The 115,343-nt window shown below is 32.8% G+C and carries 96 protein-coding genes (1 of these 96 running past the window's edge); 53 read left to right on the top strand and 43 right to left on the bottom strand.

The features are described from left to right. The 5 genes from OD803_RS07320 to OD803_RS07300 form a co-directional block, all read right to left on the bottom strand. A protein-coding gene (locus OD803_RS07320; protein WP_262732952.1) for a glycoside hydrolase family 16 protein crosses the window boundary here: on the bottom strand, window positions 1-480 show its 5' end (the start). It extends 1,152 nt beyond the left edge of the window; 480 of the gene's 1,632 nt are visible here — the first part of the coding sequence; its start codon is at window positions 478-480; its stop codon lies beyond the left edge, outside the window. An 11-nt stretch (window positions 481-491) separates the two neighbouring features. Then, window positions 492-2,600 carry a PKD domain-containing protein gene (locus OD803_RS07315; RefSeq protein WP_262732951.1) on the bottom strand — a complete coding sequence of 703 codons (2,109 nt, stop codon included), beginning with the start codon at window positions 2,598-2,600 and terminating at the stop codon, window positions 492-494. A gap of 11 nt (window positions 2,601-2,611) precedes the next feature. Beyond that, window positions 2,612-4,090 (bottom strand): RagB/SusD family nutrient uptake outer membrane protein, encoded by a 1,479-nt coding sequence (locus OD803_RS07310; protein WP_262732950.1) that lies wholly within the window; start codon window positions 4,088-4,090, stop codon window positions 2,612-2,614. Between the two features lie 12 nt (window positions 4,091-4,102). Beyond that, window positions 4,103-7,129: a SusC/RagA family TonB-linked outer membrane protein gene (locus tag OD803_RS07305; protein WP_262732949.1), complete on the bottom strand. Its 3,027-nt coding sequence runs from the start codon at window positions 7,127-7,129 to the stop codon at window positions 4,103-4,105. A gap of 241 nt (window positions 7,130-7,370) precedes the next feature. Continuing rightward, on the bottom strand, window positions 7,371-10,184 hold the full coding sequence (locus tag OD803_RS07300) for a helix-turn-helix and ligand-binding sensor domain-containing protein (RefSeq protein ID WP_262732948.1): 2,814 nt from the start codon (window positions 10,182-10,184) through the stop codon (window positions 7,371-7,373). Window positions 10,185-10,381: 197 nt separating this feature from the next. On the opposite strand from OD803_RS07300, the gene OD803_RS07295 reads away from it, so the two are divergent. From OD803_RS07295 to OD803_RS07275, 5 genes are read left to right on the top strand one after another with little or no spacing between them, the layout of a single operon-like run. Beyond that, window positions 10,382-10,864 (top strand): GbsR/MarR family transcriptional regulator, encoded by a 483-nt coding sequence (locus tag OD803_RS07295; protein ID WP_262732947.1) that lies wholly within the window; start codon window positions 10,382-10,384, stop codon window positions 10,862-10,864. A 19-nt stretch (window positions 10,865-10,883) separates the two neighbouring features. Continuing rightward, on the top strand, window positions 10,884-12,008 hold the full coding sequence (locus tag OD803_RS07290) for an efflux RND transporter periplasmic adaptor subunit (RefSeq protein ID WP_129760672.1): 1,125 nt from the start codon (window positions 10,884-10,886) through the stop codon (window positions 12,006-12,008). Between the two features lie 19 nt (window positions 12,009-12,027). Further along, on the top strand, window positions 12,028-15,162 hold the full coding sequence (locus OD803_RS07285) for an efflux RND transporter permease subunit (RefSeq protein ID WP_262732946.1): 3,135 nt from the start codon (window positions 12,028-12,030) through the stop codon (window positions 15,160-15,162). A 5-nt stretch (window positions 15,163-15,167) separates the two neighbouring features. After that, the gene (locus tag OD803_RS07280; RefSeq protein WP_262732945.1) at window positions 15,168-16,565 is read left to right on the top strand and encodes an efflux transporter outer membrane subunit; all 1,398 of its coding nucleotides are present in this window, start codon (window positions 15,168-15,170) and stop codon (window positions 16,563-16,565) included. Window positions 16,566-16,567: 2 nt separating this feature from the next. Beyond that, entirely contained in the window at window positions 16,568-17,170 is a 603-nt protein-coding gene (locus OD803_RS07275; protein WP_131507451.1) for a TetR/AcrR family transcriptional regulator, read from the top strand. 50 nt (window positions 17,171-17,220) lie between these two features. Here OD803_RS07275 and OD803_RS07270 read toward each other — a convergent pair whose 3' ends face one another. From OD803_RS07270 to OD803_RS07240, 7 genes are all read right to left on the bottom strand, one after another. Then, entirely contained in the window at window positions 17,221-18,654 is a 1,434-nt protein-coding gene (locus tag OD803_RS07270) for a cell wall anchor protein (protein WP_262732944.1), read from the bottom strand. A gap of 2 nt (window positions 18,655-18,656) precedes the next feature. Next, a complete protein-coding gene (locus OD803_RS07265) occupies window positions 18,657-20,621 on the bottom strand; it encodes a T9SS type A sorting domain-containing protein (RefSeq protein ID WP_262732943.1) in 1,965 nt (654 codons plus the stop codon). Between the two features lie 33 nt (window positions 20,622-20,654). Further along, window positions 20,655-21,128 (bottom strand): response regulator, encoded by a 474-nt coding sequence (locus OD803_RS07260; RefSeq protein WP_262732942.1) that lies wholly within the window; start codon window positions 21,126-21,128, stop codon window positions 20,655-20,657. 32 nt (window positions 21,129-21,160) lie between these two features. Then, complete coding sequence (locus tag OD803_RS07255) at window positions 21,161-21,964, bottom strand: PAS domain-containing protein (RefSeq protein ID WP_262732941.1); 804 nt, start codon at window positions 21,962-21,964, stop codon at window positions 21,161-21,163. Continuing rightward, window positions 21,951-22,370 carry a DUF7793 family protein gene (locus tag OD803_RS07250; protein WP_262732940.1) on the bottom strand — a complete coding sequence of 140 codons (420 nt, stop codon included), beginning with the start codon at window positions 22,368-22,370 and terminating at the stop codon, window positions 21,951-21,953. The genes OD803_RS07255 and OD803_RS07250 overlap by 14 nt, the downstream gene beginning before the upstream one ends. Window positions 22,371-22,373: 3 nt before the next feature. After that, window positions 22,374-22,787, bottom strand: coding sequence for a hypothetical protein (locus tag OD803_RS07245; protein ID WP_262732939.1), 414 nt, complete (start codon window positions 22,785-22,787; stop codon window positions 22,374-22,376). A gap of 191 nt (window positions 22,788-22,978) precedes the next feature. After that, entirely contained in the window at window positions 22,979-26,533 is a 3,555-nt protein-coding gene (locus OD803_RS07240) for a PAS domain S-box protein (RefSeq protein ID WP_262732938.1), read from the bottom strand. A gap of 347 nt (window positions 26,534-26,880) precedes the next feature. On the opposite strand from OD803_RS07240, the gene OD803_RS07235 reads away from it, so the two are divergent. The 10 genes from OD803_RS07235 to OD803_RS07190 all read left to right on the top strand — a co-directional run bounded on the left by OD803_RS07235 (window position 26,881) and on the right by OD803_RS07190 (window position 33,636). Beyond that, entirely contained in the window at window positions 26,881-27,426 is a 546-nt protein-coding gene (locus OD803_RS07235; protein ID WP_131507464.1) for a carboxymuconolactone decarboxylase family protein, read from the top strand. A 68-nt stretch (window positions 27,427-27,494) separates the two neighbouring features. Beyond that, entirely contained in the window at window positions 27,495-27,944 is a 450-nt protein-coding gene (locus tag OD803_RS07230) for a hypothetical protein (protein ID WP_187347853.1), read from the top strand. A gap of 87 nt (window positions 27,945-28,031) precedes the next feature. Next, window positions 28,032-28,448 carry a nuclear transport factor 2 family protein gene (locus tag OD803_RS07225; protein WP_262732937.1) on the top strand — a complete coding sequence of 139 codons (417 nt, stop codon included), beginning with the start codon at window positions 28,032-28,034 and terminating at the stop codon, window positions 28,446-28,448. A gap of 21 nt (window positions 28,449-28,469) precedes the next feature. After that, the gene (locus tag OD803_RS07220; protein WP_262732936.1) at window positions 28,470-29,498 is read left to right on the top strand and encodes a DUF2271 domain-containing protein; all 1,029 of its coding nucleotides are present in this window, start codon (window positions 28,470-28,472) and stop codon (window positions 29,496-29,498) included. Window positions 29,499-29,513: 15 nt separating this feature from the next. Beyond that, a complete protein-coding gene (locus OD803_RS07215; RefSeq protein WP_262732935.1) occupies window positions 29,514-30,401 on the top strand; it encodes a helix-turn-helix domain-containing protein in 888 nt (295 codons plus the stop codon). Window positions 30,402-30,481: 80 nt separating this feature from the next. Then, on the top strand, window positions 30,482-31,333 hold the full coding sequence (locus OD803_RS07210) for a helix-turn-helix domain-containing protein (protein WP_262732934.1): 852 nt from the start codon (window positions 30,482-30,484) through the stop codon (window positions 31,331-31,333). Between the two features lie 91 nt (window positions 31,334-31,424). Beyond that, the gene (locus OD803_RS07205; protein WP_262732933.1) at window positions 31,425-31,817 is read left to right on the top strand and encodes a DUF5367 family protein; all 393 of its coding nucleotides are present in this window, start codon (window positions 31,425-31,427) and stop codon (window positions 31,815-31,817) included. Beyond that, window positions 31,814-32,299: an anthrone oxygenase family protein gene (locus OD803_RS07200; RefSeq protein WP_262732932.1), complete on the top strand. Its 486-nt coding sequence runs from the start codon at window positions 31,814-31,816 to the stop codon at window positions 32,297-32,299. The genes OD803_RS07205 and OD803_RS07200 overlap by 4 nt, the downstream gene beginning before the upstream one ends. 12 nt (window positions 32,300-32,311) lie before the next feature. Beyond that, window positions 32,312-33,151: an NmrA family NAD(P)-binding protein gene (locus OD803_RS07195; protein ID WP_262732931.1), complete on the top strand. Its 840-nt coding sequence runs from the start codon at window positions 32,312-32,314 to the stop codon at window positions 33,149-33,151. A gap of 95 nt (window positions 33,152-33,246) precedes the next feature. Continuing rightward, window positions 33,247-33,636: a DUF6122 family protein gene (locus OD803_RS07190; protein WP_129760655.1), complete on the top strand. Its 390-nt coding sequence runs from the start codon at window positions 33,247-33,249 to the stop codon at window positions 33,634-33,636. 20 nt (window positions 33,637-33,656) lie between these two features. Here OD803_RS07190 and OD803_RS07185 read toward each other — a convergent pair whose 3' ends face one another. The 10 genes from OD803_RS07185 to nhaA form a co-directional block, all read right to left on the bottom strand. After that, complete coding sequence (locus OD803_RS07185) at window positions 33,657-34,487, bottom strand: universal stress protein (RefSeq protein ID WP_129760654.1); 831 nt, start codon at window positions 34,485-34,487, stop codon at window positions 33,657-33,659. A gap of 150 nt (window positions 34,488-34,637) precedes the next feature. Next, window positions 34,638-35,024, bottom strand: coding sequence for a hypothetical protein (locus OD803_RS07180; protein WP_129760653.1), 387 nt, complete (start codon window positions 35,022-35,024; stop codon window positions 34,638-34,640). Between the two features lie 16 nt (window positions 35,025-35,040). Then, entirely contained in the window at window positions 35,041-35,460 is a 420-nt protein-coding gene (locus OD803_RS07175; RefSeq protein WP_129760652.1) for a hypothetical protein, read from the bottom strand. 8 nt (window positions 35,461-35,468) lie between these two features. Then, window positions 35,469-35,888 carry a GreA/GreB family elongation factor gene (locus OD803_RS07170; protein ID WP_129760651.1) on the bottom strand — a complete coding sequence of 140 codons (420 nt, stop codon included), beginning with the start codon at window positions 35,886-35,888 and terminating at the stop codon, window positions 35,469-35,471. Between the two features lie 24 nt (window positions 35,889-35,912). After that, window positions 35,913-37,217: a Glu/Leu/Phe/Val family dehydrogenase gene (locus OD803_RS07165; protein ID WP_129760650.1), complete on the bottom strand. Its 1,305-nt coding sequence runs from the start codon at window positions 37,215-37,217 to the stop codon at window positions 35,913-35,915. Window positions 37,218-37,258: 41 nt separating this feature from the next. Beyond that, entirely contained in the window at window positions 37,259-37,390 is a 132-nt protein-coding gene (locus OD803_RS07160) for a hypothetical protein (RefSeq protein WP_262732930.1), read from the bottom strand. A 22-nt stretch (window positions 37,391-37,412) separates the two neighbouring features. After that, complete coding sequence (locus tag OD803_RS07155) at window positions 37,413-37,589, bottom strand: hypothetical protein (RefSeq protein ID WP_161566744.1); 177 nt, start codon at window positions 37,587-37,589, stop codon at window positions 37,413-37,415. A 188-nt stretch (window positions 37,590-37,777) separates the two neighbouring features. Continuing rightward, window positions 37,778-39,103 carry a sigma-54-dependent transcriptional regulator gene (locus OD803_RS07150; RefSeq protein ID WP_262732929.1) on the bottom strand — a complete coding sequence of 442 codons (1,326 nt, stop codon included), beginning with the start codon at window positions 39,101-39,103 and terminating at the stop codon, window positions 37,778-37,780. Between the two features lie 7 nt (window positions 39,104-39,110). Further along, window positions 39,111-40,205 carry a sensor histidine kinase gene (locus OD803_RS07145; protein ID WP_262732928.1) on the bottom strand — a complete coding sequence of 365 codons (1,095 nt, stop codon included), beginning with the start codon at window positions 40,203-40,205 and terminating at the stop codon, window positions 39,111-39,113. Between the two features lie 63 nt (window positions 40,206-40,268). After that, window positions 40,269-41,573 carry a Na+/H+ antiporter NhaA gene (nhaA, locus tag OD803_RS07140; RefSeq protein ID WP_262732927.1) on the bottom strand — a complete coding sequence of 435 codons (1,305 nt, stop codon included), beginning with the start codon at window positions 41,571-41,573 and terminating at the stop codon, window positions 40,269-40,271. Window positions 41,574-41,876: 303 nt separating this feature from the next. Between nhaA and OD803_RS07135 the strand changes: the two genes are divergently transcribed. The 13 genes from OD803_RS07135 (at window position 41,877) to OD803_RS07075 (ending at window position 55,181) form a co-directional block, all read left to right on the top strand. Then, window positions 41,877-42,449 carry a sugar O-acetyltransferase gene (locus OD803_RS07135; protein WP_262732926.1) on the top strand — a complete coding sequence of 191 codons (573 nt, stop codon included), beginning with the start codon at window positions 41,877-41,879 and terminating at the stop codon, window positions 42,447-42,449. An 80-nt stretch (window positions 42,450-42,529) separates the two neighbouring features. Then, a complete protein-coding gene (locus tag OD803_RS07130; RefSeq protein WP_262732925.1) occupies window positions 42,530-43,969 on the top strand; it encodes an SDR family oxidoreductase in 1,440 nt (479 codons plus the stop codon). A gap of 22 nt (window positions 43,970-43,991) precedes the next feature. Next, on the top strand, window positions 43,992-44,588 hold the full coding sequence (locus tag OD803_RS07125; protein WP_131507495.1) for a hypothetical protein: 597 nt from the start codon (window positions 43,992-43,994) through the stop codon (window positions 44,586-44,588). Between the two features lie 21 nt (window positions 44,589-44,609). Continuing rightward, window positions 44,610-45,014 (top strand): hypothetical protein, encoded by a 405-nt coding sequence (locus OD803_RS07120; protein WP_131507497.1) that lies wholly within the window; start codon window positions 44,610-44,612, stop codon window positions 45,012-45,014. Between the two features lie 55 nt (window positions 45,015-45,069). Beyond that, complete coding sequence (locus OD803_RS07115) at window positions 45,070-46,290, top strand: aspartyl protease family protein (protein ID WP_262732924.1); 1,221 nt, start codon at window positions 45,070-45,072, stop codon at window positions 46,288-46,290. Between the two features lie 78 nt (window positions 46,291-46,368). After that, on the top strand, window positions 46,369-48,165 hold the full coding sequence (locus OD803_RS07110) for a helix-turn-helix domain-containing protein (RefSeq protein ID WP_262732923.1): 1,797 nt from the start codon (window positions 46,369-46,371) through the stop codon (window positions 48,163-48,165). 110 nt (window positions 48,166-48,275) lie between these two features. Further along, window positions 48,276-49,355 (top strand): serine hydrolase domain-containing protein, encoded by a 1,080-nt coding sequence (locus OD803_RS07105; RefSeq protein WP_262732922.1) that lies wholly within the window; start codon window positions 48,276-48,278, stop codon window positions 49,353-49,355. Between the two features lie 25 nt (window positions 49,356-49,380). Beyond that, window positions 49,381-50,247, top strand: a complete 867-nt coding sequence (locus OD803_RS07100; RefSeq protein WP_262732921.1) for an SDR family oxidoreductase — start codon at window positions 49,381-49,383, stop codon at window positions 50,245-50,247. Further along, window positions 50,244-50,861: a CatB-related O-acetyltransferase gene (locus tag OD803_RS07095; RefSeq protein ID WP_262732920.1), complete on the top strand. Its 618-nt coding sequence runs from the start codon at window positions 50,244-50,246 to the stop codon at window positions 50,859-50,861. Before OD803_RS07100 ends, OD803_RS07095 begins: the two co-directional genes overlap by 4 nt. A gap of 166 nt (window positions 50,862-51,027) precedes the next feature. After that, entirely contained in the window at window positions 51,028-52,002 is a 975-nt protein-coding gene (locus OD803_RS07090; protein ID WP_262732919.1) for an alpha/beta fold hydrolase, read from the top strand. Window positions 52,003-52,113: 111 nt separating this feature from the next. Next, complete coding sequence (locus OD803_RS07085; RefSeq protein ID WP_262732918.1) at window positions 52,114-52,758, top strand: hypothetical protein; 645 nt, start codon at window positions 52,114-52,116, stop codon at window positions 52,756-52,758. 36 nt (window positions 52,759-52,794) lie between these two features. After that, window positions 52,795-53,919 (top strand): serine hydrolase domain-containing protein, encoded by a 1,125-nt coding sequence (locus OD803_RS07080; protein ID WP_262732917.1) that lies wholly within the window; start codon window positions 52,795-52,797, stop codon window positions 53,917-53,919. A 5-nt stretch (window positions 53,920-53,924) separates the two neighbouring features. Then, window positions 53,925-55,181, top strand: coding sequence for a S41 family peptidase (locus tag OD803_RS07075; protein WP_262732916.1), 1,257 nt, complete (start codon window positions 53,925-53,927; stop codon window positions 55,179-55,181). On the opposite strand, the gene OD803_RS07070 is transcribed toward OD803_RS07075, so the two are convergent. Beyond that, a complete protein-coding gene (locus OD803_RS07070) occupies window positions 55,182-55,538 on the bottom strand; it encodes a DUF983 domain-containing protein (protein WP_129760646.1) in 357 nt (118 codons plus the stop codon). A gap of 92 nt (window positions 55,539-55,630) precedes the next feature. Here OD803_RS07070 and OD803_RS07065 point away from each other — a divergent pair, with 92 nt between their 5' ends. Continuing rightward, window positions 55,631-56,527, top strand: a complete 897-nt coding sequence (locus OD803_RS07065; RefSeq protein ID WP_262732915.1) for a helix-turn-helix domain-containing protein — start codon at window positions 55,631-55,633, stop codon at window positions 56,525-56,527. Between the two features lie 54 nt (window positions 56,528-56,581). Here OD803_RS07065 and OD803_RS07060 read toward each other — a convergent pair whose 3' ends face one another. The 9 genes from OD803_RS07060 to OD803_RS07020 form a co-directional block, all read right to left on the bottom strand. Next, window positions 56,582-59,761: a M1 family aminopeptidase gene (locus OD803_RS07060; protein WP_262732914.1), complete on the bottom strand. Its 3,180-nt coding sequence runs from the start codon at window positions 59,759-59,761 to the stop codon at window positions 56,582-56,584. Continuing rightward, complete coding sequence (locus OD803_RS07055; RefSeq protein WP_262732913.1) at window positions 59,758-60,636, bottom strand: ABC transporter ATP-binding protein; 879 nt, start codon at window positions 60,634-60,636, stop codon at window positions 59,758-59,760. The genes OD803_RS07060 and OD803_RS07055 overlap by 4 nt, the downstream gene beginning before the upstream one ends. 32 nt (window positions 60,637-60,668) lie before the next feature. Continuing rightward, window positions 60,669-61,895, bottom strand: coding sequence for an alpha/beta hydrolase-fold protein (locus tag OD803_RS07050; RefSeq protein WP_262732912.1), 1,227 nt, complete (start codon window positions 61,893-61,895; stop codon window positions 60,669-60,671). Then, a complete protein-coding gene (locus tag OD803_RS07045; protein WP_262732911.1) occupies window positions 61,892-62,617 on the bottom strand; it encodes a DUF4386 domain-containing protein in 726 nt (241 codons plus the stop codon). Before OD803_RS07045 ends, OD803_RS07050 begins: the two co-directional genes overlap by 4 nt. A gap of 122 nt (window positions 62,618-62,739) precedes the next feature. Next, window positions 62,740-63,858, bottom strand: coding sequence for a type 1 glutamine amidotransferase domain-containing protein (locus OD803_RS07040; RefSeq protein ID WP_262732910.1), 1,119 nt, complete (start codon window positions 63,856-63,858; stop codon window positions 62,740-62,742). 161 nt (window positions 63,859-64,019) lie between these two features. Continuing rightward, window positions 64,020-64,997, bottom strand: coding sequence for an AraC family transcriptional regulator (locus tag OD803_RS07035; RefSeq protein WP_262732909.1), 978 nt, complete (start codon window positions 64,995-64,997; stop codon window positions 64,020-64,022). 336 nt (window positions 64,998-65,333) lie between these two features. After that, on the bottom strand, window positions 65,334-66,629 hold the full coding sequence (locus OD803_RS07030) for a DUF885 domain-containing protein (protein ID WP_262732908.1): 1,296 nt from the start codon (window positions 66,627-66,629) through the stop codon (window positions 65,334-65,336). Window positions 66,630-66,803: 174 nt separating this feature from the next. Continuing rightward, window positions 66,804-68,171, bottom strand: a complete 1,368-nt coding sequence (locus OD803_RS07025) for a serine aminopeptidase domain-containing protein (protein ID WP_262732907.1) — start codon at window positions 68,169-68,171, stop codon at window positions 66,804-66,806. 120 nt (window positions 68,172-68,291) lie between these two features. After that, window positions 68,292-69,395, bottom strand: a complete 1,104-nt coding sequence (locus tag OD803_RS07020; protein ID WP_262732906.1) for a DUF2911 domain-containing protein — start codon at window positions 69,393-69,395, stop codon at window positions 68,292-68,294. A gap of 142 nt (window positions 69,396-69,537) precedes the next feature. Between OD803_RS07020 and OD803_RS07015 the strand changes: the two genes are divergently transcribed. Further along, window positions 69,538-70,527, top strand: a complete 990-nt coding sequence (locus tag OD803_RS07015; protein ID WP_262732905.1) for a helix-turn-helix domain-containing protein — start codon at window positions 69,538-69,540, stop codon at window positions 70,525-70,527. Between the two features lie 45 nt (window positions 70,528-70,572). On the opposite strand, the gene mnmE is transcribed toward OD803_RS07015, so the two are convergent. Continuing rightward, window positions 70,573-71,964, bottom strand: a complete 1,392-nt coding sequence (gene mnmE, locus OD803_RS07010; protein WP_262732904.1) for a tRNA uridine-5-carboxymethylaminomethyl(34) synthesis GTPase MnmE — start codon at window positions 71,962-71,964, stop codon at window positions 70,573-70,575. A 146-nt stretch (window positions 71,965-72,110) separates the two neighbouring features. Between mnmE and OD803_RS07005 the strand changes: the two genes are divergently transcribed. Beyond that, window positions 72,111-73,250, top strand: coding sequence for a TlpA disulfide reductase family protein (locus OD803_RS07005; RefSeq protein ID WP_262732903.1), 1,140 nt, complete (start codon window positions 72,111-72,113; stop codon window positions 73,248-73,250). 54 nt (window positions 73,251-73,304) lie between these two features. Here OD803_RS07005 and OD803_RS07000 read toward each other — a convergent pair whose 3' ends face one another. After that, the gene (locus tag OD803_RS07000; protein WP_129760598.1) at window positions 73,305-73,955 is read right to left on the bottom strand and encodes a rhomboid family intramembrane serine protease; all 651 of its coding nucleotides are present in this window, start codon (window positions 73,953-73,955) and stop codon (window positions 73,305-73,307) included. Window positions 73,956-74,017: 62 nt separating this feature from the next. Here OD803_RS07000 and OD803_RS06995 point away from each other — a divergent pair, with 62 nt between their 5' ends. After that, the gene (locus OD803_RS06995) at window positions 74,018-74,908 is read left to right on the top strand and encodes a lysophospholipid acyltransferase family protein (RefSeq protein WP_262732902.1); all 891 of its coding nucleotides are present in this window, start codon (window positions 74,018-74,020) and stop codon (window positions 74,906-74,908) included. Here the strand turns inward: OD803_RS06995 and OD803_RS06990 are convergent, their stop codons facing one another. Beyond that, window positions 74,909-76,405 carry an aminotransferase class V-fold PLP-dependent enzyme gene (locus OD803_RS06990; RefSeq protein WP_262732901.1) on the bottom strand — a complete coding sequence of 499 codons (1,497 nt, stop codon included), beginning with the start codon at window positions 76,403-76,405 and terminating at the stop codon, window positions 74,909-74,911. It abuts the gene before it with no gap. Between the two features lie 54 nt (window positions 76,406-76,459). Then, window positions 76,460-77,848 (bottom strand): phosphoglucosamine mutase, encoded by a 1,389-nt coding sequence (gene glmM, locus OD803_RS06985; protein ID WP_262732900.1) that lies wholly within the window; start codon window positions 77,846-77,848, stop codon window positions 76,460-76,462. Window positions 77,849-77,923: 75 nt separating this feature from the next. Here glmM and OD803_RS06980 point away from each other — a divergent pair, with 75 nt between their 5' ends. The 4 genes from OD803_RS06980 (at window position 77,924) to OD803_RS06965 (ending at window position 81,382) form a co-directional block, all read left to right on the top strand. Then, on the top strand, window positions 77,924-78,529 hold the full coding sequence (locus OD803_RS06980; protein ID WP_262732899.1) for an acyl carrier protein phosphodiesterase: 606 nt from the start codon (window positions 77,924-77,926) through the stop codon (window positions 78,527-78,529). Beyond that, complete coding sequence (gene ggt / locus OD803_RS06975) at window positions 78,526-80,229, top strand: gamma-glutamyltransferase (RefSeq protein ID WP_262732898.1); 1,704 nt, start codon at window positions 78,526-78,528, stop codon at window positions 80,227-80,229. The genes OD803_RS06980 and ggt overlap by 4 nt, the downstream gene beginning before the upstream one ends. Window positions 80,230-80,308: 79 nt before the next feature. Then, window positions 80,309-81,007, top strand: a complete 699-nt coding sequence (locus OD803_RS06970; RefSeq protein WP_262732897.1) for a hypothetical protein — start codon at window positions 80,309-80,311, stop codon at window positions 81,005-81,007. Next, window positions 81,008-81,382, top strand: a complete 375-nt coding sequence (locus OD803_RS06965; RefSeq protein WP_262732896.1) for a hypothetical protein — start codon at window positions 81,008-81,010, stop codon at window positions 81,380-81,382. Window positions 81,383-81,389: 7 nt separating this feature from the next. On the opposite strand, the gene OD803_RS06960 is transcribed toward OD803_RS06965, so the two are convergent. The 3 genes from OD803_RS06960 to OD803_RS06950 all read right to left on the bottom strand — a co-directional run bounded on the left by OD803_RS06960 (window position 81,390) and on the right by OD803_RS06950 (window position 84,416). Continuing rightward, complete coding sequence (locus OD803_RS06960; protein ID WP_262732895.1) at window positions 81,390-81,917, bottom strand: hypothetical protein; 528 nt, start codon at window positions 81,915-81,917, stop codon at window positions 81,390-81,392. A 187-nt stretch (window positions 81,918-82,104) separates the two neighbouring features. After that, the gene (locus tag OD803_RS06955) at window positions 82,105-83,565 is read right to left on the bottom strand and encodes a potassium/proton antiporter (RefSeq protein ID WP_262732894.1); all 1,461 of its coding nucleotides are present in this window, start codon (window positions 83,563-83,565) and stop codon (window positions 82,105-82,107) included. A gap of 17 nt (window positions 83,566-83,582) precedes the next feature. Then, window positions 83,583-84,416 carry a peptidylprolyl isomerase gene (locus tag OD803_RS06950; RefSeq protein WP_262732893.1) on the bottom strand — a complete coding sequence of 278 codons (834 nt, stop codon included), beginning with the start codon at window positions 84,414-84,416 and terminating at the stop codon, window positions 83,583-83,585. Window positions 84,417-84,628: 212 nt separating this feature from the next. Between OD803_RS06950 and uvrA the strand changes: the two genes are divergently transcribed. The 8 genes from uvrA to OD803_RS06910 all read left to right on the top strand — a co-directional run bounded on the left by uvrA (window position 84,629) and on the right by OD803_RS06910 (window position 99,828). After that, window positions 84,629-87,460, top strand: coding sequence for an excinuclease ABC subunit UvrA (gene uvrA / locus OD803_RS06945; RefSeq protein ID WP_262732892.1), 2,832 nt, complete (start codon window positions 84,629-84,631; stop codon window positions 87,458-87,460). Window positions 87,461-87,486: 26 nt separating this feature from the next. Next, window positions 87,487-88,176, top strand: coding sequence for a TIGR00730 family Rossman fold protein (locus tag OD803_RS06940; protein ID WP_129760586.1), 690 nt, complete (start codon window positions 87,487-87,489; stop codon window positions 88,174-88,176). Between the two features lie 27 nt (window positions 88,177-88,203). After that, window positions 88,204-89,475 (top strand): hypothetical protein, encoded by a 1,272-nt coding sequence (locus tag OD803_RS06935; protein ID WP_262732891.1) that lies wholly within the window; start codon window positions 88,204-88,206, stop codon window positions 89,473-89,475. Next, window positions 89,472-92,303, top strand: coding sequence for a metalloprotease (locus tag OD803_RS06930; RefSeq protein ID WP_262732890.1), 2,832 nt, complete (start codon window positions 89,472-89,474; stop codon window positions 92,301-92,303). The genes OD803_RS06935 and OD803_RS06930 overlap by 4 nt, the downstream gene beginning before the upstream one ends. 155 nt (window positions 92,304-92,458) lie before the next feature. Next, the gene (locus tag OD803_RS06925) at window positions 92,459-94,870 is read left to right on the top strand and encodes an alpha-ketoacid dehydrogenase subunit alpha/beta (protein ID WP_262732889.1); all 2,412 of its coding nucleotides are present in this window, start codon (window positions 92,459-92,461) and stop codon (window positions 94,868-94,870) included. Between the two features lie 101 nt (window positions 94,871-94,971). Continuing rightward, window positions 94,972-97,716: a T9SS type B sorting domain-containing protein gene (locus tag OD803_RS06920; protein WP_262732888.1), complete on the top strand. Its 2,745-nt coding sequence runs from the start codon at window positions 94,972-94,974 to the stop codon at window positions 97,714-97,716. A gap of 31 nt (window positions 97,717-97,747) precedes the next feature. Beyond that, window positions 97,748-99,355 carry a class I SAM-dependent methyltransferase gene (locus OD803_RS06915; protein ID WP_262732887.1) on the top strand — a complete coding sequence of 536 codons (1,608 nt, stop codon included), beginning with the start codon at window positions 97,748-97,750 and terminating at the stop codon, window positions 99,353-99,355. After that, entirely contained in the window at window positions 99,352-99,828 is a 477-nt protein-coding gene (locus OD803_RS06910; protein WP_262732886.1) for a hypothetical protein, read from the top strand. Before OD803_RS06915 ends, OD803_RS06910 begins: the two co-directional genes overlap by 4 nt. Here the strand turns inward: OD803_RS06910 and holA are convergent. Further along, entirely contained in the window at window positions 99,825-100,829 is a 1,005-nt protein-coding gene (holA, locus tag OD803_RS06905) for a DNA polymerase III subunit delta (protein ID WP_262732885.1), read from the bottom strand. The two genes, OD803_RS06910 and holA, sit on opposite strands and share 4 nt — an antisense overlap. A 26-nt stretch (window positions 100,830-100,855) precedes the next feature. Here holA and OD803_RS06900 point away from each other — a divergent pair, with 26 nt between their 5' ends. The 3 genes from OD803_RS06900 (at window position 100,856) to OD803_RS06890 (ending at window position 103,245) form a co-directional block, all read left to right on the top strand. After that, window positions 100,856-101,302, top strand: a complete 447-nt coding sequence (locus OD803_RS06900) for a type I restriction enzyme HsdR N-terminal domain-containing protein (RefSeq protein WP_134200283.1) — start codon at window positions 100,856-100,858, stop codon at window positions 101,300-101,302. Next, entirely contained in the window at window positions 101,299-102,279 is a 981-nt protein-coding gene (locus OD803_RS06895) for a glycosyltransferase family 2 protein (RefSeq protein WP_262732884.1), read from the top strand. The genes OD803_RS06900 and OD803_RS06895 overlap by 4 nt, the downstream gene beginning before the upstream one ends. Window positions 102,280-102,384: 105 nt before the next feature. After that, window positions 102,385-103,245: an OmpA family protein gene (locus tag OD803_RS06890; protein WP_131507574.1), complete on the top strand. Its 861-nt coding sequence runs from the start codon at window positions 102,385-102,387 to the stop codon at window positions 103,243-103,245. Window positions 103,246-103,296: 51 nt separating this feature from the next. On the opposite strand, the gene OD803_RS06885 is transcribed toward OD803_RS06890, so the two are convergent. Continuing rightward, window positions 103,297-103,917, bottom strand: coding sequence for an L-threonylcarbamoyladenylate synthase (locus OD803_RS06885; protein ID WP_129760575.1), 621 nt, complete (start codon window positions 103,915-103,917; stop codon window positions 103,297-103,299). 148 nt (window positions 103,918-104,065) lie between these two features. Here OD803_RS06885 and OD803_RS06880 point away from each other — a divergent pair, with 148 nt between their 5' ends. Together OD803_RS06880 and OD803_RS06875 are read left to right on the top strand one after the other, a co-directional pair. Then, window positions 104,066-105,025, top strand: coding sequence for a hypothetical protein (locus tag OD803_RS06880; protein ID WP_262732883.1), 960 nt, complete (start codon window positions 104,066-104,068; stop codon window positions 105,023-105,025). Then, window positions 105,022-105,981: a hypothetical protein gene (locus tag OD803_RS06875; protein ID WP_262732882.1), complete on the top strand. Its 960-nt coding sequence runs from the start codon at window positions 105,022-105,024 to the stop codon at window positions 105,979-105,981. Before OD803_RS06880 ends, OD803_RS06875 begins: the two co-directional genes overlap by 4 nt. On the opposite strand, the gene OD803_RS06870 is transcribed toward OD803_RS06875, so the two are convergent. Continuing rightward, window positions 105,982-108,294, bottom strand: coding sequence for an ATP-dependent helicase (locus OD803_RS06870; protein WP_262732881.1), 2,313 nt, complete (start codon window positions 108,292-108,294; stop codon window positions 105,982-105,984). A 147-nt stretch (window positions 108,295-108,441) separates the two neighbouring features. Here OD803_RS06870 and OD803_RS06865 point away from each other — a divergent pair, with 147 nt between their 5' ends. The 3 genes from OD803_RS06865 to OD803_RS06855 are packed head-to-tail and all read left to right on the top strand — an operon-like array spanning window position 108,442 to window position 111,821. Then, window positions 108,442-109,710 (top strand): amidohydrolase, encoded by a 1,269-nt coding sequence (locus OD803_RS06865; RefSeq protein ID WP_262732880.1) that lies wholly within the window; start codon window positions 108,442-108,444, stop codon window positions 109,708-109,710. A gap of 2 nt (window positions 109,711-109,712) precedes the next feature. Then, complete coding sequence (locus OD803_RS06860; protein WP_262732879.1) at window positions 109,713-111,284, top strand: FMN-binding glutamate synthase family protein; 1,572 nt, start codon at window positions 109,713-109,715, stop codon at window positions 111,282-111,284. Window positions 111,285-111,299: 15 nt separating this feature from the next. Continuing rightward, the gene (locus tag OD803_RS06855) at window positions 111,300-111,821 is read left to right on the top strand and encodes a DUF7935 family protein (protein WP_129760571.1); all 522 of its coding nucleotides are present in this window, start codon (window positions 111,300-111,302) and stop codon (window positions 111,819-111,821) included. 7 nt (window positions 111,822-111,828) lie between these two features. On the opposite strand, the gene OD803_RS06850 is transcribed toward OD803_RS06855, so the two are convergent. Continuing rightward, window positions 111,829-112,713, bottom strand: coding sequence for a patatin-like phospholipase family protein (locus tag OD803_RS06850; RefSeq protein WP_129760569.1), 885 nt, complete (start codon window positions 112,711-112,713; stop codon window positions 111,829-111,831). Window positions 112,714-112,798: 85 nt separating this feature from the next. Between OD803_RS06850 and recG the strand changes: the two genes are divergently transcribed. Next, on the top strand, window positions 112,799-114,931 hold the full coding sequence (recG, locus tag OD803_RS06845; protein ID WP_262732878.1) for an ATP-dependent DNA helicase RecG: 2,133 nt from the start codon (window positions 112,799-112,801) through the stop codon (window positions 114,929-114,931). The last annotated feature ends 412 nt before the right edge of the window (window positions 114,932-115,343 follow it).

Below are 115,343 nucleotides of genomic sequence, written 5' to 3'. Positions count from 1 at the left end.
TCCTCCTACTGGACCCAAGCCAAAATGTCCTGGTTGTTCAGATTTCATTCTCCAAGTTTTAGAGCCATCACCTACTAGCAGTTCTAATAAATCTTCAGGTGGCGCATAAGTTGCTAAAACTTCTACAGTAACTAATGTAGAACTTGATGTTCCGCCAGCACCATAAGCTATAACAACAATGTCATAGGTATTAATGCCTAAGTTAGAAAAATTCATTGCTACCTCTCCAATTGGTGAGTTTGCAGCAACCGAACCGTAAACAAACTTAAAGTTAATGGCATTATCTGCTGTAGCTTTAAAATTAACTACACCACTACCATCACCATAAGGATTATCGGCATCTTGTCCTACAATTTCGGTAGTTACAACAATATTTGATGGAGCTACTATATCTCCAAAACTTGCATCATCATCTTGACAGGAAGTAGCTACAAAAGCTATTGCCAAAAGTGCTGCGAAAATATATTTTAATTTCTTCATAGTCTTATTTTTTAAATTTTTACAAGCTTATACTGCCAGAAAACCCCAGCTCCAGCTTCAATAGACACATTAATTGTATTACTGTCAATAAACGTTACACTATATGTAATTGATGATGGTGCATCAGCTGGATTGCTTAATTCACCTGAATTATTTGCTTTAGGCACTCCTATAAAAGCACCTACACCATTTAGTGTTACTGTTCCTGCTCCTTCATCATACGTATAAGTTGCTGGATTAGATCCATCATGAGGTGCTACTGGAGCTCCACAAGCATCTCCTCCACCTTGCCAACCTTCAACCCAAGTATCTGCTCCAAGAATATTACTGAACGACCCATCAGTTCCAAAAACATATTGGTCGTCATAGTAACAAGCTCTATCTGCTACACAAGCTGCATCACAGTTCCACCAGCTAGTATCACCAGGTCCTGGACCAACTCCCAAAGCTCCTGCTTCCTGAGCAACTTGCCATGTTCCTGCTAATGGAGACACAGGTTCCGATTCTTTTACTAAATGAAATTGCCAGAATACTCCTGCTCCAGCTTCAATAGACACTGTCATTTCTGTATCGAAATTAGATAGCACTACATTATAAGTAATAGATGCAGGTGCATCTGCTGGATTACTCAATTCACCTGAGTTGTTGGCTTTAGGCACTCCAATATAAGCTCCTACTCCATTTAATGTTATTGTTCCATCTATATCATTGTAAACAAAAGTTGCAGGATTAGATCCATCATGAGGTGCTACTGGAGCTCCACATGCATCTCCTCCACCTTGCCAACCTTCAACCCAAGTATCAGCACCAAGAACATTACTAAAAGTTCCATCAGCATTAAAAATATATTCATCATCATAGTAACAAGCTCTATCAGTTACGCAAGCTGCATCACAGTTCCACCAGCTAGTATCTCCAGGTGCTGGACCAACTCCTAATGATCCTGGAGCAGTAGATAACTTCCAAGTTCCTAAAACACCTGTTGGTGTTGCTGATGGTGTTTTCCAGAAATAAATATTATCAATAAACACTGTTCCAGCAGCCCATGGTTCGCCTACAAACTTTAGTTGAAAAATTTCAGTTACTGTTAATCCTTGATCAATATAATCTGAAATAGGAATTTCAATACTTGTCCAGCTATTAGCATTTAATGCTACTGTTACTGGAGCTTCAGTAACTGTACCTGATGCGTTATTAATTAGTGATACTTCAATATCAGTCACTGCATCAGCAGTCCAAACATCTAAATGAAGAGATTCCATATTAGAAACGTCTACCGAAGTTCCATCAGCTAGGGCAATACCTTGATAGCTTAAATTTACATATTGCAACATTTGGTCTCCTCCTAAATCAAACATAGCCCAACCACTACCTTGACCTGCTTGTCCCCAATCTGGGAAATAGTTTGTATCAGGAACGTCATTATAAACACTACTAAATATTGATATTACATCTTCTTCAGCTCTTGAAGGTGGTGTTGGTGCCGATGCTAATGGTTGTAAAATAGCAGTGACTTCAAAGTCTTCTGAATATGTAGTTGTTTCAATAGCTGCTCCCATTGCTTCAATAGTAATGGTGTAAATACCAGCTTCTTGGTAAGTGTAAGAAATAGTTTCACCTATATTAGCTGAAGATGGCTCAGTTGAATCATCTTCTCCAAAATCAACTTCATAAAACATTGCATAATCTGCAGTAACAGTTACGTTAACTGTTTTTGATAATGCTGGATCGTTTTCTATAATAACTTCTAAAATCTCTGGAGCTTGAAATGACACTACAATTTGTTGTGTGATAGTAGTTGATAAGCCATTAAGTCCGTTAGCAGTTATTGTTGCTTCGTAAGTTCCTTCTTCGTAAACATGGTCTACACTTCCTCCTGGTAGGATAACTCCTGAAGGTTCTGAATTATCACCAAAACCAATATTAAAGGTTGTTACTCCATCTGCCAAAGGTGTTATGGTAACTAAGCCTGTGTTGTCTTGTGTTACTCTTACAGATGCCGAAACATTTGTTGGTGCTTCAATTTGATTGACAAAATCTGTGTTATCATCATCACTAGTACATCCAAATAATGTAAGGACAATGAGCGATAAGCCAAGTGTGTACTTTAAAATTTTCATAGTCTTATATTTTAGTATCCTGGGTTTTGTTCCCAATTTCCGTTTGAGAATTGAATCTCTTGTAATGGAATAGGAAATAATTCGTTCTTATTAGCTGTAAATCCTGGTATTTCAGTACCTCTTCCTGTTCTTACCAAATCAAAGAAGTGATGACCTTCACCTATTAACTCTACGCGTCTTTCATGATAAATAGCTTGTGTTAAAGCGTCTCCTGTTGCTGTAACATTATGCTCTGTATCACCAAAGGCTCTTTGTCTTACTCTATTAAGGAAATTTTGAGCTTTAGTATCATTGATATTTCCTCTGTTAAAAGCTTCTGCAGCCATTAATAACACATCAGCAAAACGAATTGCTCTGTAATTATTAGGGTTTGTTAGGTTTAAATCTCCTGCTGCTTCTGTACTTCTAGTTCTAGGTAAATACTTTCTGTTGAAATAGCCTGTATGCTCATAACCTGTACCATAAGTAGCTCCTGTTTCATCTGCCCATGCTTGGATATCTAAAATTGCAACGTCTTTTCTTAAGTCACCATCTTCAAACTCGTCAACAGCTTCTTGAACAGGAACATTAAAGCTAAATCCAGGTGTAAACAGTGGGCCACTATAGTTTCTTACTCCGCTAAAACCAACTGCTACATTACCTTCGCTACACTGTAAACAATCGAATCCTGCTCCTTCAACATCAGTATATTGAACTTCAAACACTGACTCAATTCCGTTTTCGCCTTCCATCTCAAAAATGGTATCATAGTCGGTAACCAAATCATACGGTCCATCCATAATTAAAAGGTCTAATACATTTGCTGCTTCTGGAAACTTATCTTGATATAAATACACTTTTCCTAATAATGCTTGTGCTGAACCTTTAGTTGCTCTTCCTGTTTGTGGTGCAGTGTAAGTAAGATTATTTACTGCGTAGATTAAATCGGTTTCAATAAGTGCATAGACATCTTCAACTGGTGACCTTGGTATTGTAGTTTCATCACCTAATTGAAATCTTGATTCCTTAATTGGAATTGGACCAAACCATTTTACTAATTCAAAATTGAAATAAGCTCTTAAAAATCTTGCTTCAGCAATTATTGTTTCTCTACCTTCAAAATCGGTTTTATCTTGAAATTCTAGAATATAATTTGCACGATTAACACCTGCATACATCCAGTTCCATATATCTCTTAGGTTACTGTTTACTGGTGTATGAATCATATCGTCAATTTGTTGCCACCCAACAACGTCAGTAGCACTCTCTCCTCCACATAAAGTATTATTAGAAGCTATTTCTCCTAAAATAACATTAGCATAGGTAGATTGAAGTATATCGTAAACTGCAATTAAGGCATTGTAATAATCATCTTCTGAATTGAAATAGTTTTCAGAATCTATGTTATATGTCGATACATCTTCTAAATAGTCGTCACTACAAGCATTAATGGCTAAACCCATAACGATTAAAAGTGACAGTTTTTTAATTTTTCTTAAGTATGTTTTCATTTTAATCATTTTTTATAGTGAAAGATTTAACCCTAATAAATACTGTCTTGATATTGGATAAAACCCATAGTCGATTCCTCCTCCAATTGCATCTCCAGAAGTAGCTGCAGGATCATACCCTGAGTATTCAGTAAATGTAAATGCATTGTTTACCGCTGCATAAATTCTGAATTTACTCATTCCTATTTTTTCTAAAACATTATCAGGTAATGAGTATCCTAATTGGATGTTTTGAATTCTCAAGAATGATGCATCTTCCACATAAAAATCAGAGAATAATCTGTTAGTTGTTGAGGCAGTTGTAACTCTAGGTACTGTATTACTAGTACCTTCACCTCTCCATCTATTAAGGTATAAATTAGAACGGTTTACATTAGGTTGAGATCTCTCATAGTTTCTAACCATTTCTTTTCCAACTTCAGCATACATATAGGTTGCAAGATCAAAATTCTTGAAGTTTACACTTAAATTCAATCCCATATAATAGTCTGCTTGTGGTTTTCCTAAATAGGTTCTATCATCAAAATCGATAACTCCATCACCATTAACATCAGCATAACGAATATCTCCTGGAGCAGCTTCGGCTCCTAATGCCAATTGTGAAGGATGTGCTTCAACTTCAGCTTGGTTTTGGAAAATTCCATCTGTTTTTAATCCGTAAAAATATCCTATTGGCTGTCCTACTTCCATTCTTGATGGTGCTAATTGGCCCACACCAAAAGCGCCTCCTTCAGGAATAACATCCCCATTGATTGAAATTACTTCTCCTTTTACATTAGTAAAGTTGAAATTAGCAGCAAAACTTAAGTTATCAGAAAAGTCATCTTTATAACCAATACTAAATTCAAACCCCTTACTACGAGTTGTTCCTGCATTAACCGTTGGGTTCCCTCCTCCTGGAGCAGCAGTTCCTAAAATACCTGAAACTGGTAAACCTCCTATAAGCAGATCTTCTCTGTCTTCAACAAAATAATCTGCTGTAATGTCTACTTTGTTGTTAAGTAATGTAATATCAAAACCTACATCTAGCTTTTCTGCTGTTTCCCATTGTGCATTAGGATTTGGTAATCTACCATTTGCAACTCCTGTTACTAAAGCTCCATCCATTACATAAGTAGCTTCTCCATTTAATAAAGCTCGATATAAATCGGCTCCAACGTTGTTACCAAGTGTACCATAACTAGCTCTTAACTTTAAGAAGTCAATTACTTCAGAATCTTCCATAAATGGTTCATCAGAAATTTTCCAACCAGCAGTTACAGACTTAAAGTAGTCTACTCTATTTTCTGGAGAAAAATCTGAAGCAGCATCTCTACGAACCATTGCAGATAATAAATATTTACCCATATAATCGTATTGCAGTCTTCCAAAGTAAGATGTTAGCCTGTTATCGTAAACATAAGAAGCATTTGATTTTGCATCACTTAATCCTGGTGTTAAACTTATATCTGCAAATTCCCAAGAGTTGTTTGGTACATCAAATCCGCTTGCGCTTAAACCATCTCCCCAATTTCTTTGAGCACTTGTACCCAATGTTACTGTTGCGTGGTGCTTATCGGCAAATGTTTTATCGTAATTAATGAATGTTTCCCAAGTATAAGAGTTGTAGTGGTTTCTCGATTGGTCAACTCTACTTCTAGGATTGTTAAATACTTTTCCTGTTCCATACTCAACAATTGGAGCAAACGATTTTCCTTTATCAGAATATACTTTGTATCCAATTCTTGAGGTTACGGTCAATTCTTTTAAAGGTTTATATTCTAACTGAAAATTACCTTCAATATTAGTTCCGTTGTAACTGTTATAAGTATTTCTTATTTGTGACAGTGGATTAATAACTTCGTTTCCTAAAGTACCATTCCAATCTTCTTCATCTACATTAAAAGTTGGCGCATAGTTTAAAGCATTAAATAATACCGAACCTAAAGCGTTCTCTGAAAACCCTCTACTTGATGCTGTAAAATAATTGGCATTAGTTGTAAACTTGAATTTTTTAGAAATATCTATTCCTAAGTTAATCTTGATGTTGTTTCTAACAAAATCAGATTTATCTCTAGCTACTATACCATCTTGCTCCAAACGCGAAGCTCCAACATAGTAAGTAATTTTTTCACCACCACCAGACAAACTAACATTATGGTTAGTAATAGGTGCATTACTAAATACTTCGTCTTGCCAATCAGTTCCGGCTCCTAATCCTGAAACATTAGGGTAAGGTAACGCTTGCCCATTAGCAGCATAACTTTCATTAAGTAATAAAGCATATTCTGTAGCATTTAAATAAGGAAGTGTACGTGTTGTCTCTTGAGTTCCTGTATATGCATTATATGAAAACTTTGGTGCTGAATTTTTCTTACCTGACTTTGTAGTAATTAAAACGACACCATTTGCTCCTTTAATACCATAAATAGCTGCTTGAGCATCTTTTAACACTGTTATCGATTCAATATCATTTGGACTTATAGTGTTAAAGGATGACACCTCATAACCATCAACAATGTAAAGTGGTTTGTTACTACCATTAGAGCTAATACCTCTAATTATAATATTAAACTCAGCTCCTGGAGAACCCGAAGGCGAGTTAACAGTAACACCTGAAGATGTACCTTGAAGTGCTATTGCTGCATCTACAGGTTTTAAATCTTCTAAAGTTTCAGATGATACTACAGATACAGCTCCTGTTACATCTTTTCTCTTTTGTGTTCCATAACCAATAACCACTACCTCGTCTAAAGATTCGGCATCTTCAACCAAAAGAATTGAGATTTCTTGACTACTCGTTACGGTTACTTCTTGAGTTTGATACCCTAAATAAGTAACTACTAAAATTGAATTAATTGGCACATCGTTAATTGAGAAATTTCCATCAAAATCAGTCGAAGCACCTTTTGCAGTGTTTTTAACAACAATATTTACACCAGGAAGTGGTGCATTTGTTGCTACATCTTTTACATTACCTTTTACATTAATTGTTTGCGCATAAGAGAATGCGGAAAACATAAATAAGGCAATAAAAGCAATGAAGTATGTTTTTTTCATATAGATTGAATATTAGTTGTATGGTAAAATTATCACATTACACTAATAAATTATCAAAAACGCACGCTACAAAAAACATACAAATCAAAAAAAATCACATTTTTTTACGAATTTGACAAAAAACCCTTACTGTTGTTAGGTTTTAGAAGCATTACAAAACACCAAACTACATCGTTGTAGATTAGCTATTTGCATAAAATGTTGTGGTAATGTATAGGTATTTTAACTATTTGTTTGGGTGTTATAAATCCAAGATATAATTTGTTAAGCTCACATCATGCTCTAATTCCATTTTTTTGCGAAGCCTGTATCGTTTTACTTCTACACTTCTAGGAGAAATATTTAGTAAAGGTGCTATTTCTTTTGAACTTAAATTTAGTCGCAAATAAGCACATAATCGTAAATCGTTTGGAGTAAGTGATGGGTGTTTAGCTTTAATCTTCTTAAGAAAATCTTTATCAGCGTTATTAAAAGCTTCTTGAAAAAGTTTCCAATCATCAGTATTATTAAGGTTTTTATCAATGATTTTAATAACAGGTTTTAAACCCTTTCCTTCTTGGGCAGCTTTAAGTTCATCTTTAATGCTATTTAAAAACTCATTTTTCTTTATCAAACTCATTGTAGAAATAGCCAACTCTCGGTTTTTGTTGTCAATGTCTTGTTGTAGCTTTTCGTTTTCAAAAGCCATAAGCTGTTGTTCATTTTCTAATTTCTTAAGATCTAATTCGCGTTGAGTTCTTTCTAATAGTTTTTCACGTTGCTTTTTGTAATAGTTTTTATATACATTATGCATAAAGAATGAAAAAAGCGCAACACTCAACACATATAAAACGATCATTGTATTGGTTATATACCAAGGCTTTGCAATTGTAAAATTATAAGACGCTACATTAGTTGTAATAGTATTACCTACTCTTCCTCTTACATTAAAAGTATAGTTTCCGTAGGGTAAGTTTTTGAAAGACTCTTCAGAATGGTTACTCCACGAACTCCAATTATCGTAAATTCCCTTAAGCTGATATTGATACTCTGCCTCAGAATAGCGATTAAATTCAGAGATACTATACGAGAATGTTAAGTTGTTTTCTTTATTTTCAAAATTTCCTGACACAGATTTATCTATAGCACTTTGGTTTCCATCAAGAGCACTCATTTTTATTGTGTTGATGTCTATTTTAAACTTTCGCTCTTTAAGCTTTTCTAAATCAACTACAATATATCCTGATGAAGACCCTAAAAGGTATTTTTGACCATACAAGTAAGATATATTCTCATAGCCTGTCATTTCATTTCTTAAAGAACTTGGTAAAGCAATTGAATGTATTTCTGGGATACGACTTAATTTTCCAGGTGTAAGATAGTTAAGTTCCTTATCAGAAAAACTCCAAAGCCTATTCGAGTTTTGATGCGCAATCAACTTACCTGAGGTGTAGCTTTGCTCATTAAATAACTTACTGTATATAGAATCTCTTTGAAATGTACTGTTTTCAGAATCATATTTAAAAACTCCTTTTTTGTATGCGTAAAAAATAGAATTGTTAAATTTTACTAGACTAGAATTATAGCCTTTATCTACAGTACTATCTTTTGTGAGTTTAATAACTTTGGTTAAGGCATCGTCAACTTTTATTTTAAAAACTCCTTTGTACTCATGACTTACTAGAATCTCATTATTTTGTGATTGCTCAAAATACTTAGATGAATTATTAAATCCTTCTATTTTATTTCTGAAAGTCCAACCAGATGAGGTTTTCTCTAAAATGTTCAACCCATTATAATTTCCTTGTAACAGTAGGTTTTCAGCATCTTTAATAGGTTGAATATCCCAAGTACCTTGCACATTGGAAACTAATTGTGCTGAATTATTTTCTACTACATAAGTTCCCATATTATGACCACAAAATAATTGGTCATTTACAACTCTCAAACACCAAACCTGTCCTTTAGTACCTTTAATAAATTTAAACGCTTCGCTGCTATTTTCTTTTTTGTAGAAAAGCCCTTGATTAGTTCCTAAATAAAGGTTTCCGTTGTAAACTGCTGAACAATACACAGTTCCTAAATCGCCTTTTATATCATTGTAAATTCTAAACGGAGAAGTAATATTAACACAGTTAACACCATTATCTAGACCAAGCCATATATTGTTATCCACATCTTCCATTAAAGATAATACAGTATTATTGCCCAAACCATCTTCGTGACTTATGGAATAATTAATTATACCATCTTCGGTTAAATGCAATAAACCGTTTGATATTGTTCCTAAAGCAAAACTGTTATCCTTAAGCTGAATGCTACTGTAAATCGTGAAATTTGATAATTGAACGTTAGCAGGAATATTCCATTTTCTCAATTCATCATTATTGTAAACAAATAATCCTTCAGATTGAGTGTGTATCAACAATGATTGCCCTTGTTGAAATACATTTACTATCCTACTACTCTTCAACACTTCATGGTTACTTACTAATTTAGGTAAGCCGTTTTCTAACTTGAATAAACCTTTGCCATACTTCTGAAAGTAAATACTATTACCTACCTTGTACATTTTAACAATTTCAGTTTCACATTCAATAACCTTTATCATTTGGTTTGAAATATTATAAATATAAATTCTATTTAAAGACTGAAACAATACCCAATCATCAACTCCTATGATGTTCCAAAACTGTTCGTCTTCAATAAGAGGTTGCTGTAAAGTTTTAGATATTGAGGTATAATCTAAAGTTCCAAATTGGTTGTGCGACCAATAACCAAACTCCATATAGCAACCTGTATAAATACGTTCATTAATCGCTGTTACCGAACGTATAACAGTTTCGTTAGGCGAATTATAAAGTGTCCATACCGCACCATTAAATTCTAGCAAGCCTTTATTGTTTGCTACATATACATACCTATTTTCTGCTTGGGTGATTGACCAGTTTTGATTTCCTGCATTGTAATCTTTAGTAGTATAAACTTCAATTGGAGGCAACTCGTCTTGAGAAAAGCAAACACTAAACTGTATCGCTATAAAAAGAAAAGAAAGTATATAAGTTTTAATTTTCACTCAATGTTAAATTATTAGTTACACAAGTATACAAATAAATAAAAAAACACAACTCTCAAATTATACAATCATTGGTCAGTACTATACTTATCAATTTATTTTAACAACCCAAAAACTTATTTAACAATTGTTTAACTTCGTTTAGTTCGGTTTGTTTCGAACTAATTAATATTTTTGCATTGTAAAATTTAAATAAGATGAAAACAATGGATGGAAAAAAGTGTGAGTTAGTAGAAAAACTAGGGATTCATTTTGAAAGAAAAAAGCAGATGGCACCTATGGCAGCCAGAATCTTTTCTTATGTGATTTTAACAGGAAAACAAGGAACTACGTTTGAAGATTTAGTGTCGAACCTTTGTGCTAGCAAGAGTACAATTTCAACACATCTTAATCATTTACAAGATTTAAAAAAAATAACCTACTTCACCAAAACAGGTGACAGAAAAAAATACTTCATCATGGATCATGACACTATGATTCGTGATATAGGAAATCTAGTTGAAGAGTGGAAATCTGAACAACAACTTCACCTAGAGATTATGGATTTTAAAAGAGATGCCAACAAAAACTTGAGCGATGAAAACAAATTTGACCTACAATTTCATGAAAGCTTTGTAGAATTTCATGATGAAGCCATAAAATCAATAAATAAATTAAAAGAAACAATTGTAAATAATTAATACTAATCAAAATCAAAAAATGAAACAATTTCGAATATATAGTACAATAGTTTTGGGAGTTGCCACATTAGTGTTTACAGGATGTAAACAAGAACAACAACAAACACAACAGCAAGCTCAGGCTTTACCATTTACAGTAACTGAAGTTCCTCAAAAAAGCGCTACTGCCTATACAACCTACCCGACAACAATTGAAGGAACCATAAACAGTGAAGTACGTGCAAAGGTATCTGGTTACATTCAAAAAGTTTTGGTAGACGAAGGCCAACAAGTTAAAAAGGGACAAGCTCTTTTTAAATTGGAAACTCAATCTTTAAGTCAAGATGCTGAAGCTGCTAAAGCTAGTGTTAATGTAGCTCAGGTAGAAGTTGACAAACTAAAGCCTTTGGTAGAAAAAAATATAATAAGCTCAGTACAATTAGAAACTGCTAAAGCTAATTTAGCACAAGCCAAAAGCGCTTATAATAGTATTGTTGCAAATATTGGTTATGCAACAGTAGTAAGCCCTGTAGATGGTTATGTTGGAGCTATTCCTTACAGAGAAGGGTCTTTAGTAAGTGCTACAAGTGCTAAACCATTAACTACTGTTGCAAGTATAGAAAAAGTATATGCCTATTTTTCTATGAATGAAACTGAATATTTAAACTTCTTACAACAAACAGAAGGTAAAACACTTCAGGACAAAATAAACAACTTCCCAAAGGTTGAATTGCTGTTAGCTAATGGTCAAACCTACAACCAACAAGGGATTATCCAAACAGTAACAGGACAAATAGATGCTAATACAGGAACGGTAAGTTTTAGGGCTATTTTTGAAAACCCTAACCTTTTATTAACCAATGGTAACAGCGGTACCATTGAAATTCCTAAGCATTATGAAAATGTTGCTGTAGTACCTCAAACTGCTACTTTTGAGCAACAAGGACAAACATTTGTTTATAAAGTTGAAAATAACACTACAGTTTCAACTCCTATTTCAATTCAAGATAAAACCAATGAGCTTTACATTGTAAACTCAGGCGTACAAAAAGGAGATGTAATAGTGGTTAAAGGTATTGGTAAACTTAGAAACCGAACACCTATTCAACCACAAAAAGTTGCTTTTGATAGCATCGTAAAACCAATAAAAACTTTGTTTCAATAATATTTAGAAGACAAAAATCATGTTAAAAACCTTTATAGAAAGACCGGTTTTATCGACCGTTATTTCCATCATTATAGTTATTCTGGGTATTTTAGGGTATTCAACGCTACCTGTAGAACAATATCCAGACATTGCACCTCCAACTATTCAAGTAAATGCAACTTACCCTGGAGCAAGTGCCGAAACAATCTTGGAGAGTGTTATCATTCCTATTGAAGAACAAATAAATGGAGTTGAAGGAATGACTTATATGACTTCCTCTGCTGACAATAATGGTACAGCAAACATTACTGTTTATTTCGATCAGGAAATGGATCCAGACATAGCAGCTGTAAACGTTCAAAACCGTGTAGCACGTGCAAATCCATTATTACCTAGTGAAGTAATTCAAACAGGTGTAACTACTCAAAAACAGCAGACATCTGCTTTGATGTTCTTGTCCGTATTTTCAAAAAATGAAGATTACAATGCTACTTTTGTTCAGAATTATTTAAAAATCAACGTTATTCCTGCATTACAAAGGGTTAATGGTGTTGGTAATGTACAAGTATTCTCCAACCAAGATTATGCTATGCGAGTATGGTTAAAACCAGAAAAACTAGCAGCTTACAATCTTGTCCCTAGTGATGTTACAGCAGCTTTACAAGAACAAAGTTTAGAAGCATCTGCTGGTTCTTTAGGGCAAAACGATGGACAAGCATTTTCATACAATATTAAGTATAGTGGTCGTTTTAAAACTGAAAAACAATATGAAGACATTATCATAAAAGCTTTAGATAATGGTGAATATTTACATTTAAAAGATGTAGCAAAAATTGAGTTAGACGCTCAGGGTTATGATGGTTACGGATTTACCGAAGGTTACCCAAGTGTGAATATGGGTATTTATCAAACAGCTGGTTCTAACGCTCAGGAAATTATTGAAACCATTAAAACAGAATTAGATCGTTTATCTCTAGATTTTCCAGATGGTATCGAGTATGTGATTAATTACGATACTAATAACTTCTTAACTGCTTCCATGAACAAGGTGCGTAATACTTTGGTTGAAGCCTTCTTATTGGTGTTCTTGGTAGTGTTTATATTCCTTCAAGATTTTCGTTCTACGTTAATTCCTGCCATTGCTGTTCCAGTAGCTATTATTGGTACGTTCTTCTTTTTGAACTTATTTGGTTACTCCATTAACCTATTAACCTTATTTGCATTGGTACTTGCCATAGGTATTGTGGTTGATGATGCCATTGTGGTTGTTGAAGCAGTGCACGCCAAAATTGATGAAGGCGCAACAGATGCCAAAGCAGCTACGCTAGATGCAATGCATGAAATATCAGGAGCAATTATATCGATCACTTTGGTTATGGCTGCAGTATTTATTCCTGTAACCTTTATTCAAGGTCCAACAGGTGTATTCTATGAGCAGTTTGGTGTTACGTTAATTGTAGCTATTTTAATTTCAGCAGTTAATGCATTAACATTAAGTCCTGCACTTTGTGCTTTGTTTTTAAAAGGTCATGATGAGGAAGAACACAAGAATAAAAGTTTCTTACAGAAATTCTACGATAAATTTAATGCTGGATTTAATGCCACAACCCAACGTTATGGAAAATCATTGGCATTCCTATACAAAAACAAATGGATTACAGCTTTTGTATTGATTCTCTCTGGAGTTGGAATTTGGTGGGCTGCAAATACGACACCTACTGGATTTGTTCCTAATGAAGATAGAGGAATCATATTCATGAATATTGAGTTACCTGCTGGTGCTTCAATGGACAGAACAAATATGGTGACCGAAGAATTATATGAAAAAGCCAGTGCGCTTGAAGGTGTTAAAGGTGTAACGGTTATTAACGGTAGAAGTTTGATTAGTGGAGCTGGAACAAACTACGGATTAGGTTTTGTAAAATTGGATGATTGGGAAGAAAGAGAAACAGATGATTTATCATCAAACGCAATTGTTGGGAAACTTTTTGGTATTGCAGCAACTATTCCAGATGCTAACATTATTTTCTTTGCGCCTCCGAGTATTCCAGGGTTTGGACTCTCTGGTGGATTTGAAGTGAACTTACTTGATAAATCTGGTGGTAGTTTTGAAGATTTAGATGCTACAACCCAAGAATTCATTGGTAACTTAATGAAGCATCCTGAAATTCAGTATGGACAATCTTCATTCAACACAAAATATCCACAGTACGAATTGGATATCAATGTACCATTAGCCAAGCGTTATGGCGTTACAATTAGCAGTATATTCTCAACTTTACAAGGTTATATAGGTGGTGTGTATGCTGCAGATTTTGCGAGATTTGGAAAGCAATATAGAGTGTATGTTCAAGCCTCTCCTGAAGACAGAAGCGATGCCAATTCCCTAAACGAATTGTATATCAAAACAGGAAGTGGTGATATGGCTCCAATTACACAGTTTGTGAGTTTAAAACGTGTGTATGGTCCACAATCGGTAACACGATTCAACTTATATAACTCTTCAAAAATCAGTGGTGCTTCAAACCCTGGGTTTAGTACAGGTGATGCCATTGCCATTGTAAATGAAGAAATCAAAAATCTGCCTAGCAACTATGAAGTTGCCTACTCAGGTTTATCTCGTGAAGAAGTTAGTGCAGGAAACCAAACAGTTGTTATTTTCTTATTAGTAATAGTGTTTGTGTATTTCTTATTAGCAGCTCAGTACGAAAGTTATTTATTACCATTATCGGTAATTTTTTCACTGCCTTTAGGTGTATTTGGAGCATTCTTTTCTACTAAAATGATGGGATTAGAAAACAACATCTACTTCCAGATTGCCTTAATTATGTTAGTTGGTCTTTTGGCTAAAAACGCGATTCTTATCGTGGAGTTCGCTGTACAACGTCGACGACATGGTGAAAGTTTGGTAGATGCAGCTATAAATGGAGCCAAAGCACGTTTACGTCCTATTTTAATGACATCTTTTGCCTTTATTTTAGGATTAATGCCATTAGTATTGGCTAAAGGTGTAGGTGCCGAAGGAAACAACTCCATTGGTACAGGAGCAGCTGGTGGAATGTTTATTGGAACAATTTTAGGTGTTTTCATTATTCCTATCCTGTTTATACTATTCCAATGGCTACAAGAAAAAATATCACGTAAACCTGTTATTGAAACTAAAGAAGCTTAATTAATATGAATTCTATTATAAATAAAACCTTAGTTGTGGTCGTTATGGCCACAACTTTACAAAGTTGTTTTGTTGCAAAGGACTATACACGTCCTGAATTAGATGAAACAGAACATTTGTACAGAACTGATAACTTACCACAAGATAGTTTGTCTATGGCAGATGTATCATGGAAAGATATGTTCTCTGACACTTACTTAAAACAATATATTGAAGAAGGTCTTCAAAACAACTTGGACATTCGTGTGGCTATTCAACAAATAGCTGCTGCTGAAGCTTACATGAAACAAGGTAAAGCTGGTTATTTTCCAACATTAAACGCAAATGCACAGGTAACCCATCAAGAGTTATCTGAAAACAGTCAGTTTGGTGGTTTGTTTTCTTCTTTAGACCAATATGAACTTTCAGCAAACTTATCTTGGGAAGCTGACATTTGGGGAAAAATAAGAAGTAATAAACGTGCTGGCGAAGCTAGCTATTTACAAACAGTTGCAGCTCATCAAGCTGTTAAAACACAATTAGTTTCAGCTATTGCTTCAACCTACTACCAATTGTTAGCTTTAGATGCTCAATTGGAAATTACAAATCAAACTATTGCAACAAGAGATAGTAGTGTGTATACCATTAAAGCACTTAAAGATGCAGGACAAGTAACTCAAGTTGCAGTGGACCAAAATATAGCACAATACAATAATGCAAAAGCACTAAAAGTAGATTTGGAAGCTGCTATTTTTAAAACTGAAAATGCTTTTAATTTATTATTAGGAAGACCAGCAGAAACTGTTAACCGAAGTGCATTAACTCAACAGCAGTTAAATGCTGATATTAAATTAGGTGTTCCTGCTACTCTACTTAGCAACAGACCTGATGTTATTGCTGCCGAATATAGTTTAATTAATGCCTTTGAATTAACCAATGTTGCTAGAAGTAATTTTTACCCATCGCTAACCTTAACAGCAAGTGGCGGATTTCAAAGTTTAGAATTAGATGAATTATTTAATGCCAATTCATTGTTCGCTACTCTTGTTGGAGGATTAACACAGCCAATATTTAACAAGAGACAAATTAAAACTCAGCATGAAGTAGCTGTAGCTCAACAAGAACAAGCCTTATTAAACTTTAAAAAGACTTTATTAACAGCTGGTAACGAAGTATCAAATGCATTATACGATTATGATGCTGAAACTGAAAAATTTGAATACAGACAAAATGAAGTTGAAGCGCTACGACAAGCTGAAGCTAATTCTGAGGAATTACTTAAAAATGGTTATGCTAATTACTTAGACCTATTAACTGCAAGAGAAAGCGCTTTAAATGCTGAATTGAATGTTATTGATAATAAACTACAGCAGTTATTAAGTGTTGTTAATTTGTATGAAGCACTTGGTGGTGGCTGGAAATAATAATGATAAGTAAAGAAGAACTTTTGGAATGTTCGGTGGCTAATTTTACCACCTTTGGAAGCAAGCGTTTTACTATGGACGAGTTGGCGCACTGTTTGGGTATTTCAAAAAAAACTATTTACAAATATTACAGTAGTAAAGAGGAGCTTGTTATAGCTAGTGTTACGTGTTTGATAGACTCTTTTAATGAAAATATAAAGGAAATAATAGCTAAAGAACAAGACCCTCTTTCTTGTATTATACTATTGTACAAACGAGGGTTTGAGTATTTAAAACACTTTAAACCTTCGTTTATTTTTGGCTTAAAAAAATACTACCCAGAAGCCAATAAAGTCTTTGATGATTTTAGGGATGAGTTTGTAAACGAAATTGTTTATGGGCTACTACAAAAAGCTCAAGTATTTAAGTTTATTAGTAGTGATGTGAATATAAAATTGTTTTGCGAGTTGTATTTTAAGAGGTTTGAAGAAATTGCTTTTAAAGACAATACGCTTTTTGACACTTACAGTAATGATGAGCTTTTAAATCATTTTGTAATTTTTAGTTTAAAAGGAATCATTAATTCTAATTACGAAAATCCTCATTTTAAAAAAGCCTCCTTTTAATACAAAAAGGAGACTTCTCTACTAATCAATTCAAAAAAACACTTACTTTATTATTGAGCTATTAGGTTTAAAGAAACCACAAGCAAACTTCCTCCTCCAGAGAATTTTTCGGCCCAAACCTCTATGTAATCGCCTTGAGACAATTCAACTGAACCCACAACAGACACAGCTCCTACATCATTATTTGCTCCAATTTCTCTATAAACTTTGGTATCTTCTAAAACACTTCCATTTTTTGCTATATAGAAGATATAAATTGAGTTATTGTTATCACCTTGAAAAGAAATACTAGATGATATGTGAAAGTTTCTAGTCTTAACACCATCATAAACAATTCTATTATCAACAGGAGCACTAAATCTAAATAAGTTATTAGATGTTGAGGTTCCTACAAGCTTTGTCTCAACTCCTGATCCTATTGATCCAAAATCTGTTTCAAAGCCACTACCAATTGGTGCATCTAGGTGTATATCTCCACTTGCTACATTATCAGTTTCTAATTGAATTCCTGGACAATCCACATCCCAAGCTGTAGTGAAGTTATAACCAGGATATGTTCCTACTGTATATGGGTTTACTCTTGTTCCTGCACCTGTAAAACTTATTTCAGAAAGCGAAGCAGAAATATTAATTGTAGGGTTTGCACTTAAATCAATTCCTGTTTCTCCTGAATCAGCTACAACTCTTCCATTAGCCAATTGCAAATTATCAAATGTCCCTGAAAGAGTTAAAAAAGTACCTGAATTAGTATCAGTCCAAAACACTTTATCCATATACAAAGACGTGATATTTGAAGCATCAATACCATCACTAGAGTTAATGAGCTGAAACACCTCAAAATATACTATACCTAAGTTACTTAATGTTCCTATTGAAGATGCTCCATTAATAATTACACTATATCCAACAACACTTTCTACTCCAGACCCTGTGATATCAAAAACTTGTTGTCCATTACCACTAATCACAACATCTTTAATACGTCCACCTTTACTACCACTAAACAAAGCTGAACCTGTATTATTTACAAGAATATCTTCTCCTGTGTCATGTCCTTCAATATATGCTCCATTTAAATCTATTGGGTTATCTATTAGTATTGTTCCGTTGATTTCATATAAGTAATTTTCGTTTAAAACATATTTTCCACCTGATAATTCATCAGATAAATCAGCAACACTTTTAACCAACTTATAATTAGTTCTAGTTTCTGCTCCCTCTAATGGCAACCAACTTCCTCCATTATAAAAATAAAACACATTTTCATCGGTATCGAATACCAAAAGCCCTTCAGCTGGACTAGAAATTGCAGTTCTTTGAGTAGTGGTCATTCGTGGAGTTAACATTCCTTTTTCCGTAGAGCTTATATCTAACATTGAAGAAGGATCTGGATTGGTTGTTCCAATTCCAACTTGAGAAAAACCGTTGTAATTAAAACCTATGCATAAGGTTATAATAGAGATTATAAATTTTATTTTTTTCATAACTAGTAGTTTAAGATTTTTTGGGTGTGTTTGCTATTAATTGTTTCTATCTGTACAATATAAACTCCATCACTTTCACTAAATGGAATTGATATGTTTGTTTTATTATTAAGGTTCTTATTTAAGGCTAATATTTCTTGACCTAATACATTAAATACTTTTATAGATTTAAGCTCTACTCTATTTGCATTGCTTATAATTATATGCTCATTACCATCATAATAAATTTTGACATTTTCAATATCGTTGTCATTGTTAGATAAAGTTGCTTGCGGCATAAATACTATTGAAAATCTATCTAAATATTCGCCTATTGGTAAATTAACACTGTAGCTAGACTCGGTTAAATTATGAGTAGTGTTTAATACATTATCTTTTAAATAAACATTATCAGAAAAGTTTTCAAGAGCATCAATCATGATATTATGTGTTCCATTTTCAGAAATTAAAATACCTATAGGGAACTCTAACGTATTTTGATAATCATCTAAACCTTGAATTGCATATTTTTTAGTTAAGTCGTTATCAATAATAAAAAACATATCATCTTCTCTATGTCTATTTAGCAGTGCATCATAACCCAAGTTATAGTTTATATCAGCTGGTGAGTTTGGTAAAAAACCAAGTAATAATTGCCTGTGAAATCCTTCTGGATCTTCGTAACCTAGTCTAATGTATTGTTTAACTGATTCTTGTTGGTTACTATCTGTTGTACTATAAAAAATAGACTCTTCAACTACTTCAGACTTAAATGCTCTTTGAGAGTTATTAAACACAATAGAACCTGTACCATAAGCTTCAACAAAAAAGCCCTGACCAACTGGCACATATTGTTTTGGAGGTGTAACACTACCTGAGCTACCTAGTCCACTTATTAAAGGTGATGCTATTGAAGGAGGTGTACCTCCTGTTAAATTTCTTATTGCATAACCTCCTAAATAATCGGTTAAAGCATGAGAAGTTGATCCTCCATCAACCCAAAAGTAAAGCGCATCTAGAAGTAAAATATTATCATTAATAAACTTTTCAGAATCTAGTGCAGAAGGATACGGATTCCCTAACAATGATTGCTCTCCTGAGTTTATTGCAAACGAATAATCTCCATTATTTGGCGCTCCATAATACACATAATTCTGTTCTGACAATAGAGTGTTTGTCCCTTTCATGGTATAACCTTGTCCAGGGTTTAAAGTGCTGTTTTCATCTAAACTTACCCAATCAGAATATGCTCCTGTACCTTGCATGTACTGATACAACCAATAGGTATTAATGGTCAAAGGTGTAATTACATTATCAGATCCGTCAACTACTGATGGCAAACCATTGTATGGCGAACCAGAATTAAATGAAGCTTGTTGTGGATTAAATGAATTAATACTAGAATCTGTACCATCAAACTTTCCGCCTAATAGTGAAAATGTACCACCATTATTAACTGGAGACGACCAATAGTTAAACTTATAGGCTGATGAGTATCCTTGTTGGTCAATTAACAACTTTCCTGATGTAATTGTATTAGCATCAACACCAGAGTGCGTTTGGATTAGTTGCGCTTCTCCAACAAGTCTAATATCTCCACTTGTAAAATTTACAGCATTTTCTACATTTAAAGCAAATCCATCGTTTACTGAAAGTCCTTTAGTGTTAGTTGCTGTTACATCAACTTCTAGATTATAAAAGTTAATTTCATTAGATAATCCTGAAATACTTAACAAAGGATTACTCGCACTTTTAAAATAAGTAGTTCCTGAAGTGGAGGTTGTAGTTCCGTTGTTTACAAAGTTGTTGTTTAGGTATAAATTACCATCGTTGTTATGAGTTCCTGTTGTTTTATTAGTGTATTCATTTTCAAAATAAACATCAGTTGATGCTGAGATTTCAAATACTCCTTCATTTGAGATTTGCGAGTACCCAAATGAAAAGCAAAAAAGAGCAAGAAAACATATTTTAGTGTAGTTTTTCTTCATAAAAAAAGGCTATAGTTAATAAAGTAGATTGGGTTAAGGTGTAATTCTTAAAGCATCAGAGTTATAATTTTCTTTGTGATATTTGCAGTTACTTGAATAGGTTTCAATTTTTGAAAACACCTTATATAAATGATCTTTTCTTAAAGGCTTGTAGATTAAATCTTCACAGAGTAATTCGTTTTTTGCCTTTATAACATCTTTTAGGTTAGTTGTAGCTGAAAGCATATAAATTTTTATCTCTTTCCTTTTAGGCTTCTTTAGTTTTTTAAATTCTTCTAAAAATTGAAAACCATCCATAAAAGGCATACTAATGTCTAGTAAAATAATATCTGGTAAGGAAAGCGTTGGGTAAACAGTTTTACCGTCTAGAATTTGCAAAAACTTAAGCGCAGAATTTGCGTTAACAAAGGTTCGTACATTGCAATCTGGCACAACCTTTTCAATTGTTTTTTGACTAACAAATAAATCAATTTTATTATCGTCAATTAACATAATGTTCAACTTCATAAGTAGGGAGTTTTAAAGTTAGTTATTTAGGGTTATTGAGTTGAGTACTCTTTTGGGGTTTGTAAAGTACTTGCTCTTAATTCTTCTATTTCATTTATAATATTTTTTTTAAGGTTTTGTTTTATAATTAAAGTTGCCGAAACTACAATTCCTAGTTCATTAAAATTTGGGGAAACTAGTGTAGAATAGTTTATTTTTTTTCCATTTGCATCAAGGTCATAACTTTCAAATTCACTTAAAGTCTTGTTAATGAATACGTAATCAATATTTCTCTTAAAAACTTCAAAAAAATCAATGTTAATATAGTCATAAATATAGGTGCCAATCAAGTCTTTGATGCTTTTATTGTAACATTTTTTACTAACATTTAATATTTTTCCATGCTTGGTAATTGTAAAAACATAAACAGGCATATTGTTAAAAAGTGTTTTGCTTTTTATGTTTTCTTCTTTTAAGTTTTTATTGTCTAATTTATATTGGGTAACGTCATTATATACTGCTAAATACCTTGTATGTTTTTCTTTTTTAGTTTTAAATGGAATTATCGTTGCATCTAACCAAATTTCTTTACCATTAGATAAGGTTTCGCTTAGAGTACCTTTCCATGTTTTTCCCATTTTTAAAGTTCGCCATAACCCTTTATACAAAGGATCTGAATGCAAATGAGACTTAAAAAGTGTATGCGATTCTCCTACTACTTTATCACTATCATACTCTAGTGTTTTACAAAAAACATTATTAGCATACTCTACTCTTCCTAAGTCGTCTGTTATGGTAACCATAGAGTTAGACTCTAATTGAGATAATATTATATTTTTAAGCTTATTCTCTCCCATAAAAGTCATTTTTAGTTTCTGTACAATATTGTTTTGCTAATCTAATGTCACCGAAAATGCCATGAGGTGTAGTAGAATCGTATATTCTTTTGTAAGAAGCAATTAAAAGTTTTGCTCCAATAGAATTAAGAATAAAAGCTTCAGAAATTCTTAAACTTTTTAAAATTGGGGAATTAGCCATTAAATTTCCTGCTTCAGGTGTAAAGGCTCCTTTAACACCTCTTATATCTACAACAAAAGGCATTGGATTACCCTGACACATTTTTTCAATTGCTTTTATATATTCTTCTACTTTATTCAAATCTAATTTGCTGTAATTATTAGTGCTTAAAAATTGACAAAAAAGTATACCATCTTCAATCCAAAATTTAGTATTACCTACTTTCACAACTTTATGATTATCCATACTTTAACTTAATCCGTTGAAAATAATATTGTTTTTATCGCAATGCCTTATTGCCATCCTTAACGTCTTAAATACTCTATCTGGAATTATAGGGTTATACATAAAACTGTAAACAGTTAACACTCCTTTTAAAAGATAACTATCAACTAAAAATGTCTTAGAAAGCACTAAAGAATTAAGTATTGAGTTATTCACTAAAAACTTAAATATCTTAATAGCTTTAAAAAACCCTACATTTTCAATATTTATGATAATAGGCATATATTTCCCTCCTGATAATGAAGCTATTACTTTAGAGAAGATTTTTTCAAAAGCAGCTTCCGTTTGGTTAGAGTCATAACTATTACTTACCTCACAATAAATAATATTGTCTTCAACCTTAAATCTAAAATCATCTATTCGTATTTCACTCGTCATTATCCTGAATTTGAATCATTTAAGACAATACCAATGCCAAAAAATGACCTCAGGAAGAAAAACAAATACAATTTGTTGATTTTCAAATACTTAAAAATATTGAACTTTTTTCAATGAAATTAAAACGTGTCGGAATACCGTGTTTTTTTTATAAGAAGAAAAGACACTCACGGAATACCGTGAGTATTACATTAAGGTTTTTGTATTCCTAATTTGGTCATTTTATCGCGTAAGGTACTAGGTTTTAGTCCCAATACATCTGAAGCGCTTTTTGGACCACTAATTTTCCAGTTACAACTTTCTAACACTTCAAGTATGTGAGCTTTTAATACAGAGTTTAAAGATAAGTCCTTACTATTGATACGTTGTTTTGATTTTTGCGTTGAAGTTTCAAAACCTGGTATCATTAAAGTTTCTGTGCTTGTTAGTATTACAGCTCTTTCTATTAAGTTTTCTAGCTCTCTAATATTCCCAGGCCAATTATAAGTCTTCATTTGAGCCATAGCTTCATCAGAAATGTACTTTATTTGCTTTTCATAAGCTTTATTGAATTTATCTACAAAATGCTCTACCAATAAAGGAATATCGTCTTTACGATCTCTCAATGGCGGAATACTAATAGGGAACACGTTAAGCCTAAAATACAAGTCTTCCCTAAATTGTTTTTTCTCAATTTCTTCTTTAAGGTTTCTGTTTGTAGCTGCAATAACTCTAACATCTAGCTTTTTTAAGCCAACTCCTCCTACTACCTCAATTTCGCCTTCTTGTAAGAATCTTAAAATTTTAGGTTGCATATCTATGGGAAGTTCTCCTATTTCATCTAAAAAAAGCGTTCCACCATCAGCAAGTTCAAATTTTCCTACTTTATCACTAAATGCTCCTGTAAACGACCCTTTTTTATGTCCAAACAACTCGCTCTCAATCAACTCCCTTGGTATTGCTGAACAGTTTACTTTTATTAACGGTTTATTATTTCGGTTACTTGTATTGTGAATTGCTCTCGCTAATAGCTCTTTACCTGTACCAGATTCTCCTAACAATAATACAGTAGCATTTGTAGGAGCAACACGCTCTACTTCTGTCAACACATTACTAAACTCAACACTACCATATACCATTTCTTCATAATTGAAGACAAGGTCTAACTCATTTCTTAAATAAACGTTCTCTTGTTCTAACTGCTTTTTTAATTCATTCAACTCTTTATTAGCCTCTAAAAGCTGAGTATTTGTTTTCGCTATTGTTTCTTCGGCTATTTTACGTTCATAACTCTCTACCATTAAGGACACCACATTAGCTATAGAACTTGCAAACTCTTGCTCTTCAATAGTCCAATCTCTAGTCTCCTCTCCAACATGCTCAAAACAAATTATACCATAATACCCAGTTGTGCTGTTTATAAACACATCCATTAACGATTTAATTTTATTAGGTTTAAGGTAGTTTTCTGAAAACTGCTTGGTGATGTTATCATTTTGGGCATCAACCACTAAAATAGATTTATTGCTTTCTAAAGCCTTAAAATAGTTTGGGTTGTCCTCATAATTTATGGTGAAGTTTTTTTCATAAGAGTTTGATTTTAATTCATATAATTGCTCACAATGTATCGCATTATTATTATCATTAAAACTCCAAACACTTACACGACAAACATTTAATGTTTCGGCAGATAGTTTAGTAATTGTCTTTAATGAAGATTTAAAATCGTGTCCTACAAGTTCAGCTAATTTTAAAATTACATCTTTTTTTTGTGAAGACTGTATTGCACGTTCTTCTAATATTTTTTTAGCTTTTTCTTCCTCTGAAATATCTTTCATTGTTCCAAATAAAGCTGTAATTTCTCCAGTTTCGTTTTTAATAACTCCTGTTAAAAATGATGCTAAAAACTGCTCCCCATTTTTTCTTATAATTTCATATTGAAGTGATGGAGACTTTCCTGCTTCTATTCTTTTTTTATCAACAAGAATTTTATTGTAATCCTCTTTTTTAGTAAATGAGTAAGGTGATTGCATTCCAACCAATTCTTCTTTGGAGTATCCTAAAATTTTACAAGTTGAGTCGTTAACCATTATAACTTCCCCTTCAAGATTAGTTATAATTAAACCTTCTTGCATAGACATAACAAGGTTACTAGTAAACTCTTTGGCTGCTCTTAAATCGAGTTCTGCTTTTTTTCGTTCAGTAGTATCTATTATTGTTCCAAAATAAGATTTTATAGTTCCATCAGAGTCTTCAATACTAGAAACCATTACATCAACATTAAAACGGGTTCCGTCTTTACGCATGTATATAGTTTCAAAATTATTTAGTTCTTCTCCTCTTTCTATTTGTTCGTGACGAAGGTTGGACTCATCTTCAATTTCTGGTGGCGAAAAAGGATATGGACATTGCTGACCAATCAACTCTTCTTCAGTAAAACCAGACATCTTACAAAACGAAGGATTTACTTTGGTTATTTCGGTTTCCATATTGAACACAATTAACCCTTCGTTCATTGATTCTATTAAAGATTCTGAATAGTCTCTAGCTTCTTTTATTTCTAATTCAGCCTTTTTTTGTTTGGTAACATCTCTAATAATTCCAACAAGAAACTTATTACCTTCTTCATCTAAAAAGCGAGTTTTTTTAGTCGATAAATATTGTGTTTCTCCTCCTCTTAATGTTAAGGTTTCTTCATTGACGTTCTCTTCTCCTGTTTTTAAAACATGTCTATCTATTTTTAATGCTAATTCGGCCTCTTCAGGCTCAACATCTTCTACAAGTGTTTTACCTATAATATACTCTCTTGGAGAGTTGAACATTTCACAAAATGCATCGTTAGCTAAAATAACTTTACTATGCTCATCCTTAACAAAAACAGGATCTCCTATTTTATTAATAATGTTGTTTAAGTATTTTTCACTTTTAGCTATTAAACGTTCTGCAATTTTTTGTGGTGTTATGTCAATAAAATATAAGGTCAATCCATTAGCATGAGGATACACCTTATTGGCAAACCATTTATTTAAAGGCTCGTAATAATCCTCAAAATATTGGGTTTCTTTTGTCTCAATAGCTTTGTAAAATGCGTTGTAAGTTGGCAAACCTACTGCTTCAGGAAACTCAGTCCATACATGTTTACCTAATAAATCTTCAGGTAATCTTCCTAAAATCTCACCAGCTCTATTATTAATATAGGTATAACAAAGGTTAGTGTCAAAAGAAACCAAACCATCAGAAATATTATTTAATGTGTTTTCGAGTTGTGAGGAAATGTTTCTCTCAATCAGTAAATTAAGATATCTTTTTCTATAATTTAAAACCGAAAAAATGTCTTTATTAGATAGCTCGAGTGACTCTATTTCATAATCATGATCAGAAATTGATTGAAAATATTTAAGATAAGCTATTACTTTAGACTTAGTATTTTTTATGGCAGCCAAAAAAACTAAAACAGGAAATTCTTCTCCTTTTTTATGCTTATAAACAGCTTCAAATTCACGCTTTAAATGATTCTCTTGAAAATCTTTAAACCTCTGGTTAAACTCATTAATATATTTTTTTGGCCAAAACGGAAATGGAGTTTTAATATTTAGTAACTCGTTTTTATTAAATCCTGTTATACTACAAGCCGCAGCATTGACCATTAAAACTTCACCTTGGGTGTCAGTAATTAAAAGTCCATCCTGTAAGGATTCAATAAAATTTTCAGAAAACCCATAGGAATTCTGTAGCTCTAGAAGTAATTTTTTCTTTGTGTTGCTCATAAAAACATATTTAATCCCTCTAATGCGCTTTGTTGAATTAACACCTGAAAAAATACTGCTTACTATATAAGAAAGTATTTAAGAAATTAAAGTACTTCTTTTATCATAAAAAAACTAATTTAATCGATAAAAGGACAAAAGAAATATTTATAGGTCTTTTTTAATCCACTCAACAGTAAGTTAGCAATTTAAAAAAAACGTAAAGAACTGTTAATCAAAACACAACAGTTAAAATTATCTTAAAAGAAAATTATCCATTCATAGGCGAAAATTGTCCATTTTAACACATTGTTTTCTTCTTCAAATTTGCAGTGTCAATAATGACAAACAATTTAAAATATAAAAAAATGGAAAATTTAACTGCAACGGAATTTAAAGTTCCTACACGAGAAGAAGTATCTCAAAACAATCAAGAAATTTTTGACAATTTAAACAAAGCTCTAGGCTTTGTTCCAAATCTTTATGCTACAATAGCATATTCTGATAATGGTTTGAAACGTTTTTTAGACTACCAAAACGCTAAAACCTCTTTAAACAACAAAGAAAAAGAAGCTGTAAACCTTATTGTAAGTCAGGTAAACGAATGTGTGTATTGCCAAAGTGCACATTTAGTACTTGGTAAAATGAACGGATTTAGCGACGAGCAATTACTAGATATTAGAAAAGGAACAAGTGATAATGCTAAACTAAACGCTTTAGTAAAATTAGCAGCTGATATCACTGAAAACAGAGGAAAAGCTAGTAATGAAAATGTTGCTGATTTCTTTGCTCAAGGTTATACCAAAGAAAACCTTGTAGATGTTATTCTTCAAGTAAGTGACAAAACAGCAATGAACTATTTACACAATCTAACTAAAGTGCCAGTAGACTTTCCTATTGCTGAAAGTATTTAAAACATTCTAAAAAAACAGAGTCTTTTCTTGTTGAAGAGGCTCTTTATAACTCATTAAAACAAAACACAATGAAAACACATAGTATTAATTGGCGAAATGCCATTTTAGCAGGTATCACAGGGACTTTAGCTTTTGATTTGATAGGTCTTTTATTCACAGGAACATGGTGGGATATTGCAGGAATAATAGGAGAAAAAACAGGACTAGGTTTAGCGTATGGTGTATTTGGTCATTACTCAAACGGTATATTATTAGCTGTTTTATACGCTGGAATAGCACCATCATTAATTGGTCCTAATTGGCTAAGAGCTCAAATTTTTGTAATTGCAGAAACCATAGCACTTGTTTGGTTTTTTATGTTTCCTCTTTTAGGTGCTGGCGTTGCTGGTTTAGAAGCTGGAGCAATGCTACCAATACTTTCAATGGTAAGGCACTTAGCATATGGTGTTCCTTTATGGTTCTTTATTCATAAATTTCAACAACAAGAACTAAGTAGTAAAGCCACAATAAAAGCCTAATGATAATTAATCCAATACACAAACAACCTTTTTCATTCTAAAATCAAAATGAGGAAGGTTGTTAACACAACCAAAAACACATTAAAAATGAATACAGAAATAAAACAACCAATTCCTCCATTTAATGAAGAAACGGCAAGATTAAAAGTACAAATGGCTGAAGATGCTTGGAACTCTAAAGATCCAGTAAAAGTATCTAAAACATATACAATAGATTCTGAATGGAGAAATAGAACTCAGTTTATTAACGGAAGAACTGAAATTATTGCATTTTTAACCAAAAAATGGAATAACGAAAGACACTACAAACTAAAAAAAGAGCTTTGGGGATTTAAAAACAATAGAATGGCTGTGAGGTTTGAGTATGAATTTCAAGATAATAACGACCAATGGTATAGAGCCTACGGAAATGAGCTTTGGGAATTTGATGAAAATGGGCTTATGCAAAAGCGTTACGCAAGCATAAATGATTTAAAAATTAAAGAAAGCGACAGACGATTATAAAACCTAACAATCAACAACACAATGAATAGAAGGCTTTTAGGAAATGTATTAATTGTTATACTCCTTGTTTTATTAGGTTCAGGTATAGCTATGTACATCATACCATTTAGCAAAGGTCTTGCTTCTTTGCATACAGTTTTTGGTTTCTTGTTTGTATTAACTATGGTATTCCATATAATCAATAACAAAAAACCACTCTTTAACTACATCACGGGAAATAGAAAACCACGTTTTCAAAAACTTCAAGCGCCATTTATTTTTAGCATTATTGTAGCTCTAGCTTTTGGTCTATATTTTAATATACCTTTATTAAATGGCGTTTATAATTTTGGTAATCAGTTAAGAAATAAAAAACTAGGGAAAGTTGAAACACCTTTTGAGTATGAAGTCATAGAACTCTCTAATGCTAATGGTCATCATAATTTTGAAATAGAATTAAAAAAAGGCAATGCTTTTCAATATCCTTTGTTCGCTATATGGTTAGAGGATAGTCTTGGTAATTATATAGAAACGCTTTATATTTCTAGAGTAATAGCATCAAGTACATTTGATTATGGTAAAAACGTTGACGGTAAATGGCAATCTGCAGTAAAAAGACGTCCTGAAGCTTTACCATATTGGTCTCATAAAAGAGGTATAAAAGCATCAGATGGTTTATATGTGCCGCTTAATAACGCTACAGATATTGATGCTGTTTCGGGTGCAACACCTACAGGGAATTTTATTATTAAATCTAAAAGTGATTTGAACGATTTAAAACACTATAAAGTAATGCTAGAAGTAAATCAATCTTACGATTGGAATAACTATTACACCAAAGATAAATTTCCTGATGATGACATATATTCTGGTTCTGGTCAAGTTGGTCAACCATCATTAATTTATGCTACAGAGGTATCATCTCTCAACATTAAAGACAATACGTATAAAATAATGCAACTTATAGGTCATGGACATCATTCAGGAAAAAATGGCAACCTTTACAAGGATCTTTCGCACATTAGCACAGCAAAACAAATTATAGATAGAGTAATTCTAAAAGTACACTAACAAGCAATAATGATTATGGAACAAAGAGATAGCTTTACGCTCACAAACCCACAAACAGGTAATTTAGCATTCAAACTATGTTATTTTGAACGTAACAATCCTTTTGACCATATAGACAAACACAACTATTACTCCCTTATTTGGATACAACAAGGTAACGGAATTATAAAAGCCGATTTTAACACTTATAATTTTACGCCAAATACGTTATTGTCGTTTTCACCTCATCAACCTTTTTTACTTGAAGCTGAAAGTCCTTTGAGTGGTTTAGTCATAAATTTTCATCCAGATTTTTTCTGTATTCATAAACACCATAAAGAAGTAGCTTGTCATGGTGTATTATTTAATAATATTTACAATCCTCCTTTTGTAGATGTAGATGCTAAAGCCCAAGCCAATTTTAATATGGTAGTAGAACAAATTAAAACTGAGATGCAAAATCCTGCTCTAGCACAATATGAATTATTGGTTTCTTACTTAAAGATTTTTTTAATTACTGCATCAAGGTTAAAAACCGAGCAACAGTCTGAAATACAAAAAGAACGTAGTGATACAGAAGAACCATTTATACTTCAAAATTTAAAAAACTACATTGAAACACATTATAAAACCAAGCACTCTGCTAGTGAATATGCTGATATGCTTGCAATAACACCCAAAGCTCTTACCAAGTTAACCAAAGCCCACTTTAACAAAACACTAACCGATTTAATTTCTGAACGTATAATTATAGAAGCCAAACGAGAACTCTATTTAACTAACAAAACTGTAAAAGAAATAGCTTTTGAATTAGGTTATAATGATGAATATTACTTTAGTAGATTTTTTAAGAAAAATGCCGAAGTATCTCCTCAATTGTATAGAGACACTGTAGGATTTGATAGAATATCAGCCTTACAATAATATAACTCAAAAATAGTATCTTTATTCATTCAAACTATTTCAATTACTACTATTGGTGTTTGGGCAACCTTGAAAAGTTAATGAATCGTGAAATAATAGACATAAACGACTGCACAATTTTATTAGAAGAAGCCTCAACTAATACTACTTTAGTTGATTCCTGCTTTTTTGACGAACCAGTAATAGCTATAGCTTTTTATGGTGCTGGCGATGTTGGTTTAAACGTAAAATACAACGAAAAAACTAAAACATTTCATCATACAAAAGGTATGGTGCTTTCGTTTTATGCTGATGAAAAAGTAGAATTTGAGCACCTAGTTTCATCACAAAAGCCATTACAATGCTTGGTGATAGCAACGAGTTTAAGAAATTTAGATAAGCTACCTAATGGTGAAGGTCAATTTCTAGAACAATTTTTACACCAACTAGTACATCCAAAAGATCATTATGTTGAAGGTCCTGTTTTTAAAATGAGCCCTGAAATGTTTCTATTAGTTGAACAGTTCTTTAGCAACACTTATGAAGGAGGCATTAAAATGATGTTTTACAAAAGCCATATGACGGCTTTACTTTCACATTACTTCGGACAATTAGCAAGTCAACAATCAACAAAAATAAATGTTGAACAACTTGAAAAAATTAATCTTGCGCAAGAACTCCTATTATCTGATTTAGAAAACCCACCTTCACTTACCGAACTTGCTCATAAAATAGGCACCAACACTAACACTCTAAAAAAAGAATTTAAAGCCCAATTTGGTGTTTCTGTTTTTAAGTACTTACAAAATGAGCGTTTAAATAAGGCACACAATCTCATAAAAAAAGAGCGCACAACCATCCAAGAAGCTGCTTGGGCTGTAGGTTATGACAGCCTAGGCTCATTCTCAAATGCTTTTGAAAAAAAATTTGGCTACAGACCTAGCCAAGTCTAAAATGCTTTTCGAATAAATCTTAATGCTTTTTAAATAAGTAGCTGATTTACAATAGCTATAGATTTGTATCATAATTAAAAAACCAAAAATTATGATTTGCAATCGGTTACTTAGTATTATATGCGCCATTATAGTATGGGTTTTGGGTGTTAGCTTTTATTTGACATCGTTTTACATCAACATCTTAGAAAACCCTGAGCGACAAGCCAATATTATATTAGCATTGTCAATTGTACCAAGTGCTTGTCTTGGAACCTATTTGTTTTACAAAAAAGGACAAATGAAGCCTTCAACATTAGCTCTAATATTTGTATTTACTGCTGTTTTACTTGACGCTTTAATTACTGTTCCAGTTTTTATAATTCCTGAAGATGGTAGTTATTCTAGCTTTTTCTCAAACCCTGTATTTTATGCCATTGTAGTTGAACTTTACTTTATAGTATTCTATTTCGGAAGTCATTTAACTAAAAACAAAACATCATGAAAACTTCAGTATTTTTTATCACAGTTTTACTAAATGCACTTTCTGTTGGATTCTTCTTTACTTGGTCAGTTTCGGTGATTTTAGGAACAAAAAAAATTGGTGACCTCACTTATCTAGAAACCATGCAAAGCATTAATAAAGAAATTCTTAATCCTGTATTTTTTATCGTTTTTTTCGGGAGCTTAATCACTCTAATTTTAAATGCAGCTCTACAAAACAATAATAAACTAATGTTTTGGCTCTTATTAACTTCTGCAATTATATATCTCATAGGCACTTTTGGTGTTACTGCCTTTGGAAATGTGCCCTTAAACAATGAATTAGATGCATTAGACATCAAAGCATTAAATATAAACGAATTAAAAAACTTCAGAGACTATTACGAAAGTAACTGGAACCAATATCATAACATAAGAACCCTATCAAATATGATTTCATTTATTCTTTTACTTATTTCAATTTTTATTCAAAAACTATTTTAAATCAATCAAATTATGAACAGTAACATTTTAATTATCGGAGGAACAGGAAAAACTGGTCGTCGAGTAGTAGAGCAATTACAAAAGAAAGGTATACAACCTAGAATTGGATCAAGACAAGCAACACCAAGCTTTGATTGGGACGATAAAAACACTTGGATTGAATCCTTAAAAGGCATTGAAAAAATGTACATCACCTATTACCCTGATTTAGCAGTACCAGGAGCTAAAGAAGCAATAGAAAGTTTAACTTATTTAGCTAAAGAACTTGGTGTAAAAAAAATTGTTTTGCTTTCAGGAAAAGGCGAAGTTGAAGCTGAAGCTTGCGAAACCATTGTAAAGAATTCTGGTGTAGATTATACCATTGTAAGAGCATCTTGGTTTAACCAAAATTGGAGCGAAAGCTTCTTTTTAGACCCAATACTTTCAGGAGAAGTGGCTCTACCAATGTCTAATGTTTTAATTCCGTTTGTAGATGCTAACGATATTGCTGAAGTAGCAGCAACAGTGCTATTAGATAATGATTACAATGGAAAAACAATTGAAGTAACAGGTCCTGAACTAATTACTTTTAAAGACATTATTCACACAATCTCTACAGTTACAAATAGAAATTTAACCTTTCATGAGATAACTTTAGAACAGTATATTGAAGGCATGAGGCAAATGCAGTTACCTGAAGATGTAATTTGGCTAATTGAGTATTTATTTAGTAATGTACTTACTAATCCAAATAATCAAAAAATTAGCAATGATATAGAACAAGTATTAGGTAGAAAGGCTAGAACATTTTTGGAATACGCTAGAGAAACTGCCGAAACCGAAATTTGGAATACTGCTGAAATTATCAAATAATTTTTTTCAAAAAAAGGTATACTCTTTATTACACTATCTTTGCTTTTTCAACGCTCACTAAAAGTTAAAACGCTTTAATGAGCTAGCGCAAAAATATGCAACACTTTACACATTACTTTTTACACTTAGTGTTTCCGTTTTTAATAGCCTTTATATTCTTTAGGAAAAACTGGAAAAGAGTATACTTTATTTTATTAGCGACAATGCTTATTGATTTAGATCATCTTTTTGCAAACCCAATATTTCAACGCAATAGATGTAGTATTAATTTTCATCCACTACACACCTACTATGCTGCTATTGGTTACTTTGTATTGCTGTTTCTTAAAAAACCACTAAATATTATAGGCATTGGTTTACTGCTGCATTTATTAACTGACTTGATTGATTGTGTCTTTACTTATAGTAGCTGCAAATCTTGTTTAAATAACGCTCCTGCTATTAAACTTATTGAAGGTATATCTAAAATAATTGGATTAAACTGAAAAACAAGATTGTTATAAAATTACTGATGCAATGTTAATACAGTGTTTGTATTTAACTGTTTTAGTTTTAAAATAACATCAGACTTAAAAAGACCTATTTTTCTAAAAAAGTTTGGTTTTTTATCTACAACACACATTATTTCATTGCGATGAGATTGTGCATAAGCCTTTAGCTGATTATTAGTTTTAGCATATTTTAAATCAACATGTGCATTTTGAAACTTACTTAAATACAGCATAAAGGCTTCTAAATTATCCTTGATTTGCTCTGAAAGTTTATGTTCTTCTTCTAAAACTAGTATTCCTATTTCAACTTCTAAACCTCCAAGGCTTTTTCTAAATTGATCAAGTTGCTCATTGTTTAGTTTTTGCTTAAAATTTGAAGCTATGGTTAAACTTAAGCGTTTGCCTAACTTAACATTTGAAGGAATTATTAAAATTGGACAGTCTCTAACACTGTTTAAAATTTCATCATTAGTTTTTTCTACTTTTTTATTTCCTCCACTGGTTAATAAAACTAAGTCAACACCCAAATGAGCTTGATGTTTTTTTACAGCATTAACTAAACTAGAACATTCAGTTATTGCGTGAAAATTATGAGACTCTACTTTACTTAAAGAAATACAACGTTCTATTAGTTTGCCTAATTTACTCTCAGACTCTTGCTTAGGTTTTTCATACCACTCTTCATCGGCATGCAGCAATTCTAAAGCATCTAATCCATTAACACTAAATGAGTAGGCATGTAAAAAATAAAATTCACATACTTCGTGCTTAAAGAGTTTTAAAATAGCGTCAATAGCTTTTTCATTTGCAGTCGAAAAATCAGTTGGGATTAAAATTTTTTTCATCTTTTCTTCAGTTTTAAATATTACTCTTTATACTTAGGCTAACCGCAAAGTCAATCTCTTTGCGGTTATAAAAACAAAACTAACAACACTATAACTTACTATTAACTAATGAATGATGTTAAAACCGCCTAAGTATTTTTCTTTTTTAACTTACCTTCTCTTATAGGTTATCAATGTTTTATAAATAGCTGTTTTCAACTCATTGTAATCTTTTATCAATTGTTGATATTGCTGTCTTTTATTTTCATGCTGTTTTGCTCTAACTTCATCATAAGGCACTTTACCATATTCAAACTCGGTTTTTAACGATTGCTCATATTTACACAAAGCAGCAACCATTAAAACATTTTTTCGCCTTATAGACTTTACATGATTTACAACAGCTAAGCTTTTTATTAATTGAGTACCTATAGTATTTAAGTAGGTTAAGTCTTCATTGTTATTTTCTAAAACTTCAAGCCACTGCTCTATTTCTTTAATATCCTTTTTTATACAAAGCCTTCTATAGGCATCTATTATTGTTTGTTGAAATTGCATTAAACAAACGGAGGAATTAAGTCATTTTTAAAAGCGCAAACTTGCCTTTCACTTTTTTAAAAAAATCATCTTTTAAACGTCTATATTTATCTAAATGATAGAGGTAACTTCTTCGGTAACTTTCGTGTTCTGTTATATATACCATATCACATTGTGTGTCTTCACACTCAACAATATGACTTCGTGATACAGAGTATTTCACTAAAGCATTTAGAAGTGTATCGTTTTCTTTTTGTTTTTTCTTAAAATGTGCTAAAACGTTTATATTATTTATTTTATCATCCATATTGTGTGTACAAATAGACACCAGATTAGCTAGCTCTTTTTTTATGTATTCTAGATGAGCTATCCAATTATCTAACTCTACACTATTGATTTTGTGTGTTAAATCAACATCAGTATCATGATTATAAATTTCGTTTTCTACTTTTTTCATAGTTTACCTTAAATTACTGTACCTACGTCACTAAGTGTCTCTTCTTGTTCAACTTTTACAATCTTAACTTCTTGCTTACCATTTGGAAAATCCCATAGAACTGTATCACCTTCAGAGTAACCAAATAGCGCTGAACCCAATGGTGTTAAAACAGAAATTTTATTGCTCTTAAAGTCTTTTTCTATTGGAGTAACTACTTGTATTGTTCTTTGTATGTCATTACTAAAAGCTACAGTAACCATACTGTTAAACCTTACTATATCTGTAGGCATTAATTCGTGATCAACAATATGAGCAGTCTTTAACTCTTCAGAAAAACTCATTAAGCACTTCTGTGTTTCGTGATCTTCAGCATATCCTGATATGTTGAGTATGCGTTTTAAATACACATACTCTTTTTTTTCTAGTATTAGACTTCCATATTTCATCTTCTTTTCTATTTAAAAAATTAATTAAGGGAAAATACCTCTTTGAACATAAGCTCTTTCTATACGTTGAATAGCAATACAGTAAGCAGCTGTACGCATATCAATACCTTCTTGTCTTGAATAGTCATACACCTTATCAAAAGACTCTTTAAGCTTTTTATCAAGTTTTGCCATAACCTCATTAAGTTGCCACAATTCTCCGTTTCGGTTTTGCAACCATTCAAAATAGCTTCCTACTACTCCACCTGAATTACATAAAATATCAGGTATTATAGTTATACCTCTTTTTAAAAGAATTTTCTCTCCTTCAACATTAGTTGGTCCATTAGCTCCTTCAGCAATTAACTGTGCTTTAATTTTTGAAGCATTGTCTTTGGTAATTTGATTGCCTAATGCAGCAGGAATACAGATGTCACAATCAAGTCCAAAAAACTTATCGTTATCTACAGGTTGAGCTTGAGGAAAATTAACGATACTTCCTTCGTTAATTTGACTATAGTTATACAAGTCTTCAACCTTTATTCCTTTTGGATTTTGTATACTTCCGTTTGCATCTTGTACTGCTACTAATTTTGCACCATCTTGCTCTAAAAAGTAAGCTGCCCAATAACCAACATTGCCAAAGCCTTGTACAATAAATTTTTTATCGGTTAATATTTGAGCATTCTTTTCGGCCCAAAACTTTATGGAAAGGTAAACTCCATAACCAGTTGCTCTGTCGCGTCCTTCTAAGCCACCACTACCTGCTGGTTTTCCTGTTACTACATGCTGGTTTGCCGAACGTTGCGCTGGCGGACGCGTACTCATGTACGTGTCAGCCATCCACGCCATTGTTTGACTATTAGTATTTACATCTGGAGCTGGAATATCGTGTTCTGGACCAATATTATCTGCTAGCGCATAAGTAAAACGTCTTGTAATACGCTCTAGTTCTGATTGAGAATATTTTGAAGGGTCTAATTTAATACCTCCTTTTCCTCCTCCATAAGGCAATCCTGCCAAAGAGGTTTTCCAAGTCATCCACATTGCTAATGCTCTAGCTGCATCAATATCAACTGTTGGATGATAACGAAGTCCGCCTTTATATGGACCTAAAGCATTATTGTGTTGCACACGGTAACCTGTAAAAACCTCAACATCACCATTATCCATCTTTACAGGGAAATTCACAATAATTTCGTTATTGGTAATGCTTAATATTTTTTTGATATTAGGATGTAGTTTTATTTGGTTTGCAGCACTTTCAAACTGCTCCATAACATTATCCATCATACCTCTTACAGGCACTTTCTTTTCTTCTTTTTTTATTTCTTTTGTTAATGTTGTCATTCTTTTTGCTACTTCTTTTATTGAATTTATTTTTTTAATTGTTATTTAAAATATCTGTTGCTTATGCTTCTTTCGTGATATTTCTCGTTTAAATACTTGTTAATTCTAGAGGCTTTTTTACTGCTTATTGCTTGCTTTGGAATAACAGCTGCTATTAATGTATTTAAGTTCATCTTCTCTTTCTTTTTAAAAAAATTAAACTAATTCTGTTTCGAGTTTTGCTGTCTTATTTAAAACTTCGTTCTCTGGTAAATGGTTTTCTTCAAAACCTTTTTCATCATACTCACTACAAGACCATACCTTATCCTTTTGAGTTGTTAAAACACAACTAGACATGTGTAAACAACTTGGACAAATATTAATGTGATTCATATAAAAAATGATTTAGTATTTATTATGTACCACTATAGGCAATGCATGTGCCAAACGAATTACACAGGCATATAAAAAAACCTCAAAACCCTTTATTTACAAGGTGTTTTGAGGTTTTAAAAATTGCTTTTCACTTTTTTACACTGGTACTTATTTCCCCTAATGTGTAAAAACGTATCAGCTAAATTTTAATCCATAAGTTTTTGTCGGATAGTTTTTCTATCTATTTGAAGAATCTCTGCTGCTTTAGTTTTATTGTTTCCTGTAGCTCTTAGCACTTTTTCTATGTATTTTTTCTCCATAACACGAAGTGGTACAAGCTCATCAGTTGGTGTGTCAATTGTATATTTTAACCGCTCAGGAATATGTTCAACATCAATTATTTTGTCACTCATAATTACTGCTCGTTGAACAATGTTTTCTAACTCTCTAATATTTCCTGGCCAATCGTATCGTTTTAGTATTTGTAGTGCTTCTGGAGTTATTTTTAAAAACCGATCTTTATATTCAATACCATACTTTAAAAGAAACTTATCTACCAATAAACCAATGTCATCTTTACGGTTTCTTAGAGGAGGAATACTTATTTCTACTACTGATAATCGATAAAACAAATCTTCTCTAAAGGTTTGATTTTTTATCATACTCAACAAATCATTATTTGTAGCAGCTATAATACGCACATCTATTTTTTCGGCTTTGGTTGTTCCTACTTTAATTACTTCTTTTTCTTGAAGTACGCGTAGTAATCTAGACTGAACTGCCAATGAAGCGTTACCTATTTCATCTAAAAAAATTGTACCTCCATGTGCTGCTTGAAAAAACCCGTCTTTGTTAGTTTCTGCTCCAGTAAACGCACCTTTTACATAACCAAATAACTCAGCTTCCAAAAGATTTTCAGGAATAGCACCACAGTTTACTGCTACAAAAGGTGCTCTTGAGAATTTCCCTTGATAGTGAATAGCTCTTGCGACAAGCTCTTTACCTGTTCCACTTTCACCTTGTATATAGATTGTTGCTTTATTGTTTTTTACACGATCAATAATTTCAAAAACAGTTTTTATGCTTTCAGAATTTCCTATAATATCTCCATAAGCCTTTTGCTCTGTAGTGATTGTGTTTTTTTCGTCTGCAGTGGTTTCAGAAGTTCCAATCGCTTTTTGTAAAGCTTCTTTTAATTCTTCTTTTGTAAATGGTTTAGTAAGATAATCTACAACACCAGATTTTATAGCTTGCAACGACCCTTGTACCGAAGGATAACCTGTTATTACCAATGCTGGCATTTTAGGATAATGCTCTGAAGCAAACTTAATAAGCTCAAAACCATCAACCTCTGGCATTTTTAAATCTGTAATTAATAAATGTATATGTGTATCTCTCAAAATCATTACAGCTTCTTTTACAGACACAGCCTTAAAGACATGATAATTCCAAGATTGTAAATGTCGTTGTAATAATTCTAAAATATGAATATCATCATCAACTATAAGTATATTTTCCTTTCTTAATTTCATAATACTACTACTTATTTATAGGCAATTTTATAATGAATAATGCACCTTTATCTGGATTGTTTTTAGCTACTATAGAACCTTTATGAGACGCAACAATACCATGCACAACACTTAGCCCTAAACCTGTTCCTTCTCCATGAGGTTTGGTCGTAAAAAAAGGCTGAAAGACTCTATCTAAATCGGTTTTTTTAAACCCGATACCTTGGTCAGAAATTTTTAAAACTATATCGCTTTTTGTACTGTAAGCTTCTATCGTTATCATGCTATTTTTTGGTGAAAAATAAATAGCATTAATTAATAAGTTGAAAAGGATTTGAGTCATTTGAATTTGGTCTGCACGCAAAAACAATTCGTCTTCAAAAATTTTCAATTCATAATTAACTTGTTCTTTTTTAAAAGTTGCATCTAAAAGTTTAATGGCATTATGAATACTTGGAATTAAATCTATCAGTTTCATTTCCTGAGGCATTTCGCATGCAAAAAACATTAGCTTTTTAACTACTTCTCTCGAAAAAATAGCATTTTGAATTATTTTATCTAAGTCGGAAACCGCTTTTTTATTAGACTTTAAATCTTCTCTAAGTAACTCACCAAATCCTAGAATGTTAGCTAAAGGTGTATTGAGTTCATGTGATATTCCTGCGGTTATTTTTCCTAAAATATTTAAACGGTCAGCATGCTCCATTTGGCGCTTTAATGAAATCTCGTTTTTTTGAATTTCTATACGCTCCAAAAGGCTTCCTACTTTTAAAGCCACACTGTCTAATAGTTGTTTTTCTTCTCTTAAAAAATTAATGTGCTGTGCTTTAGACTTCTCTAAATAAACCTCTAGCTTCCCTCTTTCAGTATTAAAAATATTGATAGTTGAGCTTATCTTTAAATCTTTATCAAGAAAATCATTTGTTGCGATTTTTATAGACTCGCAATCAATTAAAACATTAGTTTTTTTAGGGTATTGAAACGCTTTTTTTAAACTAAACGCTATGGCTTTTAAGGTGTCTTCAACCAATTCATAATCAGAATTTGCTATAATTGAAGACACCTCATATAGGCAAGTTAATTCTTTTATTCGCTCTTTTAAGGCTGATTCTGTTTCATTCATCGTATACTACTTCTATTTTTATATCCTTCTAAATTCAACCTCTTATTACACAAACAAATTTACTCAATTTGACGATTTAATTGTTCGTTTTCTTAAAATAAGATATCCTAAAACAGCTGAAATTAAAGAACCTATAAGAATGCCAATTTTAGCAGACGAAATAAATTCTGGTGTTGAAGCAAATGCTAAACTAGCAATAAAAATAGCCATAGTAAACCCTATTCCTGCTATAAAAGACACACCAAAAATATGTCTTGTAGTGATATCATTTGGAATTTGTATTAAGTTAAGTTTTTGAGCTAAAAACACAACAAGCGGAATTCCAAAACCTTTACCAAGTACCAAACACAATACAATATTTACAATTAAAGGAACATCAAGCTCGACTGAACTATTTATAACCACACCAGCATTAGCAAGTGCAAATAGCGGAATGATAAAATACGCTACCCAACCATGAAGATTATGTTCTAAATGCTGTAATGGAGACTGAAATTTGCTCGACCAATCTTCTAAATCATCCATGTGTTCAATTTGTTCTTTTGATAAAATAGGTTTTTGTAAAACACTAGCTGATTTTATGTCATTGAAAATAGTTTCCAACTGAGTTAAAAACGTTGATGTATCAATCTTTTGTCTTATAGGAATTGAAAATGCTAATAAAATACCTGCTACTGTAGGATGCACTCCCGATTTTAAAAACAATAACCATATAATAACACCTGTAAAAAAGGTTACAAACCTAGAGTAAAACCCTCTAAAAGACAGTATGTATAAAAAACCAAGTAAGGCTAACCCTATTAACAATAACACAGTATTAATAGTACCACTGTAGAAAATGGCAATTACCAAAACAGCTTCAATATCGTCAACAATAGCAAATGCTATTAAAAACACTTTTAAACTTAAAGGAACTCGTTTACCTAAAGCATTTAATACTGCTAAAGAAAATGCAATATCAGTAGCCATAGGTATTCCCCAACCTGAAAATGTTTCAGGATTATTGTTAAGCAGCACAAATAACGCTACTGGTATTATTGCACCTCCTAAAGCTCCAAATAAAGGAAAAGCTAGCTTTTTAAATGAGTTTAGCTCGCCTATTAATACTTCTCGTTTTATTTCTAACCCAATAAGGAAAAAGAATATTGCCATTAACCCATCATTAATCCAAAGTAACAATGGTTTTTTAAGCTCAAAATTTTCAGAAGCAATTCCAATTTTATACTCCCAAATTGACTTATACAAATCACCATAACCCGAATTGGCCCAAACCAAAGCGATTACAGTCGTTAATAACAATAAAATACCACTCAATCCTTCAATTTTTATGAATTTTTGAAATGGTGAAAGAAATACTCTTTTAAGCATAGGCAATTATATTTATAAACGATTAAATTTTGACTCTCTTTTTATCACAGATAATATACCAAATTCGTTTTAAAAACTGAACGCTTATCGTCAAATACTTTATATTTAAGTGGTTCTTTACAAAAACTTTTTAGCTCAACTAAATCGCACTGGGTAAATTTTACCCACTAGAGTAAATTTCACTCAGTAGAACCTTAAAATTTGTTGACTATAATTATCCTCACAGCTCTTTAAGTAAAATGCCAAAAGCTGTATCTTTATTCCATAATTTTTTAGAAATCATAAAAAAACACCAATAAACTCGTGACTGAAAAAGAAAAAATGCTGAATGGAGATTTTTACAACTCTAGAGATCCTGAATTAATAGAAATGTATCACAATGCCCGAAAATTATTAAAAGCATACAATAATCTAGACTCTAAATTACTTGATGAACGCAATACTATTTTAGACACGCTTTTTGAGTTTAAAGGTGCAAACGTTTGGATTGAAACTCCTTTTTTTTGTGATTATGGTGCTAATATTTCAATAGGAAAAAACACATTTGTAAACACCAACTGTATGTTTTTAGATAACAACAAAATTTCTATTGGTAAAAACGGTTTGATTGCACCTTATGTTCAAATATACACAGCTACACACCCTTTAAAAGCTTCTGATCGTATAATTGAAACTGAAGATAATTCTCGTTACCTTACCTCTACTAAACCTGTAACCATTGGAGACAATGTATGGATTGGTGGAAACTCAGTAATTTTTCCTGGAGTAACCATAAGCAATAATGTAACCATTGGAGCTGGCAGTGTTGTTACTAAAGATATTTCTGATAACGTATTAGCTTTTGGAAACCCTTGTAAAGTTGTTAAGCAACTATAGCAGTTACATACAATCTGTAATAAAATTAATTACCAATCAGATTTATTATCTTTAATACCGCAACTAATTTGCTGTGATTAATGAATAAAGTATTATTAACTGGAGCTACAGGATATATTGGAAAACGGTTATTACCTATTCTAATAGAAAAAGGATGCTTTGTTGTATGTTGTGTTAGAGACAAAAATAAATTTCATATTGAAGATTCTATTAAAGACAGCATTGAAGTAATTGAATTAGACCTCACTAAAAAAGACACCTTTAACAATATTCCTAAAGATATTGATGCTGCTTACTACTTAGTGCATTCAATGTCAACTTCAGATGATTATTTTGAATTAGAAAAGCAGTCAGCCATAAATTTTAGAGAAGCCATAAATACTACAAGTGCAAAACAAGTAATTTATTTAAGTGGTATAGTAAACTCAAACTCTCTATCTAAACATTTACAATCTAGAAAAAACGTTGAAATTGAACTCAGCAAAGGCAATTATGCACAAACTACTGTACGTGCAGGAATAATTATTGGGTCTGGTAGCGCTTCTTTTGAAATTATTAGAGATTTGGTAGAAAAACTACCAATAATGGTTACACCCAAATGGCTAAAAACCAGATGTCAACCAATAGGAATTTCAGATGTTATTAAAATTTTAACTGGTGTTTTAGGGCATAACCAAACCTATAACAAAAGCTTTGATATTGCAGGTAACGAAATACTTACTTACAAAGAAATGTTATTAGGCTTTGCTAAAGTGCGTGGTTTAAAAAGAATGATTTGGACAGTGCCAGTAATGACACCTAAGCTATCTTCATACTGGTTGTATTTTATCACCTCTACATCTTACAAACTTGCTGTTTCATTAGTTGACAGTATGAAGGTTGAAGTTATTGCTAAAGATGACAGTATCATAAAATTGCTCAACATTATACCTCTTAGTTATGAAGAGGCTATCAAAAAAGCATTTAGTAAAATAGAGCAAAATGAAGTGGTTTCTAGCTGGAAAGATTCCACAGTAAGCGGAAGAATAAATTACAGAATATCTGACTATATAAAAGTTCCTCAATTTGGATGCTTTATTGATACTCGAAAAAGACCAGTTGAAAATCAAGAAAAATGCCTTGAAAAAATATGGAAAATAGGTGGGAAAACAGGATGGTATTATGGCAATTGGTTATGGAAACTTAGAGGTTTTTTTGACAAACTATTTGGAGGTGTTGGTTTAAGAAGAGGACGCACAAATATTTACGACATAAACTCTGGTGATACTTTAGATTTTTGGAGAGTACTTTATGCTGATAAAACTGAAAAACGTCTTTTATTATTTGCTGAAATGAAATTACCAGGTGAAGCTTGGTTAGAATTTAAAATACAAAACAACACACTTATTCAAACTGCTACATTTCGCCCAAAAGGCTTATTAGGTCGACTCTATTGGTACTTAGTATTACCGTTTCACGGATTCATTTTTAAAGGCTTAATAACCGAGTTAACTAAAAATGATGCAGCAAAAAACAATTAATTATTTAATTATCTAAAACCAAATGGATTTAAACAGCATAAAAGAAAATTATAAAAATTATGATAATTGGGAAATCGAAAAAATAGCTTCAAAAGAAGCTAGCGCTCTAAAGCCTGAAGTGATTGAAATCCTAAAATCCGAAATAACAAAAAGAAATTTAAACCTAAATTTAATTGATAGTATCGATTCTCAAAGACGAGAATTATCTGAATCTGAATTTATTGAATACTATACTATTTTAAGAAACCTTCCTTGTCCGAATTGTAAATCTAGAACACAAAAAATTAACGCTACTTTTATTGGACAAGTTGTTAGTATTTTAATTATTACAAACTATGAAAAATCTTTAAAAGTTTCTTGCTCCAATTGTCTTGATGAAATGCACAATAAAGCAAATACAAAATCTGCACTTTTGGGTTGGTGGGGAATTCCTTGGGGACCAATTCACACAATAAGGTCTTTTATATTTAACTCAAAAATGAAAAAAAATAATCGAACTGAAAAACCAAATGAAATTTTGACAAGTTTTATAATTAATAATATTGGAATACTAGAAAAAGCTAAAACTCAACCTGAAAAATTGACTGAATTTATTAATCAAGTAAATAATGAGATTTAAGATTTTTCAAACATTATAAACATGCCTAGAGAATTTGACTCATTTATTATAGTCCCTGAATTTGCTGAAAAACCTATTATGCATTACGATGACTATATTGGTAAAAAAACAGAAGATTATCCTGAAATGGCTTTGTTGCAATTTAAAAGTATCATCGCTTCATTTATTCATGATGCCACTGAAAAAGAGGAAAAAACAATTACTTTTTTTGAAACACCAAACACTAACATAAAAGCTCATTTTCAGAAAAAATTAAAAACCATAGACAAAACACTAAAAATAAATACTAACATTTTTTTAGACACTATTAGTATTCTACCTGAAGAAAACAACAACTATCATTTAGCAAAACTTACATTTATAGCAAACAACAAAAAAATATGTATGTATTCGTATGGTCCTGAGGTTATCAAAATTGAGAACTAACAATTACAAATACACTATCTTTAATCCTCCAACAAGAGAACACCAATAAATATCTATGAAACAAAATATTTTAATGCTCTTCGTATTAGTAGTTTTAGTAAGCTGTAGCTCGTTAAAAAAAATACAACTAATGAAATCTGGCGAAGTTAGTAATAGTAACTTTATGGAACGCATCAGTTTTGACTATGGCGCTAAACTTCCTATTGTAGAAGCCACTATAAATGGGCATAAAGGTAGATTTCTTTTTGATACAGGAGCACCAAATGTGCTATCAAAAGAGTTTTCCCAAAAACTTAATTTAAAAAAATTAGCCTATGGTAGTGTTGGCGATTCTGGAGGGAATGTTTTAAACAATCAAGCTTTTATACAAATTGAAACTATTACTTTAGGTAAGGTTACTTTTAAAAACACAGGAGCAATTATTCAAGACTTAGGAACATCACAGGCTATGAAATGCTTAAATATTGATGGAATTATTGGTGCTAATTTAATGCGAAATGCCTTTTGGAGAATTGATTACCAAAACAAAAAAATTGAAATCACTGACGATTTAAATCGTTTTGAACTAACAAACGAATATTCAATAATTAATTTTAAGACCAAAACTCAAGGCACACCTTTAATAGATTTAGATATAGATGGTATAAAAGTCAAAAACTTAACATTTGATACAGGATCAAATGGTCAAATGTCAATACCCACAAGTGCTTTACAAGCGCTACAAAAAACTAAAACTGTGAGTTCAACGTATTCAATAGGCTCAACAACTTATGGTGTTGGCGGAAAAGCTAAAAATGACACTCTCTTTTATGGTGTTATAGATACAATTAAAATTGGAAATTTAAATCTTGAGAAGAAAATTATAAAATTTAGCACTCATAGCGATAATATTGGAAATAAGTACTTTGAGAATTATAATGTAGTTTTAGATTGGAAAAATGAAAAAATTTACATGAAAGAATTACAAAATTACCAACACGACTCCTTAATCGATTTTGGCTTTGGTATTGATTGGCAAGACGATGGTATATACATTGGCTCTATTTACACAAACTCTGATGCTACAAATAATTTACAAATAGGCGATAAAATACTAAAAATCAATAATCAAGAATTTACAAACTTAAGTAACAACACCATTTGCACCACTTTTAAAAACAATGATTGGGATTACGAAAAACAAGACAGTATTATAATAACTGTAATGCGAAATGACAAAACCCATGAGTTTAAACTTAATAAGAAACAACTATTACCAGTTGCCATAAGTGATTAAAATATTAACATATTTTTCCTCTGATTATATCAAATTATTTATTTTCGAAGTGTAAAACATTTAATTACACCATTATAGTTGAAAGCATCTTCTAAATCTATTGCTGTTCTGCCATTTGTCAATATGAGTAACGATATTGATAATGAATATTTTAGTGATGGTATAACTGAAGAAATCATTAATGCTTTATCTAATATTAAAGCACTAAAAGTGATTGCGCGAACATCTTCTTTTGCCTTTAAAGGAAAACAAGTTGATGTTAGAGAAGTTGGAAAAGAACTCAATGTTTCAACCATCTTAGAAGGCAGTGTTAGAAAAGCGAATAATAGAGTACGTATTTCAGCTCAATTGATTGACACATCAGATGGTGCGCATTATTGGTCTAAAAATTTTGATCGCGAACTTGATGATATCTTCAAGTTGCAAGATGAAATTAGTCTTTTAATTGCCGATAAAATAAGAGAAAACTTTGGGCATTTCAATGTTGACGATTCTCTGGTAACACATCATAATATTTCTACAGAATCATATCACAATTATTTAAGGGCTAAAAAACTTATCTCTCGCTTTAATAAGGTCGATGTGTTTAAAGGAATTTCGATTTTAAAAGAAATTATAGAACAGCATCCTACTTTCGCATTAGCACATGTTAATATCCATTACGCATACAATATACTTGCTGCTGGCGGATTAATGCCTGTAAAAGAAGCTTTTGAAATTGGCGGGAATTATCTTGAAACAGCACATAACCTAAAAGTAGATTTACCTGAAGTACATCATTCATTAGGTTGGGACGCCCTTAATAAAAAATGGGATTTTAAAGCGGCTGCTTGCCATCTTAAAAAAGCCTTAGAATTAAAACCTGGTTATTCCGATGCACATCAAAAGCTTTTTATAACCTTAATTTTAGAAGGAAATCTAGAAGAAGCAAACACACATATAAATACTGCATACACACTAGATCCGCTTAACGATTTAAACAACTATTTTATGGGCTATAATGCCTATATCAATAAAGATGAAAACGCTGTAAAAAGGCATTTTAAAAGGTGTTTTGAAATCAACAACAAATTCATTGTTGGTTATGGCATTTATGCATTGGCCTTAGCGTATCACAAACAACCAGAACACATTATTGAAGTTGCACAGAGTATTCCAGAAATGGAAGGCTCTAAAATGGAGCAATTAATAATGACATCTTTAGCGCATGCAGTAATGCAAGACAAAGCAAAAGTTGAGTCTAACATAAGTAAACTAAAGCCTTTACTAAATTCTGATAGTCGTGAGCGAGTACGCTTTTTCTTGATTTATATTTACACGCTTTTGAAGCAACATAACAAGGCTTTAGATTTAATTGATGAAGGCATTTTGCACAAAGAACCTTTAATGACTTTGGTTAAAGTTGATCCCTTATTAGAGCCTTTGCGTAATCTTGAGCGTTTCAAAAATCAACTTGAAATTATTTTCGCTTTGTCTAACGAAAGTAAACCACAAACAGAAACCACTGAAAAACAACTACTTTCTAAAGACCAAATAGCACACTGTAAAACCGCTATTTTGGACCTAATGAAAAACGAAGAGTGTTTTCTGGACACCACATTGTCTTTACGAACATTAGCTGATAAAATCGATATTCATCCAAATCATTTATCATGGTTGCTTAATGCGAGTTTCAAGAAAAACTTCAACGATTTTATCAATACTTATCGTTTAGAATATTTTAAATCCATTGCACTAAAACCTGAGTTTAAACACATAACTATCCTAGGTTTAGCTTACGATAGTGGCTTTAATTCTAAAAGCGTTTTTAATACTTTTTTCAAAAAAACTGAAGGCATTACACCTAGTAAATGGGTGCAACAGCATTCTCAATAAACCGCTTCTTTTTATAAATTCAGAACGTTCTAAATTATAATTTAGCACGACGCATAACTGTTTATACTTCAATTTTGCAGTATCAAATAATCAATTAAAAACGAACAGTTATGACAACTTTACACAAACTTTTAATGGCATTTATAATTGCAATTTTAATGCTTTTCACATCATGTTCAACCGATGATGACAACAACACAGCTTCCATTAATTACACAACTGCTGAAAATTTATTAACCAACATTAACTTTCAAGGGTATGCCATTATCACAAAAAATGGAAACGATTTGGTACGACAAGGTTTTGGCTTAGCCAATGAAAACACAGCACTTCCTCAAGATTACGAAATAGCATATCGTATTGGTTCGGTATCCAAAACATTAACTGCAGCAGCAATTATTCAGTTAAAACGCGATGGTTATATTTCAAATTATAATCAAACTTTGGATGAATTTGATCCTGAATTTCCAAACGGAAATCAAATTAGTATTGCACAACTGTTATCGCATCAATCAGGTATTCCAGACTATCAATTTGTGGTTGAAGACGCTACAGAACAAGGCTACTTTTTTGATAAAGAAGACATCTATGAAGTTATTATGGAACTAGTTACAGAAAACGGACTCAACTTTACACCTGGTGCCGGAAAACAATACAGTAATTCCAACTACCTCATTGCGGCGTTGTTGGTTGAAGAACTTACTAATATGGCTTATCACGAGTACATTCAGCAGAATATTTTTAATCCTTTGCAAATGACAAACACGTACAGAGGCACAGACAACATTAATCCAAACACACATGCAGAAGGCTACAACAATGGTAGTGCCAACAGTGTTTACCCTATGAATTTAGCGTTTGGCGCAGGCGATTTTAGTAGCACTCCAAAAGATATGGAAACGTGGACAAATGCAGTAAAAACGAATTGGTTTTCAGCTGAAGAAAAAGAAGACATATTTGCGCAAAATGTACCAAGCGGCTATGTAGATTTTGGTTTAGGTTGGTTTACCACACAAGAAGGCAACACCACACTTTACTGGCATGGTGGCGATATAGACGGTTATTGGAGCATGATTGGTTTTTTGCCAGAATACAACGCTACTATTATATTATTAAGCAATCAACAAGACGATTCTGGTGAACAACGCAATACCATAATTCAGCAACTGTTAACTAATGAATTTAATTAAGGTTCAATCTTAAACATCACACAAAATGCAACATACCAACATACTATTAGCAGGTGCTACAGGCTATTTAGGCAAGCATTTATTAAGGGTTTTAATAGAAAAACAAAACCAGGTGGTTGCTATTGTCCGTAAGCCAAATCAGATAGATAATCCTAATGAAAATTTTATGGAAATTAAGCAGGCTGAAGTCACCAAACCAGAAACCTTAAGAGACATATGTAAAGGTATAGACACGGTCATTTCAACCATTGGTATTACGAGACAAAAAGATGGTTTAACCTATATGAATGTCGATTATCAAGCGAATATGAATCTACTTGCTGAAGCTAAAAAGTCTGGTGTAAGCCACTTTGTTTATGTGTCTGCTATTAATGGCGATAAACATAGACATTTAAAAATTTTTGAAGCCAAAGAGAAGTTTGTTGATGCTTTAAAGGCTTCAGGATTAAATTATACCATTGTTAGACCTAATGGTTTTTTCTCTGATATGAAAGACTTTCTGCAAATGGCAAAATCTGGTCGTGTGTATTTATTTGGATCAGGCAATCAAAGATTCAACCCAATTCATGGTGAAGATTTAGCAAAAGCTATTGTCGATAACTTAGAGGATTACAATAACGAATTAACCGTTGGAGGTCCTGATATATTAAGCTTAAATGATATTAGTAAACTCGCTCTGACTTCATTAAACAAGCCCATAAAAATAACGCATTTACCAGATACCTTAAGACGATTCACTATTTGGACTTTAAGAACTTTTACCAGCGTAAAAACCTATGGTCCTATTGAATTTTTCTTAACCTTAATGGCTGAGGATAATATTGCACCAACTTATGGAGATTATCATTTAAAAGACTATTTTAGAGAAGAAGCTAATACACTAGAGATATGAACATTCCAGATCCAAATACCGTTTTCCCATTGGCCAATTACGATAAGCTTTGTTTTTTAAAAAACTACATTAACAATCCTAACATTGAGGTTGGTGATTACACCTATTACGACGATTTTGAGGCTGTTTCAAATTTTGAAAAAAATGTAAAATACCATTTTGATTTTATAGGTGATAAACTCATCATTGGTAAGTTTTGCATGATTGCTTCTGACGCTACCTTTATTATGAATGGTGGCAACCATTTAACTGAAGCCACATCAGCCTATCCATTTGCCATTTTTGGTGGTGCGTGGCAACATGCTATGGATGGTAAAAGCTATCCAACCAAAGGTGATACCGTTATTGGTAATGATGTGTGGATTGGTCACGATGCTACCATTATGCCTGGTGTAACCATTGGTGATGGCGCTATTATAGCCACAAAAGCAGTGGTTGCAAAAAACGTAGAACCCTATACTATTGTTGGTGGAAATCCTGCAAAACCTATTAAAAAGCGGTTTTCTGAAGATACCATTTCAAAACTATTAGAACTTAAATGGTGGGATTGGGATATCGAGAAAATCACTCAACATGTAGATAAACTTTCATCTCATCCTGAAACATTGTTATAAAATATTACCCTAAGAACGAATAAGAGGTTTAGCACTAATTGTGTTAAGCCTTTTTTTGTTTATAAAAACTTGATGGATAGACTAAATAGGTACTGAATTATAATCTAAAACGAAAAAAAATACTTTTCAAAGCACCTTTGTATCAATAAACTAAAAACAATTAAAAATGAATTTTAAAACAAATATCTTAATAATTATAAGTGTGTTTATATATAAAATGAATGCACAAAATATACAAAACGTTCATCAAAAAATAGACACATCCTACTTTGTAAAGATTGGAGATATAGACCAATACATTAGTCTTAAAGGGATTAAGAACAAACCAATAGTATTGTATTTACATGGTGGTCCTGGTGCAGCGTCATCTGCTCATAGTGAAAAAATAACAGCATCATTAGAACAAGATTTTTTAGTGATTCATTGGGATCAAAGAGGCGCAGGCAAAACCTTAAAACAAAATAATATAAAACAAAGACCAACATTAGCATTAATGCAATCAGATGCTGAAGAGTTACTTAATTATATTTTAAATACGTTTCATCGTCAACAAATTATTTTAGTGGCAAATTCTTGGGGTACTTCATTAGCTTTTCATTTATCAGAAACACATCCTGACAAAATTTCAACATTGGTTGCCATAAGCCCGATTGTAAATCTTTTGTCAAGTCAAAAAAGTCTGAATAAGATGCTTATTAGACATTTTAGGAAATCTAAAAACCAAAAAGCAGTTACGCAACTAAAAACTATTAATATACCTTATCATAATGCAAAAGATATGGCCATTCAGTTCAAATGGCTCTCTGAATACCAAGGCGAGTCAATTAATGATACTCTCTACAGCCAATATTTACAGTTTTTCGAGCAATGGTACACCAAATGGAGTTTATTATACAGCCAACTTTATAAGATAAACAAACTAAAAAACAAACCTTTAATACAAGGTAGAACGATTATTTTCTATGGAGATAAAGACTATACTGCTTACTATAAGTTAACCAAAAAGTTCTTTAAGGGTATAAAATCTAAAGAAAAGGAAATTTATAGGTTTAAAGATGTAGGTCATCAAATACCGATGGAAGCATCCAAGAGTATGCAAGAGCTACTTCTTAAAGTTCTACTTAAAGGAAACTATAACTAAATATTTAAAAGGTTTCAAATCATAATTCAGGACGATTGACATTCACTTCTGTCTCATCTTTGTCACATCAAATGATCAATCAAAAAACGAACAATTTAAACATCAATCACAATGAAAAAATTCTTAATTATCTGCCTTTCACTTTTTACTTTTCATGGTTTTGCACAACAGATTTCAGAGTCATCAAACCAAAGTGACAATGAATTAAAATACAGAGTGAGCTTTCCTGCTATTATCTTATCTAATATTGGTGACGGAGGCAAAAGAACCAACACGCAACACATTGAATTACATGTAAAACGTGAGCTTGACGCCAAAAACATCGTTGGTGTTAAATTTGCCACATGGAGATTATTTCAACCTATGGGCATACAATGGTGGGATGGACTTACAGATAAAATAGATTCTGAAACCGAATTTTATCCTGGTTATTTACGTGAAACAGGTGTTGGTATATCTTATCAGCGCATGCTTTGGAAAGGACTATTTGCTTCGGTTGAAGTTTTACCGTTGTATAAAACCTATTTAGATCTTGATGACAAGAAAATAGCCAACGGATTTAAACTTTACAATTCGTATCATATTGGTTATCATTTTGCTTTTGGTAAAAAGAAACAGTTTTTTATAGAACCACAATTTCATTGTAATGTTTGGCATTTTGACACCAATACGCCAGATTCATTTAAGCAACTCGACAACAAATGGGATTCTTATTTCCTATTTGAGCCTAATCTTTATATTGGTATAAAATTTTAACCTATAAGACCATCTTAAAATTCTAAAACTAACATTATGAAACATCTATTTCTAAGTTTAATATTTTTAGTTGGATTATCAGCTATTGCTCAGCAAACAAAAGAAACAACAATTAAACAACGTTTTGAAACTGAATTAGAAAAAGAGAATATAAAAAGTGGAATACTACACGTGTATTCTGAATCTCGTGGCATTAACATTCAGATTGCGGAAAATAAAGAAGATTCTATTTCAATAGATCATCCATTTTACACAGCTAGTATTACAAAACTATTTACCGCAACAGCTATTGGTATTTTAAAGGATCAGAATAAATTAAATTTTGAAGATAAAATTGCTCAATATTTACCAGATTCACTGGTGAATAACCTTCATGTATTGGATGGTAAAAACTATTCAAAAGAGTTAACCATTGCACATTTATTGCAACACACCTCTGGCTTACCTGATTATTTCACAGACGAAACTAAAGACGGAAGTCCAAATATCATTAATCAACTATTAATGAATCCTAATAAATTGTGGTCTGCAGAAGAACTGATTCAGTTTTCAAAAGACAAGATGACACCACATTTTGTTCCCGGGACAGACTATCATTATACAGACACAGAGTATGTGCTTTTAGCGTTGATTATTGAAAATGTGAGTGGTTTATCTTTAGATAAGTTCTTTAAGCACCATATTTTTCAACCTTTAAACATGCATAGTTCTTATGTCAACTTAAAATCGTCTTCTATAGAAAACAAACTTCCTGTTGTTAAGTTTTATGCTAGTCAATATGAATTATCGTCTCTTAAAAGTCTGAGTGCCGATTGGGGCGGAGGCGGTTTAGTATCAACCACTCACGATTTAATTGCATTTTTTAAAGCCTTTAATACCTATAAAATTGTAAAGAAAGACACACGTTTAGCCATGCAAAATTGGATAAAAGAAACAAGAGGAATGGAATACGGTTTTGGGATAAGACAAGTTTCTGTTGGTGAATTAACTAATACAGAAAGCGACTTACAACTCATTGGACATTCAGGATCTACAGCGTCGTTTTTATGGTACTGCCCACAATTAGATACATATATTTCGGGTACTTTTAATCAATTAGAAGTTTCTAAAAATGCTTTACTTTTGGTTATTGATTTACTAAAAGCAGTAAAAAGAAAATAAGTTTCATGAATACATTTCAAAAAAAAACAACCTGTCTTTTAATTCTTTTTGTCTCGATGTTAAGTACAATGTTAGCTCAAACACCAAACAAAATAGATTGGAAAGAAGACTTACAAATTTACAAAGCATCTTTAGAAGACAAACATATAGACCTTTACCATTCTGTAACTGAAGAAAAATTTAATGCAGAATGGAGTAAAATTTATGACAGCATTGGTTTATTAAACGATTTTGAAATTACCTTAAAATTAATGCAATTAACAAGGCTTATAAATGATGGGCATACAGCTGTATCACTTCGTAATTATGATATCCACGACTATCCCTTAAAAATAAAACATATAGAAAATCGATGGCGCGTTGTAAAAATTAATAATACTAACAAAAACCTATTAAAATCTACACTTGTAGCTATTGATGGTGTTCCAATAGACGAGGTTATGTCTAAGATTTCAAAAGTTGCTCAATTTGTTGAAAACGAACATTCATTATTAGTTAGAACTGGAAACTATGCAACCATAAGCGAATTGTTATATGCTCTTGGTATTACAAAAAAATCAAACTCAGCAACATTTACTTTTCAAGACATAAACCATCAAAGTATAGATATAAGACTTGACGCTTTAAATCAAACAACTTCAAACTCTGATTCTTTTCAAGAACTTGTTATTGGCATTCCTGAAATCATTAAGCCTGAAAACCTCTCTTTTGAGTATTTATGGTATGCTCCTATTCAAAACACAAATGCGGTTTATATCCGATTTGATAGTTATCCTTCTTTTGAAAAAATGCAACGTTTTAGCGAAGAACTGTTAGGCTTTATTTCTAAAAATAAAATTGAAAAAATTGTAATTGACATGCGCAATAATGGTGGTGGCGATTTGTATGTTGGCATAGCACTAGCTTATGCTCTAAATTTGTCTGATACTGTAGATTGGAAACAAGGCGTTTATGTTATGACTGACGCTGTAACATTTTCAGCAGGAACTAGTAATTCTGCTCTTTTTAAACAGTTACTAAATGCAAAAATAATTGGACAACCAACAGGTTCCAACCCAACTGGTTATCAAGACATGGATCAGTTTGAATTACCAAACTCTAAACTTGTTATTACGTATTCTAAACGAAGATTCAATTTATCAGAAACGGTAACCCTAGGTATTTATCCTGATGTAATATTAAATTACAATTGGAAAGACTATCAAAATGGTTTAGACACTATGCTGCTATGGGTTATAAAAGACATTAAAAAGAAGGAATAGTTATACCTTATCCTTATAAAATATATAAATCCAAATAGACCTCGACAATTTAAAGTTAATTGTTCCTAATAAAACAGCTATTGTAGCAATAATAGCAAAAACTCGTAAAGGTGATAAATCAATAAAATACCAAAATACCACAAGACTCGCAATCATTTGCGCTACGGCAAGTCCGTAACTCACAAACATAGCTCCAAAAAAGAAACCAGTTTCGCGCTCAAACTTATAGTTACAAACAGGGCACTTATCATTCATTTTAGGAATATTCAACAATAAGAGATTACCTCTATTATTAAAAATTTTACCGTTTTTACATTTAGGACATTTACAAGTCAACGCAGCAATAACATTACGCATAAGCAACTATTTTATTAGCAACAAAAATAAAACCTCTAATCCTTTTTACATATATAGAATTTGCACTATTATTTGTACTTTTAGGACATATTATGCAACTTCCTGTTTTAAATATTAGTCAGTTTAAAGAATCAGCACCTCTTAATGAAGTGTATATCAATTCATTTTCAAAACATATACAGCGTAATAAAGATTTAATAAATAAACCACACAGTCATAATTTCTATCTGTGTGTACTATTTACCAAAGGCACAGGCATCCATGAAATAGATTTTGATTCTTATACGATTAATCCAGGTAGAGTGTTTTTCTTAAAACCAGGACAAACTCATTTTTGGAAGTTTAAGACACAACCCGAAGGGTATATCTTTTTTCATTCGCAAGAATTTTATGATCTAAAGTTTTTAAATCATACCCTACATTCATTTCCGTTTTATTATTCCTATCAAAATCCTCCTGTAGTAGATTTAACAAGCCAACAGCTCTCATTACTACAACTTAAGTTTAAAGAGGCTTACACCGAATATATGCAACCTAACCTTTTAAGAGAATTAAAAATAGCAAACTTGTTTAGTGACATTTATATTGAACTTACTAGAGCATATACCACTAATATTAATTTAGAAATGCTTAAAACATCTCAGTATTCGCAAATATTAGAGAAGCTAGAGCATTTAATAAACAACCATTTCCTTAAAGAAAAACTACCAAAGTTTTATGCACAAGAACTTAATATAACTACCAAGCATCTTAATAGAGTGGTTCAAAAAACCATTAACAAAACTACAAGTCAGCTTATCTCAGAGCGAATTATCCTAGAAGCCAAACGATTAATTGTGCATTCTCATGATAACTTAGCTACAATTGCTTATCAGCTCGAGTTTTCAGACTACGCCTATTTTTCAAAAGTATTTAAATCCAAAACCGGACTAACTCCTTTAGAGTTTAGAAAAACGTATAGAGTAAATTGCAATCAAATATTTACTTAAATAACAATTCTTAAAAAGATGCTTCTATAGCTTTTATTTTTTGATTTCCAGCCATTATTCTTTATTAACATCCATAAACAATTGATCAACTTTAGACCTCAACGCATCATTTGGTAGCACTTTGTAAAATTCCTCAAGTAAGTCTAAAGACGTTGGTTTTTTTGGATACTTGTTATTAGCCAAAAAGCTTCTTAGCGCTTGATTGACTTTGTCTTCACCAATTAATTCAGATAATTCTACCATTGCAATAGCACCTTTTGAGTAAGCTATATGTGTAGCTCCATAAGGGACTTTGTATAAAGGCGGATTTCCATAAAGTCCTTTTTCGTTATCATAAATTTGTTGATGAATTTGAACACGTTCCATCATACGCTCTTTCCCATACAGTTTTTTGTAAATCATCATTTCGGTATACATAGCTAAAGACTCTGTAAGCATAGACGCTCCTTCCCTTATATCTGGGTTTATTTGGCTATTTCCCCACCATATATGAGCCAATTCATGACCTGCCAGTTCATTGATAACATCTTTACTTGGATCACTATCTATATTAGCATGAAAAATCATATTTTCGGTCATAAAAATGGTGGCTGGATAAGCTGTAGCAGCGAACCCGCTCGTAAAAGAAGACACCTCAACAAAACTTATGTTTTCAAATGGGTAAACATTAAAATTATCGATACAATAATCTAAACTTAAAACCGCATTTTTCAGTAGTCGGTCTACATTTTCAAAATGCATGTCATGATAAAGGACTTCTATTTCTATATTACGATGCTTAATAGATTGCTTTTGGTACATAGCAGATGCTACTGCGAATCGAAATGGAATACCATGTGCTTTGTATTGTGTATATGACCTATCGTTTTCAGTCCAAGTTTTAACTACATCACCAATTCCCATAGGCGTTTGATTGTTTTCTGTGGACACCACCAGATCTAAATTGATAAAGTCATTTTTAAAAACTTCTGGTGCTTCAAGTGCCTTTAAAGGTGTTGGATTACCAAGTTCGTAGGCTTCTCGTTTTTGCTCATCCTCTACCTCTTTATCTGATTGGTATCCCAACGAAGGATAATAATTACTAATACGCATAAACGAACCATTATTCACGATAGCATTAAACGATTGATGTCCATTGACAGCATACCATTTGTATGATAAATTAAATTCTAGAATCGCTGTGACATTTGGCAATAAAGGTTTATTAAGCTTGATTTCTGACACATGCTTATCAATTGAAATCTCTTCATTCTGTATTTGAAGTTTTGCGTCCTCTAATTTTAAATCAGCATGAAAATTAAATAGAATCTTATGTATCGGTTCATCTGACAGATTTTGAAGTCTATACTTGCCTTGAATCTCATAAGCATTTTCGGAAGGATGCAAATCTATTTTTGTGTCTACATCTGTAATTGTAGGTTGAGATTTGTTGTGATAATGACGGTAATTCTTTTCATAATTAACAGCTTCAACAAGTTGAGCATCTTCGTTTTTTGGTGCATAACCATTCATAAAATTGAAACCTGTAAAAACACTCAATCCAAAGAAAACAATGACAATAAAAGATTTGATTTTAGACCATTGTTTTGATTTCAAATACGAATTAAAAACCCATAATAATCCTAAAAGACAAATTCCAAAAAGCAATCTAATTGAAAAGGCTGACAGGTAAGCACCATAACCATTTAGGTCACTAAATACACCTTTGAATCCTGAAAACACATGTAATAATGGATAGAGCAACAACATCTTTATTAATGGTGTTGTAAACACTACAACCGCTAAGATTGAAACACCTAAGGCTACATATTTGCTATTGATGATACTATTGATGAGAAGTAGCAATGTACCAAAAAGGAAAAGCGGAATAGTATTGAATATTATAACTCCAAAATAAGCCAACCAATCAATTTGTGAATATCCATAACCTATTTGAAACACTAATGCTAGTGCTATAAGTAGCGTTGTTAAGAATACTAACAATACAGCCAGTGACATTAAGTGGCCTTTCAGTTTTGCTTTTGAAAAAAATGCACTGTCTTCAATTAAGTAAAAATTGGCAGAACTACTTCTCCAATACATATCATTAATGAAATACACTAGAATGAATCCTCCTAACAAATGAAAACTTTGAGAAATAGAAGTCGCCAAAAGTCCAGAACTGGCATAATAATCTGGTAAACGTATGCCTTTATCGATATCTGAATACATTTCCATGCCAACGAAAAATACCAATAGCATAGAAACGGCAACTATAGTTACGCTTTTAAAAAGGTAAATCAAATCAACTTTTGCAAAGGAAATGATTGCGTTTAATTCTGACTTAAAACCAAAATCAAGAGCAGGTATTTTGACTTTTGTTAATTTGACTATTGCTGCTTTAGTGTTACGCTGTTTACGCTTCAATTCCTTTTTACTTGTCGCTTTATTGAATACATAAAAGCGACAAGAAATCACCAAAAACAACATTGACAATACCACATAAACGATACGATTGATAGCCAAAAAGCCTTTTAGTGGCACGATGAACTGATTCTTTTCAGAAACACTTAAGTCTCTAGCTTCAAAGAAATAGGCAGATGTTCCAAAAGGATCTAACAATGAAGAAAGCTGTTGTACTTCAATAGATTGCGGAATGCTTCCTGCCATAAATGGTGAATTGGAAAACACCAATAACACCATATAAAGTACATACAGAAGTAATCCTCCAATGACCACTAACAACTTCTTACGTGTTGTGTAGGCAATCATGAATAAGACACTACAGATGAAAAAACAGTTTAAAACTCCGAAAATTAAAAAGGGATAGAGATACGACCAAAAACTAAACCCTAACTGCATTTCGCTTCCTGTTCTTATGTTTTGACCAATAACGAAACCAATAATTAAGATTGAAAAACTTAAGAAAGTTTTTATCGTAAATCCTGAAAACTTTCCTATTAAATAGGTTTTAAGGGAAACAGGATATGAGAATAATATGATATCAAATTTTGTATCCCATTCCTTAAACAGAATCTCTAAGGCAAATAAAATAGCCAAAAATATCATGGACAGACTCAACAAAGCCATCATAAACCCAATGGTGTATGGTGAATTAAGATAAATGCCTTCACCAGCAGTTAGATTAAATTTATAACCACAAAACCATCCTATAACCAGTAATATGACACTTGTTAAGCCTAAGACATAACGATTACCACTATGCTTTAATTGAAATTGAAGTATAGCATTCATAAGTCACTGTTTTGAGAAAGCACATTAAAGTAAACGTGCTCTAGAATTGGATCAACTGCTGAAAATCCTTCAGGCTGTGAAGGTGAAACTACTGTAATTTGAAGTTGACGTTCTATTAGTTGTTGACTGATAACATTGAGGCTTGATTGGTACATTTCCAACTCATCATTAGCAATACTTTTTGACCAGATTTTACCTTCTAGTTCTTTGATTAATTCTTTGGGCTTTCCTGTTTTAAGAATTTGACCTCTATTCATTACGGTCATTTCAGAACACAAGTTTTTCACGTCTTCAACCAAATGAGTAGATAAAATCACGACAACCTCACTACTAATGTCACTTAAAAGCGTATTGAAACGATTCCGTTCTTCTGGATCCAATCCTGCTGTTGGTTCGTCTACAATGATGATTTTTGGGTCACCAAGTAAAGCTTGCGCAACACCAAAGCGCTGTTTCATACCACCGGAAAACGTGTGCACTTCTTTATCTCTAAAGTTCCAAAGGTTCACTTTTTCTAACAAATATTGAATCTGTTTTTGACGTTCAGATTTGTTATTAATCCCTTTTAAAATGGCTATATGATTTAATAAATCATAAGCATTTACTTTGGGATAAACTCCAAAATCCTGTGGTAAGAAGCCTAGATTTTTTTTGATATAATCTGCATCTTCTACAACATCAATATCATTAAAAGCAATTGAACCTGAAGTTGGTTTTTGTAAGCCTACGATTGTTTTCATTAAAGAAGATTTTCCTGCTCCATTGGGACCTAACAAACCAAACATCCCATTCTTTATTTCTAGGGAAATTCCGTTAATGGCATTGTAGCCATTTTTATAAGTTAGATTTAGGTTGTCGATTTTTAATGTATTCATAATGTTCGTTTTTTGATTGATTATTAATTGGTCTAGCCTTGGGTTTTACGCAATTTATCTATTTCCTTTTGTAAATCTTCTTCTTGTCCTTGTTTGTATTTTTTTGACACCTCAATACCTAAAAAATACGTTTCTATAGCTTTTTCCTTTTGATTGGTCTTCTCATATAATTTAGCCAATTGCGTCAATAATCCAATGTACATTGGATAGGCTTCTGAGGCTTTTTTTAGTACAGTTATAGCTTCTAAGTCATTCTCTTTATTGACCAAAACCGAAACAAGATTAAAATAATCTTCAGCAGGTCGTCTTGCCATATTGCCATACTTGGTTTTCAATTGCTCTTCAGCATCTAAAAAGCTATTATCACTAAAATTACTGATTAACTCATCGCTTAGTTTTAAATCAGAAAACAAAAACTTTAAACCATTGTAGTTCAATAGCAATCTAGATGCCATATGACCTTCATCTCCAACCTCTTCATGAAGCCATCTAACGTTTTTTGATTGGTGTTGTTTTACAACATCAACATACCTAATCAACTCCTGTTGCATTCCCCAACCGTCTCCGCCACCAATTCCGAAGTAGACTGTTTTGTTTAGTATCCTATTGGATTTAAAGAAGGTTTTTGCCTTTTCGGTCATTTCTTCTTTATTCCACCACAGTGCTGGTGCTTGAATAATAAACGCATCAAAAAGTTCTGGGTTTTCCATGAGTGTGTATACACTGAACAAACCTCCCAATGAATGCCCTTCCAGAATACGATAAGGGTGTGTTCTATAATTGTCATCTACAAAAGGAATCAACTCTTCACTTAAAAACTCAAGAAATTTTGGTGCACCTCCACTCTGCGGTATTCCTGAATTTCCAGTGCTTCCTTGTAAATCCTCTCCAGCTTTTGAAGGAGTAAAATCTCTATTTCTGTCTAAACTTTCTATACCAACCACAATTATAGGTGGAATTAATCCCGACTCGGTTAATAGCTCAACAGTTCCAACGATATGTTTTATGTTTTGCAAACCATCTAAGACATATAGTACTGGATATTTTGCTTGGTTATCATTATAGCCTAGAGGTAAAGAAATAATTACAGGGCGTTCTTCCTTTAAAATATCAGACTGAATTTTGTGTTGAGTTCCTAAACCCAACAATTGATAATCTTCAGTCATTTCTATTTTATTAGCTAACTGTGCGTTTGATTGATGACAAGACAAAACCACAATGGTAATAAGTATAATCTGCTTAATTAATTTAGCTTTCATAATGGTAATTCTTTTAAATTCTTATAGGACTTTGTTGTTCCCTTTGTAATCATATAAAGTGTTAATCCTACCTCACCAAGAGCAGCGGCAACTCCTACTATTAATGCTGTATAACCTTCATAACCTGGAACATTAAAATTTCCAAAAGTTTCAATAAGATAACCAGCTGCAGCACCTAACAACAAACCGCCAAATAGTTTTGGAAACACATTGGATTTGTATATAAGCATAGCCAGTAACAAGCAATGAATACCAAAAAATCCACCAGCAATTAAATATCCATAATGATGCGCTTCCATCAATAGACTGCTCATTTCCTGAGCTTGTGCTTCACTAAATGCGCTTGACATTCCGCTTGTTCCAAGCACCTTCAAAGCCATGTAGTGATACAATAAATTTAAACTCCCTATCGCTGGATGTGCGATAAGTCTAAAGGCCGAAGACACCATGGCTAAAGTTTTATTGAAAGGTTTAAAAATCTGATACAAGAATACCGAAATGAAAACATCTAAAAGGAATGCTATTAAATCTGTTGTTAAACCTAATTGAAACAAACTTTTATTTTGAAGTATATTATTTGCGGTTTGTACAGCATTACCTGGCACAATAAGAGTTCCTCTAACATACCCTTGACTAAAACCAGCACAAATTATAACCAACAAGTAAAGTAATCCTGTGAGTCTAATCTGTTTTATACTCGCTAACGCTTTTACACTTTTCATGATTTCGACGTTTTGATTTATAAGCAAAATTCAGAAATAGGCACTTGTTTTTATTGACTGTTAGTGCCAAAGATTTGATAATTCGGGACAACGCACTTGTATACGTTTATGTTACGTTGTAATTAGTTCAACTCTTTCAATAATTTCTCTGATTCTTCTTTCATCAAATCTTTAGAAATCAAATCGTTTGCAATGCGTCTTGCTTTATCTTTCTCGCCTAACGACACATAGGTTTTGGCTAATAAATACTGTAGATTTTCATTAAAGAAGTGAGGTGAAGTCAACTCTACTAATGCAATACCTTTCCTCAATTCCTCATTATTTTCAGTCGATGCTAAAATCTTGTAATAACCATACGCAGCTACCAAAGGTAAATCGTAATTAGCATTGTTCTTAGCTAGTTCTTCTTCAGCCCAAGCTATAGTTTTGGTGTTATCCAACAAATCCTGAATTAAATAAGCACTTCTTTCGTCATTATAAAGCTCCCTTTTTACAGGCGTAAGCCCTAAAGATTCTACAACGGCTTCTGCTGATTTTGTTGTTGAAAAAGGATTTTGACCTGTTACAAATTTTCCTGAAACAACAACTTTTGAAAGCATAAAATCGGTTTGTTTAAAAATAGCTCCTCTTGATTCTAATTTGGTTTCTAAACTAAATGGAAACTCCTTTACCCATTTTTTTCCAAAAAGTTCTTCTTCTACGTTACAAAAACTAGTTAATTCCACACCGTTAATAATATAATCTTTATCATCAACCACATTTACAAAAGCTGCTGGACCGTGACACACAGATGAAATAACAGTATGTTCTCTTTTGTATAAATTCAATATAATTTCCTGAAGAGAAGGATCGAAAGGCAAATCAAACATAGCACCTTTACCTCCAACAATATAAATAGCATCGTAGTCATCGGCATTTATGTTTGTCGTAGCTATGGTGTTGTCTAATAAGCTTAAAGCCTGTTTGTCTTCCAATAGAGTTTTGTTGTATAACTTTTCACTATTATACTTATCTGGCTCTGCTTTGCCGCCTTTTGGACTAGCAACATCAATAGATAAATTATTGTTTTTAAAAATTAAATACGCTTGAGAGAATTCATCAAACTCATAACCTGGTCTTACAGATCCCATATCTTTTCCGTAACTGCTTACCACCATCAAAACCTTTTTCTTGGTATTTTTTGTTTGAGAAAGTAGGATGATTGGTAAAAAAAGGACGATACATAAAATAGTTTTTTTCATTTTTTGATTGTTTTGATTGTTTTGATTGAATAAAGAACACGAATGAAAAACTTATTTGTTACTTCAAACGTTTTTTGTTCAATGACAAATGTCAATTAATCGATGTTTTATGTATTGACTTTTTAAGCCAAAAAATTGATTATTGAGGACAGTATAACTGGCTACAGGTTTTTGCGATATTCATTAGGCGCTTGACCTGTCCACCTTTTAAACGCTCTATTAAAAGCGCTTTGTTCAGAAAAGCCTGTTAAGAAGGCAATTTCACCAACCGATTGCGATGAATTGGAAAGTAATTGAGTAGCGGTTTCGTGTTGATTTTTTTGAATAAGCTCTCTAAAAGACAAATTTCTATCTGCCAATCTTCGCTTTAAGGTTCTTGCACTCATGCCCAAATAGTCACCAACCTGTGAAATGCTTGGTATACCACTTGCCATAGATTCTTTTAGTAGTTTATTGATTTCAGAAGTGAGCACATCTTCTTGTTCGCTTAATTTTGATTTTTCCTGCTCCATACGTTCCAGCAGAAATTGATGAATAAATTTATCGGCTTTTATTGTAGAGATCTCTAACACTTTAGAATTAAAAACCAAAGTATTTTCAGTTGCATTAAAATTCACAGGGCAGTCAAAATATTCAGAAAAATAATCACTATCAGAAAATGAGTGTTTAAAATTCACCTCAATAGGCTTAATGTTTTTGCCTGTTACTTCATTTAAAATTCCAACCAGCATCACAAAAGAGGCTTCATTGGCTGTTTTTATACCAGTTCTATAAACCTCTCTGTTTAAAACAAGTTTAGTTTTACCTTCACTTGCGTCCAACTCAATACTGCCGTCATCAGTAACTAGAACCATATAACGCTTTACATTGTTTAACACATCGATAGCTTTTAAACATGTTTTCCAAGATAAGCCTAACGTTCCATAATCTGTAGTATCTAGTTGCTTGCCTTGTCGTAATCCAAAACCTGCTTGTAGCTTATCTGCTGCCAACTCATACACTTCTAGCAACAGTTCCATTGGCACACGCTTATTCTCTACTTTATAATCTATGTAGTAGTTAAGATGCTCTTTAGTTAAACCTTCGGATAAGGCAAGTTGAATAGCTTTGTTATATATTGTTGAAAAAACAACTGCCATAAAAGACACTAGGTTTTTAATGACTTTAAACTACTTTATTTAAGGACATTGACAGTCCTTTATGAGTGTCTAAATATCAAAAATTGAAACCAAAAAGATAAACAATTTTTATTATCGCTAATTCTTTTAATGGATATTTTGGTTGAATTTCTTTTTAAGTGAGTTGTTTCCCGACACACAAAGTAACGCTACCTGTATTGATTTTTACAGTTAATGCACGATAAAAATTTAGTGCAACTGATAATAAGTAAGTTTAAAATTGAATAAAGAACAATAGATGATAGTACTTATCTAACCAGAGTTTAGCCTTCACCTGTAACTACAAGTATTTTAAAATCAATCACTTTTTAGGTTAAACTCTAAAAGCGAAATAGGTATGTCTCCATACATCAATAAGTCATTATGAAATTTTATATATTCAAAATCTTCTTTCCTTTTTGCTTCATTCAAAAATTTAAGAAATACATCTGAACCATACTTATAGGTAATAACTTGGGCTGGCCAACGTTTCATACGAGCTATTTCTCGCCAGCCAATAGCATCTTGATCTACGATATGCGCTTTCCAAAAGGAAATTGCCTTTTCGTCTGACCAGCCATAATAATTTATACCCACATCTAAAACAACTCTAACAGAGCGTATTAAATCCCATTCCCATTTACCGAATTCATCATATATGGTTTTATAAACACCTAACTCTTTACCAAAATGTTCCACATAAGCACCCCAACCTTCTACAAAGCCAGAGTACCAAAACAATTGCTGTATATCTGTACGTTTTATAATAGCATTAACCATGATTTGATAATGATGCCCTGGAATGCCTTCATGAATATAAATCCAATCTAACTGACGCTTATTAAAAGGCTCATTAAAATAATTAAAATAGAATGTACTATTGTTATAATATGCTGGAACTTGTGAAAGAGACTCATTAGTACCTTGAGTTATATTTACATCAGGTATACCATCAATATATGGGAAAAAATTTGTTGCTTTTTTGGCAACTTCTCTTTTGGTGTTCTCAAATGCTTGCTGAATATCCTCAACATTATGCAAAAAAAATGAAGCATGGTTTAAATACTCTTGAAAGACTTTTTCTGAAAATCCTGACCTAACTTGCAAGTCTTTCATATTGGACTTAACTTTTTCAATCTCATCTAATCCAAATTGAAACATTTCGTCTGGTGTTACAGTTATATCAACCCATTTCTTCAATAAATAAGCATACCAATTTTTTCCATTCTTAATAGTGTAAATACTCTTTTTATCATCCAACTGAATTGCATCATCCCATTGTTTTTCCAAAGAGATACGTTCTAAATTCAATGCAACTTCGTAATTCATAAGGTGATAATCTAATTGCTGATATTCATTTAAGTTTTTAACATCGACATTGGTTAACTGCTTTGCAACTGTTTTAAAAAAAACCTCCTGCTGAATTATATTTTCAATTGGTTTAATAGATTTTAAATTTTGTACATAATTGGCTTGATGATAAGGTATTTGTAATGCGATATAATTCTTTACAAAATCTTTGCGAACAGCTTCAAAGTTTTTATTCTGAGAACATAATAATTGTGAAACCAATAAAAGAATCATTACACTATGTAATTTACTATACGTCTTCATCTCAATCTTCTGTATTAAATTGAACTATAATTGCTAATGCTATTAAAAGCTGGAGTACTCTTCTCTCTTAATGATACAAACTTTACCTCATTAGATGAATTAGCAACCTATGTGAGTTTAATGAGCTTACCATTATCAAACCATATAAAACAATTAGCATCTTTCTTTCCGTTACTATTTAACTTTTGCTTTCATCCATTTTATACTCTCTTTTCCTAACGCGACACTGTAATTGTCACGTGCATGTGTCATGTAAGTACCATTTCCTAAAGTTTCGGCGTTATGTTGCATTGAGTCAAAATTCACAAAACCATGGTCAGCTTTCTTAACTACAATAAATTCTCCTTTACCTCCATTTTTATTAACTATATCAGCTATTTTTTCTGCACTTTTTTGACTGATTGCTTGAATATCAAACTCTCCGTACATTGCCAAAACATTGGTCTTTACTTTTGTCCAGGCTTCAGGAATATTTACATCTGCTAAATTTTGCCAAAAGTCGAAATGCCGTCCTATGTATTGGTTTTGTCTAAAATTGACTTCATTATCTCTAAAAAAATTGGCATAAGCTTCGTTCTCAAGAATTTCTGAACCTGAAAGTTTATTAATTAAAAAGTCTTCATTAAACTTTAAATTAATCTTATTATCTTCTTTAATTTGAGAATCGGAAACACCAAAATGCTTTGGTTGTATGGTATATAAATCTACCATATAATCGTACCAATTCTGAGCTATGCTTCCGTAGGTTAAAATGCCACGAGGTGATTTCATATCGTTTAAAAGTGGAGCAATAACACCTCCCATTGAGTGTCCAAACATAAAGATGTTATCAGTATCTATTGTTTCTTGTTTCAACAAGTCTTTATAACCTTCTTTAAATGCAGTAAGCTCTTCATCAAAACTTATTTGCACACAATGCTTACTGCTCTTACTATCTCCTACGCCTGGTTTTTCAACCCTATAAACTGCAAAACCAGCATTAACCCAATCAGACATTAACTTTTTTGCCGGATTATCATCGGTAGTTGTTTCAACAGTTTCGCAGGTATAACCTTGTAAAAAATACACAACAGGAGCCTTAATTTTATGTTTAGGTGTTACCAGAATACTTCTTAGCACATTACCTTCATAAACCACTTCACCATAGGTAACATCTCCATTTTCAAAAGTTTCTATAGGTCTACCCAATAAAGCAGTGGATTTAATTTTCTTTGAATTGCCTGAATAAAACTCAGCTTCAATGTGATCACCTTCATACATCTCACCAGTAATTGCCAAAACATCTTGAATTGTTCTAACAGATGACCCATTCAATTTTGTAAGTACATCATCTTGCTTTACTCCTAAATTTGCGAATGTTGAGTTTGGCATAACAGCAGTAATATGCACTCCTGTTTTAACCTTAAAATTGTGCTGCATTGCAATACTGTCGGTTAATGTTTGCATCATGATACCTAACATACCTTTGCGTTTTAATGTTTGAGATTGCAATGTTGTTGAAGCAACTAATACAATGAGAATATATAAGTATTTAATTTTCATATTTAAACTTGTTGTTATATTGATTATCATATTAAAATGAGAGAGATTTATCTTGATGAGAAGCAACCATCAAACTTCCTTTAATTTTACAAACTCTTCCCATTTCATTCAAAGATTTCTTCAGTTTCTTGGTAATTTGTAAGTGTTATTTTCAATTTCGACAATAATTTCCTTTAATCGTGATTGAAATTGTTCTGGTGTTGTCTTTAGTGCTTTTTTGACATCTTTTAATGCCGCTTTCTTATTGTTCAAGAAATATTGACTAAGCCCTCTATTTAACTCTAAAAACCACGTATCAGGATTTGATTTAAGTGAAATATTACAATACTCTAATGCATCCTGATAAAAACCATTTTGAAGCAAGAATCTGCTAAAACCATTAGCCTCATAAACTGTAGCATTCAATTTCATTGCTTCTGCTATAGTCGTTTTGGCTTCTTCAGTTTTGTTCAACTTTGTTAACAATCTGATCTTTGTTGAGATATTTGTTAAATTCTTATCTGCTGCAAAACCTCCATAACCTCCATCTATTGATCGATTCACCCACTGCAGTGCTTCTTCTAAATTAGTGTTATGTTCTAAACACCATGATGCGGCATCATTCCATGACTGCCAATGATACGTATTAATACCTCGTAATTCACTTCTAAAACTTTCCACAACAGTTGTATTTAAATCAACTTCTACAGTAAATGGAATTCGTTTTTCTCCCCATTCTAATCCGATAACCAATGTGTTTTCAGTTCGATTTAAAAACTCGTAGTCAAGTTGTTCTGACTTCGGACAAGATTCCGATGGTACAGAAACCCGAAGGCTAACATCATTTTCTACATCTAAATAATAACTTCCCCATTGGTCATAATTGTGTGCGAATAATAAATCATATGTGTCACCTTTAGGTATAATATGGAATCCATATTTTCCAGATTTTAATAATTTACCTTCAATTTTCACATCTGTACTAAATTCAATAACAGTTGCCATATTAGCTCCTGCTCTCCATGGAATAGGATTACCTTGCTGTGGAATGATACCTGAGTTGTTCCAAACATCCCTACCTTTTAATGCTGGACTGCTATAATCTATTGTGATTTTTGTGACTCCGAGCATTTGGCTCTCTTGAATCTTAGGACTGGTTTGAGGTATACTTAAAGTGTGAAATTGCGCATATAGACTTATGGTGCACAACAATGCAATAGCTGAAAATACAAACGATTTATTCATTTTTAGTTTTTTTAAAATTTTAAGCTAAACTATGCTGATAAAGGTTGTTTAATCTCCTAATTCGTGAAATGTGGAGATATTTTTATGAGGATTTTAACAGAATCATTTGAAATTGAATAAATATATTTGTAAAAAAGGTAGGATGGACACATCAATAGCATTAATCGTTTTTTCAAGTATTGCAGTTACCTCTAGTGTCCTTTTGGCTAGTTATTTTTTGTTTATTAGGAAAGAATCCAAACTACAAGATTTGACTTTAGGACTGTTGTTCATAGCTATTGCGCTAAGAATTTTAAAGTCTATTTTTTATTATGTCTTACCAGAAATTTCACCTATTGGAACTGCTTTAGGCTTTTTAGGGTTTGCTCTTATTGGACCTTTGGCTTTTACTTATCTTTCGCTTAATAAAAACAATCATAAAACCTTAAAACCAATTCTATTATTACATGTTTTATTCCCAGTGGTTGGTTTTGTTATTATACTCATCAATAGCAATTTTGCATATGATATGTATTTATTAGCAAACGTTAGTTTTGTTACCTATCTGGTAATATCTGCTATTACATTCATTTCAAAACCAAAAGAAAATAATTTAACCCAATGGCATAAAGCTTTATTTTATGGTTTAGTAGCTTTATCTGTAGTATTGATTTATCAGCTTTTAGGAGAAACAATTTCAGCATATGCAACAGGTATTGCCCTTTCTTCAATAGTTATTTACTTTTTATTTTTCTATGCATTACAATCGCCTTCAGTTGTAAAAAAATCAAGTTCTAAAGTTATACCAGAAAAAATGATAAGAAAAATTACAAAGGCAATGGAAGACGACAAGATTTATTATCAACCTGGTATCACATTAGCACAATTTGCTGAAGCGATTGACGCTCCTAATTACTTAGTTTCTAGAGCTACAAAAAAAATATACAACAAAAGTTTCCCTGAAGTCATCAATAGTTTTAGAATTAAAGCTGTAAGAGATAAACTATCACAACCTGAATTCATGAACGAAAAAATTGAGGATCTCGCTTACGATGTTGGATTTAATACCTCTTCTGCTTTTTACAATGCCTTTAAAAAAGAAGTAGCTATGACACCTAGAGAATATCAAACCTCAATTATGACTAAGAATTAGAGCTAATAAAGTACTTTCAGGACTTTATAAATGTTGACAACACTATTACTTCCCGATACAGAAATTAGCAAAAATATTACCCAGCAAGTCATCATTAGTAATCTCACCTGTAATCTCACCAAAGTGGTAAAGCGTTTGTCGTATATCAATAGCCAATAAATCTCCTGAAAGCCCAGAGTCTAGTCCATACTTCACTTTCTGAACCTCTTCAAAAGCCTTTAAAAGAGCATCATAATGACGAGTGTTAGTTACAATAGTTTCATTATTACGTAAAGCACCTGTATTAATTAAATTCAATAACGAATCGGTTAATTGCTTTACACCAAAACCTGTTTTTGCTGAGAGTAACTGCACGTCTTCAATCTGTTGCTGTAATGTGGCAAGTTGGCTATCATCAAGTAAATCTATCTTGTTGGCAATAATAAGCAAAGGCTTTTGAGGGTACTTATTTTTTATTTTTTCAAGTTCTATTTGTATCGATTTTAAGTCGGCAATCCCTTTTGTACTGTCAAAGAGGTAGATTGTGACTTGAGATTGTTCAATCTTTTCAAAAGTCTTTTTAATTCCAATACTTTCAACAACATCTTCTGTTTCTCTTATACCTGCAGTATCTATAAAGCGAAACCCAATACCTCCTATAGACAATTCATCTTCAATTGTGTCTCTGGTAGTACCTGCAATATCACTCACAATAGCACGTTCTTCGTTCAATAGCGCATTCAATAAAGTAGATTTTCCAACGTTTGGTTCACCCACAATGGCTACAGGTATTCCGTTTTTAATCACATTACCCACAGCAAAAGAGTCTATCAAACGTTTTAATACAAATACAATACGGTCAACTAAACTTTTAAACTGTGTACGATCTGCAAACTCAACATCTTCTTCAGCAAAATCAAGCTCTAACTCAATTAAAGATGCAAAATTTAAAAGCTCTTCTCTCAATTTTGCAATCTCACTCGAAAAACCGCCTCGCATTTGTTGCATAGCAATTTGATGAGACGCTTCGTTATCACTAGCTATTAGGTCTGCAACAGCTTCAGCTTGACTCAAATCAAGTTTTCCATTTAAAAAGGCACGTAGCGTAAACTCACCTGCATTAGCCATTCGACAGCCTTTTCTAAGAAATAATTGAATAATCTCCTGTTGTATATAGGCTGAACCATGACAAGACACTTCAACCACGTCTTCTCCTGTGTAAGAGTTTGGATTTTTAAATACCGAAACTAATACTTCATCATACACTCGTTTATCCTCTACAATATGTCCTAAATGTATGGTATGTGTCGCTTGGTCTTTAAGTGACTTATTGTCTTTTACTGATTGAAAACAACTATCTGCTATTGCTATAGCGTCCTTTCCAGAAAGTCGTATAATAGCTATTGCACCACTCCCTGATGGTGTTGCCAAAGCTACAATAGTATCTTGATGAAACATCTTTGATATAATTTTTAACAAAAGTATTGTAAAATTACTAGTACTCACTAATTGAACCTAGTTTCTTTAGGATTTTATTAAGAAAAAACCATTGACATTCTCCTATATTCATTAGTATATTTGTGCAACTTTAAAAAGAATATAAAATGAAAAAAATACTTGGTTTTCTATTAGTAAGCTTATTACTAACTGCTTGTGAAACTACCGAAAAGCCTGATGGATATGTAGTAAACGGAACTGCCAAAGGGGTTTTAAATGGTATTAGAGTGTACTTAAAATCTAGAGATGACAAAGGAAAAGAAATGTTTAGGGACACAGCTATAATTGTAGATGAGAAATTTAAGTTTGAAGGCAAAATTGAAAACCCTCAAATGTGGTTCTTACAAGTAAATAGTGTTCCTGGAAGCAAACCTTTTATGATTGAAAATGGAGTTATAAACATACAGGTTGAAAAGGACAGTATGCATACTACTAAAGTATCAGGAACAAAGTCTAATAAAGCCTTTGAAGAATATAATCTTAAAGTAAAAGAGCTTTCTCAAAAACGCAGAACCTTAAGCATGAATCATAGACAAGCTGAAAGAGGTACAGATTCTGCAAAAACTAAACTAATCAAAGAAGATTTAGACAAGCTCACTAACGAAATGATGAGCTATCCTTTTGAGTTCATAAACAAAAACAATGACAACTTCTTCTCTTTAGTATTGATTGAATCGTTATTAGGAGGTAACAATACCGATTTAGACAAACTCAGCAATGCATTTAACAATCTTGAAAGTGACATTAAACAATCAATCTACGGAATGAGAGTTAACACTAGAATAATAACCAAAAAACAAGAAAAAGAACGTTTAGCAAACCTTGAAATAGGAAAAGCTGCTCCTGAGTTTTCAGCACCAGACCCAGATGGAAAAATGCTTGCCTTAAAAGATATGAAAGGAAAAGTAACTATTATCGACTTTTGGGCTTCATGGTGTGGACCTTGCAGAAGAGAAAACCCTAACGTGGTAAAAGTCTACGAAAAATACCACGACAAAGGTCTTGAAATTATTGGTGTGTCTTTAGATAAGCAAGGTCAAAAAGACAGATGGTTAAGTGCTATTGAAAAAGACAAATTAACTTGGCATCATGTATCTAACCTAGCTTATTTTAACGATCCTGTAGCTAAACAATATGCGATTAATTCTATTCCTGCAACTTACATTTTAGATGAAGAAGGAACAATTATAGCAAAAAACCTCAGAGGTCCAGCTTTAGAAAATAAAATTGCTGAATTATTAGATTAACTACACACAAGCACTAAAACAAAAAAGCCTTTAATCATGAAGGCTTTTTTGTTTTTATAACTTTCCTGTTTTATGCATCACAAATAAAATAAGTATTGGCACAGCTAATAAACCTACAAATAATAAATTGGTTTCAAACAACCAAGGTGCTAGCATTAGAGTTACAATATAGCCTCCTACTGCTCCACCAAAATGCGCATCGTGTCCAATATTTCCTATTCTGTTTTTCATTCCGTATATAGAATATAAAAGATACCCAATCCCAAAAATATATCCAGGTATTGGTATAGGAACAAAAAACATATAAAGTCCCATATTAGGCTCCAATAATATTGCAGAATATAACACACCAGTAACAGCTCCACTTGCTCCTACCGCACTGTAATAATATTCATCTTTATGAAAATATAAAGAGAGTAAGCTCCCTAAAATTAAACTGGCAATATATACTATAATAAAGTTTAAACTGCCTAAATAAGCAATAACAACATCGGCAAAAAAGTATAGGGTAAACATATTAAAAAACAAGTGCATTGTATCTACATGTAAAAACCCAGAACTAAACATGCGTATTTGCTCTCCTCGTTTTATACTTCCTACATTAAATTTATAGCGCTCAAAAAAGCCATAATCATTAAGTCCTTTAAAAGAAATAATAACATTGGCAGCAATAATAACAATTGTAACTAAACTTAAATTACCCATAAACTGTAAACGTTTAAATAGAATATAACATATATTTGCTGATGCAAATCTAATACTAAAAAATGCAATTTCTAGTTTACATTCTGGTTTATCCCTTTTTATGGCTTATTTCTATTTTACCATTCAGACTACTGTATGCATTTTCTGATTTTGTATATCTTTTTGTCTTTCGCATTTTTGGTTACCGAAAAAAGACTGTAAAAGAAAATCTTCGATTAGTATTTCCTGATAAATCAAAAGAAGAAATTAATAGAATCACGAAAGTTTTTTACCACCACTTATGCGACATGATTGTGGAATCTATTAAGTCCATGACCATATCTGAAGCTGAAATGAAAAAACGTTTCACCTTTACTAATATTGATGTTATAAAAGCTATTGAAGAACAAAATAAAAGTATCATTTTAATGTGTGCACATTATGGGAGTTGGGAGTGGATATTTATTCTTCAAACTTATGTGAAATATAGAGGAAATGCTGTCTACAAGAGATTAGCTAATAAATATTTTGACCGATTAGTAAAACGTATTCGTGCCAAATACAACAGCTACCTTATCACTACAAAAGAGACTGTACCAACGCTTATTGACTTAAAACGAAAAGGGATTTTAACAATAAACGGATTTGTATCAGACCAATCACCTAAGCCTAGTAAAGCATTTCACTGGAATGAATTTATGGGCTTAAAAGTACCTGTATATACTGGAGCTGAAATGCTGGCCAAAAAACTAGATATGGCTGTAGTATTTTTTAAAGTGAAAAAGCTAAAACGTGGATATTATGAAACCACTTTTGAAACTATTACACTAAATCCAAAAGAATACGAAAACTACGAAATCACTGATATCTTTTTAAAGCTGGTAGAGCAACAAATCTATGAAGCTCCTGAGTATTATCTATGGACTCACAAACGTTGGAAACATAGAGACAAAGTGCCTGAAAAGTTTTTATAATTACAACTTAAACCAATCGTCAATTGGTGTATTATTTGAGTTTGTCGCGTTCTTATGAATAAACTCATTGGTCATCTTATTGTAGTTGTAATCTTCTGCCCAAACCTTATGGTTTGCTACCAATGCTTTTAAGCTTTCGCAAACATAATTTACTTCTTCAGTTGTTGTTGTTGGGTGAATAGAAAGTCGTATCCAACCTGGTTTTCGCGTTAGCTCACCCAATGAAATTTCTTGAGTTAACTCGTGAGAAGTATCATAATCTACATGCAACAAATAATGTCCATAAGTTCCTGCACAACTGCAGCCTCCACGTGTTTGAATTCCAAAACGATCATTAAGTAGTTTTACGCCTAAATTATAGTGTAAATCATCAATATAAAACGAAAATACGCCTAGTCTTTCTTCATGTTGACCTGCTAAAATATTTAAGTGTTCAACATTGCCCAATTCATTAAAAAGCGTAGTCAATAGCTCATGCTCTCGCTTTAGCATATTGCCAACTCCCATTTGCTCCTTCAATTTAATCGCTAAAGCAGTTTTAATAGTTTGAAGGAAACCTGGTGTTCCACCATCTTCTCTATCTTCAATATTATCAAAATACTTATGTTCTCCCCAAGGATTAGTCCAACTTACAGTACCTCCTCCTGGACAATCAGGAATCATATTTTTATACAATTTCTTATTGAAAATCAACACACCTGAAGTTCCTGGTCCACCCAAAAACTTATGAGGTGAAAAGAAAATAGCATCTAAGGCTTTTGCTTCGTCTTTAGGATGCATATCAATATCTACATAAGGTGCTGAACAAGCAAAATCTACAAAACAAACGCCTCCATGTTGATGCATTAATTTTGCAATATCGTGATATGGTGTTTCAATTCCTGTAACATTAGAACCTCCAACTACCGAAGCTATTTTTAAGGTTCTGTCTTTGTATTGATGTAGTAATTTTTCAAGATTTTCTAAACTGAATAATCCTTCTTCTCCTGGTGGAATTACCTCAACCTTTGCGATGGTCTCTAACCATGATGTTTGATTAGAATGATGTTCCATATGCGTAATAAAAACCACTGGTTTCATTTCGTCAGGAACAGTAGTGTAACTCTTAAGGTTTTCAGGCACTTTCAAACCTAAAATACGTTGAAACTTATTTACAGCATCTGTCATTCCACTACCACATACAATCAACACATCATCTTCATTGGTATTAACATGTTGCTTTATAATTTGACGTGCTTTATGATACGCTTTAGTCATTGCTGTACCTGACACAGTGGTTTCAGTATGTGTATTGGCTACAAAAGGTCCAAAATCATTGGCTATTTTGTTTTCAATAGGTCTGTACAAACGTCCGGAAGCAGTCCAGTCGGTATATATGATTTTTTGAGTTCCAAAAGGTGATTGAAACTCTTGGTCAATTCCTATAATATGCTGTCTGAATTGTTGAAAATACTGTTCTAATTCAGTGGTGTTATGAGTCATTTCAGTCGTCAGCATAAGTCTGTGATTTAAAAGATAAAGTTACTAATTTTTCTACGGAAGTTTTTTTTACTAATTACTAATAGCTTTAATTTCTGAAATGATTTTATCTGCTAAAGTATCAGCTTCTTCTTGAGAAGGCGCTTCAGTGTAAATTCTTATAATAGGCTCAGTATTACTCTTTCTTAAATGCACCCAACTATTACTGAAATCAATTTTTACACCATCAATAGTGGTAAGTTTTTCATGGCTATACTTAGCTTCCATTTGCTTTAAAATACCATCAACATCCAACTCTGGAGTTAATTCTATTTTCTTTTTGCTCATATAATACAAAGGATAAGTTGCCTTTAACTCACTTACTCGCATCTTTTTCTTTTGTGCCAACAAGCTTAAAAACAACGCAATCCCAACTAAAGCATCACGACCATAATGTAATTCAGGATAAATGATTCCTCCATTACCTTCTCCACCTATAATGGCATTATTTTTTTTCATAAGCTCCACAACATTCACCTCTCCTACTGCACTAGCTTCATAAGTTCCTCCATGCTTTTCAGTAATGTCACGCAATGCTCTTGTAGAACTCATATTGCTCACAGTATTTCCCGGAGTTTTGCTCAACACATAATCTGCACAAGCTACAAGGGTGTATTCTTCTCCAAACATGTCGCCATTTTCATCCATAAAGGCTAAACGGTCAACATCAGGATCTACCACTATTCCTAAATCTGCACGTTCTTTTACAACAGCTTCTGATAAGTCGGTTAAATGTTCCTTTAAAGGTTCTGGATTATGCGGAAACTGTCCGTTAGGTTCGCAATATAGTTTTACAGTATGCACTCCCAATCGGTCTAACAATAACGGAATTGCAATACCTCCTGTAGAATTCACACCATCAACTACCACTTTAAAATTAGCCGATTCTATGGCTTTTTTATCTACCAAAGGTAAATTCAAAACCTCATCAATGTGCATATCAATATACGCTTGGTTTTTTGTGATTTTTCCTAAACTATCAACATCAGAAAAAGTCATGCTATCATTTTCAGCAATTTCTAAAATCTTAGCACCTTCAGCACCATTCAAAAATTCACCCTTAGCATTCAACAACTTTAAGGCATTCCATTGTTTTGGATTATGACTTGCGGTTAAAATAATTCCACCATCAGCATGCTCCATAGGTACAGCAACCTCAACCGTTGGTGTTGTGGACAAACCTAAATCTATAACATGAATTCCTAAACCTACCAAAGTGTTCATTACTAAGTTCTGTATCATTTCACCAGAAATTCTAGCATCTCTACCAACTACTACTCTGTAATTTTCTTTTTGGCGTTGTTGTTTTAACCACGTACCATAAGCCGAAGCAAATTTTACAGCGTCAATAGGTGTTAAGTTTTCACCAACTTGTCCGCCAATTGTACCTCGTATTCCTGAAATAGATTTTATAAGTGTCATGAATTTATTCTTATTTTTAGCAAATATACCATTTCAAAACCGTAAACCTAAAATCGTAATTCGTAAATTCGACCTATGAATTTTCTAGCTCATATATACCTTTCTGGAGACAACGAATTTGTAACTATTGGTAATTTTATTGCTGATGGCATTAGAGGAAAATCGTATAAAAAATTCCCAATTGATGTTCAAATAGGCATTCTACTGCATCGCGAAATTGACACATATACTGACGCACATCCTATTGTAAGACAGAGCACAAAACGCTTGCATAAAAACTACAGTCATTACAGTGGTGTAATAGTTGATATTTTGTACGATCATTTTTTGGCAAAAAACTGGAAAGACTATTCCAATGTTCCTTTAGAAGTTTATGTTGAACAGTTTTATGATTCTTTAGAAGCTAATTTTGAAATGCTTCCCAATCGCACACAGCGAATGTTACCGCATATGATAGCTGACAACTGGTTGTTGAGTTATGCTAAAATTGAAGGTATTCAACGCGTTTTGGATGGTATGAACCGTCGTACTAAAAACGTTTCTGGCATGAACACTGCTACTAACGAACTTAAGCAATACTACACTGAGTTTGAAAGTGAATTCACTTCTTTTTTTGAAGAATTAAGAGCCTTTACCAAACAAAAACGAATAGACATAACAAAAACATTTCAGCATAAATGAAAAAACTCATTCTGTTCTCACTCTTCTGTATCACTTTAATTTCTTGTAACGAAAACTCTAAGAAACAAACCCAACCCAAAACGCAAAGAGGCTTAATCACTTCAAAAACTATGGTAGTTTCGGCAAGAGCTGAAGCTTCAAAAATAGGAACAGATATTTTAAAAAAAGGTGGTAATGCATTTGATGCTATGATGGCTACTGAAATGGCTTTGGCTGTAACTTACCCTTATGCAGGCAACCTTGGTGGTGGCGGATTTATGGTTTACAGACTCAACGATGGCACTTTTGGCGCTTTGGATTATAGAGAAAAAGCACCTTTAGCAGCAACAAAAAACATGTATCTTGATGAAGAAGGTTATGTTATAAAAGACAAAAGTACAGTTGGTGCTGTTGCTGTTGGAGTTCCTGGTACTATAGCAGGCATTTTTACGGCTCATGAAAAATTTGGCTCTTTACCTGTTGCTGAAATCCTTCAACCTGTAATTGACTTAGCAAATAATGGTTTTGTCATTACTGAAAAACAGCAACAACGCTTTACAGAATATGACAGTATTTTTAAAGCTGTTAATGAAAAAGAAATACTGTTTTCAAAACACACTAAAGCTAACGACTCCATTAAAAACCTTAAACTTGCTGAAACCTTAAAACGTATAGCTAGCAAAGGAAAAGATGAGTTTTATAAAGGTGAAACAGCGCAACACTTGGTTGATTTTTTAAATCAAAAAGGTGGGATTATAACACTTGAAGATTTAGAGCTCTATGAAGCTAAATGGCGAGATCCAATTGCTTTTAACTACAAAGACATTAAAGTAGTTTCTATGTCTCCTCCTTCAAGTGGTGGTATTTGTCTAGCGCAAATTATGAAAATGATTGAGCCTTTCGACATTCAACAGCATGGACATAATTCGTTAAAAGCTATTAAAGTAATTGTTGAAGCAGAACGTCGTGCTTATGCTGACCGTAGTTTTTATTTAGGCGATCCTGATTTTGTAGATATTCCAACCAATCATTTGTTGAGTGATATATACTTACAGGAGCGCATGAGTGATTTTTCTTTTAAGAATCCTACCATTTCCGATTCTCTATCTTACGGAATAATTCCAGGTTATGAAAGCGACCAAACCACGCACTATTCTATTGTAGATCAATTTGGGAATGCCGTATCTGTTACAACAACACTCAATGGTGCTTATGGTTCAAAACTGTATGTTGATGAACTAGGCTTTTTTCTTAATAACGAAATGGACGACTTTAGCAGCAAACCAGGAGTTCCTAATGTGTATGGCCTCATTGGTGCTGAAGCCAATAGTATTGCACCACAAAAACGCATGTTAAGCGCTATGACACCTACAATTGTTGAAAAAGAAGGCGAATTACACATGGTACTTGGAACTCCAGGAGGATCAACCATTATTACATCAGTATTGCAAACTATATTAAATGTTGAGGAATTTGGTATGACAATGCAACAAGCTGTAGATGCTCCTCGTTTTCACCATCAATGGTTACCTGATGAAATTAGAATGGAAGTTAACCGTTTTCCTGATGAACTTAAACAACAACTTCAAAAAAACGGTTATCCTATCAATGAAGAAGCACCTCCTATTACCGCAAGAGTAGATGCTATTTTAGTATTAGATGATGGCACCTTAGAAGCTGGTGCTGATCATCGAGGAGATGATACTGCTGATGGCTTTTAATCGAAATAATTTAATAGTCAACGTACAATTGAATAGCAATTAAAAAAATCGCTTAAATTAACCTTTCAAAAATTAATATATGTCATCTAAAAAGATATTAAAAATAGTTGCTGGAGTAATCATTTTTATTACTCTACCTAGCCTTTTGCTTTTTGGATATCTGCATTTTAAATATGATGAAGACCTTCCTGTTGGTACACAAAATGAGCAAGCTGACGCTTTAGCAAAAAAAATGCTAACTGCTCTTGATTATGAAGCTTATAAAAACACGAAGTATATTGAATGGACCTATAAAAAACGTAGGCATTACAAATGGAAAAAGAGCGAACATTCTTGTACTGTTTATTGGGAAGAATACAAAGTTGATTTAAAACTTAATGAGCTAAACAGCAGTAAAGCTTACGTTCATAATTTTAAAGTTGAAGGCGAACAAGCTAAAAACTTGATTGCTGAAGCCCATACATATTTTAGTGAAGACTCATTTTGGTTGGTTGCACCATACAGAGTCTTTGATGAAGGTGTTACGCGTAGTGTAGTTAATGTAAACGGAAAACAAGAATTACTTGTAAATTATCAACCTGATGATACTTATTTATGGCAATTAGATGCAAACGGAATGCCTACCAGTTTTAAGATGTGGAATGATAAACTCCCTTTTGATGGTGTAGAACTCTCTTGGAAAGACTGGACAACTACCGAAAGTGGTGCAAAGCTACCAACCTTTCACAAGTTTATGTTTTTTGGGATGGAACTTCAAGATGTTAAAGGCACTAAGTAAATGCTAAAGAAAATATTCAATCTGGTTTATGATGTTCTTATTTTTATCTCAAACCTCACAGGATTTAGCTACAAAGAGGTAAACATTATTATTTGGTATATTATTATTCCTTTGTTTTGGTGCATACTTATTGATAAGATTATAAAACGTCATTACTTAAAAATTGCATTTACACTCATTGTAGTAATTACACTATTAAGCGTTAAAAGTTTTTCAGAATTTTCAAATCAGTTGTTTGATGCATCTGCAGACTTTTTAAGAAGTTTTAATGCAGTAGGAAGCAATTACACTACTTCCTCTATAGTTATATGCATTGTTATACCGATTGCTATTAGTATTTACCTTATCAAAAAAGCATTCAAAAAAAAATCTTAGTAATTAATTAACCTCCTTTTTGACCAACAAACTGTTGTGATTTTAATTTAAAAAGCACATTAAAGGTTGTTAAACTACCGTAACTCCTGGTGATGTATTGTTGTAAGTCTATTTTTTCTTGCTCATCAAGATTTTTACTGGAGTTAATTTTTTGTTCCATAACACGCAATCTATCACGCACCATTGTTATCTTATGAAAAAAAGTATCTATTGGTAACTCTTTTCCTTGTAAACTTGTATCTCCAGGTTCCATAACAAGTTTACCGCCTTTCCATTTATCAGCAATTGGCACTACTTCACTTACATCACTCCAACGTTTTAAAATTTGTACCAAGCTACTTTCAACTTCAGAAAAACTAATAGTATCAACATCGTCTTCACAAAGTTCTATAACTTCAAAATCGCTATCGATATCAATAGTTTCTAATCCGTTTTCAATAAAAGTTACCCAATAGTGTTTTGATGTAACATTAGTCACTACACCTTTTCCGTACTCGTTGTGGTTTATTCTAGAACCTATTCCTAGTAATTGCATAAATTATAAGTTTTATGTTTAAGTAAAATGCTTGTTATTTAAAATTAAAATTTTTGGATGTATTAAGACAAACTAAAATACATTCGCAGAGTTAAAAGTAGTTATTTTTTATACGAATCCTGAAAACTTACTCATCAATTTATCATACAAAACACTGTTTCATAATTGACATTGCTATTGCAAAAAACTATCCGCTAATACAGCTATTCACTTCTATAAAATCATCTTGAGTATCTGCAATCACCATTAACACATCATTTCCTAACAATTCCGTGGAACCTCCAGGTCTAATATATTCTTTACCTCTTTTTATCATTACTATAAATGCCGATTTAGGAAACTTAACATCAACTATTCGTTTATTAGCTGCATAAGAATGAGGTGAAATCACAAACTCTTGAAAGGACGATTTAGGCAAATCTAGTATAAGCCTATCGACCTCAGTTATTTTTTTAGTTTCTTCCGGTAAAGCCACTTTTAACCAATTAGCAAATACTGAAAGTGTTGTACCTTGTATTAAAACCGATGTTACCGAAATAAAAAACACAATACTAAACATCATGTTTGCCTTATCAATTCCTGCTAGCAAAGGATATGTAGCAAATACAATAGGTACAGCTCCTCGCAATCCAACCCAAGAGATGTAAGCACGCCTTCTTAGTTTCATTTTAAAAAACATCAAACTAATAAAAACACCTATAGGTCTAGCAACAACAATAAGAAACAAAGAAATAAGTAGTCCGATACCTATATAAGGAACAATTTGAGAAGGAAATACTAATAAGCCTAAGGTAAGGAATAAAACAATTTGCATTAACCAAGCCAACCCATCAAACATCTTTAAAATTGTAGATTTATGAATTAAGTCTTGATTTCCTAAGTAAACAGCACAAATGTAAATAGCAAGAAAGCCATTACCTCCTATAAAATCGGTTGCTGAAAATGTAATAAACATTAGTGCTATTGCTAAAACTGGGTACAACCCTTCAAAGCCTAGTTTAATGGTATTTATCGTAAACTTACTCAATTTACCAAATCCAAAACCTGCTATACAGCCTATAACCATTTGTTGTAAAAATAAAGGGATGATTGACCACGCACTTTGATCTTGATTTACTACCAACGTTAAAAATGCAATAGTTAACACATAAGCCATTGGGTCGTTACTTCCGCTTTCAAGCTCTAGTGTAGGACGAAGATTAGTGCGTAACGAAAGATTTTTAGAACGTAAAATTGAAAATACAGCAGCAGCATCAGTTGACGACACAATAGAACCTAACAATAAACTTTCATAAATCGTAAAATCGGTAACCATCCAAACAAAAACACCTAGCGAAGTAGCTGTAAGCAATACTCCTAAAGTAGACAACATTAAACCTTCTCTTAATACTGGTTTAACCGATTTCCAACTGGTATCGAGACCACCTGAAAACAAAATAAAATTAAGTGACACAATACCTATAAACTGCGCTAGCTTTGGGTCGTCAAAATAAATCCCCACAATACCATCAGAACCTGCTAACATCCCAATCACTAAGAAAAGTAGTAATGTTGGCACTCCAAATTTATAGGAAGTTTTACCCACAACAATACTCACAAAAAGCAATAACGAACCTATTAAAAGTATATTTTCAATTGTTATATCCATAAAGTTGTATCAGTCTATCAGTTTTTTAGTTCCGCACTTAGAATTATTACATTTTCCAAAGGTCTGTCATTTTCATCGGTTGGCAAATTTACAATTGAATCTACTACATTCATTCCTTCAATTACTTCACCAAAAACAGTATAATTTTGATCTAAATGCGGAATACCTCCTATAGATTTATAGACTGCTCTATGTGCTTCAGGAATAGTGTAGGTTTCAAAATCAGTATAAGCTTCAGCTAATTGTTGTATACTATCATTAAGCTTAGTTGCGAGCTGCTCATCATTACCTTCACTTGCTATCTTTAATGCTTCAAACAAAGGTTTATGCTCTTTACTTTTAATTACATGAAAACGCGCAGTCATAGTGTTAATGCGTTGTTGAGCAACATCCAGCAAGCTATCGTTATACACTTTACCATCAACTATAAAAAATTGCATAGCGCTTGATGCTCTTGTTAAATTTTCTTCTCTTGCAGTAGCCAAGGCACCTCTTTTATGAAATAAATTTGGTCTAAATTCAGCTGGTACAGTATAATCTAAATCACCTTCACCTAAAAACTTTCCTATTGGTGCATTTTTACTATCAGGATCTCCTCCTTGTATGACAAAGTCTTTAATGACACGATGAAACAACAAGCTGTCATAAGCATGCTCATTTATCAGTTTTATAAAATTATCTCTGTGCTTAGGAGTGTCATTAAAAAGCTCTAAGGTTATTTCGCCATAATTAGTTGTTAATACTACTATTGTATTACTAGTATCTTCTATTTTCTTTTTTTCTGGTTTTGAATTGCATCCTAAACACATAAGAATGCTTAACAGAACAAATACTAAGTTTTTATTTTTCATTTTCACAAATCAAAATTTACACTCACTAATATACACTTTTATGCCTTTTAGCATCATAACATTGTACTTTTTTCCACATTACTTTATGACAACCTATATTTTAAAATTCAGCAAAAACTAATACGCTCAGTAATATCTTTTTAACAAAACTCTAAAACAGCTTCACTTCGTTTTGTATTACTAAATCTGTACCTTTGCAACTTTGCAATTCTATGAGTCAATTTGAAGAACATATAGAGGTTCAAGGCGCAAGAGTCCATAACCTCAAAAACATAGACGTTACAATACCTCGCGAAAAGCTTGTGGTTATCACAGGTCTTTCAGGTAGTGGTAAGTCCTCTTTAGCATTCGATACTATTTATGCCGAAGGACAGCGTCGTTATATCGAAACCTTTTCGGCTTATGCGCGTCAGTTTTTAGGTGGATTGGAGCGTCCTGATGTCGATAAAATTGATGGACTATCTCCTGTAATTGCTATAGAACAAAAAACAACTAGTAAGTCGCCTCGTTCTACAGTAGGTACTATTACAGAAATATATGATTTCCTCAGACTTCTTTTTGCTCGTGCAAGTGATGCCTATAGTTACAACACTGGCGAAAAAATGGTGAGCTACAACGATGAGCAAATTAAAGCACTTATTGTAGAGTCTTTTAATGGCAAACGTATAAATATTCTTGCGCCTGTTATTAGATCTCGTAAAGGTCACTATCGCGAACTCTTTGAGCAAATTGCAAAACAAGGTTTTGTAAAAGTGCGTACTGATGGCGAAATAAAAGACCTTGTGAAAGGCATGAAGTTAGACCGTTACAAAACGCATGATATAGAAATTGTAATTGACCGACTTAAAATTGATAATTCTGCCGATAACGATAAGCGCTTAACAGAAACCATAAATACAGCCATGTATCATGGAGACGATGTGCTTATGGTGTTAGACCAAGACACTAACGAGGTACGTTATTTTAGTAGAAACCTAATGTGTCCTTCTTCTGGTATTTCTTATCCAAACCCAGAACCAAACAACTTTTCGTTCAATTCACCTAAAGGTGCTTGTCCAAAGTGTAATGGTATTGGTAGACTTTATCAAATCAACGAACGTAAAATTATACCAGACGACAACTTATCTATAAAAGCTGGAGCACTTGCACCTCATGGTCCACAAAAGAACTCATGGATTTTTAAACAGTTAGAAACCATTGCGCATCGCTATGGCTTTAGTTTATCCGATCCTTACAAAAGTATTCCTGAAGACGCTAAACAAATGATTCTCTATGGTGGAAATGAAAAATTTTCGGTAGAAAGTAAAACACTTGGTGTTACCAGAGATTATAAAATCGAGTTTGAAGGTGTTGCTAATTTTATTGAAAGCCAATACAACAATGCTGAGTCAACATCTTTAAAACGTTGGGCAAAAGACTACATGGATAAAGTAAAATGTAGCGAATGTGAAGGCTCTAGACTTAGAAAAGAATCTTTATACTTTAAAGTTAATGGTCTTAATATTTCTGAATTAGCAAACAAAGACATTGTTGATTTGGTAGATTGGTTTAATGAATTGCCAAAACATCTATCAGAAAAACAGTTTAAAATTTCTGAAGAAATACTAAAAGAAATTTCAACACGATTACAGTTTTTGTTAGATGTAGGACTTGATTACTTATCGCTTAACCGAAGCTCAAAATCGCTTTCTGGTGGAGAAGCACAACGTATTAGGCTTGCCACCCAAATTGGCTCGCAACTGGTTGGTGTACTTTATATTTTAGACGAACCTAGTATAGGCTTGCATCAACGCGACAACGAAAAACTTATCAACTCGTTAGTATCGCTGAGAGATATTGGCAACTCGGTAATTGTTGTTGAACATGACAAAGACATGATTGAACGTGCCGATTATGTTATTGATATTGGACCAAAAGCAGGAAAATATGGTGGCGAAATTATAAGTATTGGCACACCTGATGAACTAAAAACACATCATACACTAACTGCCGATTATCTTAATGGTAGTAAAGCAATTGAAGTACCAAAAGAACGTCGTGAAGGCAATGGAAAATTTATTGAGCTAAAAGGTTGTACTGGTAACAACTTAAAAAATGTTTCAGTGACTATTCCGTTAGGAAAAATGATTGGAGTTACTGGTGTTTCAGGAAGTGGAAAATCAACACTTATCAATGAAACCTTATATCCAATAATGAATGCACACTACTTTAATGGCGTAAAAAAACCAATGCCTTACAAGAGTATTAAAGGTTTGGAGCATATTGATAAAGTTATAGACATTAACCAATCACCTATTGGTAGAACACCTCGTAGTAATCCTGCAACTTACACTGGTACATTTAGCGAAATACGAAGCCTTTTTGCTAAAATACCTGAAGCTATGATTAGAGGTTACAAACCTGGTCGTTTTAGCTTTAACGTAAAAGGAGGTCGTTGCGAAACTTGTCAAGGTGGTGGTTTACGTGTTATTGAAATGAATTTCCTTCCAGACGTTTATGTAGAGTGCGAAACCTGTCAAGGCAAACGCTTTAATCGTGAAACCCTCGAAATTAGATATAAAGGTAAAAGCATTAGCGATGTACTCAACATGACTATTAGCGAAGCTGTAGACTTTTTTGAGCACATTCCTAAAATCCATAAAAAACTAAAAACCATAAAAGACGTTGGCTTAGGCTACATTACACTGGGTCAACAAAGTACAACGCTTTCAGGTGGTGAAGCACAACGTATTAAACTAGCTACTGAACTTAGCAAGCGAGATACAGGAAACACCTTTTACATTCTTGACGAACCTACAACAGGCTTACATTTTGAAGACATTCGTGTACTTATGCAAGTGCTTAACAAATTAGCCAACAAGGGGAATACTGTACTTATCATTGAGCACAATATGGATGTTATTAAAATGATGGATCACATTATTGATGTAGGTTACGAAGGCGGAAAAGGTGGCGGACAAATTGTTGCTGAAGGCACTCCAGAAGAAATAATAAAACACAAAAAAAGTTACACTGCGCAATTCCTTAAAAAAGAACTAAATTAGCATGTTACAAAAATAAGATTTACACTATGAGAAACGAACAACATCACAAAAGATGGAATGAAATAAAAACAAACGACTCTTGGGCAATTTTTAAAATCATGGGAGAGTTTGTTAATGGTTATGAAAAATTAAGCAGAATTGGACCTTGTGTTTCAATTTTTGGTTCTGCAAGAACAAAACCAGACCACAAATACTACAAACTAGCTGAAGAAGTAGCTAGCAAAATTGTAGACCATGGTTATGGTGTAATTACTGGTGGTGGACCTGGTATTATGGAAGCTGGTAACAAAGGAGCTCACATTGCTGGAGGAACATCGGTAGGACTTAACATTGAGTTGCCTTTTGAACAACATGACAACCCTTATATTGATTCTGACAAGAGTTTAGATTTTGACTATTTCTTTGTAAGAAAAGTAATGTTTGTAAAATACTCTCAAGGTTTTGTTGTAATGCCTGGTGGTTTCGGAACTTTAGACGAGTTGTTTGAAGCGATTACCTTAATTCAAACCAATAAAATTGAAAAATTCCCTATTATACTTGTAGGAACAGAGTTTTGGAGCGGATTGATGGATTGGGTTAAAGCAACACTTTTAGAAACTCACAATAACATTAGCCCTAAAGACTTAGATTTAATTCATTTGGTGGATACTGCTGATGAAGTTTTAGAAATTCTTGATGCATTCTACAAAGAATTCAACTTGAGTCCTAACTTCTAAGAGAAAATTGCTTTCCAAAATATAGTTATGAAAAAGAAGAACATAGCATTGCTTGTGCTAGCTGGTATGCTTAATATTTATGGTCTCTTCTCGCAAGAGACCTTCAATGTTATGTTCTATAATCTTTTAAACTATCCTCTAGAGAACAATGTAGAAAATAGGTTGCAATACCTTAACACCATTGTTTATGATTACCGACCAGACTTATTCATGGTTTGTGAACTCAACAATGAAAATGGAGCTAATGACATATTAGCTATGATGCAAAGCATAAATCCTAATTATAATAGAGCTGCTTTTGTTCTTAATAATTCTGATGATAATCTTGGTAATCAAAATGACCTGCAAAACCTTATCTATTTTGACACTTCAAAATTTATTTTAGAAAGTCAGAATGAAGTAATTACTATTTATAGGGATTTTAATCATTACAGATTAAAGCTAAACACTGTAAATCAAAGCACAAACCCAGTTTACATTGATGTTATTGTTTGTCATTTAAAAGCTTCTAGCGGAACAGACAATCAAGCATTACGACTTCAAATGGTTCAAGATTTAACAGATTACTTGGCCACTTTTCCTGTAAACAGCAACGTTATTTTGGGAGGCGACTTAAATGTTTACACCCATTCTGAACCTGCTTTTCAAGAGCTAATTGACACTTCAAACAACATTACATTTGTTGATCCTGCTAATAGAATTGGAAGTTGGCACAACAATAGTAGCTACGTTGACGTTTTTACTCAATCAACCAGAACGCAAACTGGTTTAGGAGGAACTACAGGTGGTTTTGACGACAGATTTGATTTTATTTTAGCTTCAGAAAACATGCTTACCAATACTGATATTTTTTATGTAAACGATTCTTATAAAGTATTTGGTAATAACGCCAACACCTCTTGTCATAATCAAGAAATAAATTCAACCAATTGCTCAGGAACCGATTTTGATTTTAATATTAGAAATGCTCTGTACTATTTTAGCGATCACTTACCAGTGACTTTACAATTACAAACTACTGAGACTCTAAACACCTACACTCCTGAGTTAAAACAACCAATACGCTTTGTTGGTTCAAATATTTTGAATACTTCTTTTTTAGAATTAGAAATACATTCTGAAGCACTTTTTAACACGACTATAACTATTTATAATGGTATTGGTCAATTGGTAAAAACCATTCCTTTAAAAAATTCGATATATATTAGGGAAGACATTTCAAATCTATCAAATGGTTTATACTATATTACCTTGTCCCAATTTAACAGTAACCATTTAAAGTTTGTGGTAACGAATTGAAATCAGCAATAACTATATATCTACTTTTATTAGTAAACCTATGTACATGGGCTCAAAATAAAATTGAGTTAAATGCAAAGTTTGATATTCCTAATAAAACCCTGCATATAAAGCAATATATCTCCTATCAAAACACCTCAAAAGACACTTTAAAGACCATATATTTAAACGATTGGAACAACGCCTACTCCGTTAAAACTAGTCCGTTAGCAAAACGTTTTACTGAAGAATTTAACAACAAATTCCATTTTGCTAAAAGTGATGAAAGAGGCTACACAAATATTACATCGGTTAAAGAAAATGAAGGTGACGATTTAGAGTTTACTCGTTTAAAAAACCATCCTGATGTTATTGAAATCACGCTTAACAACGCTATTTCTCCAGGAGAATCGTACAATATTCTTTTAAATTACAACTTAGTTGTTCCTAATGATACATTTACCAGTTATGGAATAACCGAAACCAAAGATTTCAATTTAAAGTATTGGTATGTAACACCTGCTATTTATGATGGTGAATGGCATTACTACAGCAATAAAAATCTTGACGATTTATACCTACCTAAAACCGACTTAACGTTTGAAATTGAGCACCCAAGAAACTATGCACTCATGACAGAGTTAAACACGCTTGCGCTTAACCAAACTGATAGTACATTAATTACTATTATAAATGGAAAAGATCGTATTAATTCGTTTTTATCTCTAGCTCGATTTCCTAATTTTAAATATGTGAAAACCGATAATGTAACTGTTATTACTAATTTAAAAGAAGAAAACTTAGAAGCACATGAAAGAGCTATTATAACTGATAAAGTACTCAGTTTTATTGATGACAACTTAGGAAAGTATCCACATGAAAGAATGTTGTTAACCGAAATTGAGTATAAAAAAGACCCATTGTATGGCCTTAACCAGTTACCAAGTTTTATTAGGCCTTTTCCTGATAATTTTCAATACGAACTGAAGCTTTTAAGAACAGCTCTCAACAAATATCTTGAAAATACATTATTGATAAATCCTCGTAAAGACTATTGGCTAAAAGATAGTTTTCAAGTTTATTTTCTAATGAAATATATTGAAGAACATTATCCAGACATGAAGCTTCTAGGAACATTAGCTGATGTTTGGGGAGTAAGATCTTTTCATGCTGCCGATTTAAAATTCAACGACCAATACCTGTTGTTTTTTATGCAAATGGCTCGTACTAATAGAGATCAACCTTTGGCAATGTCTAAAGATTCTTTATTAAAGTTCAATGCTAATATTGCAAGTAAGTATAAAGCAGGTTTGGGTTTAAAATACTTAGACGACTTTATTAATGGAAATGTACTTGAGCAGACTATCGTTCAATTTTTAAAAGAAACTAGGCTACAACCAACTTCTTCTAAAGCATTTGAAACACTTTTAAAACAAAACACCTCAAAAGATATCGATTGGTTTTTTGATGATTATCTAACAACAAGAAAAAAGATTGATTTTAAAATTAAAAATGTTTCAAAAACCGAAGATTCAATAACATTTACTATAAAAAACAAGCGTAAAAATGCAATGCCTGTGTCGTTATTTACTTTAAATAACGATTCAATACTTTCTAAAACTTGGATAGAAAATGTTAATGGAAGTAAAACGTTAACTATACCAAGAAATGACGCTAATAAATTGGTTTTAAATTACGATAATGCAATACCAGAAATAAACCTAAGAGATAACCAAAAATCCTTAAAAGGGTTTTTCTTCAACAATAAACCATTTCAATTTCGATTATTTAAGGATATTGAAGATCCTCATTACAACCAAGTATTTTTAATGCCAATTGTAGAGTATAAAAATATTTACGATGGTTTAAATTTAGGAGCAAAAATCTATAATAAAACATTGTTGCGTAAAAAATTAAACTACAAGTTTTCTCCACAATACTCAACAAACTCTAAGACCTTAACAGGATCTTCAACTGTTTTGTTTACTCACAATATTGAAAACAACAACCTATACAATATTACCTACGGTTTAACCGCTAGTTATTCATCTTTTGCTGAAAATGCTTTTGTAACCATAGTATCGCCTACACTTTCATTTTATTTTAGAGATGACAAAAACTTTAGGTCTAATAAGTCTAACTACATTAACTTAAGGTATTTGGATATTTCAAGAAAGCAAGAAGACAACAATCTTGTATTGACTGAAGAACCAGATTATGGTGTTTTCAATATTAGATATATAAACTCTAATCCTGGTTTGGTCGATTTTTATAAAATTTATACAGACTTTCAAATAGCCAATAAATTTGGTAAAATAGCTGTAAACTACGAGTATCGTAAGCTTTCTGAAAATAACAGACAATTTAACTTTAGGTTTTTTGCTGGTACATTTTTATACAATAAAACCGATGCCAATAACAACTACTTTAGTTTTGCTTTAGATAGACCTACTGATTATTTATTTGATTACGATTATTTAGGACGCTCTGAAGCTTCTGGTATTTTTAGTCAACAAATTATCATTGCCGAAGGTGGATTTAAATCAAAGTTAAGACCTGCTTTTGCCAACCAATGGATGACAACTATAAATACCAGTACAAGCATTTGGAAATATATTGAAGCCTATGGAGACCTTGGTCTTGTAAAAAACAAATACTCTGATGCTGAAGTCGTTTATGACTCCGGAATACGATTAAACTTAGTACCAGATTATTTTGAAGTATTTTTCCCTGTATATTCCAATTTAGGATGGGAAATTGCTCAACCACATTACGATCAAAAAATAAGGTTTAAATTTACAGTAGATCCACAAGCACTTTTAGGCCTATTTAGAAGGAAGTGGTATTAGGAATTTATTAACAGATTCTTAATTTTTATCGATTTAATAGAGAAATATTAAAAATATTTGCTTTTTTTTGATATATTCTTAATATTATAACAAATTTAGGCGTTGTAAAGAACAGAAAGTTTCCCTAAATTTGCAACTTAAAAATACCTCTATAAATGCATACTGAACCAAACACTATAAACAACATCACTTTTGATGATTTCAAAGCCGAAGTCATAAACGATTACACAATTGCTGTTACAAGCAGAGAATGTAGTTTGTTAGGTAGACGTGAAGTTTTGACTGGTAAAGCAAAATTTGGGATTTTTGGTGACGGTAAAGAAGTCCCGCAACTTGCATGGGCAAAAGCATTTAAAAATGGAGATTTTAGATCTGGTTATTACAGAGACCAAACCTTTATGATGGCTATTGGTGAGCTAACCATTGACCAGTTTTTTGCTGGTTTATATGCACATCCTTCTATTGAAGCTGACCCTATGTCGGCAGGAAGACAAATGGGAGGTCATTTTGGTACTCACAGTTTAGACAAAGATGGTAACTGGAAAAACTTAACTCAACAAAAAAACTCAAGCGCTGACATCTCTCCTACTGCTGGTCAAATGCCTCGTTTATTAGGATTAGCACAAGCTTCTAAAATATACCGAAATGTTAAAGGTATAGACGCTACTAAGTTTTCGGTAAATGGTGACGAAGTTGCTTGGGGAACAATTGGTAACGCTAGTACTAGTGAAGGTTTATTTTTTGAAACCATAAACGCTGCTGGTGTATTACAAGTACCAATGGTAATAAGTATTTGGGATGATGAGTATGGAATTTCTGTACATGCTAAACACCAAACTACTAAAGAAAACATATCAGAAATCTTAAAAGGATTTCAAAGAGACGATAAACATAAAGGTTACGAAATACTTAAAGTTAATGGTTGGGATTATGTAGCATTAATGGAAACCTACCAACAGGCTTCTAAAATTGCAAGAGAAGAGCACGTTCCTGTAATGATTCATGTGGTTGAACTTACACAACCTCAAGGTCACTCTACTTCTGGATCTCACGAGCGTTACAAATCTCCTGAGCGTTTAACTTGGGAAGCTGAGCACGATTGTATTTTAAAAATGCGCCAATGGATGGTTAGCAATAATATTGCTGATGAAGAAACATTAGACAGCATTGATAAAAACATAAAAAAACAAGTAAGAGAAGGTAAAAAAAGAGCTTGGGATGCTTACTTAAAACCAATCAAGCAAGAGCAAAACGAAGTTATTGATATTTTAACTAAGCTTGCATCTTCTAGTCCAAACAAGGTGTTTTTAACAAAACTTGTCAATGATTTATCTGCCATAAAAGAACCTATCAGAAAAGATGTATTTTCTTCTGCAAGAAAAGCACTTCGTTATGTGATTTCTGAAGAATCAGCAGAAAAAACAACATTACAAAACTGGATTAACACTAACTTAGACAGAGTTCAACCAAAATACAGTTCGCATTTATATAGCGAAACCAAACATTCTGTACTAAATATTAAAGAGGTTGAACCAACCTATGATGACAATGCAGAAGAAGTTGATGGACGTTTAATATTAAGAGATAACTTTGATGCCATTTTTGGCAATTATCCTGAAACCTTAGTTTTTGGTGAAGACTCAGGAAATATTGGTGATGTTAACCAAGGCTTAGAAGGATTACAGAAAAAATATGGTGAACTTAGAGTAGCTGATGCTGGTATTAGAGAAGCAACAATTATAGGTCAAGGTATTGGAATGGCAATGAGAGGATTGCGTCCAATTGCTGAAATTCAGTATTTAGACTACCTAATGTATGCACTTCAAATCATTAGTGACGACCTTGCTACATTGTATTACAGAACTTTAGGCAAGCAAAAAGCACCATTAATTATTCGTACTCGTGGACACAGACTTGAAGGTATTTGGCATTCTGGTTCTCAAATGGGCGGAATTTTACATTTAATGCGAGGTGTTAATATTCTTGTTCCTAGAAATATGGTTAAGGCTGCAGGATTTTACAATACGCTTTTAGAAAGTGATGAACCTGCACTTATTGTAGAATGTTTAAATGGTTACCGTTTAAAAGAAAAAATGCCTAATAACTTAGGACAGCTTAAAACACCTGTTGGTGTTGTTGAAACTGTTAAAGAAGGTGCAGACATTACTTTGGTATCCTATGGATCGACACTTCGTATTGTTGAAGATGTTGCTAAAGAGCTTCTAGAAGTTGGTGTTGATGCAGAAGTTATTGACTTACAGTCACTACTTCCACTAGACATTAACCATGATATAGTGAAGAGTGTTAAAAAGACAAACCGATTAATGGTTATTGATGAAGACGTTCCAGGAGGAGCTTCGGCATATATTTTAAACGAAATATTAAATACTCAAGGCGCTTATCAATATTTGGACAGTCAACCTAAAACATTAACAGCTAAAGCACACAGACCTGCTTATGGTACTGATGGTGATTATTTCTCAAAACCTTCTTCCGAAGATATTTTTGAGGCTGTTTATAATGTTATGCATGAAGTAAACCCTTCAAGTTATCCAAAAATTAGGTAATTTGACTTCATTTACTGTTTGATGTATTCAACTTAAAAATCAAATAGTTATATTTACTTATTATAAGTTCTCCTTTTTCAAGGTGAATAAATAGGTTATTCATGATAAGACACTTTTTGTTGATTATTTTTTGTTTAACTACGATTAGCTTGTTTTCGCAAAACGAATCTGCTATTTGGTATTTTGGCTACAATGCTGGTCTTGATTTTAACACTGGAGATGATCCTTCAGTTTTATTAAATGGACAACTCATTACCAAAGAAGGATGCGCTACAATTTCTGATGCTAATGGTAGCTTATTATTCTATACTGATGGTAGAACTGTTTGGGATAGACAACATCAAATTATGCCTAATGGCGAAGGACTTTTAGGACATTCCTCTAGCACAGAATCTGCACTTATTATCCCTAAACCCGGTAATTCAAACTCCTATTACATTTTTACTATTGACAAACCAAGTTATTTTTTAACAGAAGACGAACCTATTGATGGTGTTAATTATTCTGAAGTTGACATGACACTTAACAATGGCTTAGGTGATGTTGTTGATACTCAAAAAAACATACATTTAATCACTTATGACGTTAACAATGCTACTCAAAGCGAATATAAATCTTCCGAAAAAATCACAGCTGTAACACATAGCGACGGAAGCGCTGTTTGGGTTATTACACATTTTAGAAATAAATTTTATGCGTTTTTAGTTGACTATACTGGTGTTGTTGATACTCCTGTTGTTTCTTCGGTTCAACAAATGGTAGAGCCTAGGATTAATGAAGAAGGTGCAAATGTTACTGCTATTGGGTACTTAAAAGTATCACCTGATGGAGAAAAAATTGCAATAGCACATAGCTCAACAAATCTAGGTAGCCCGAGAAACGGAACAAAAAAATCAGGAAAGGTATTATTGTACGATTTTAATAACGCTACAGGTGTTGTAAGCAATCAAAAAAACGTAATTTCAAATACCTATCCTTACGGAGTTGAATTTTCGCCTAATTCAGAGCTACTATATGTTACTACTAGCGTTTTTGATGAGGACGATTTATTTGTTACAAGTTATTTGTATCAATACCAAACCGAGGCTGCTAATGTTGAGACTACACAGCAAACCGTTAACAGCTCTTCAAATGTTGCTGGCGCTTTGCAATTAGCTATTAACGGTAAAATTTACAGAGCAGGATATCCTGTTTTTGGAGAAGGAGAATATCTATCTGTTATAAATAACCCAAATGGTATTGGCTCTGCATGTAACTATTCTCATAATTCTCTTTTTTTAGAAGGAAAAACTGCTCAACTAGGACTTCCGCCTTTTATACAATCTATATTTCTTTACACGTTTGATTACGAGTTTACCTGTCTTGGTGATACCACTCATTTTTTTATAACTTCTGAAGAGCCTTATGATACTGTAGAATGGAATTTTGGTGACGGTCAAACCTCAACTAACGAAGAAGCTTATCATTTTTATGACCAACCAGGAACTTATACAGCTACATTAACCCTATCAATTAATGGTGTTGAATATGACCCAATGGTTAAACAAATAAATATTTCAGAAGCTCCTAATGTAATGCAAAACACTTACGATTTGGTACAATGCGACTCGTATGACAACGACCCAAATGATGGTATTGCAACCTTTAATTTAGCTTTAGCCAATGGACCTTTAACCTTCAACACTTCTGAAGCTATTCAGGTTTACTATTACCATTCTGAAGCAGAAGCTCTAGCTGATGAACACAACTCAAATGCCTTAAACAATGTTTATGAAAATCAATACCAAGGCGAAATATTATATGCCAAAGTATACAAAGCCAATACACAATGTTTTAATATCGCATCAATAAGACTCGAAACCACACAATCAGTTGATTTAAATAGTTTTGAACTTGAAACTTGTGATTTAGATAATTCTGGTATCGCTGAATTTGATTTAAATAATGCAGTTGAGAATATCGTAAACACCCTCAACTTACCTACAAATGTTAATGTTACCTTTCATGAAACACAACAAGATGCTGCTATTGGCATAAATGCAGTACCATTAAACTATACTTCATCTTCTACTAGCCTTTATATTAGAGCTGAAAGCGATAACGTATGTTATGGTGGTGGCGTTTTAGAATTAATTGTTAAAGACTTTCCTTTAATTGACGACCAAACTATTAATGTTTGTCCTTCTGAATTTCCAATAATAATTGATTCTGGTTTAAGTAATAGTGATGTTTCTAACTTTAATTATTTATGGAATACTAATGATACCACCAATCAGATTTACATAAACGAACCTGGTATTTACAATTTAACAATAATTGACCCTGCTTTAAACTGTGAAAAACATATAACTGTTACTGTTAATCAAATTGAAACTGCTCAAGTAGAAAGCATAATTATAAACGATTATGATGTAACTATAAACCTCATCGCCACAATTGGAGATTTTGTATTTTCACTAGATGACCCTAACGGAATCTACCAACCTAGCAATGTATTTACTAATGTAGAAGCAGGATCTCATACAGTATATATTAAAGACCTTTTTAACTGCAATATTAGTTCTGAAACATTTAATATTATTGGGTTTCCTAAATACTTCACACCAAATAACGACGGAAGACACGACACATGGAATATAAAAGGATTAGACTCAAACGATTATCCTGATATTACAATTTACATTTTTAACAGGTACGGTAAACTTCTCAAAGCTTTCAACCCAAATACATCAAATGGTTGGGATGGTTTATTACATGGTAAACTATTAACACCTGACGATTATTGGTATTACTTAAAACTTCCTGAAGGAAAAGAATACAGAGGTCATTTTTCGTTAAAAATATAATCAATTAATAATTTCGATTTACACCAAAACTATGCTCACAAAGCAAGACAAACAGCAATTAAGAAGTAATATTTTTAAACACCTTGATGGTATTGCTACTGCTACTACTGCTCATGCTTTGAATTCAAAAGGAGTATTACAATACCTTTTAGAAAATAAAACATGTAGTCTAACAGAATTAACCGAAAAGTTCAATGCTAACGATGGCTATCTCAATATTGCGTTAAGAATTTTGTCTGCTCAAGGTTGGCTTACTCAGCACCTAGACAATGCCAATGACAAAGTAGATTATGAAATTAATACTAACAGTAAAAAGGCTTTTGAACTTGTTCATTTATATGAAGATGCTGTAAAGCTTTTGGATTACTCGGTTAAATTTCCTGAAGACCGAATTGGCGCAGATGCATTTATTGCTCTTGAACGCATATTCAAAAAATTTGAGCAAAACTTTGGATTAGGCAAAGTAGAAGAAAACAGTATTGAACAACAAATTTTAAAACACATTGAAGGTGTTATTGTTGCTCCTATAATTGTGTTATTAGGAGTTAATGGTTTATTTCATAAATATTTTATGGAAGCCTCTTTTACTGCTGAAGAATACCATAAAGACCCAGAAAGTTTTAAGAAAATATTGGACTTTTTCACACATTTAGATTGGTTTACTAAGAAAAAGAACACCTATCAGTTTACCGACAAAGGATTGTTTTTTGCTAAAAGAGCAAGTGCTTATGGCGTTACTGTATCTTACCTTCCAACCTTTGTAAAACTAGATGAGTTGATTTTTGGAAATCCTATGATTTTAAAAACCGATTCTCCCGATGAAAAGGAAAAACATGTTGACAGAGAAATGAATGTTTGGGGAAGTGGTGGTGCGCATTCAACGTATTTCAAGGTTATAGACGAAGTTATTATTGAACTCTTTAACAAACCCATAGACGAACAACCAAAAGGCATACTAGATATGGGTTGTGGAAATGGTGCGTTTATTCAGCATATATTTGACGTTATCGAGCACCAATCTTCAAGAGGAAAAGTATTAGAAGAACACCCTTTATTATTGGTTGGAGCCGATTTTAACCAAGCTGCTTTAAAAGTTACCAGAGCCAACTTAATTAAAGCTGATATTTGGGCTAAAGTAATTTGGGGAGACATAGGACGTCCAGATTTATTAGCAAAAGATTTAAAAGAAGACTATAACATCGATTTAAAAGACTTACTTAATGTACGCACATTTTTAGACCACAACCGTATTTGGGAAGCTCCAAAAACAACTACTAACAGAGTTAGTCAATCATCTGGTGCTTATGCTTATCAAGGAAAACGCATTAGTAATAATTCAGTAGAAGATTCTCTGCTAGAACATTTACAAAAATGGAAACCTTATGTAGAACGTTTTGGTTTACTCATTATCGAATTACACACCATAAACCCTAAACTCACGGCTGCTAACCTAGGGAAAACCGCTGCTACTGCTTACGACGCTACTCATGGTTATAGCGACCAATACATTATTGAAGTTGATGTTTTTAATAGTATTGCTGAAGAAGCAGGTTTAGTTCCAAGTGAGCATTATTTTTCAAAATTTCCTGATAGTGAACTCGCCACAGTTAGTGTTAACCTACTAAAAGGAAACCTATGAAAGCAGCAACTGTAGTTAGTATTAAAAAAGAATTACAGCATCGTTCTTCTGAAGAATTAATAGAACTCTGCTTACGGTTATCAAAATTCAAAAAAGAAAACAAAGAGCTACTCACCTATTTACTGTTTGAATCTCATGATGAAACAGGATACATTGAAGCTGTAAAATCTGAAATTGATGACTTGTTTGAACAAATTAACACCAACAGCTATTTCTACATTAAAAAAAGTGTCAGAAAAATATTGAGACTCATAAAAAAATACGCACGATACTCACTAAAAAAAGAAACCGAAGTTGAGCTTCTACTCTACTTTTGTAAGCAACTAAAAGCGTTTAAACCTTCAATAAAGCACAATGTAACGCTAACTAACATATATCAAAGACAAATTGTTGCCATTAAAAAAATAGTTGCAACACTACATGAAGATTTACAATACGATTACACTGTAGAATTAGAGCTATTAGAAGCTTAATTCATAATTCTAACCATTAATTCCTTAAGCAAATCGCTTTGCGGTATTGAGTTAGCACCAACACCTTTGCTCTTTACATCAAACTCTCTTAGTGAGTCAATAACAGCACTTACTTTTTTCATTGGATAGTTACGTGCTGCTACAATATATTCGTTAGCAAAATAAGGGTTTATTTTTAATGCAGACGCAACGTTTCTAGACGACTTATCATTTAATCCATGTAACTGCAATAGTTTAGAAAAATAACTATGAAGTAATGAAACTGTAACTACCATTGGATTATCTTTTGGGTTTTCACCAAAATACTTAATAATCTTAAAGGCTTTTTTAGTATCTCTATCTCCAATAGCCTTATGCAATTCAAAATTATTATAATCTTTGCTAATCCCAATATTTTGCTCAATATGCTCAGGAGTAATCTCAGTGCCTTCAGGAAGTACAATCTTTAGTTTTTCAAGCTCATTATTTATTTTGCTTAAATCGGTTCCTAAAAATTCAGCAAGCATCAATGCTGCTTTTGGAGTTATTGAATAGCTTTGACCAGACAACACTCTCCTAATCCAATCTGGCACCTGATTGTCGTATAGTTTTTTGCTTTCAAAGACAACACCATTTTTCTTTATAGCCTTGTAAAGTGACTTTCGTTTATCAATTTTCTTGTACTTATAATTTACAACCAAAATAGTTGTTGGTTGCGGATTTGCAACGTAGGCTTCCAACTTATCAATAGTTCTAGAAAGGTCTTGAGCTTCTTTTACTATAACCACTTGGTGCTCTGCCATCATAGGAAAACGCTTAGCATTACCTATAATATCCTCAACACTCACATCTCTTCCGTAAAGCACCATTTGGTTAAACCCTTTTTCTTCCTCGCTTAAAATATTGTCTTCAATAAATTCTGATAACTTATCTATATAATAAGGCTCCTCACCCATTAAAAAATAAACAGGTTTAATGTGTCCTTTTCGTATATCGCTTACTAATTCTTTGACTTCGTCCATTGAAAAATTTTCACCAAATTTGTAGTGTGCAAAAACTAAATTTTCCTACATACTCGTTTCGATTCAAAAATAACGAAAATAAAGTTTCTATTTTTGATGCTATTCGCAAAAAATTTGTGGTTTTACAACCTGAAGAATGGGTAAGACAACATTGTTTACAGTTTTTAATTGAAGAGAAAAAATACCCAAAATCTTTAATTAATGTTGAAAAAGAATTAACGGTCAACGATTTACGAAAACGCTACGATATAGTCGTTTATAACCCAAACGGACAAATACATTTGGTTGTAGAATGTAAAGCTCCAAAAATTAATATTGACCAGACCGTCTTTGATCAAATTGCACGTTATAATTTAGAGTTAAACGCAACCTATTTAATGGTTACCAACGGAATTAATCATTATTATTGCCAAATGGACTTTGAAAATGAACGCTATGTGTTTTTAAGAGACATTCCTGAATATCAAAAATGAAAATAGCTGTCGTCATACTTAATTGGAACGGAAAAGAACTTTTAGAGCAGTTCTTACCATCGGTTGTTGCTTATTCTCAAAATGCTGATATTTACGTAGCTGATAATGCTTCAACAGATAACTCCGTTGAGTTTTTAAAAACAGAATATCCTAACATTAAAGTTATTATCAATTCTACAAATGGTGGTTATGCCAAAGGCTATAACGATGCTCTTAATACTATTGATGCTGATGTATTTTGTTTACTCAATAGCGATGTAGAAGTAACTCCTAATTGGCTTACACCCATTCAAGAGGCTTTTAACAACGATAAAAACATTGCCATTGCGCAGCCAAAAATTTTAGATTACAAACAAAAAGACCATTTTGAATATGCTGGAGCTGCAGGAGGCTATCTAGATAAATATGGTTACCCTTTTTGTAGAGGTCGTATCTTTAACACTCTTGAAAAAGATAATGGTCAATACAATGATATTGCTACTATTTTTTGGGCAACAGGTGCTTGTTTATTTATAAAGCGATCTGTTTTTGGTGAACTCAATGGGTTTGATGAAGACTTTTTTGCCCACATGGAAGAAATTGATTTGTGCTGGAGAGCCTATAACAAAGGGTATACAACAAAATACATTGGCACATCAAGCATATACCATGTTGGTGGTGCAACACTTAAAAACTCTAATGCTAAAAAAACATATTTAAACTTTAGAAATAGTTTTTATACCTTAGTTAAAAATGCTCATGGCTCAATAATACCAAAAGTGTTTACTAGGTTACTTTTAGATGGTATAGCTGGCATCAAGTTTTTACTAGAATTTAAGCCTCAGCATTTTTTAGCAATCATTAAAGCACATTTTGCATTTTACGCAAAACTTCCTAAGCTTTTAAAATTTCGAAATTCACAAAAAAAGAAAGAAAATTACTACCATAAAAAATCTATAGTGTGGTCTTATTACGTAAATAAGGATAAAAGATTTTAATTGTTTATAAAATTGTTAAAGTTTTTGTTAACATATACCAAACGGAGTAATCTTTTATATAATTTTGGTATGTTAAATTACAAATTATTTAATCACACACTAATTATGAAAAAACTAATGTTATTAAGTGTTTCAGCTATGTTGCTTTTTGGATCATGTGTATCTAAAAAAGAATATGCAGCACTTGAAGCGAAACAACAAGAAACACAAGACCTATTAAATACTGCAACTGTTAAATTAAACAGCTGTTTATCTGATAAGGCTTCTGCGATTGCAAGAGCTGAAGCTTTAGAAGACAGAATTTCTGACTTAAAAAAATCTAACGACAACCTAATTCAAAGTAACAAGGATTTAACGATTCTTACTTCAAAAGGTGCTTCTAACGTTGAAAAAACTTTAGAAAGCATGAAAGAAAAAGACCTTAAAATCTCTCGTTTACAAGATGCTATCACTAAAAAAGATAGTGTAATGTTGGCTTTAGTAACTAGCTTGAAAAAAGAAGTTGGTATTAACGATCCTGACATTGAGGTAAACGTAGAAAAAGGAGTTGTATTTATTTCAATTGCTGACAAACTTTTATTTAAAAGCGGAAGCTATGTTGTAAACGAGCGCGCTAAAGAAGTTTTAGGTAAAGTTGCTAAAGTAGTTAACAGCAAACCAAACTTTGAGTGTATGGTAGAAGCACACACTGACCCTGTTCCTTACAACAAACCACCATTGGTTGACAACTGGGATTTAAGTGTTAAACGTGCTACATCTGTAGTTCGCGTACTTGAAGATTTAGGTGTTTCTTCATCTAAACTTATTGCTGCAGGTCGTGCAGAGTTTGTTCCTGTTGCATCTAATGACACTGCTGAAGGTAAAGCAGCTAACCGTCGTACTAGAATTGTGATTTTACCAAAAATCGATGAGTTCTACGATATGATTGAAAAAGAAATGAAAAACTTAGAAGCTGGTACTAACTAATTGCTTCTTTATAGAAAAAGAAAAGCTCAACCATTGGTTGAGCTTTTTTATTTAAAATATCTCCAAACTCCCTTTACCTTCCCTAACAATAATTGGTTCTTCTTCTGAAAGGTCAATAACAGTGGATGCTTCATTATCTCCATAACCTCCATCAATCACCAAGTCAACTCGGTTATTCCATTTTTCCAATATAAGCTCAGGATCAGTAGTGTATTCCAAGACTTCATCTTCATCACGTATCGATGTTGAAATAATAGGATTACCTAATTGCTTCACAATTTCTAAAGCAATAGTATTATCAGGCACACGAATACCTACTGTCTTTTTCTTTTTAAAAGCATTTGGTAAGGTCTTCGCTCCTGGTAAAATAAACGTATAAGGACCTGGTAATGCTCGTTTTAAAATCTTAAAAGTTGTGGTATCTATTTGCTTAACATAGTCACTTAAATTGCTTAAATCATGACAAATAAATGAAAAGTTAGCTTTATCTAACTTCACGTTTTTTATTTGAGCAATACGCTCTAAAGCCTTAGTATTGGTAATATCACAACCTAAACCATAAACCGTATCTGTTGGATAAATAATCAATCCACCATTTTTAAGCACCTTAATCACTTTAGCAATTTGCTTAGGATTAGGATTCTCCGCATAAATTTTCACAAATTCAGCCATAAATATGTATCTTACAGTTACATTACAAAGTAAAGCATTTTTATGATGTAATGCATATAAACATATTTTGATACTAATTAAAACACTTACAAAAGCACATTTACTATAAAAACATGTAACAATATTCAATTTTTAGAGTCTTAACTATATGCAAAAGATACTACTCATAGTCATACTTTTTATCACTACAGGAAAAGCGTTTTCCAATTTTAAAGTAGAGTATGTATCTTTTACCGAAGCTGAAATTATAAACGATTATACTACTAGAATTCCCTTTAAGCTTATTGACCATTTAATTGTTGTTGAAGCTAAACTGTTAGGTAAAGAAGGTAATTTTATAATAGATACTGGCTCTGAAACTTTAATTTTAAACAAAGTTCATTTCCCAATAAAATACAGTCACAATAAAAAGAAAAACGAAACGTCTGGTGTAGTAAATATTGTTGACGACCCTTTAGAAAGACAACTCAGTCAGTTTGTAATTCAAAATTTGATTTTGGAAAACAAAACCTCTGATGTTATTGACCTTTCTCACATTGAAAGAACAAAAAAAATGAACCTTTTAGGTGTTATTGGTTATAACATACTGAAAGACTACGAAGTATTTATAGATTTATACTTAAACCAAATTACACTTACTAAAACAGATAGGTTTGGCGAAAAACTAGACAAGCATGTTTATCTAGAAAAAATAACAGATAGCATTGATTTCAAATTAAAAAACCATACTATTGTACTCAACGCAACAGTAAATGGTCAAAACTTAAAAATGGGATTGGATAGTGCTGCTGAGCTAAATCAAATAAACAAATCAGTTAGTAAAAAGGTTTTAAAATATTTTCATCCTAAAGAAAGACTCATGCTTACAGGAGCAAGTAATTCCAAAATTGAAGTTTTGGCAGGGAAATTGCATCGTGTTAAATTGAGTGAAACTATTTACTTTGGCCCAATGAACACAATATTGACCAATTTAAGTAAAATGAATGAAGCCTTCGGAACTAAATTAGATGGTGTTTTAGGCTTTGAGTTTTTTCAGCAGAAAAGAACAATTATAAACTATAAAAAAGAAAAACTTTACTTCGTAAAGCATCCAAACATAAAGGATTGAAATTAGTCATAACATATTTATGCCTTTGCTTTTTAAGCTTAAACCTCGTAGCACAAAATGGCAACACTTTAGGCTACAAAATTGAAGGTGAAGAGGTCGTGTTTACTTTTGATGTTAGAGACTACAAAGAATACACCAATGAGCATACTGGTAGAAAGATGGATTTTAAAGACTTTGACATTGAAAATGTTGTCGTTTCTGGAGAATTCAACCTTTGGTCTAGAGACAAATGGAAAATGAACAAAGTAGGTGAATACACTTATGAATTAAGAAAAAAACTTTCTGATTTTACTGATGAATTTTCTTGGGAGTTTAAGTTTGTAATAAACAATTCATATTGGGCAGAACCTAGCAACAAGGTATCCAATATTGCTCCTGCAGTTGATAACCACGGAAACAATTACCACACATACAATCTTAAGATTTACACTGCTGTTCCTGATCCAAACGGAAATGCATGTTTTAAATTAAATGGTTATGAGAACGCAAAAAGTGTAATCTTAAGCGGAAGTTTTAACCGTTGGGATGAACACTTATTTAAAATGATCAAAACAACTAATGGCTGGGAACTTACCCTAGATTTAAAACCAGGAGAATATCAATACAAGTTTATAGTTGATGGTAACTGGATAGAAGACCCTGATAATCCTTCTAAAAAAAGAAACGAGTATGATGGTTACAACTCTGTCATCAACATACAAGTTCCTGTTACATTCAATCTTTTTGGTTTTAAAGACGCTAACAATGTAATTCTTACTGGTTCTTTTAATGATTGGAACGAGCACGAAATAAAAATGACCAAAACCGACAAAGGATGGACATCTACCATACTTCTATCTGGCGGAAAACATCACTACAAATACATTGTTGATGGCGAGTGGATTGTTGACCCAAACAACTCTATAAAAGAATATGATGGTCATGGACACATCAATTCTGTAAAAATGGTTAAATAATTAACCCAACACTTGCAGTTTAGCAAATCGTAACAACAGCTTTTTTACACCTCCATTTTCAAAATTGATTTCTGCTTTTGTATCAGCGCCTTGACCTTCAATTTTAAGCACTTCACCTTTACCAAACCTAATATGCTCCACAATATTTCCTACAGTAAGTTTACCATCAAACAGATTCACTCCATCGTTTGTGGTTTTTGATATAGGTTTCAATTTAGGTGGAGCTACAAACTTAGGAGGCTTTTTTTCTGATTTTCGCTTAATAGGTTTCTTAAAACGAATTTTATCAGGTTCAACATCACCAAAAATATCAGGATTCAACATAGGGTTTTGCCTTGGGTCGTTTACTGGAGTTAATACCTCTAAGTACTGATCATCAATTTCTTCAATAAATCGACTTGGTTCAGCATCAATTAATTTTCCCCAACGGTACCTCGAAAGTGTATAGGTTAAGTAAGCTTGCTTTTCTGCTCTAGTTAATGCCACATAAAACAAACGTCGCTCCTCCTCTAGTTCACTACGCGTATTCATACTCATGGCACTCGGAAATAAATCTTCTTCCATACCTACAATATACACATAAGGGAACTCCAAACCTTTAGCCAAGTGAATGGTCATCAACGCTACTCTATCGTCATCACCTGTGTCATTATCTAAATCGGTAGCTAGAGCAACATCTTCTAAAAACTCGGTTAAAGAACCTGTAGTGTCTGCCAATTCTTTTTGTTCTTCAACAAAATCCTTAATACCATTTAAAAGTTCTTCAATGTTCTCCATTCTAGCGATACCTTCAGGAGTACCATCTTTATTGAACTCTCTTATCAATCCGCTAGCTTTAGTGACGTGTTCAGCAAGTTCAAAAGCATTAGCATTTTGGTTCATGACCTGAAAACTCTCAATCATAGTTACAAAATCCTGAAGTTTGCCTTTAGTACCAGAGTTGATTTTTATATCAACCTTATCTAGGTTTTGTAAGACTTCAAATATTGAACGGTTATAACCATTTGCTGCAACCACCAATCTATCAATAGTGGTTTGCCCAATACCTCGTGCAGGAAAATTAATCACACGTTTAAGCGCTTCCTCATCGGCTGGATTAATAATCAACCTTAAATACGAAAGCACATCTTTAATCTCTTTACGTTGGTAAAAGGATAAACCTCCATAAATTCGGTATTCAATTCCTCGTTTACGAAGCGCATCTTCCATTGCACGCGATTGCGCATTGGTACGATACAGTATGGCAAAATCTTTATTTTTAAGCTGATTATTCATCTTATTCTCAAAAATAGAACTCGCCACATAACGACCTTCGTCACCATCGGTCATTAAACGGTTAACCTTTATTTTAGGACCTTCATCATTAGCTGTCCAAACTACTTTATCTAGCTTGGTTTGGTTTTTATCAATAATAGAGTTTGCTGCATTAACAATGTTTTTTGTAGAACGGTAATTTTGCTCTAACCTAAACACTTTTACATCATCATAATCGCGTTGAAAATTCAAGATGTTATTAATGTTTGCGCCACGAAACGCATATATACTTTGCGCATCATCACCAACCACACATATATTTTGAAAACGATCAGAAAGTGCTCTTACAATCAAATACTGCGAATGGTTAGTATCCTGATACTCATCAACCAAAATATATCTAAAACGATCTTGATATTTGGCAAGCACATCAGGAAAACGAGTTAAAAGCTCATTGGTCTTCAACAATAAATCATCAAAGTCCATAGCACCTGCTTTAAAGCATCTCTCTACATAGTTTTTATAAATATCACCTAATCTTGGTCGTCGAGCAGCAGTATCAGCTTCAATAAGCTCTGGATTATTAAAATAGGCTTTAACTGTAATTAAGCTGTTTTTATACGAAGAAATTCTGGATCTTACCTGCTTGTACTTATATACATCTTTATCAAGATTCATTTCCTTAATGATCGAAGAAATCAATCGATCAGAATCTTGTGTATCATAAATAGTAAAGTTACTTGGATAACCTAACCTATCGGCTTCAAACCTTAAAATTTTAGCAAAAACCGAGTGAAATGTTCCCATCCAAAGGTTTTTAGCTTCGCTATTTCCAACTATATCTGCAATACGCGATTTCATTTCGCGAGCAGCTTTATTTGTAAAGGTTAATGACAAAATATTAAACGCATCAACGCCTTGACTCATTAAATACGCTATTCTATAAGTAAGCACACGTGTTTTTCCTGAACCTGCTCCTGCTATTACAATCATAGGTCCATCTTTTTGCAATGTAGGTGCTAATTGTGCATCATTTAACTGACTTAAATACTTCTCCAATTCAATTTCATTTTAAAGTGTGAAAATAACCAATGTTACTTAGTTACATAAACAGTTTTATTAATAATTATAAACAATTAAAGTATTGTAAAAAGGCTTTGACAAATTTTAAATATATTTAGAGTTCAAAACGTAAATAGATACTTCATGAAATTTCTACCAGCTTTATGTTGCCTTATCATTTCAAGCGCATTTTCGCAAACTACTTTAGAGCAAGATATTATTGATATTGAACCAAAAGTTATTGAATGGAGACACCATTTTCATCAAAATCCTGAATTGTCAAACCGAGAGTTTAAAACTGCTAAAAAAATTGCTGAGCACTTAAAATCTTTAGGGTTTGAAGTGCAAACAGGAGTCGCAAAAACAGGAGTTGTAGGTATTTTAAAAGGTGACCTTCCAGGAAAAGTAGTGGCACTTAGAGCTGATATTGATGCTTTACCTGTTACCGAAAGAAATGATTTACCCTTTAAATCGGAAGTTAGAGATACCTTTTTAGGCACTGAAACTGGTGTGATGCATGCTTGCGGACACGATACGCACATTTCAATTTTAATGGGAGTTGCTGAAGTATTTTCAAAACATAAAGACAAGATTAAAGGAACTATTAAATTTATTTTTCAACCTGCTGAAGAAGGTCCTCCTCCTGGAGAAGAAGGCGGAGCATCTTTAATGGTTAAAGAAGGCGTTTTAGAAAATCCAAAAGTGGATGCTATTTTTGGTCTTCATATTAACTCTGCTACTCCTGTTGGTACCATAAAATACAAACCTGGAGGCATGATGGCTGCTGTAGAGCGTTTTGTAGTGAATGTAAAAGGCAAGCAAACTCACGGTTCGCAGCCTTGGGGAGGAGTTGACCCTATTTACATTTCCGCTAAAATTATTGATGGCTATCAAAGTATCATCAGTAGAGAATCTAATTTATTGGTTGAACCTGCTGTTATTACTGTTGGTAAAATTACAAGTGGTGTACGTTTTAATATTATTCCTGAAAGCGCTGAACTTATTGGGACTGTTAGAACCCTAGATGCTGATATGCGAACCAAAATTATTACGCGAATGACCGAAATGACTGAAACCATCGCCAAAGCTTATGGTGGTGAAGCAACTATTGAGTTTCAAGAAAACACACTTGTTACCTATAACGACCCAGATTTAACCTCACAAATGTTACCTTCGCTAGAAAAAGCAGCAGGAAAAGATAATGTTAAACTTATGAAAGCAGTTACAGGAGGTGAAGACTTCTCTTATTTTCAAGAGGTTGTTCCTGGGCTTTACTTTTATTTAGGCGGAATGACACCAGGAAACACTGAAGCGTTTCCTCACCATACTCCAGATTTCAAAATTGATGACAATGGATTGATTTTGGGTGTTAAAGCCATGACATACTTAGCATTAGACTACTTAAACAATTAATAATGAATACGTTTTTAGATTTTATAAGCAGCATAAGCTGGTGGATGTGGATGTTAATCGTTTTAGCTTTAGTTGCTATAAGAGACATCTTTTTACAAAGAAAACACACCATAAGCCATAATTTCCCTGTTATTGGACATTTTAGATATATTTTAGAACGCATTGGTCCTGAACTTAGACAATATCTTGTAGCAAACAATAGAGAAGAATTACCTTTTAACCGTATTGAACGTGGTTGGATTTATGCGTCTGCTAAAAAAGAAAATAACTACGAAGGATTTGGAACTGATAGAGATATTTATTCGCATCATCACATCTTTATCAACAATGCAATGATGCCTTATAAAATTGAAAAAGACCATCCCAATGCTGTTGACAAAACGTTTTTACCTTGTGCAAAAGTTATTGGTGCTTACAACAAGCGAAAAAAACCGTTTAGACCTGCATCTGTAATTAATGTTTCAGCTATGAGTTTTGGTTCTTTATCTGCCAAAGCGGTAGAGTCTCTCAACAAAGGTGTTCATATAGCTGGAGCATACCACAATACAGGTGAAGGTGGTTTGTCTCCTTACCACTGTAATGGTGGTGATGTTATGTTTCATTTTGGAACAGGTTATTTTGGAGTAAGAGATAGCGACGGTAACTTTTCAATGGAAAAATTAGTGCAGTTAGTTAATGATAATCCACATGTAAAAGCCATAGAAATTAAGCTTTCCCAAGGTGCAAAACCTGGAAAAGGTGGTGTACTTCCTGGAGCAAAAATCACTGAGGAAATTGCACGCATACGTCATGTAGAAGTTGGTAAAGACGTGTTATCACCTCCTAACCATTCAGCGTTTTCCAACGTTCCTGAAATGGTTGATTTTATTGAAGCCATTGCTGAAGCAACAGGTTTGCCTGTAGGTATAAAAGCTGCTATTGGAAAACTAGACCAATGGGAAGAACTTGCTGATATAATGAAAACCAAAGGTCATGGACCAGACTTTATAACTGTAGATGGTGGCGAAGGTGGTACAGGTGCTGCTCCACCAAGTTTTGCTGACCACGTTTCATTACCTTGGGTTTATGGCTTTAGCGATTTATACAAACTATTTCAGAGAAAAGGTTTAAGTGAACGTATTGTATTTATTGGAAGTGGAAAACTAGGATTTCCTGCAAAAGCTGCAATGGCTTTTGCTATGGGAGTTGACTGTATTAACGTTGCCAGAGAAGCCATGATGAGTATTGGTTGTATCCAAGCACAAATTTGTCATACCAATCATTGTCCTAGTGGTGTTGCCACCCAAAGCAAATGGCTACAAAGTGGTATTGATGTAACTTTAAAGTCACATCGATTAGCGCAATATTTTAAAACCTTTAGAAAAGAGTTTATAGAAATTACACATTCCGCAGGTTACGAGCATCCTTGTCAGTTTAAAATGAGTGATATTGATGTAAATGTAGACGACCATAACCTGTCTAAAGAATTAAATTTAACCTATCACTACGAAAAAACTCCTGTGCCTTTTAAAAGTATGCAAGATTTAAAAGATTGCATATATTTGGGAGGTCAATATAAAAACCAAAATACCTAACCTAACTAAAACACTATGGAAGTTGAAAAAATATTTGAAGTATTATTGTATGCTGTTCCTGCCCTAATTACTGGAATGATTGCTTATTACTTTTTTAAAGAACACACTAAAAACGAAGATGGTAGAAGACGCTTTTTATTACATAAAGACATACAAGTAAACACACTTCCTATCCGCTTACAAGCCTATGAAAGAATGGCTTTGTTTTTAGAGCGTATCACACCTTCAAAATTACTGATTAGAGTTATCCCAAACTCCTCAAATAAAGAAGATTACGAATCTTTAATTATAGCAACTATCGAACAAGAGTTTGAGCATAATTTATCACAACAAATCTACATGACTGATGAATGCTGGAACATTATTGCAGCAGCAAAAAATGCCACTATTCAACTGATAAGAAAAGCAAGTCTTTTAGAAAAAACTGACACTGCCAATAAACTTAGAGAAGTTGTTTTAACCGAAATGATGGAAAAGCGAGCTCCTAGTGACGCTGCATTATCTTACATAAAACAAGAAGTAAGCGACATGTGGTAAAACTCCACTACCTTTCATTTCTTGCTTTTGCATAATCATAACCTAATTGCCACCATTTAGTCATCAAACGCTTACTGAAAATTAAGGAGTTTTCAGTAAGGTCTGTTGGCGTATAGTACAAATTCAGCTTTACGCCTTTATTTCGCGCTGCAAGCTTGCCTATAACTATATCATTACGCTCCACTTGGTTAAGCAAATGCCCAAATAGGTTAATCATTAAGGAAAATGGGTTTTTACCCAACACCTTCAACCTATCCATTTGTTCAGCTTCTAAAACAATAGCATCAATTTCAGTTGCTCCACGTTGTATAGCCTCACGTATTGGCACTACACAACCCAAACCACCATCAGCATATTCATAACCGTTCACTTTAGCTAAAGACATAAACGGTATATAATTGCAAGAAATCCATATCCAATTACAAAACTCTTCATACGAGTAATCGTTAATAGACTTGTACTCTACTGTGTTTTTAGAAAGGTTAGACACTGTCACTACAACATCCTCTTTGGTGTCTTTTATCTTTAAAAACTCTTCTTTAGTAAAATTCTTCCTAATATTCCTCCTTAGTGATTTACTCTCTCCAAAGGTGCGTTTCATTCGAATAAACTGCCATAAAGAGTTCACAAAATCAATAGACACAAACTCTCTTCCGTCTTTTTCACGCTGCACAAAAGGACTTACACTAAAAATATCACTCTGTTGCACATTAGTAAAAATATCATACAACTTACCAATATCGTTGACAGCCAAATGAGGTATTAACAAACTTCCTGTAGAAGTTCCTAAATACATATCGTAAGTTTTCCCCTGACCCTCAATAAGGTACTGCGCAACTCCTCCTGCATACGCACCTTTACTTCCGCCACCTGATATTACTAATGCTCGCATTTTATTTGTTTTCTGCTCATTTTAGAGTTCCAAAATACAAAAAATCAAGTTTTATCTTTCAAGTATTAGAATTATATTCGTTACCATGAATACCAATCTTCAAACACCTATAGATTACCTTAAAGGCGTTGGACCAAATCGAGCCGATTTACTCCGTAAAGAGCTTGGTATTCACACCTATCAAGACTTAATCAACTTATTTCCAAATCGATACATAGACCGAACCCAATATTACAAAATCAACCAACTGCAACGCAACAACGCTGACGTACAGGTTATTGGAAGAGTTACTAGCTTTAAAGAAATCGCTCAAAAAAGAGGTAAACGACTAGTTGCCACGTTTCAAGACGATACTGGAGTTATGGAGTTGGTTTGGTTTAGAGGTCAAAAATGGATTAGAGACAGCATAAAACCAAACACAACTTATGTGATTTTTGGAAAAACCAATTGGTTTAATGGCACATTTAGCATGCCTCACCCTGAAATGGAACTGCTTGAAGAACACGAAAAGAATTTGCGCTCTGCAATGCAACCTATTTACCCTTCAACTGAAAAGCTATCCAATAAAGGCATCACCAATAGAGTAATTAGTAAAATTATGCAGAATCTGTTCCTGGAAACCAAAGGCAGATTTTCGGAAACCTTATCTGAAAATTTACTTTCCGAACTTAAATTACTCTCAAAAAGCGAAGCACTTTTTAACGTGCATTTTCCAAAAAACCAAGAGCTATTATCTCGCGCTCAATTCCGATTAAAATTTGAAGAATTATTCTACATTCAACTGCAACTTATTCTAAAAAATCTAATCCATAAATCAAAAATTAAAGGCTTTCCATTTGAAAAAGTTGGCGACTATTTCAACACCTTTTTTAAGGAACATTTACCCTTTGAATTAACCAATGCTCAAAAGCGAGTTCTCAAAGAAATTAGAGCCGATTTAGGCAGTAATGCACAAATGAACCGATTATTACAAGGTGATGTTGGTTCTGGGAAGACCATAGTTGCGCTAATGTCAATGTTAATCGCACTTGACAACGGTTTTCAAGCTTGTTTAATGGCTCCAACTGAAATTTTGTCAGTTCAGCACTATAATGGCTTATCAGAGTTTTGCAATAAACTGAATATCAGTATAAAATTATTAACTGGTTCAAGTAACACTTCAGAACGAAAAGAAATCCATGAAAATCTTGAAAATGGCAATTTACAGATTTTAATTGGCACTCACGCACTGCTTGAAGATAAGGTAAAATTTAAAAATTTAGGGCTTGCAATTATAGACGAGCAACATCGATTTGGAGTCGAACAAAGAAGCAAATTATGGAGAAAAGGCCCAGAGGCATCTTCTGATAATGAAAGGGCAACTACTCCTCCACACATTTTAGTGATGACTGCAACACCAATTCCGCGAACTTTAGCAATGTCGGTTTATGGTGATTTAGACATCTCAGTAATTGACGAATTACCTCCAGGAAGACAATCTATAAAAACAGTACATCGTTACGATAAAAATAGACTTCGTGTGTTTCAGTTTATAAGAGATGAAATTAAAAAAGGCAGACAAGTGTATGTGGTATATCCATTAATTCAGGAAAGTGAGAAAATGGATTACAAAGACCTTATGGATGGTTACGAAAGCATTTCTAGAGACTTTCCTATGCCTGAATACCAAATCTCCATTGTACACGGAAAGATGAAACCAGCCGATAAGGATTACGAAATGCAACGTTTTGCTAAAGGCGAAACACAAATTATGGTTGCCACTACAGTAATTGAAGTTGGTGTAAACGTTCCTAACGCCTCTGTTATGGTTATTGAAAGTGCTGAACGCTTTGGGTTATCGCAATTGCACCAGTTAAGAGGTCGTGTTGGTCGTGGTGCCGAACAAAGCTATTGCATTTTAATGACGAGCCATAAACTAAGTAACGACAGTAAACTACGTTTAGAAACCATGACCAGAACCAGTGATGGCTTTGAAATTGCCGAAGTTGACCTTAAACTTCGTGGTCCTGGTGATATTATGGGAACCCAACAAAGTGGTGTACTCAACCTTAAAATTGCCGATATTGTTAAAGACAAAGACATCTTGCAAAGCGCTCGCTTTTATGCTAAACGCGTTTTAAACAGCGACCCAACTCTAGGCTTACCAGAACACAAAGTGCTACTCCACACCTACAGGCAATTGAGCAAATACAAAAACATGTGGAATTATATTAGCTAAAAAAAGCCCAACTAAAATGCTGGACTTAAAAACATAACTGCTCGTTTTTAATTGATTGATTGTCTTAAAATTAGACCATTACCTACCTCACTGCTGTTAGCAATTTGTTAAAGTACTGTATACAACTGTTAATTAACGCTTTTTTAAGAATACATCTGTTAATAACAATTCATAAGATAACTGCATGACTGTCATATAAAAAAACTAAATTCGTCGAGAGTTGATATGGATAGTTAAAACTATTCATATCTTTATTATTGGCTTTAATTTAAACGAAATGCCTTGCTACAAAGAATTTCCCGAACAAGTAAAAAACCTATCATCTGAATTTATGGATGATAATAAATTGTCGTTATCTGAAATTAAGAATGATTATTATGTGCGCTTTTCGAGTAATGATTGGAATGTTGTT

Source organism: Gaetbulibacter sp. NE (genome assembly GCF_025548475.1).
GTDB classification, from domain to species: Bacteria; Bacteroidota; Bacteroidia; order Flavobacteriales; family Flavobacteriaceae; genus Gaetbulibacter_B; species Gaetbulibacter_B jejuensis.
The sequence above is the reverse complement of the archived record's forward strand: the minus strand, read 5'-3'. Positions and strand labels throughout refer to the sequence as shown.

Coding starts and splice junctions, on each gene's coding strand:
- OD803_RS07315 (WP_262732951.1), bottom strand. CDS start 2,600: ATGAAAATTTTAAAGTACACACTTGGCTTATCGCTCATTGTCCTTACA.
- OD803_RS07310 (WP_262732950.1), bottom strand. CDS start 4,090: ATGAAAACATACTTAAGAAAAATTAAAAAACTGTCACTTTTAATCGTT.
- OD803_RS07305 (WP_262732949.1), bottom strand. CDS start 7,129: ATGAAAAAAACATACTTCATTGCTTTTATTGCCTTATTTATGTTTTCC.
- OD803_RS07295 (WP_262732947.1), top strand. CDS start 10,382: ATGAAAACAATGGATGGAAAAAAGTGTGAGTTAGTAGAAAAACTAGGG.
- OD803_RS07290 (WP_129760672.1), top strand. CDS start 10,884: ATGAAACAATTTCGAATATATAGTACAATAGTTTTGGGAGTTGCCACA.
- OD803_RS07285 (WP_262732946.1), top strand. CDS start 12,028: ATGTTAAAAACCTTTATAGAAAGACCGGTTTTATCGACCGTTATTTCC.
- OD803_RS07280 (WP_262732945.1), top strand. CDS start 15,168: ATGAATTCTATTATAAATAAAACCTTAGTTGTGGTCGTTATGGCCACA.
- OD803_RS07275 (WP_131507451.1), top strand. CDS start 16,568: ATGATAAGTAAAGAAGAACTTTTGGAATGTTCGGTGGCTAATTTTACC.
- OD803_RS07270 (WP_262732944.1), bottom strand. CDS start 18,654: ATGAAAAAAATAAAATTTATAATCTCTATTATAACCTTATGCATAGGT.
- OD803_RS07265 (WP_262732943.1), bottom strand. CDS start 20,621: ATGAAGAAAAACTACACTAAAATATGTTTTCTTGCTCTTTTTTGCTTT.
- OD803_RS07260 (WP_262732942.1), bottom strand. CDS start 21,128: ATGAAGTTGAACATTATGTTAATTGACGATAATAAAATTGATTTATTT.
- OD803_RS07255 (WP_262732941.1), bottom strand. CDS start 21,964: ATGGGAGAGAATAAGCTTAAAAATATAATATTATCTCAATTAGAGTCT.
- OD803_RS07250 (WP_262732940.1), bottom strand. CDS start 22,370: ATGGATAATCATAAAGTTGTGAAAGTAGGTAATACTAAATTTTGGATT.
- OD803_RS07245 (WP_262732939.1), bottom strand. CDS start 22,787: ATGACGAGTGAAATACGAATAGATGATTTTAGATTTAAGGTTGAAGAC.
- OD803_RS07240 (WP_262732938.1), bottom strand. CDS start 26,533: ATGAGCAACACAAAGAAAAAATTACTTCTAGAGCTACAGAATTCCTAT.
- OD803_RS07235 (WP_131507464.1), top strand. CDS start 26,881: ATGGAAAATTTAACTGCAACGGAATTTAAAGTTCCTACACGAGAAGAA.
- OD803_RS07230 (WP_187347853.1), top strand. CDS start 27,495: ATGAAAACACATAGTATTAATTGGCGAAATGCCATTTTAGCAGGTATC.
- OD803_RS07225 (WP_262732937.1), top strand. CDS start 28,032: ATGAATACAGAAATAAAACAACCAATTCCTCCATTTAATGAAGAAACG.
- OD803_RS07220 (WP_262732936.1), top strand. CDS start 28,470: ATGAATAGAAGGCTTTTAGGAAATGTATTAATTGTTATACTCCTTGTT.
- OD803_RS07215 (WP_262732935.1), top strand. CDS start 29,514: ATGGAACAAAGAGATAGCTTTACGCTCACAAACCCACAAACAGGTAAT.
- OD803_RS07210 (WP_262732934.1), top strand. CDS start 30,482: ATGAATCGTGAAATAATAGACATAAACGACTGCACAATTTTATTAGAA.
- OD803_RS07205 (WP_262732933.1), top strand. CDS start 31,425: ATGATTTGCAATCGGTTACTTAGTATTATATGCGCCATTATAGTATGG.
- OD803_RS07200 (WP_262732932.1), top strand. CDS start 31,814: ATGAAAACTTCAGTATTTTTTATCACAGTTTTACTAAATGCACTTTCT.
- OD803_RS07195 (WP_262732931.1), top strand. CDS start 32,312: ATGAACAGTAACATTTTAATTATCGGAGGAACAGGAAAAACTGGTCGT.
- OD803_RS07190 (WP_129760655.1), top strand. CDS start 33,247: ATGCAACACTTTACACATTACTTTTTACACTTAGTGTTTCCGTTTTTA.
- OD803_RS07185 (WP_129760654.1), bottom strand. CDS start 34,487: ATGAAAAAAATTTTAATCCCAACTGATTTTTCGACTGCAAATGAAAAA.
- OD803_RS07180 (WP_129760653.1), bottom strand. CDS start 35,024: ATGCAATTTCAACAAACAATAATAGATGCCTATAGAAGGCTTTGTATA.
- OD803_RS07175 (WP_129760652.1), bottom strand. CDS start 35,460: ATGAAAAAAGTAGAAAACGAAATTTATAATCATGATACTGATGTTGAT.
- OD803_RS07170 (WP_129760651.1), bottom strand. CDS start 35,888: ATGAAATATGGAAGTCTAATACTAGAAAAAAAAGAGTATGTGTATTTA.
- OD803_RS07165 (WP_129760650.1), bottom strand. CDS start 37,217: ATGACAACATTAACAAAAGAAATAAAAAAAGAAGAAAAGAAAGTGCCT.
- OD803_RS07160 (WP_262732930.1), bottom strand. CDS start 37,390: ATGAACTTAAATACATTAATAGCAGCTGTTATTCCAAAGCAAGCAATA.
- OD803_RS07155 (WP_161566744.1), bottom strand. CDS start 37,589: ATGAATCACATTAATATTTGTCCAAGTTGTTTACACATGTCTAGTTGT.
- OD803_RS07150 (WP_262732929.1), bottom strand. CDS start 39,103: ATGAAATTAAGAAAGGAAAATATACTTATAGTTGATGATGATATTCAT.
- OD803_RS07145 (WP_262732928.1), bottom strand. CDS start 40,205: ATGAATGAAACAGAATCAGCCTTAAAAGAGCGAATAAAAGAATTAACT.
- nhaA (WP_262732927.1), bottom strand. CDS start 41,573: ATGCTTAAAAGAGTATTTCTTTCACCATTTCAAAAATTCATAAAAATT.
- OD803_RS07130 (WP_262732925.1), top strand. CDS start 42,530: ATGAATAAAGTATTATTAACTGGAGCTACAGGATATATTGGAAAACGG.
- OD803_RS07125 (WP_131507495.1), top strand. CDS start 43,992: ATGGATTTAAACAGCATAAAAGAAAATTATAAAAATTATGATAATTGG.
- OD803_RS07120 (WP_131507497.1), top strand. CDS start 44,610: ATGCCTAGAGAATTTGACTCATTTATTATAGTCCCTGAATTTGCTGAA.
- OD803_RS07115 (WP_262732924.1), top strand. CDS start 45,070: ATGAAACAAAATATTTTAATGCTCTTCGTATTAGTAGTTTTAGTAAGC.
- OD803_RS07105 (WP_262732922.1), top strand. CDS start 48,276: ATGACAACTTTACACAAACTTTTAATGGCATTTATAATTGCAATTTTA.
- OD803_RS07100 (WP_262732921.1), top strand. CDS start 49,381: ATGCAACATACCAACATACTATTAGCAGGTGCTACAGGCTATTTAGGC.
- OD803_RS07095 (WP_262732920.1), top strand. CDS start 50,244: ATGAACATTCCAGATCCAAATACCGTTTTCCCATTGGCCAATTACGAT.
- OD803_RS07090 (WP_262732919.1), top strand. CDS start 51,028: ATGAATTTTAAAACAAATATCTTAATAATTATAAGTGTGTTTATATAT.
- OD803_RS07085 (WP_262732918.1), top strand. CDS start 52,114: ATGAAAAAATTCTTAATTATCTGCCTTTCACTTTTTACTTTTCATGGT.
- OD803_RS07080 (WP_262732917.1), top strand. CDS start 52,795: ATGAAACATCTATTTCTAAGTTTAATATTTTTAGTTGGATTATCAGCT.
- OD803_RS07075 (WP_262732916.1), top strand. CDS start 53,925: ATGAATACATTTCAAAAAAAAACAACCTGTCTTTTAATTCTTTTTGTC.
- OD803_RS07070 (WP_129760646.1), bottom strand. CDS start 55,538: ATGCGTAATGTTATTGCTGCGTTGACTTGTAAATGTCCTAAATGTAAA.
- OD803_RS07065 (WP_262732915.1), top strand. CDS start 55,631: ATGCAACTTCCTGTTTTAAATATTAGTCAGTTTAAAGAATCAGCACCT.
- OD803_RS07060 (WP_262732914.1), bottom strand. CDS start 59,761: ATGAATGCTATACTTCAATTTCAATTAAAGCATAGTGGTAATCGTTAT.
- OD803_RS07055 (WP_262732913.1), bottom strand. CDS start 60,636: ATGAATACATTAAAAATCGACAACCTAAATCTAACTTATAAAAATGGC.
- OD803_RS07050 (WP_262732912.1), bottom strand. CDS start 61,895: ATGAAAGCTAAATTAATTAAGCAGATTATACTTATTACCATTGTGGTT.
- OD803_RS07045 (WP_262732911.1), bottom strand. CDS start 62,617: ATGAAAAGTGTAAAAGCGTTAGCGAGTATAAAACAGATTAGACTCACA.
- OD803_RS07040 (WP_262732910.1), bottom strand. CDS start 63,858: ATGAAAAAAACTATTTTATGTATCGTCCTTTTTTTACCAATCATCCTA.
- OD803_RS07035 (WP_262732909.1), bottom strand. CDS start 64,997: ATGGCAGTTGTTTTTTCAACAATATATAACAAAGCTATTCAACTTGCC.
- OD803_RS07030 (WP_262732908.1), bottom strand. CDS start 66,629: ATGAAGACGTATAGTAAATTACATAGTGTAATGATTCTTTTATTGGTT.
- OD803_RS07025 (WP_262732907.1), bottom strand. CDS start 68,171: ATGAAAATTAAATACTTATATATTCTCATTGTATTAGTTGCTTCAACA.
- OD803_RS07020 (WP_262732906.1), bottom strand. CDS start 69,395: ATGAATAAATCGTTTGTATTTTCAGCTATTGCATTGTTGTGCACCATA.
- OD803_RS07015 (WP_262732905.1), top strand. CDS start 69,538: ATGGACACATCAATAGCATTAATCGTTTTTTCAAGTATTGCAGTTACC.
- mnmE (WP_262732904.1), bottom strand. CDS start 71,964: ATGTTTCATCAAGATACTATTGTAGCTTTGGCAACACCATCAGGGAGT.
- OD803_RS07005 (WP_262732903.1), top strand. CDS start 72,111: ATGAAAAAAATACTTGGTTTTCTATTAGTAAGCTTATTACTAACTGCT.
- OD803_RS07000 (WP_129760598.1), bottom strand. CDS start 73,955: ATGGGTAATTTAAGTTTAGTTACAATTGTTATTATTGCTGCCAATGTT.
- OD803_RS06995 (WP_262732902.1), top strand. CDS start 74,018: ATGCAATTTCTAGTTTACATTCTGGTTTATCCCTTTTTATGGCTTATT.
- OD803_RS06990 (WP_262732901.1), bottom strand. CDS start 76,405: ATGCTGACGACTGAAATGACTCATAACACCACTGAATTAGAACAGTAT.
- glmM (WP_262732900.1), bottom strand. CDS start 77,848: ATGACACTTATAAAATCTATTTCAGGAATACGAGGTACAATTGGCGGA.
- OD803_RS06980 (WP_262732899.1), top strand. CDS start 77,924: ATGAATTTTCTAGCTCATATATACCTTTCTGGAGACAACGAATTTGTA.
- ggt (WP_262732898.1), top strand. CDS start 78,526: ATGAAAAAACTCATTCTGTTCTCACTCTTCTGTATCACTTTAATTTCT.
- OD803_RS06970 (WP_262732897.1), top strand. CDS start 80,309: ATGTCATCTAAAAAGATATTAAAAATAGTTGCTGGAGTAATCATTTTT.
- OD803_RS06965 (WP_262732896.1), top strand. CDS start 81,008: ATGCTAAAGAAAATATTCAATCTGGTTTATGATGTTCTTATTTTTATC.
- OD803_RS06960 (WP_262732895.1), bottom strand. CDS start 81,917: ATGCAATTACTAGGAATAGGTTCTAGAATAAACCACAACGAGTACGGA.
- OD803_RS06955 (WP_262732894.1), bottom strand. CDS start 83,565: ATGGATATAACAATTGAAAATATACTTTTAATAGGTTCGTTATTGCTT.
- OD803_RS06950 (WP_262732893.1), bottom strand. CDS start 84,416: ATGAAAAATAAAAACTTAGTATTTGTTCTGTTAAGCATTCTTATGTGT.
- uvrA (WP_262732892.1), top strand. CDS start 84,629: ATGAGTCAATTTGAAGAACATATAGAGGTTCAAGGCGCAAGAGTCCAT.
- OD803_RS06940 (WP_129760586.1), top strand. CDS start 87,487: ATGAGAAACGAACAACATCACAAAAGATGGAATGAAATAAAAACAAAC.
- OD803_RS06935 (WP_262732891.1), top strand. CDS start 88,204: ATGAAAAAGAAGAACATAGCATTGCTTGTGCTAGCTGGTATGCTTAAT.
- OD803_RS06925 (WP_262732889.1), top strand. CDS start 92,459: ATGCATACTGAACCAAACACTATAAACAACATCACTTTTGATGATTTC.
- OD803_RS06920 (WP_262732888.1), top strand. CDS start 94,972: ATGATAAGACACTTTTTGTTGATTATTTTTTGTTTAACTACGATTAGC.
- OD803_RS06915 (WP_262732887.1), top strand. CDS start 97,748: ATGCTCACAAAGCAAGACAAACAGCAATTAAGAAGTAATATTTTTAAA.
- OD803_RS06910 (WP_262732886.1), top strand. CDS start 99,352: ATGAAAGCAGCAACTGTAGTTAGTATTAAAAAAGAATTACAGCATCGT.
- holA (WP_262732885.1), bottom strand. CDS start 100,829: ATGGACGAAGTCAAAGAATTAGTAAGCGATATACGAAAAGGACACATT.
- OD803_RS06895 (WP_262732884.1), top strand. CDS start 101,299: ATGAAAATAGCTGTCGTCATACTTAATTGGAACGGAAAAGAACTTTTA.
- OD803_RS06890 (WP_131507574.1), top strand. CDS start 102,385: ATGAAAAAACTAATGTTATTAAGTGTTTCAGCTATGTTGCTTTTTGGA.
- OD803_RS06885 (WP_129760575.1), bottom strand. CDS start 103,917: ATGGCTGAATTTGTGAAAATTTATGCGGAGAATCCTAATCCTAAGCAA.
- OD803_RS06880 (WP_262732883.1), top strand. CDS start 104,066: ATGCAAAAGATACTACTCATAGTCATACTTTTTATCACTACAGGAAAA.
- OD803_RS06865 (WP_262732880.1), top strand. CDS start 108,442: ATGAAATTTCTACCAGCTTTATGTTGCCTTATCATTTCAAGCGCATTT.
- OD803_RS06860 (WP_262732879.1), top strand. CDS start 109,713: ATGAATACGTTTTTAGATTTTATAAGCAGCATAAGCTGGTGGATGTGG.
- OD803_RS06855 (WP_129760571.1), top strand. CDS start 111,300: ATGGAAGTTGAAAAAATATTTGAAGTATTATTGTATGCTGTTCCTGCC.
- OD803_RS06850 (WP_129760569.1), bottom strand. CDS start 112,713: ATGCGAGCATTAGTAATATCAGGTGGCGGAAGTAAAGGTGCGTATGCA.
- recG (WP_262732878.1), top strand. CDS start 112,799: ATGAATACCAATCTTCAAACACCTATAGATTACCTTAAAGGCGTTGGA.